This is a genomic window from Amycolatopsis sp. NPDC004368 (assembly GCF_053602515.1).
In genome coordinates, this window is the sequence record NZ_JBSGDT010000010.1 from 55,736 (window position 1) to 168,932 (window position 113,197).

Below are 113,197 nucleotides of genomic sequence, written 5' to 3' on the forward strand. Positions count from 1 at the left end.
CGACGGCCACGGCGGCACCGAGCCACAGCCAGTGCGGGTTGTGCTGGCTCGCGCAGAGCCCCACGACGAAGAGCTCGGCGTTGACCAGCGGCACGATGGCCGAGCCGAACGCGACGCCGAGCGTGAGGAACAGCCAGCCCATCGTGCCTCCCCCCTGATGCGAGTGATCCTCGTCATTCGAGGCTAGCAGTCGTCACGAAAAGGTCACGGGGGTTAACCCCCCTGTTCCGGCGGGGGCCGACCCCAGAAGATCACCTGGACGTTCGGTGGCGGACACCTCGGCCTGTCACCATACGGACGTGACCGACGTGCCCTTCGCCGATCGCTTCGCCGGGTTCTGCGCGGCCGTCGTCCGGATCCTGCCCTTCGGGCTCTCTCGGTTCATTGCGCCGAGCTTTCTCGGGTTCGTCCTCATCAACGGCTTCACGTTCGGCGTGGACCTCGGGTTGCTCACGGTGCTGCACGGCGGCCTCGGCTGGCCGGTGTGGCTGGCGATCAGCGTGTCGTACGTGATCGCGTTCGGGCTCAGTTTCGTGCTCAACCGCGCGCTGAACTTCCGCTCGCACGCGCCCGTCGGGCGGCAGGCGGTGCTGTACGTGGTGGCGATCGGCGTGAACTACGCGGCGTTCCTGCTGGGCGTCGGCGCGGGACTTTCGGCGTTGGGCCTGGAATACCACGTGTCGCGCGTCGTCGCCGGGGCGTGCGAGGGCGTGTTCATGTACTCGGTGATGCGGTGGGTCGTCTTCGCGAAGCGCGAAGAGCCCGCGGTCAGTGCGTGAGCTCCAGCTGCAGCGTGCCGGTGAGGCGCACTTCGCGCAGCGTGCCGCGGCCCGTGTCGAGGGTCCGGACGGTCCCGTCGGGTGCCCAGCCCGCGCGGCGGTAGAAGCCCAGCGTCGCGTGGTCGGACTGCGCGACCCACGTGACGCCGCGCTCGAGCCCGTCCGCCCGCAGGTCGCCGGCGGCCGTGCCCAGCAGGCGCCCGGCGTGCCCGCGCCGGCCCCAGCGCGGTTCGACGACCAGCGTCGCGATGAGCGCGGTGGTGGCGGCGTCGGCGGGCGCGGTGCCGTCTGCGGTGGCGATCTCGTCGACGGGGGCGAGCCCGGCCACGCAGTAGCCCACGGTGAACTCGCCTTCGAGCGCGAGGTACACCTTCGTGCCGGGGAACTCGATCGTCTCCGCCCACGTGCCTTCGAGGTCGGCCGCGTCGAGCGCGTCGATGGCCTCGGCGCCCAGCAGGTCGGTGTAGGCCGCCCGCCAGGTGAGTCTCTGGATGCGGGCGATCTCCGGGGCGTCGGACAGGCTCGCGGGACGGACTTCGGCGGCACTCACGCGGGGGAATCTACCGCCCGCGCTCGCGGAAACTGTCGGGGGCAGCTGGCACCATGGTCGGATCATGCAGACCATCAGCCTTCACTCGGCCCGCCGCACCGCGCTGGCCGCCCAGGGGTTCGCCGACGCGCGCCCCGCCGCGCCGCCCACCCGTCGGCACCTGGCGAAGGTGCTTTCGCGGGTCCAGCTGCTGCAGCTGGACTCCGTGAACGTCGCCGTGCGCGCGCACTACATGCCGGTGTTCTCGCGCCTGGGCGCCTACGACCAGGCGCTCGTCGACGACGCCGCCTGGGCCGACTCCGCGCGCAAGCCGCGGATGCTCGTGGAATCGTGGGCGCACGAGGCCAGCCTGCTGCCCGTCGAAGACTGGCCGCTGCTGCGCTCCGGCGCCAAACGCGACGGCTGGTGGCGCAACTACACGCGCGTGGTCGAAACCGTGCCGGGCCTGATCGACGACGTGCTCGCCATCGTCAAGGAAGACGGGCCCATCGGCGCGGGCGCCATCGAGAAGGCGCTGGAGGCGGAGGTCGCCGGGCGCGGTCCCGGGGCGTGGTGGGAGCGCTCGGTGGTCAAGAAGGCGTGCGAGTACCTGTTCGGCCTCGGCCGGCTGTCCACGGGCACGCGCCGCTCCTTCGAACGGCTCTACGACCTCACCGAGCGGGTGGTGCCCCCGGCCGTCCTGTCCCGCCAGGTGTCGCGCGAGGAGGGTGCCCGCGGCCTCATCGACCGTTCCGCGCGCGCCCTCGGCGTCGCCACGGAAACCGACCTGCGCGACTACTACCGCCTCGGCCCCGACGTCGCCCACCAGGCGGTCGCCGACCTCGTCGAGCAGGGAGTGCTGGAACCCGTGCAGGTCCGTTCGTGGCGCGGCGTCGCCTACCGCCACACGGCCGCCCGCACGCCGCGCGCGGTGACCGGCCGGGCCCTGCTGTGCCCCTTCGACCCGCTCATCTGGGAACGCGCCCGCACCGAACGGCTTTTCGGCTTCCGCTACCGCATCGAGATCTACGTGCCGGAGCCCAAGCGCGTCCACGGGTACTACGTCTTCCCGTTCCTGCTGGACGGCTCGCTGGTCGCGCGCGTGGACCTGAAGTCCGACCGCGCCGCGGGAGTGCTTCGGGTGCAGGGCTCCTTCGCCGAGGAGGGCGCCGACGTGCCCCGGGTGGCCGCGGAGCTGGCGGGGGAGCTGGCGCACATGGCGGAGTGGCTCGGGCTGGACGGCGTCGCGGTGGGTCCGCGGGGTGATCTGGCGGGTCCGCTGGCGAAGGCGGTGCGCTGAGCGACGCTACGAGCACTCGCGGGTGCGGCCGGGCCTGCGCCACGGTGCAGGGGACAGGCCGCCTTTCGCGGAGGTCGGCCGAGCGTGTCTCGCGCAGGTGAGTGAGGTCTACGGGGTGGTCGCGGTGCGCTGAGCCGGGGCGGTGCGGCACGCGGCTTTCCCGGTCGCCGAAGCTCGACGGTGCGGAGCCGGTGTCGCGAGTCGACTCAGTCGGAACGTCCTGTCGCACAAGCGGTTCGCAAGCGCGGACGCGAAGCGGCGGACCGGCCCGGATGCCTCGGGCCGGTCCGCCGTCTCCCCCTTTCAGCCGGCCGCGCGGGTCACCAGCGCGTTGCCGGTGCCGGTGCGGGCCCGGACGCGCAGGGTGGCGCCCGCCTCGGGCGGCACGTCGGAGACTGCCAGCTCGCTGTGCACGCGGCCCGCGGAGGAGGCCAGCTCGACTTCGGCCGCGACGCCGCGGCGGATGCCGATGCGGACTTCGCCCGAGCCGGTGATGAGGTCGACCGAGCCGGAGGCCGCTTCGGCGACCGAGAGGTCACCGCTGCCGGTGCGGGCCATGACGTCGCCCGCGACGGAGCCGAGCCAGACGTTGCCCGTGCCGGTGGCGAGCGTCGCCGAGCCGGAGACGGCGGCCGCCTCGACCGAGCCGCTGCCGGTGCGCAGCTGGAGGCCGGCCGGGGTGGGGCCGAGCTTCACGCGGCCGGTGCCGGTGCGGACCACGGCGGCGCCGTCGGCCGCTTCGAGGGTGACCTCGCCGGAGCCGGTGAGGATGTCGGCGCGCCCGGCGGTGCCCGTGACCGTGACGTCGGCGGCGCCGGCGCGGACCTCGACGTGCGAGCCCTTCGGGGCGTGCACCGTGACGGCCACCGGCACGTTGCGCAGCTGCCACGCCTTCGCCGCCCGCACCACGATCCGGTTGCCGGTCTTCTCGATGCGCGCCTGCGCCACCGCGTCGGCCGGGGAGGCGTCGGCGGTCACGCCCAGCTGGTCGCCGAACCGTTCGCCGACCCACGACAGCAGGTTGTTCACGCCGCTGACCCACGGCGGCTGCTCGCCGGCGTCGTGGCGCAGCTCGACGCGGGCACCGGACTCGCGGTCCAGCACCAGCTCGACCCGGCCGATCGTGACGCCGACGTCGAGCTCCAGCGGGCCGTCGGCCTCGAACTCCTGCGAACGAAAACCAGGATCGTCCGAAGTGGACTGTGCCGCCGAAGCGGCCGACTCGACTGCTTCCTCCGCGGCACCGGCGATCGCTTCCTCGGCGAACTCCGGGTCAGGCCGTTCGGTGCTCTCACTCATGGTTGCCTTCCCCCTCCTAGCCTTCGACCCAGCCGTGCAGCTTGGTCTCCGAGCGGCCGCCCTGGTGGTGCCGCTGCTGGTGGTGCTGCGCCTGTCCGAGCGCCCCCTGCACGGCCTGGGCGACGAACGTGTTGAGCGAAACCCCCTGCGCGGCCGCCGCCTGCTCGGCCTGGCCCTTGATCTGCTCCACGAGCCGCAGGGTGATGCGCGAGATGTCACCGCCGTCGATCGGCGGCGCCGGCGGCGCCGGCGGGGGCGACGCGGGCTGTTCGGCGCGAGGCGAGTGCTCCGGGGCGCCCGTCACGACCACCCGCACGTCGCGGCCGTCGAGCCGGACGTCCACGACCTGGCCCGGCAGGGCCGCGGTCACCTCGGCGGCCAGGTCGGCCAGCGCGGTCATCAACGTGAGCCGCACCGAGGGTTCGAGAGCGGAGGAAAGCAGTGCGGCCGTGCGCCGGGTCTGCTCGTCCCCGGCGGAGGCCGTGTTCGCGAGGTCTTCGCGAAGGTTCGCGATGTACGGCGTCAGGTCCATGACGCCACTATGACGTCATCGGTGACATCAGTCAAGGACACGGTGACATCACCATGGTGTCGCGCAGCGGCGCGGTTACAGTTGCGGCCGGGAATCGCAGCGAAAGGGGAGTGCCGACGTGGTCGAGACCGTGTCGCCCAGGGTGCAGCTGGTCGGGAAGACGGAGTTCTCCCCGCCGGAGGACGTGCCGTGGTCGACGGACGCCGACGGGGGCCAGGCGCTGGCCGAGTTCGCCGGCCGTGCCTGCTACCAGTCGTGGCAGAAGCCGAACCCGAGGACGGCCACCAACGCCGGCTACCTCGACCACATCATCGAGGTCGGGCACCTTTCGGTGCTGGAGCACGGATCCGTGAGCTTCTACATCACCGGTATCTCGCGCTCGCTCACCCACGAGCTGATCCGCCACCGCCACTTCTCCTACTCGCAGCTCTCGCAGCGCTACGTCCCCGAGCGCGACGCCGCGTTCGTCGAGCCCGACGTGATCGCGAACGACCCCGGGCTGCACGAGAAATTCGTCCGGGCCACGCAGGCCAGCGTCGACGCCTACACCGAACTGCTCGCCGGCCTCGAGGACAAGTTCGCCGATTCGCCCACCGCCACCCTGCGCCGCAAGCAGGCCCGCCAGGCCGCCCGTGCGGTGCTGCCGAACGCCACCGAGACCCGCATCGTCGTCACCGGCAACTACCGCGCCTGGCGCCACTTCGTGGCCATGCGCGCCACTGAGCACGCCGACGTGGAGATCCGCGAGCTCGCCATCGAATGCCTGCGGGAACTGCAAAAGGCCGCGAGCAACGTGTTCGCGGACTTCACCATCTCGACCCTGCCCGACGGCACCGAGGTCGCCACGAGTCCGAAGGTGCTCGAAGGCTGATGAAACGACTCGCGATCGACGTCCGCCCGGGCGACTACTCCGTGGTGCGCCTGCCCGCCGACGCCCCCGTGCCCGCGGACCTGCTCGACCCCGCCGGACCCACGCTCGTGTCCGTCACCCGCACGCCGGAAGAGCTTTCGGTGATCTGCCCGACCGGCCGCGAGCCCTCGGGTGGTGTCGTCGAGCACGGCTGGCGGCTGATGAGCGTGCGCGGGCCGCTCGAGTTCACGCTCACCGGTGTGATCTCGGCGCTGGCCTCGGAACTCGCCGCGGCCGGGGTAGCGCTGTTCTCACTGTCCACTTTCGACACCGACCACATCCTCGTGCGCGCCGCCGAGCTCGATCGGGCCGTGAAGGCGTTCCGCGACGCCGGCCACGAGGTCGGCCTCCCCGCCTGAACCGCCGGGCCGAATCGTCGAGCGCCGGCCGTCGTCCAATCGGGCACAGCGCCGGTGCCGTGGCCGAACACACCTTGCTTCCGAAAGTTCGGCATGCCTAAACTTCGAGTTGGGATACCCGACAGGCGGAGGGTGACGACATGGCGGTGGCGGAAGCGGTCCGGCCGCGGGGGCGCCTCGCCCGCCTGCGCGCGGGCTCGGCGCTGCTGGGCCCGGCGTTCGTCGCCGCGGTGGCGTACGTGGACCCGGGCAACGTCGCGTCGAACATCAGCGCGGGCGCGCGGTTCGGGTACCTGCTGGTGTGGGTCATCGTCGCGGCCAACCTGATGGCCGTGCTGGTGCAGTACCTGTCGGCGAAGCTCGGCCTGGTCACCGGGCGCTCGTTGCCCGAGGCACTGCGCGAACGGCTGCCGCGCTCGGCTCGGCTCGCGTACTGGGTGCAGGCCGAGGTGGTCGCCGTGGCGACGGACCTGGCCGAGGTCGTCGGCGGCGCCATCGCGCTGTACCTGCTGTTCGACTTGCCGCTCCTGGTGGGTGGTGTGATCACCGGGTTCGTGTCGTTGACCTTGCTCGCGGTGCAGGACCGCGGCGGCCAGCGCACGTTCGAGCGCGTCGTCACGGGCCTGCTCGCCGTGATCGCCATCGGCTTCCTGGCGAGCCTGTTCGTGGAACCACCCTCGGCGGCGGGGGTCGCGAGCGGGCTGCTGCCGCGCTTCGACGGCACCGACAGCGTGCTCATCGCCGCCGCGATGCTCGGCGCCACGGTGATGCCGCACGCGGTGTACCTGCACTCCGGCCTCGTCCGCGACCGCCACGGCACGCCTGCGCCCGAGAAGCGCCGCCGGCTGCTGCGCGCCACGCGCTACGACGTCGGTTTCGCGATGCTGCTCGCGGGCGCGGTCAACCTCGGCATGCTCCTGCTCGCCGCCACCAACCTGCAGGGCCTGCCCGGCGTCGACTCCATCGAGGGCGCGCACAGTGCCGTCGCCGCCGCGCTCGGCCCCGCGGTCGCGCTGTTGTTCGCGATCGGGCTGCTGGCCTCGGGCCTGGCGTCCACCTCGGTCGGTGCCTACGCCGGAGCCATGATCATGCAGGGCCTGCTGCGCAAGAGGTTCCCGATCCTCGTGCGCCGGCTCGTCACGCTCACCCCGGCGATCCTCGTGCTCGCACTGGGCGCCGACCCGAGTGCCGCGCTCGTGGTGTCGCAGGTGGTGCTGTCGTTCGGCATCCCGTTCGCGCTCGTGCCGCTGATCCGCCTGACGTCCGACGAGCAGCTCATGGGCGAGGACGTGAACCGCCGCGCGACGACGGTGGTGGCCTGGTGCGTCGCGGCCGTGATCATCACGCTCAACATCGCGCTGATCTACCTCACCGTCACGGGCTGAACCCGGCGGAACCGGCCTGCTCCTCGCGCGGTCCGACTAGCATCTGCGCGACCCCGAACGAGGAGCCCGGCCCAGTGACCGACGAACAGACGCGCCCGTACGACCCGACCCGTCCGGCGCCCGGGCCGCGGCTCGTCGCCGGCCGGTACCTGCTGCTGGGCGAGCTCGGCCGCGGTGGCATGGGCGTGGTGTGGCGGGCGCAGGACCAGGTGATCGGCCGCCAGGTGGCGGTCAAGGAGCTGCACCTGCCGGACGCCGAAAGCCAGGCGGTCTTCTCCGAACGGGTGCTGCGCGAGGTGCGCACGGGTGGCCGGCTCAACGACCCCGCCGTGGTCACGGTCTACGACGTGGTCACCGACCACGGCGCCACCTTCATCGTGATGGAGCTCGTCGAGGCGCCGACGCTGGCCGACCTGGTGCGGAGCCAGGGGCCGATGCCGGCCGCGCACGTCGCGGTGATCGGCGACCGCGTGCTCGCCGCGCTGCAGGCCGCGCACGCCGCCGGGATCGTGCACCGGGACGTGAAGCCCGCCAACATCATGGTGGCGCCCGACGGTCGCGTGAAGCTCACCGATTTCGGCATCGCGCACGCGATCGACGACCCGCGCCTCACCACGAGCGGCGTGATCGTGGGCTCGCCCGCGTTCATGGCACCCGAACGCGTCGAGGGCCGCGAGGCCATGCCCGAGTCGGACCTGTGGTCGCTGGGCGCCACGCTGTTCTTCGCCGTGGAGGGCGTCGTCGCATTCGAGCGCGCCACCACGGCCGCGACGCTGCACGCGATCATGACCGAGGTCCCGTACCTCACGCGCGGCCAGGGTCCGCTCGCCGCGGCGATCCTGGGGCTCCTGGTGGCCAAACCGCAGGCCCGGCTCACCGCCCCGCAGGCCCGCACCCTGCTCGCCACCGCCGCCGGCCAGCCGCCCACCCCGCCGTCGGGCAGCACCGCGCCCACCGGCGTCACGATGCCCACGCGCCCGGCCGCGTCGCCTGCCGGGAACTCGCGCCGCGGCTGGTGGCTCACCGGCGCGGCCGTGCTCATCGTCGCGGCACTGGTCGGCGGGTTCTTCCTCGGCAAACCCGTGTGGACGCCGAAGGTCGACCCGCAGCTGCAACCCACCGTCACCTACGGTCCCGACGGTTTCCTCAAGGCGGAGATCGGCGTGTCCTACCGCTGCTTCAACGCGGCGGTGCAGCAAGGCGTCGTGATCAGCGACGACAACAGCGCGACGTGCGACAAGAGCCACACCCTCGAGGTCTACGACGTCGGCGACGTGCTGCCGACCGAGAATTTCAGCAGTGACGACGCGAAGCTCGCGGCCTACCCCGGGCTCGAGGCGGTGTCCAGGCTCGCCGAGGCGCGCTGCGCGGCGTCGTTCCACTCCTCGGTGGTGCCGGAGGCCCAGCGGGCGGGCCTGACCTACCAGGCGATCGTGCCCACCCAGAAGCAGTGGGAGCTCGCCCCGCCCAACGACTACAGCCAGCCGAGCCGGGACTTCTTCTGCGTGTTCGCCAAGCCCGGCAACGCCCAGATCCCGGCGCAGATCACCACCAAGGTCAAGTAACCGCGCGAGAAGTTCCGCCCGGCGCCCGCGTACCCGGGAAAATCTCCGATCTTCACCAGGTCGGGCCCGGGTTCACCCGTTCGACGAGGTACCGTCAACACCATGTCCACTCCACCCACCGCAGCGCCCGGACGTCCGTTCGGCCGCGTGCTCACCGCCATGGCCACGCCCTTCGACCGCGACGGCGCGCTGGACCTGAAGCGGGCCCAGGAGCTCGCCGAGCACCTCGTGGAGCTGGGCAACGACGGGCTGGTCGTCAACGGCACCACCGGCGAGAGCCCCACCACGAGCGACGACGAGAAGGCGACCCTGGTCCGCGCCGTCGTCGAGGCCGTCGGCGACCGCGCCACCGTGGTGGCGGGCGCCGGCACCAACAACACGGCGCACAGCGTCGAGCAGGCCCGTGCCGCCGCCGAGGCGGGCGCCCACGGCCTGCTCGTGGTCACGCCGTACTACTCGCGCCCCAGCCAGGCCGGCCTGTTCGCGCACTTCACCACGGTCGCGGATGTCACCGACCTGCCGGTGATGCTCTACGACATCCCGCCGCGCTCGATCGTGCCCATCGAGGTCGACACGCTGCTGCGGCTGGCCGAGCACCCGCGGATCGCGGCGGTGAAGGACGCCAAGGGTGACCTGATCGCCGGCTCCGAGGTCATCGCCAACACGCAGCTTGCCTACTACTCGGGTGACGACGGCCTGAACCTGCCGTGGATCTCCGTCGGCGGCGTCGGTGTGGTCAGCGTGATCGGCCACGTGGTGGCCGGGCGGATCCGCGCGATGATCGAGGCCTACGAGAGCGGTGACACGTCCACCGCGCGCACCAACCACCGCGGCATGCTGCCGGTGATGCGGGCGATGTCGCGCGTCGGCGGCGTCGCGTTCGCCAAGGCGTCGCTGCGGCTGCGCGGGTTCGACATCGGCGACCCGCGGCTGCCCGTGGTGCCCGCCACCGAGGAGCAAAGTGCCCTGATCGCCGCCGATCTGGCCCAGGGCGGCGTGCCGCTGGGCGACAGCGGGGCCGGAGACTGGCATGGTGCACGGGTGGCACAAGCGGATTCCCAGGCGGCCTACGTCGCCCCCACCTCACACACCAGCGTTGGGACCTTGCCCCGGTGAGCTCACTTCCCCCCGGACCCGGACCCACGAACCTCCCGCCCGCCCTGCCCGAAGGCGCCCTGCGCGTCGTCGCGCTGGGCGGCATCGGCGAGGTCGGACGCAACATGACCGTCTTCGAGTTCGACGGCCGGCTGCTGATCGTCGACTGCGGCGTGCTCTTCCCGGAGGACGACCAGCCGGGCGTCGACCTGATCCTGCCCGATTTCCGCGCGATCGAGGAGCGGCTCGACGACATCGACGGCCTCGTGCTCACCCACGGGCACGAGGACCACATCGGCGCCGTGCCGTTCCTGCTGCGCCTGCGGCCCGACGTGCCGATCTACGGCTCGCGCTTCACCAACGCGCTGCTCGCGGCCAAGGCCAAGGAGCACCGCCAGCGGCCCAACCTCATCGAGGTGCGCGAAGGCGAGCGGCGCAAGGTCGGCGCGTTCGACCTCGAGTTCTTCGCCGTGAACCACTCGATCCCCGACGCGCTCGCGGTCGCCATCCGCACGCCGGCCGGGGTCGTGCTGCACACCGGTGACATCAAGCTCGACCAGCTGCCGCTCGACGGCCGCCTCACCGACCTCGCGGGCTTCTCGCGCCTGGGCGACGAGGGCGTGGACCTGTTCTGCGTCGACTCGACCAACGCCGAGGTGCCGGGCTTCGTGATGCCGGAGACCGACATCGGCCCGGTGCTCGACGACGTGATCCGCAAGGTCGACCAGCGGGTGATCGTCGCGTGTTTCGCGAGCCACGTGCACCGCGTGCAGCAGGTGCTGGTCGCGGCCGAGCGCCACGGCCGCCGCGTGGCGTTCGTGGGCCGCTCGATGGTCCGCAACATGGGCATCGCGGCCGAGCTGGGCCTGCTGGACGTGCCCGAGGGCCTGCTCGTCGACCTCGACCAGGCCAGCACCCTCCCGGAGAGCAAGGTGCTGTTCGTGTCGACCGGTTCGCAGGGCGAGCCGCTCTCGGCGCTCTCGCGCATGGCGCGCGGCGAGCACCGGCAGATCTCGATCCGCGCCGGCGACACCGTGGTGCTGGCCAGCTCGATGATCCCCGGCAACGAGACCGCCGTGTTCGGCGTGGTCAACGGCTTGACCCGGCTCGGCGCCAACGTCGTGCACCAGGGCAACGCCAAGGTCCACGTGTCCGGCCACGCGTCGGCCGGTGAGCTGCTCTACCTGTACAACGCGGTGCGCCCGAGCAACGTGATGCCGGTGCACGGCGAGTGGAAGCACCTGCGGGCCAACGGCGAACTGGCCATCCGCACGGGCGTGTCGCCGCAGAACGTGGTGATCGCCGAGGACGGCGTGGTCGTGGACCTCGTTGACGGCAAGGCCTCGCGGACCGGGCGCGTCGAAGTGGGCCACGTGTACGTGGACGGCTTGTCGGTGGGAGACGTCGGCGAGTCGACCCTGTCCGACCGGCTGGTGCTGGGCGAGGGCGGGTTCATCTCGATCAGCGTCGCCGTCGACTCCAGCACGGGCCGCGCGATGAGCAGCCCGACGGTGTCCGGCCGCGGCTTCTCCGACGACCCGAAGGCGCTCGACACCGTGGTGCCGCTCGTGGAGATGGAGCTGGCGCGCACGGAGGCCGAGGGCATCACCGACACCCACCGCATCGCGCAAGCGGTGCGTCGGGTCGTCGGGCGCTGGGTCGCCGACACCTACCGGCGTCGGCCGATGATCGTGCCGACGGTCATCCCGGTCTGAGTTCACCGGTTTCACGAACCGCCGCCGCTGCCCGGTTTTTCAGGGGAGCGGCGGCGGTTTATTCGTGTCCGATCAGCGGGTGATGACGGCGATGAGCAACGCGAAGGCGACGACGGCCCCCTGACGGGCGAGTGCGTTGCGGGCCTTGCGCTGCTCGGTCCTGGTCGGTGTGCTCACGGCTGCCCCCTTTTCTCGTCGTGGCACCCATGGTCGCGCTCCGCGCGCTCCGGCACATCCCGCGTGAGGTGGGTCCCGGCTCCCTCTGTAGGACGAGCCCGGCTTTACGCCGTTCGTCCTACGGCACCGGGCCGCACCGGAGTTAACCTGCGGTGAGCAGGAGGGCCGCGCCGATGGGGCGTCATTCGACGGTACGGAAACGCAGCCGGCTGCCGGTGGTGCTGGCTGTCTGCGTGCTGCTCGTGCTCGGCGGCGCCGTGTGGACCGCGGCCGCGCTGGAGCGCCGCTGCACCGCGGCGCACGTGCTCGTGACCGCTTCCCCCGAGGTCGCCCCGGTGCTGTCCGCGGCCGCGCGGGGTATTTCGAAGCAGGGCCTGACGACCTCGTGCCGGACGTACGAGATCCGGCCCCGCGCCACCGCGGACTTCGACCCGCTTGCCGGCGACCGCGGTCAGGTGTGGGTGCCGGAGTCGACGATCGCGTTGCTCCGGGCCCGGCAGCTCGGCGCGACGGACGTGCCGGACTCGGGGCCGTCGGTGGCGAGCTCGCCGGTGGTGCTCGCCGTGACCGACGGTGCCGCGCGCGGCCTCGGCTGGCCAGGGCGTGCGCCGACCTGGACGGACGTCGTCGACGCCCCGGGTGCCGTGCTGACCACGCCGGATCCGGTGCGCGACCCCGTCGGCACCGCGGCGCTGGTCGGCCTGCGCGACGCGGTGGGCGCCGCGCCCGATCCGGCGGGGGCGTTCGCCGCGGTGCTGCGGCGGTTCACGGTGGGCGGCGCCGGGGGAGCGACGGCGTACCCGGCCGCGGAGAGCGCGGTGGTGCGGCACAACGCCGAGACACCGTCGGCGCCGCTGGTGGCCGTGTACTCGCCGGGCACGCCCGCGCTGGACTACCCGTTCGCGCGGCTGAGCGGGGCGAGCGCCGAGCAGAGCGCGGCAATCGACGCGCTGCAGCAAGCGGTGCTGACCGGGCGGGCCGTCGAACAGGCCGGGTTGCGCGTGCCCGGGCGGGCGCTGGCCGGCCACGCGGACGACCCCCACGTCACGGCGGCCGCGCAGCGCAGCGCGCCCCTGCCGTCTGCGGCGGATCTGGGGGTGCTGCTCACGCAGTGGGCGGGCGTGAACCTCGACGCTCGGGTGGAGGTGCTGCTGGACGTCTCGGGGTCGATGCAGGCGCGCGTGCCGGGGACGAACCTGAACCGGATGCAGGTGACCGTCGCCGCGGCGCAGCAGGCACTGCGCTTGTTCCGGCCGTCGACGCAGCTGCGGGTCTGGGAGTTCGCCACGCGGCTGGACGGCGCGAAGGACTACCGTGAGGTGCTGCCGCTCGCGCTCGTCACCCAGCACCTCACCGAAGGCGACCTGGCGCGGCTGGCCGCGGTGCGCGCCATCCCCGGCGCGGGCACCGGCCTGTACGACACCGTGCTCGACCTCTACGGCTCCGCCCGGCGCGACTGGCGGCCGGGCGTGCTCAACGTGGTGATCGTGATGACCGACGGCCGCAACGAGGACTCCGCCGGCCTCACCCGCGAAGCGTTCCTGGCCGGGCTCACCCGGCTGGCCGACCCGGCGCACCCGTTGCCGGTGATCGCCATCGGCATCGGGCCGACCGCAGACCAGGGTGAACTGTCCGCCATCACCGCGATCACGGGTGGCGGCGCCTACGTGACCCGCGACCCGACGAAGATCGGCGAGGTTTTCTACGCGGCGCTCGCGCAGCTCACCCGCCGTTGAGCGCGGCTGTCGGGCGGCTTCGGCGGAGATCTGTCTGCTATAACCACCTGGGACGAACGTCGTCGTCATGCCGTGGGGGCACCGGCGATCCGAGGGGGAGGACGGCTTGGACGAGATCGGGTTGGCCGAGGCCATCGAGCACCTGCGCGACCAGCTGGGGCTGGCGCAGGACGCCGGGCAGAACCACCAGTTCCGGTTCGAGGTGCTGGAAGTCGAAGTCGAACTGCTCGTCGAAGCGCGGCGGGAGAAGACCGGGAAGGTCGATTTCAAGGTCGTCGGCGGGGACGCGAAGGGATCGAGCGCGAGCAGCCACAAGGTCAAGCTCAAGCTCAACGTGAAGGACGCGGCGCTCGGCGGCCAACGCGCGGAAGTCGCCAGCGGCAAGAGTTTCGGCATGGAGTAGCCGGTGCAGCGGACGAGCCTCGTCGACATCCGGGTCGGCAGCGGTGCGCGCAGCACGAGCGTCGGCTCCGGGTACCTGATCGGGCCGTCCCTGGTGATCACGGCGCGGCACGTCGTCTTCGGCCGGCGGGCCGGCGGTGAGCCCGGGGGCTCCGCGGACGTGATCAAGGTCAGGGTGGGCCACGTCGACGACGAGGCGTCGCTGCACCGGTCCGAGGCGACGGTCTGCTGGCAGAGCGCGGACGTCGACGTCGCTTTGCTCAGGCTCGCGAGCCCGGTGCCGTGGCGGCCCGGGGTTCGCTGGGGCGCGCCGGTCACGAACGCGAGCCGCGAGTACTCCGGTGTCGGTTACCCGGACTTCGCCGTCTACGACGACAACGTCCGTTCCGTCGAGCAGCTCGGCGGCCGGCTGGATCCGCTGTCCTCGGGCCCGAACGGCACCTACGTGCTGCACCAGGGTGCGTCGCCCGATGTCCGCGCAGGGCACGAGTGGAGCGGCATCTCCGGCGCGGCCGTCTTCTGCGGCGAGCTGCTCGTGGGCATCGTGGTCCAGGACGACAACGACCACGGGAACCGGCGACTCTACGCGACGCGGGTGCGCAAGCTCTTGCAGGATCCCGAATTCGTCGCGCTCGTCGAAGCGGAAACGGGTGGGCCGGTCGACCTCGAGGCGGTCGAGTTCCGCCACCTGCTGGAGCCCGCGCCGCCGCGCCGGGAGTTCGCCGCGCCGAGCATGGTGCTGCGTCCGGACGCCGAGGCCGTGCCCTTCCGGGGCCGTGCCGCCGAGCTCGACGAACTGACGAGCTGGTGCCTGGACCGCAGCCGCTTCAGCGTGCACGCCGTCACCGGTCCCGGCGGTCAGGGCAAGACCCGGCTCGCGCGCGAGCTGGCGAGGCGGATGCGTCGGCGCGGCTGGGTCGCCGGCCTGGTCCGGCGCGACGCGAAAGTCGGCGAAACCCTGGCCGGCGTCCAGGAACCCGCGCTGCTGATCGTCGACTACGCCGAGACCCAGCCGGAGCTGCTTCGGAATCTTTCGGCCTGGGCGGGCGGGGCCACGCGCCCGGTGCGGTTGCTGTTGCTCGCCCGGGCCCGCGGTGAGTGGGAGCGGACCGCCGAGCTCCGCGTGCGGACCGAGACCAGGCTGCGGGCGCTCGGCGAAGACGGGGGCTGGTTCCGCGAGATCGCGCTAGGACTGGCCCGCCACCTGCCGGCGGTCGACGGGTGCGACGGGGTCGAGTGGTCGCGCATCGCGGCGGACCTGGTGGCCCCGCCGGCGTCGACGCGAGGCGAGACCGCGTTGAAGGTCGAGATGGGCGCCCTCGCCGCGCTCCTGCGCCACGGGCTGGACGGCCAGGACCTGGCGAGCGACGACTCGGTCGAAGACGAGCTGCTGTACCACGAAAACCGGTACTGGCGCGCGCGTGCGGCCGAGTCCGACCTCGGCAGGCGGGCGGGCCCGATCCTCACCCGGGCGGTCGCGGCCGCGGTGCTGTGCCCCACCCGCACCCGGACGGAGTCCGAGCAGACCATCGCACGGGCGTTGCCCCGGGACACGCCCACGACCGTCGAAGAGGTGGTGCGGCTGGTGCGCGATCTGTACCCGCCTCCGGCCGAGCGCTACTGGGGTCAGCTGGAACCGGACCGGCTCGCGGAGTTCCTCGCGAGCACCGAGGTCCTGGCGGACGAGGAGTTCCTGCCGAGCCTGTTCACCGGCGCGACGGACGAGCAGCGCACGAACACGCTGACGGTGCTGGCTCGCGCGGCGGTCGCCCACGCCAACGACGGGCGCGCGGAGCAGGCCGCCGGCATCGTCGTGGCGCTGCGCACGGTACTCGCTCGGCCTTCGCCGGACGCTCCGTTGACGGCCGCGATGATGCGCGCGCACTCGGACGCCCTCCCGGAGAAGTCGCACGTGCTGCGCGACTACGCCCTCGACGTCGCGGTGCGGCTGCGCGACCTGACCGAGGCCGCCGACGGCTCGTCTTCCCGCGACTACGCCGCGGCACTGCAGAACCTGGGCCGGCGCCATGCCGCGGTGGGCAACTGGGCGGCGGCCGTGCAGGCGTCCGACGAGGCGGCGAAGATCCGTGCGGTGTGGGCGGACTCGGCCGGGTCGACCGCCGATCGCGCCGCGCACGCCGAATCGCTGGTCGCGCTCTCCGAGGCGGCGCGTCTGGCCGGGGATCGGCAGGTGGCCTACCAAGCGGGCAGTGAGGCGCTGACCATTTCCCGCACCTTGATCGCGTCGTCCAGCGGCGTGGATTCCTTGCCGTACAAGGTGGGCCTGGCGCGAACGCTGATCACCCTGTCGCCGGTGCTGTGGCAGCTCGGGATCGAGGACATCGCCTACACCGACCGAGCCCGGTCGGTCGGCTACGCCGCGGAGGCCGTGGAACTCGCGAGGGAAGTCGTCGACGCGGATCCCGAACTGGCTCCCGACTTGCTCGCCAAGGCGCTCGACGAACACAGCTCGAACCTGTGGCGGTCGAGCAAGTTCACGGAGACCTCGATCCCGAGCAAGCAGGCAGAGGCGGCGGCGCGGTCGCTGGCCGCGCAGAACCCGGACGCCTGGAACGCGGATCTCGCCGACGCGCTGCTGGGTTTATCGGTGTCGCTGGAGGATGACGACCGGGACCGAAGGATGCAGTTGACGCGGGAGGCGATGGCTCTGCTCGAGCCCCTGTCCGAGGACCTGCCCGCAGTGCACGAGCGCCCGCTGTCCCAACTGTGGCACAACCTCGCCTGCGACCAACGCGCAAACCGGGAACTCGACGGTGCGCTGGACTCGATCGGCCGGGCGATCGAACTGCGTGCGCGTGAGGCGGGCGTGGGAACAGCGATCACCAACCACGCTCACTCCCTGCAGATACGCGGCCGTATTCACCGGGACGCCGAGCGTTTCCCAGAAGCATTGGACACCTTTGCCGAAGCTCACCGGATCACCGACCGGGCTCTCGGCGGGCTCAGCCCCGGCGCGATCAAGGTGCGCGCGGACATCACCCTCGATCTCGCCTGGGCGTATTTCGGACTGCGGCGACCCGCCGACGCGGTCACGGCCCTGGACCGGGCCATCACCGAGTTTCGCAAGCTGACGGACCATGCGCCTGAGGTCTACACGGCGTATTACGCGGGCGCGTTGCACGATCAAGCGGACGTGCTGGCGAACTACGATCGGACCGCACAGGCACGGACCCGGTGGCGCCAGGCCATCGCGCACTACCGCCGGGTCACCGACGCCGAGGAATGGGTGACCGAGTCGCTGGCGCTGGCGCTGCTCGATCTCGGGTTGGGCTACACGTCGCGCGCCTCCACCGTCGGCCGCGCCGTGGCACCTCTTCGTGAGGCACTTCGTCGATGGACGTCGCTGGCGTCGCGGAACCCGGCCCACAGGATGCGGCTGGCGGACACGTGCGCATACCTGTCGCGAGCGCTGATCATGACCGGGCAGTTCGCGGATGCCGTTCCGATCGTCGAGCACGAGATCTCGGTACGGCGCGAATTGCTCGCCGACGGTGAGGACCGTGCCGACCTGTGGCTGTGCCACGCCTTGCTCCGTGCGGCGGAGTCCCGGGCGACGACAGGCCGGGGGGATGATGCCTGGGAGGCTGTCCTCGAAGCGCAGCGGCGGTGCCGAGCAGCCGTGCGCGGTTCACCTACGGATGTCCAGGCCTTCTTGTTTCATCGACTCGCCCGTGCGGCGAATTTGTGTGCCCGCCTCGATCGGTATTCACCGGAGTCGGCTTGGGGGAAGGCCATGCTGGCCGAGCAGTCGGCGGGACGCGCGGTCGCACTCTACCGAGAAGGGGTCGACGATTCCGGGAACATCCGGGACCAGGGCCTGTTGAACGAATCCGTCACACTGCTCGCGGAAATTCTGAAACGCCTGGGACGGCACTGGGAGGCGGTCGATGTCGAACACCGACGAGGAGATGGATACCGTGGGCTCGCTACCCGATGACGACGCGGACAAGTCGGCCAACGACATTCTCGAAGAAGAAAAAGCCCGTGACGGGTCGGCGAAGTTGTTCTACGGCAACGTCAACGAGTTCGTGACCGAGCGCCTGGTTTATCTGTACGCGCGGCCGCTTTCGCAATCCGGGTCGGTGTGGTGCCCCGAGTGGTACCGGCACGCGGAGGCGTTGTCCCGCCTGGACTCGATCTGGCGCGCTTGGGAGAACCTGCGGCTCGACCCGGGGTTGGGCATGTCGGCGTGGTGGCTGCACCACGCCGACCCGAACATGCGCGTGCTGCTGGACCCGGTCACCGGACCGTTCGCGTCGTGCGTCGACGGCCACCACCACGTCGAACCGCTGCCCGTCATGACGCCGCCGGAGGGGCTGTTCTACGACCAGCGCACGGAAGGCGACCCGCTGGGCGGGCATCCGCTCTCGCTCGACTGACGGCTCGGCTCGGCCCGCGGTGTGCGGGCCGAGCCGGCCCCTTTCCTCGGCCCCGCATCCGGATTCGACCGGTGCGGTGCGGCCGCACCTGTTCGCCCACCCCCAGCGCTGTCCCGGCGGCAGTCTCTTGGCGTCTTGCGCCGTGCAGGTGAACCGGTATATTGGTAAGTCCATTAGTCAGCGCCTAGGAGTGGACATGCCGAAGGTCGTGTACGTCGACGACACCGGCGCGGAGCGGGCGGTCGACGCCTCCGTCGGCGAGAGCGTCATGAGCGCGGCCGTGCGCGCGGGGGTGCCGGGGATCATCGGCGAATGCGGGGGCTGCCTTTCGTGCGGCACGTGCCACGTGTGGGTGCGCGACGAGTACCGGGACCAGGTCGGCGAGGTCGGTGACATGGAGGACGACCTCCTCGATCTCGCGGTGGGGGACCGGCGGGCGGGCAGCCGGCTGTCGTGCCAGATCGAGGTGACGTCGGAGCTCGACGGGCTCACCGTCGACGTGCCCGGCGAGCAGGTCGTCTGACCTCGACGCGGGGAACTCGCCATTGCCAGTGGTTCAATGGTCTGATATTCAATCCTATAGCGTCTTCGTGATCGCCGGTGTGAAAGGACTTCAGCGTGCTCCGAACAGAGATCAACGAACTGCTGACGCAGACCGGGCCGGGCACCAAGATGGGCGCCCTGTTCCGGCGCTTCTGGCAGCCCGTTCTGCTGGCCGAGGAGCTGCCGTCGAACGACTGCCCGCCGGTGCGGGTCAAGATCCTCTCGGAGCGGCTGATCGCGTTCCGGGACTCGGAGGGCCGTTACGGCCTGATGGACGAGTTTTGCGCGCACCGCGGCGTCTCGCTCTGGTTCGGCCGCAACGAGAACGGCGGCCTGCGCTGCCCGTACCACGGCTGGAAGTACGACTACACCGGTCAGGCGATCGAGGTCCCGAGCGAGCCCGAGACCAGCAACTTCTGCGCCAACGTCAAGCTGAAGTCCTACCCGATGATCAAGCGCGGCGACGTGCTGTGGGCCTACTTCGGCGACCCGGAGGCGCAGCCGCCGCTGCCGGAGTGGGAGTTCGTGACCGTTCCGGAGGGGCAGGCGTTCACGTCGAAGCGCTTTCAGGAATGCAACTGGCTGCAGGCGCTCGAAGGCGGCATCGACTCCAGCCACGTCACGTTCCTGCACTCGGGCAGCCTCGACAGCGACCCGCTTTTCAAGGGCTCCAAGGGAAACGCCTACAACCGGGCGGACCTCAAGCCGTTCTTCGAGGTCGTCGACTACGAGGGCGGGCTGCTCATCGCCGCTCGCCGCAGCGCGGAGGAGGGGCACTACTACTGGCGCGTGACGCCGTGGGTGCTGCCGAACTTCACGATGGTCCCGCCGCGCGCCGACCACCCGATGCACGGCCACTTCTGGGTGCCGATCGACGACGAGAACTGCTGGGCCTGGAGCTTCGACTACCACCCGACGCGTCAGCTGGACAGCGACGAGGTGTCGGCCATGCGGGCCGGGCTGGGGGTGCACAGCGCGAACGACGAGAACTACCGGCCGCTGGCGAACAAGGACAACGACTACCTGATGGACCGCGACGCCCAGCGGCGTGGCGAGACCTACTCGGGCATCAAGGGCATCGCGTTGCAGGACTCCTCGTTGCAGGAGTCGATGGGGCCGATCGTCGACCGGACCAAGGAACGCCTGGTGGCCACCGACGCCGGCATCATCAAGGCGCGCCAGAAGCTGCGCAAGGCCGCGCTCGCGCTGGCCGAGGACGGCGTGGAGCCGGTCGGCAACCGCCCGCAGGACCAGAAGGTGCGCTCGGTCGCCGTCGTGCTGCCCGCCGATCAGTCCTTTGTGGACGGCATCGGTGAGGCGATGGTCGCCAAACCCGGCGTCCCGCAGACGACGGTCTGAGACGGCGGGCAACGACGTGGTGCACAGGGGTTTGGTCAGCAGCTGCGCGCGGGCGGCGACCGCTGAGGAAGCGGCTTTCCGGATCGACTACCCGCTGTCGGCCGCCCGCAACACGCGGGTGGTGGCGCTCGACGAGGTGGCCAAGGGCATCGTCGAGCGGGCGTCGGGGCTGCAGTGGGCGCAGGCGCGGTTCTACTCGGTCTCCGGCACCGGCGACGAGCTGGTCACCATGGCGGGTGCGAAGGTGGCGCTCGTCGACGAACTGCGCGACAGCAACACCGTCATCCTGGTCTCGACCACCGGCGAGAACGCGGATGCGGCGGCCACCATCGGCGCGGCCTGCACGGTGCGCGGCATCATGACGGCCGGTCTGGTCGCGACCCCGGACCAGGTGGCCAACGAGGCGTTGTTCTCGCTGCGGCCGCACGCCCGGATCCTGCTGGTGCCGGCCGAAGAGGACGACCTGGTCGAACTGCTGAGGGCGACACGCGCATGAGCGGCGAAACCAAGATGACCATCCCGGCCCTGCAGGCGATGAAGGCGCGCGGCGAGAAGAGCGTGTCCGTCGTCGCCTGGGACTACCAGATGGCGCGCATCGCCGACCGGGTCGGCGTGGACATCGTGTCGGTCGGCGACACGGTCGGCGTCAACCTCTGGGGGCAGCCGCACCCGCTGGAGATCACCTTCGACGAGGTGCTCGTGGTCGCGAAGGCGGCCCGGCGGGGTGTGACGCGGGCGCTGCTCAGCTGTGACTTCCCGTTCGGCCCGCTGCAGCAGGGCGCGGCCAGTGCCGTCGACGCGGCGATCCGGCTGGTCAAGGAAGCCGGGGTCGACCTGGTGAAGCTCGACGGCGCGGCCGACTTCCCGGAGGCGGTCGAGGCCGTGACCCGGGCGGGCATTCCGGTGTTCGCGCAGTTCGGGATCACGCCGCAGACCGCGCTCAAGTACGGGATCGAGTACTCGGCGGCCAGCGTCGCGCAGGTGCCCGACGGGATGCTCGACGAGCTGGTCGCCGAGGCCGAGCGGCTCGAATCGGCGGGTGCGGTGGCGCTCAACTTCACCAACTCCGGGCCGGTCGTCGGGCCGGCGGTGGTCGAGGCCGTGTCGATCCCGGTGCTCGGCGGGTTCGGCGGCGGGCCGTGGCTCGACGGGCGGATCCGCATGGCGACGGCGGCCATCGGCTACAACGCCGCGAACGTCGACAAAGAGCCCGACACGTATGCCAACGTCGCGCGGATCGTGTTCGACGCCCTGACCGACTGCGCCGCGGACATCCGCGGGGGCAGGCAGATCCGCGGGGGCATCAAGGTGCCCGGAACCGAAGCACAGAACTGAGGGGTACGAGCATGCCCGTGGTCGTGCTGGACGGGATCGCCACGCGGTACGAGACCGTCGGCGACGGGCCGCCGCTGCTGATGTTCAGCCCCGGCGGCTTCGATTCCGGTTTGGACAACTGGACGAGCTTCGGGCGCTACCGTGAACTCGGTTTCCTCGACGCGTTCGCACCGGAGTACACCTGCGTCGTTTTCGACCGGCGCGAGTCGGGGCGCTCGGGTGGCCGGATCGAGCGGCTGGAGTGGCCGGTCTACGTGCGCCAGGCGCTCGCGCTGCTCGACCACCTCGGGATCGACGCGGCGCACACCATGGGCGGCTGCGTCGGCTGCTCGACGGCGGCCGCGCTCGCCGTCGCGGCACCCGAGCGCGTGCGCAGCACGGTGTTGTTCTCACCGGCCGGCGGGCCGCGCTACCGGATGGCGCAGCACCGCCGGTTCGTGCAGCACCTCGCCTTCGTCGCCGAACACGGACTCCCGGCGGTCGTCGACCTGGCCCGCTCGACGAGCGCCGGCTTCAGCAAGGACCCGCGGGTGGGCCCGTGGGCCGCGGTCCTGCGCAGCGACGAGACTTTCGCGAAGGAGTACGCGGCCTTCGACCCGAAGCGGTACGACCTGCTCGCGACGGGTTCCGTGCGCGGCCTCTTCGACCGCGACACGGTTCCGGGGGTGGAGCCCGAGGATCTGATGACGTGTGACGTGCCCGCGTTGATCGTGCCGGGGCAGGACGCCTCGCACGCGCCGTCGGCCGCGCGCTACCTCCAGGAGTGCCTGCCGGTGCACGAGTACTGGGACGTGCCGGTCGACGAGCAGACAGCCGCGACCGCGCCCGCGCGGGTCCTCGAATTCCTGCGCGGGCACGACCGGTGACTCGGCTCGTCCTGCTGCGTCACGGCGAGAGCACCGCCAACGCGGGGGACCTGTTCGCCGGGCACCTCGACGTCCCGCTGACCTCGGCCGGCGTCGGCGAAGCGCGTGCTGCCGCGGAAGGCCTGGCCGGCTGGGTGCCGGACGTCGTGTACTCCTCGCCCCTGGCCCGGGCCGCCGACACCGCCGCGATCGTGCGGAGCGTGCTCGCGCCGACCGTCGCCACGGTGTACCACCCCGCGCTGGTCGAGCGGCACTACGGTGTCCTGCAAGGGATCGGGCGGGCCGAGGCGCGAGCACGGTTCGGTGCCGAAGCGGTCGCGTGCTGGCGGCGGTCGCCGGATGGCGTGCCGCCGGGCGGCGAAAGCCTGGAGATGCTGCACGAGCGGCTGCGGCCGTATTGGCTCGAAGAGTTGTTGCCGTTGCTGGAATCGGGCCGCTCGGTGCTCGTGGTCGCGCACGGCAACTCCCTGCGCATGCTGCTGGCCCACGTGAGCGGGCTGGACCTGCGGGAGGCGATCGGCGCCGAGGTGCCGACCGCCGTCCCGCTCCGGCCGGAGCTCAGGCTTCCAGCGCGCTGATCTGGTCGATCCGGTCCTGGTGCCGCCCGCCCTTGAACGGGGTCGAGAGCCAGAGTTCGAGCAGTCGTTCGGCTTCGTCGTCCGAGATGACCTTGGTGCCGATCACGAGCATGTTGGCGTTGTTGTTGCCGCGCGAGATCTCCACCATGAACGGGGTGTGCCCGAGCCCCGCGCGGATGCCGCGGATCTTGTTGCAGGCGATGACCTCACCCTGGCCGCTGCCACCGAGCACGAGGCCGGCGTCCGCGCGGCCGTCGGAGACCCGCCGGCTCACGTCGGCGCACAGCGGCGGGTAGTCGACGGTGTCCGTGGCGCTGTGCGAGCCGCGGTCGTCCACCTCGTGACCGTGGGCGGTGAGCCAGGTCGTGAGGCGCTGCTTGAGGTTCACGCCGTGGTGGTCGGCGGCGATCGCGATCCGCACGGCTCAGCCCACCAGGTCGCGGGTCGCGGGCGCGAACATCGAGTCGACGTCCACCGGTTTCGTCAGGATGTGTTGTGCCGCCGCCTGTTCGGCGAGCAGCTCGAGGATCGCGCGGTTGGGTTCGATGCCGTACGGGAGCGGGTCGGTGCCCGTCTCGGCCATGACCCGGGCGTACAGCCGGTCGTCGGCGGTCCCGACGACCCCCGTGCGCAACTGCTCGACGTAGCGCCGCTTCGACTCGGCGAAGGCGTCGAACACGGCCTTCGCGACGCCCGGGTGTGCGTCGAGCACCTCGTCCTTGACGACAACGAGGTGGTTGATCGGGTAGAACCCGCGTTCGCGCAACGCCGTGAACCCGGCTTCGTCGGGATCGGCGATCAGCGGGACGACGTCGGGGGAGTCCACTCCCGTGTTGACGACCGCGTCGAGTTCCCCGGCCAGCAGCATTTTGTCGAGCTTCTCGCCCGGCCCGGCCGGCTCGACGTTCGCGGGCGGGCGGTAGGACTCCACGTGCTCGTCACCGCTGAGGACCCAGGTCACCGAGTCCAGGTCGAGGCCGTGTTCCAGCGCCAGGATCGCGCGTGCCCACACGCCGGTGGTGACCGTGTACCCGCGGTTCACGCCGACGCGTTTCCCCGTCAGATCCCGGGGTTCGGTGATACCGGAGTCCTTCCGCACGAGGATGGTGCCGTGGTGGAACCCGCGGACCAGGAAGACGGGCAGGGCGGTGAAGCGCACGCCGTGCTCGCGCGCGGTGAGGTAGGTCGTGAGCGCCATCTCGCAGACGTCGTAGGCGAGCTCGCGGACCATCCGCCGGAACCCGTGCACGAGGACCGGTTCTTCCTTGAACGCCAAGGGGAAACCTGCGGGGACGACCTCGCCGTCCTTCAGTGCGCGGTTGTTGCCCTGGGTACGCGTCACGGTCAGCAGGTGCTCGGCCATGCGGCTCCTCGCTTCGTCATGGTGGACTACCTCGCCGATGGTATATTGGGCTGTCCATTCTGCCAACGAGGGAGATTCGATGGTCCAGACTGTGCAGGCGGCCGTCCGCGTCGCGGCGGGTACGACGGAGATGCAGGAGTTCGAGCTTCCGTCGATCGACGAGGATTCCGCCCTGTTGCAGGTGGAGGTCGCGGGGATCTGCGGGACGGACGTGAAGATGTATGCCAGCCCGCCCGTGGTGATCCAGGGCCGGGTGATCATGGGCCACGAGAACGTCGGGGTCATCGCGCAGGCCGGGTCGCGCTTCAAGCAGCGCCACGGGTTGTCCGAGGGCGACCGGGTGTTCGTGGAGCACTACGTCGGCTGCTTCAACTGCGAATGGTGCCGCCTCGGTGAGTACCGGCACTGCGAGGCGACGGACTGGCGGACCAACCCGGACGGCCGGCGGTTCGGGTACACGTCCGCGGAAAACCCGGGCACGCTGTGGGGCGGGTTCAGCGAATACATGTACCTGCCGTGGAACTCGGTGCTGCACAGGATTCCCGACACGGTCACGCCGGAACTCGCCGGCATGGTCATGCCGCTCTCCAACGGCATCGAGTGGGCGCTGCTCACGGCCGGGGTCGGGTACGCCGACACCGTGCTGATCCAGGGCCCGGGCCAGCAGGGTCTCGCGCAGCTGGTCGCGGCCAAGACCGCCGGCGCCGCCCAGATCCTGGTCTCCGGGACCACGCGCGACAAGCACCGCTTCGACCTGGCCAAGGAGCTCGGCGCCGACGAGGTCATCGACGTGCTCACCGAAGACCCGCGCGAGAAGGTCATGGACCTCACCGGCGGCCGAGGCGTCGATTTCGTGCTCGACTGCACCTCGCGCGCGGGCACGGCGCCGGTGCTGCTCGGTGTCGACGTGCTCAAGCGCCGCGAAGGCACGCTGCTCATCCAGGGGGAGCTGGCCGCGTTTCCGGATTTCCCGGTCAAGAAGGTCACCGAGAAGGCGATCACGATCAAGTCCGCGCGCGGGCACTCGTTCCGCGCCTGCGAGCTCGCCGTCGACCAGCTCGCCTCGCGCCGCTTCCCGCTGGAGAAGCTCGCGACCCACCGCTACGGCATCGACCAGGTCGATCACGCCATCCGCGTGCTCGCCGGCGAGACCGACGAGGACGCGATCCACATCTCCCTGATGCCGTCGCTGGTCGGCCGGACCGGTGGGGCGGTCGTGCGATGAGCGGGATCGTCGTCACCAACCCGCCCCGGACCGGCCCGGAGACCCGCGACGGCCTGGGCCGGTTCGGGGTCGCCACGATTCACGAAGCGCAGGGCCGCACCGGCTTGATGACGTCGTCGCTGAACCCGATCTACCCGGGTGCGCACGTGGCCGGCACCGCGGTGACGGTGAGCGTGGCTCCGTGCGACAACTGGATGATCCACGTGGCCGTGGAGCAGTGCCGGCCCGGCGACGTGGTGGTCGTGGCGCCGACCTCGCCGTCGGACGCGGGGTACTTCGGGGAGCTGCTGGCGACCTCGCTCAAGGCGCGCGGGGTGCGCGGCCTGGTCATCGACGCCGGCTGCCGCGACATCGCCGAGCTGCGCGAGCTGTCGTTCCCCGTGTGGTCGCGCGCCGTGTCGGCCGAGGGCACGGTCAAGGAGACGCTCGGCTCGGTGAACACCCCGGTCGTCTGCGGTGGCCGCCTCGTCGAGCCGGGTGACGTGATCGTCGCCGACGACGACGGCGTGGTGGTCGTGCGCCGCGCCGACGCAGCCGACGTCCTCGCGGCTTCCGTTGCCCGCGAGGAAAAAGAGGCCAGGCTGCGGGCGCGCTACGCGGCGGGCGAGCTGGGTCTCGACGTCAACTCGATGCGCGAGCGCCTGGCGCGCAAGGGTTTGCGGTACGTGGAGCACGACGAGTACCTCAAGGAGGTGCGCGCGAAGTGATCATCGACATCCACGGCCACTACACGACCGCACCACCCGCGTTGAAACAGTTCCGCGACGCCCAGCTGGCCGGCGGGCGGCCGACACTGGCGCCGGTGAGCGACGACGAGCTGCGCGCGAGCGTCGAAGGCAACCAGCTGCGGGTGCTGCGCGACCGCGGCGGCGACCTGATGCTGTTCTCTCCCAAGGCCTCCGGCATGGAACACCACGTCGAGGACGCCGGTGTCGCGGACGCCTGGGCGCGGGCGTCCAACGACCTCGTGCACCGCGTCGCCGAGCTCTACCCCGAGCACTTCGCCCCGGTCGCGCAGCTGCCGCAGACCCCGGAGGGCAACACCGGCGGCGTCATCGGCGAGATTCGCCGCACCGTGGAAGAGCTCGGCTTCGTGGGCGTCAACCTCAACCCGGACCCGTCCGGCACCTGGGCGGGCAAACCGCTGACCGACGAGTCGTGGTTCCCGCTCTACGAGGTCCTGACCGAGCTCGACGTGCCCGCCATGGTGCACGTCTCGACGGCGTGCAACCCGAACTTCCACACCCTCGGCGCGCACTACCTCAACGCCGACACCAGCGTGTTCGTGCAGCTGCTGCAGTCGAAACTGTTCGACCGCTTTCCCGGTCTGCGCCTGGTGATCCCGCACGGCGGGGGAGCGGTGCCCTACCACTGGGGCCGCTACCGGGGCCTGGCGATGCGCAACGGCTGGCCCGACCCGGCCGAGCTGCTGCGCAACGTCTTCTTCGACACCTGCGTGTACCACCAGCCCGGCGTCGATCTCCTGCTGAAGGTGTTGCCCGCGCAGAACCTGCTCTTCGCCTCCGAGATGCTCGGCGCGGTCCGCGGCGCCGACCCGGAAACCGGCGTCGAATGGGACGACACCAAACAGTACGTCGACCGCGCCGGCCTGACCGCCGAGGACTCGGCGGCCGTGTACGAACACAACGCCCTCCGGGTCTACCCCGGGCTCGACCGGCGGCTCGCCGCCTCGGAAAGGTGATCCGATGAGCCGGCTGCACCTCACGTTCGCCTGTGGCGACTACGACCGCACGCGCGCCCTCGAGGACGGGTCGATCCGGCCCGACGGCATCGACCTGACGTACCTGCGGCTCCCGGTCGAGGAGACGTTCTTCCGCATGCTGCGCCACGGCGAGTTCGACGCGTCGGAGATGTCGCTCTCGACCTACGTCGCCTCGCTGGACCGCGACCCGGCGCCGTTCGTCGCGCTGCCGGTGTTCACCTCGCGGATGTTCCGCCACGGCGGCATCTTCGTGAACACCGCCGCGGGCATCGAGAAGCCGGCCGACCTCGTCGGCAAACGCGTCGGCACACCCGAGTTCCAGCTCACCGCCGGCGTCTGGATCCGCGGCATCCTCGCCGACGCGTACGCCGTGCCGCTCGACTCGGTCACCTACCTCACCGGTGGCCAGGAAACGCCGGGGCGGATCGAGAAGGGCGCCGTCTCGACCCGCTTCGACGTCCAGTCGATCCCGGCCGGGCGGACCCTGGCGGACATGCTCGCCACCGGCGAGATCGACGCCTTGCAGAGCCCGCGGATCCCGAGCTCGTACGGCACCGGCGACGGCCGGGTCGCCCGCCTGTTCCCCGACACCGTCGCGGCCGAGAAGCAGTACTACGCGGACACCGGGATCTTCCCGATCATGCATGTGGTCGCCCTGCGCCGCGAGGTCTACGAGCGGCACCCGTGGGTCGCGCAGTCGCTGACGAAAGCGCTCACCGTGGCCAAGAACGAGGCGTACGCCCGGATCTACGACGCCTCGGCCCTGCGGTTCATGGAGCCGTGGCTGAACCAGCACCTGGAGGACGCGCGGAGCCTGCTCGGCCCCGACTACTGGTCCTACGGGCTCGAGGCCAACCGGCACGTGCTCGACGTGTTCCTGCGCTACCACCACGAACAGGGGCTCTCCTCGCGCCTGCGCTCCGCGGAGGAACTGTTCGCGCCGGAGTCCACGGAGTCCTTCGTCATCTGAGGAGGCTCACGCCGCGCGCAGGAGTTCCTTCAGCGCCACCTCGGTGTCGGCCGCGACGTCCGGCGGGACGGTGCGGCCGGCTTCGAGGAGCTTGCGCACGGCCATGTAGTCGCGGGGCGCGTTCACGGCGTCGATCGCGACGAGGCGGCCGGCGCGGTAGTAGAAGAGCGAGAACCGTTCGCTGCCGGGATCGCCGCGCAGCACGGTTTCGTCGTAGCCGCTGTTGATCCCGGCGATCTGGAGCTTCAGATCGGCCTGGTCGGACCAGAACCACGGGACGCCGGTTGCGGGCGCGGCCAGGCCGAGCAGGCTCGCGGCCGCCGTCTTGGCCTGCGCGATGGCGTTGGGGACGGACTCGAGCCGGAGGGTGCCGTGGTCGGGGTGCGCGAGGATCGTGCAGTCGCCGGCGGCGACCACGCTGGGGATGCTGGTCCGGGCAGACTCGTCGACGACGATCCCGCCGGCGCACGCGAGGCCGAGCCGCTCCGCGAGCTCGGTGTGGGGCACCAGGCCGATCCCGACGACCACCACGTCGGCGGCCAGGGTGCGGCCGTCGGTGAGCCCGACGCCGGTCACCCGGTCGCGGCCGAGGAGCTCGGTCACCCCGGTCGACAGCACGACTTCCGTGCCGCGCCGCCGGTGCGCGGCCAGGTAGAAGCCCGACATCTGCGGTGCGACGGCGCGGGCGAGCAGCCGGTCCGCGGCTTCGACCACAGTCACGTTCTTGCCGGCGGCGGTGGCGGCCGCCGCGGCCTCGAGCCCCACGAAACCCCCGCCCACGACGACCACCTCGCGAGCCGCCGCGAGCTCGTGCCGCAGCGCCGTCGCGTCGTCGACGTCACGCAGGTAGTGGACGCCGGCGAGCTCGCTCCCAGGGATCCGGAGGCGGCGTGGGGTGCCGCCGGTGGTCAGGGCGAGCCGTTCGAACTCCACCGTCCGCCCCGACCGCGTGACCGCGAAGCCACTGCCGAGGATGGGCTCGGTGACGGTGATCTCCTCGATCCACTCCCCGCGGACGAGGTCGATCCGCTCGGCGTCGTAGAAGTCCCGGCCCCGCAGGGCCAGCCGCTCCTCGGGCAGCTCCCCCTTGAGGAACGCCTTGGACAGCGGCGGGCGCTGGTAGGGCAGCCTAGTTTCCCCGCCCAGCAACGTGATCGGTCCCGACGCGCCGAGCTTGCGCAGCGACGTGGCCAGCTCCACGCCCGCCTGGCTCGCGCCCACCACCAGGGTGCCGCTTCCCTTCACCGCCATGCCTTCACCACCCAGACACTCTGTCGGCCGTAACGTTCCCTCGAACGCTGCCGTTGGCTAGTCCATTAGACCTTAGCGGAAGACGGCGTCGGGTGCGAGAGGTGTTCGCGAGGGTGCTGCGGGCCTGCCCGGCCCTACTGCCCGGTGCTACTCCGCCTCGTGTGACACGCGCTGCGCGGTCCGGGCGATGTGCTCGCTCATGACCCGCTGCGCCGCGGCGAGGTCGCGGGCGCGGATGGCGTCGGCGAGCTCCCGGTGTTCGCCGACCCCGCGCGCGCCCATGATCGGGGCCTGTTCCCGGGCTTCCCGCAGGGACATCAGGAGCGGGCCGTGGAAACTCTGGATCAGCATCGTCAAGGCGGTGTTGTGGGCGCACTCGGCCAGCCGGATGTGGAAGCGCGCCGAGATGTCCACTGTGTACACGCCCTCGTCGACGGCGGCCTGGCCTTCCTCGACGAGCTTGAACAACGCGTCGATGTCCTCGTCGGTCGCGCGCTCCACGATCAGGGGCAGCGCGCCGATCTCGACGATCTTGCGGGCCTCGGTCACCTCGCCGGCGGTGAGCACGGACATCGAGAGCAGGTCGGCCAGGCCCTCGCCGACCCGGTCCGTGCTGGGCGCGGTGAGGAAGGCTCCGCCGTGGGCGCCGACCCGGATGGTGACGAGCCCGGTGGCCTCCAGCACGCGCAGGGCCTCGCGCACGGTGACGCGGCTCACGCCGAAGCGCTGGCACAGGTCGCGCTCGCTCGGCAGCCGGTCGCCCGGGGCGAGGGAGCCGTCGCGGATCAGGACCTTGATCTGATCCACGATGACCTGGGACACCCGCGACGTGCTCACCCGGCTGAAGAGGTCGTCCTTTTCGCCGCGCCCTTGTGCAGCCATGTCTCCACCTCGTCGTTGTCGATGCCGGAAATGCACCGTAGTTTAACAGTCAATGGTCTGACCTTACGGCACTAGGCCTGGTCAGAGGGGACGGTCGTGTTCCGGTCGGTCACGACCTGGTCAGAAAACTCAGTTGGACCATTGCTTTGGACTGACAATTAGTCCTACGCTCCCTGCCATGCTGAGCCGAGACAAGCCGGCACTGTCCAGAACGGCAGGCCGTGATGCTGCGCACATCGATGTGGGAGCCACGGGCGGGATCGCACACCTCGAGGCCCGAGGTGTCTCGATCGACTACGCCAAGCCTGGGTCGAAAGAGGTGACGACCGCCGTCGAGCAGTGTGACCTGACGTTGGCGCGGGGCGACTTCGTCTGCCTCGTCGGGCCGTCCGGCTGCGGCAAGACCACGTTGCTCAACGCGGTCGCGGGTTTCGTCTCGCTCGCCGACGGTGATCTGGAGCTCGACGGCCGGCCGATCCCCGGCCCGGGGCCCGACCGCGCGATGGTGTTCCAGCACGCCAACCTGCTGCCGTGGCGGACCGTGCAGGCGAACGTCAGCTACGGCCTCGAGCTCACGAAAAAGGTCACGAAGCCCGCGGCCAAGCAGCGCGCCGACGAGCTGCTGGAGCTGGTCGGGCTGGCCGGCGTGGGACAGCAGTACCCCGCACAGCTCTCCGGCGGCATGCAGGCCCGGGTCAACCTCGCCCGTGCGCTCGCGGTCGAGCCGGAGATCCTCCTGCTCGACGAGCCGTTCGCCGCGATCGACGCGCAGACCCGTGAGGTGCTGCAGGTCGAGCTGCTCAGGGTGTGCGCCGCGCGTGACGTGACGGCCTTGTTCGTCACCCACGACATCACCGAAGCGGCGTTCCTCGCGGACCGGGTGTGCGTGTTCAGCCCGCGGCCCGGCCGCATCGTCAAGGAGATCACGGTGCCCTGGGCCCGCCCGCGGTCGCACGAGATCCGGCGGACGCGGGAGTTCTCCCAGCTGCGCGACGAGATCGCCGACGTGCTCTACGGGGCCAAGACCGGCGACGCGGAAGGAGCCCGATGAGCGTCACCTCTTCGTCCAGGCCGGCCTCGCCGATCGAGTCCCGGCCGGCGCGCCGCAACCCGCGCGCGGGCCAGGCGGTCCGCCGGCGGCTTCCGTCGTGGCTCGGCGAGCAGCGCCTGTTCGGCATCGGCGCCGTCGTGGTCGTGCTGATCGCGTGGGAGGTCGTGGCGCTGCTGCGGATCCAGCCGCAGCTGATCCTGCCCGGGCCGGTCGACGTGATCAACGCCTTCGCCGCGATGATCCAGGGCGGCCAGATCTGGATCGACCTGTGGACCAGCGCCCAGGAACTGCTCGCCGGCCTCGCGCTGGCGGCGGTGATCGGGCTGCCGGTGGGGCTGCTGATCGGCTGGTACAAGCGCATCGCCTGGGCGCTCAACCCCTTCGTGAACTTCCTCTACGCCACACCGCGCATCGCGCTGACGCCGCTGCTGATCATCTGGCTCGGCATCGGCAGCTCCTCGAAGATCGCGATCGTCTTCCTGATGGCGCTGTTCCCGGTGCTCATCAACACCGCCCAGGGCGTGCAGTCGCTCGAACAGGGAACCGTCCGCGTGGCGCGGTGTTTCGGGGCGAGCGACCTCCAGCTCTTCCGCACCGTGGCCCTGCCCGGCACCGTCCCCTTCATCGCCAGCGGCATGCGGCTCGCGGTGGGCCAGGCGCTGATCGGTGTCTTCGTGGCCGAGCTCAGCGGCGCGCAGCACGGTGTGGGCATGACGATGAACACCGCCGGCCAGCAGTTCCAGACCGCCACGGTCTTCGCCGGCCTGTTCATCTTCGCCGCGGCCGGGGTGATTCTCACGGCGCTGCTGCGCCGGGTGGAGAACCACTACGCGGCGTGGCGCCTGAGCAACGACTGACGTTTCCGTCCCCGCCCATTCCCAGAAGGACAGAACAATGAAGTTCAAGTCTGGCGCCTTCGGCGTCGCCCTTTCCGCGGCGCTCGCGATGTCGGCGCTCACCGCCTGCGGTGGTTCGTCGGACGCCGGAGCCGGTGGTCCCATCACGGTCAGCTACAGCGAAGAGGTCGCCGACGAGCTGCCCCTGTGGATCGCTTCGGAGGCCGGTTACTTCAAGGAGCAAGGGCTCGACGTCAAGCTCATCAAGCTCGACAGCAACCAGGGGTACCCGGCGCTGATCTCCGGTCAGACGCAGCTCGCCTCGATGGGCGGGTCGCAGATCGTGGCCGGCACCGCGGCCGGCGGTGACGTGAAGGTGCTGGCCGCGCTCACGCCGGTGCTGCCGTACCAGATCTACGCGGACGTGCCGACCGCCGCGCAGCTGCGGGGCAAGAAGATCGGCTACACCACGAAGAGCGGCTCGCAGTACATCGGCACCCTGCAGGCGCTGAAGAAGCTCGGCATCAACCCGACCGACGTGAACCTCGTGCCGCTCGGCTCGGTCACGAACGTCAACAACGCGCTGCTGGCCAAGACCATCGACGCCTCCGCCACGCACCCGCCGGCCAGCCTGAAGTTCTCCGACGCCGGGCTGCACATGGTGATCGACATGGCCAAGGAGAAGATCCCCAACATCAACGTGGGCATCTCCAGCACGTCGGAGTACCTCAAGGACCACCCGGACGTCATCGGGAAGTTCATGGTCGGCCTCAAGAAGGGGTTCGACCGCGAGCGCACCGACGAGGCGTACTCGACGAAGATCCTGGGCGCCCACCTCGGGGTGACCGACCAGCGGGCGCTCGACGCGACCTGGAAGTACTACGCGGGTGAGGTCCTCACCGACCCGCCGGTGGCGACGGTGGACCAGCTCAAGTCGTCCCAGCAGTCGCTGGAGGGCTCGGTGAACGGGGTCGACAAGGTCGATCTGGCGTCACTCATCGACTCGTCCTTTGTGGACAAGGCCTTCGCCAAGTAGGTCACGGGGAAACGCGCGGTGCCGGGTCGTTCGCCGACCCGGCACCGCGCGTTCGCCGGGTTATCTCAGCCCTCGAGCTGCGTCGCCTGGCGCAGGTCGTCGGCGGTGAGCAGGTTCGGGTCGAGCGCGACCTCGGTGCGCACGGTCAGCGCCGCGAGGATCGACTTGCGCACCCGCCGGCCGTCGAGACCGCGCAGGCCCTTGGCCAGCTCCGCGCGCAGATCGGTGTCACGCGCCAGCGGCAGGAGATCGGTCCACTGCTCGGCCAGCTCGGTCAGCGAGGACGCCACGATCTGCTCGATGACCTCGTCGTCGGGCAGCGTGGTGCTCATGACCAGGTCGGCCCGCGACAGCACGGCTTCGTCGACCGCGTCGACGAAGTTGGTCGTGGCCACGAGCACCAGGTGCGGGCACTGGGCACGCAGCTGGTCGAGCCCGGAGAGCACCGCGTCCGTCGCGCGGTGGACGTCGACCGGGTTCGTCTCGAATGAAGCCGAGCTGCGGCGCACGGCGAGTGCTTCGACCTCGTCGATCAGCACGATGGTGTGCGGCCGCCGTGCGGCGAGCTCCGGCAGGGTGTCGAGGAACAGCCGCGAGACCGCGCGCTGGCTCTCCCCGAGCATGTCGCTCGGGAACGCGTGCGGGTCGACCTCCACCAGCGTCGTGGCGCCGCGCGGGGCCATCTTCCGCGCGGCGGCCTGCGCGAGCCCCTGCGCGAGGGTCGTCTTGCCCGTTCCCGGGGGCCCGGCCAGCACGATCAGGCCGTGCGGTGCACCGGAGAGCCCGCTCAGCAGCTTGCCCTGCCGCAGCACGAGCAGCGCGGTGCCGAGGAGCCGTTCCTTGGTGCCCGCGGGCACGATCATCGAGTCCCACGGGCCGTCGTGGTGGTCCGAGGGGAGCGCGTGCAGGCCGATGACCCCGGGCGGGAGCGTCCGCTCGCTCACGGCCAGGACGGCCGGTCGAGGGCGGGCCACACGACGGTGTTGACGTCGCCGGCCTGGGCGTCGCGGATGTGGTCCGGCGGCTCCTCGAAGAGCACGGCCGGGTCCATCAGCGCGCGCATCGTCTCGAGCAGGCTGTCGAACATGTGGATGCGCACGACCCGCGCCGTGTTCTCCTTGGAGTCGTTGAAGTGCTGGTGCCACAGGAAGTGGTCGACCACGATCAGGTCGCCCTTTTTCCACGGGTGGTTCTCGCCGCCCTCGGGCTCGGTGCCGAGGTAGGAGTGGCCCTCGCCTTCGAGCACGTACAGCCACGCCTCGCCGGCGTGGCGGTGCATCGACTGCTGCCGGCCCTGGCCGATCTCGAACATCGCCATCGTGATGCCGGAGGCCTGGTAGCCGATGGCGCGGTCGAGCAGGAACGTGGTGCGGGTACCGCGCGGGGTGTTGAGCATTTCCAGCTCGTCCCAGTCGGTGTGCAGCCGGCCGCTGCGGCGCTTCTGCTGCTCCTTGCCGAGGCGGCGCAGGCGGCGCGCGTAGGCGTCGTCCCCCTGCGCGTCGGGCGAGCTGAACTCGGGGCGGCCGGGGAGGTTCTCGACCGGTTCGTGCCCGCGGTCGTCGAGGATCGACATGCCCATGGTGGCGAGCAGCGGTTCGCTGGAGAAGGTGAGGTAGCGGAACGTCTCGTCGCCGTCGTTGCCCGAGCGGTGCCACGCCCACGCGGGGATGTGGGCCGAGTCGCCGGGAGCCACGGTCACGCGCTCGCCGTCGATCTCGATCCAGCCCCGGCCACCGACGCCGAGCACCATGGCGTCCCAGGAGTGGCGGTGGATCGTGGTCACGACACCGTGGTCGACCTCGTGCACGAGGGCGTCGATCGAGCGGGTCGGGTTGTCGCCGTCCTCGCCCATGTACACGCCGGTGCGCATGCCCCGCGCGGTCTGCGCGAGCTTGACGTCCTCACCGCGGATGACCGTGCGGTGGTTGTCGCGCCAGTCCTCCAGGAACTTCGCCCGCCGGGCCTTCTGCTGGTGGTAGTGCGTGGTCTTCGTCGTGGTCTTCGTCGACACCGAGCCTCCTGATTGGCAGGACCATTTTACCTTTGGCATTGTGGTCCGCCGGGCTTGCCGGGGCAAGCGTGGACTTTTGGTCATACCATCAGGCATTATGGCGACATGAAGGTCGCCGAGGTCCTGCGCAACCGCGACTTCGACTTCTACTGGGGTGGCGTGATCCTCTCCCAGATCGGCAGCCGGGGAACGATCGCGGCCAACCTCTACCAGGTCTACGAGCTCTCCGGCTCCGTGGCGCAGACCGGGCTGGTGGGTGCCGCCCAGGTCGTGGCGCTGGTGGTCTTGAGCCCGCTCGCCGGTGTCTACGCCGACCGGGTCGACCGGCGCAAGCTCCTGCAGTGGTCGCAGGCGGTGGCCCTGGTCGTGGCGGTCGCGCTCGCGGCCACGAGCTTCGCCGGCCACGCCGACGTCGTGCAGGTGGTCGGCTCGGTCGTGCTCACGACCGCGGCAGCCAGTTTCGACCAGCCCGCCCGCCAGGCCCTGATCCCGGCCCTGGTCCCGCGCGCGCAGCTACCGCAGGCGTTCGCGCTGCTCAACCCGTCCCGGGAGCTCGCCGTACTGCTGGGCCCGGCGCTGTCCGGGGTGCTCATCGCCGTGAGCGGCCCGGGGCTGATGTACGCCGTCGACGCGGTGACCTACCTGCTGCTGATGATCACGCTGGCGCTGCTGCGGATCCCGCACCTGCCGGGTTCGGGTGAGCACATCACGCTGCGGGAGCAGTTCGTGGAGGGCGTGCGGTTCGTGCTGGGGCGGCGGATCGTGTGGCAGATGGTGCTGCTCGACCTGGTGGCGACCGTCTTCGCGGCGTACCGGGTGCTCCTGCCCACACTGGCGATCGACCGGTTCCACCTGGGCGCCACGGCATACGGGCTGCTCTCGTCGGCGCCGTCGGCGGGCGCGCTCGTGGCGACCTACACGGTCTTCCGGGTGGTCGCCCGCAGCAAGCGGCTCGGCAAGGTGCTGCTCGGTTCGACGATCGCCTACGGCCTGAGCGCGGTCCTGCTCGCCTGGGCCGGCGGGCTCGTGGTCGCGCTGGTCGCCTGCCTGCTGCTCGGCGCGTTCGACGCGATGGCCACGACGATCCGGCAGGCGGCGGTGCAGTTGGAGACACCCGACGCGTTGCGCGGCCGCGTTTCCGCGATCTACCAGATGGCCTCGCGTGGCGGCCCCGCGTTGGGCGACACCGTGATCGGTGCCGTCGCGGCGGCGGCCGGTCCCGTGCTCGCGCTGATGATCGGGGGACTCGCCACCGCCGCCTTCGCCGTCGGCCACTTCGGCCGGGCGAACCCGGTGCGCAAGTACGCGGCGGCGCGGGCGGAGGAACCGGGCGCGGGCGTGACCCCGGCCGCCGGGTGAAGTGTGACGACTTCGCACTGAATGCCACATTCCGGTAGTGCGGAACCCCTGCTCGTGGTCTGATGACCTCCGCGAACGCGGCGGGGGAAGGATACGGGCGGGGATGAGCGACACCTGGCGGGTGCCCGGGTTCACCGAGGTGGACGTGCTGGGCAGCGGCGGCTTCGGGCAGGTCGTGCTGGCCAAGCACGAGGGCTCCGGACAGATGGCGGCGATCAAGTACCTGCGTGCGGAGTACCTGGCCGACGCCCAGGTCGCGGACGGGTTCCGGCGTGAGGCCTGGCTGCTGGCCGGGGTGCGCAGCGCCCACGTGGTCCGGCTCTTCGAGTTCGTGGAGACGCCCGAGGGTGCCGCGCTGGTCATGGAGGCCGTGCCCGGGGTGTCGCTGCGCGCGTTGCTGGCGGCGGAGAAGGTGCTCGCGCCGGAGTCGGCGCTGGCCGTGCTGAAGGGCTCGCTGCTGGGTCTCGCCGACGCCCACGCGGCCGGGGTGGTGCACCGGGACTACAAGCCGGGCAACGTACTGGTGTCGCGGGAAGGCGAGTCGAAGCTCGTCGACTTCGGACTGGCCACTTTGGACGGCCACAATGGCCTGTCGGCCGGCTCGCCGTCGTACATGGCACCGGAGCAGTGGTCCGGGCAGCCGGGGATGCCCGCGACCGACGTGTACGCGGCCACGTGCGTGTTCTACCAGTGCGTGACCGGCGAAGTGCCGTTCCGGGCAGACACCACCGACGGGTTGCGGGCGCTGCACCAGACGGCGCCGGTGCCGCTGGAGGCCGTGCCCGAGGCGCTGCGGGCCTTGATCACGCGGGGCATGGCGAAGGACCCGGCGTGGCGCCCCGTCCGGGCGGACGCGTTCGTCGCGGAGCTGGAAACCGTCGCTCGCAAGGCTTACGGGAAGAACTGGGAGAAGCGGGGCTGGAAGCGGCTGGCCGCGTCGGCCGCCGCGCTGACGGCGTTGACTCCGCTGGCGCTGCTGGCCACCGCCGGCACCGCCGCCGCACCCGCCGCGGCCGGTGTGGGTGCCGGCGCCGTGGCGGGCGGTGTGGGCGGCGGGGTGCCGGCCACGGGCACCGGGATGGGCGCGACCGCCGTGATCGCCGGCAAGATCGCCGCCGCGGTCCTGGTCGTCGGTGCACTGGTCGCCGGGGGAGTGGCGATCTTCAGCAGTCACGACGACCCACCCGCGGCGGCCGCGCTGACCGTCGCCATGCAGACCACGTCGGGGCGCGACCAGGCGCTGCCGGTCACCTACGACCTCCAGTTCCCGCAGGTGTCCGGCGGCCCGGATCCCGCGGTCCGGCAACGGATCAACGACGCGTTGCGCGCACCGGTCGACCAGCGGCTGAAGCAGATCCGCGACGGCGTGGCCGGCTACCGCGACCTGTTCTCCGAGCGCGGCGACACGGCCGCGGCCCACACGACGGCCCAGATCCTGCTCCGGACACCGAGCCTGCTTTCCGTGCGGTACCAGCACGACCTCGACTCGGCCGTGCTGTCGCACCCGACCTGGCGCTTCCCCGTGACGATCACCGTCGACCTCGGCACGGGGCAGACGCTCGGCCCCCGCGACGTGTTCCGGCCCGAAATCCTGACCGCCGCCGGGATGCGGACGCTGACCCAGCGGATCGAACCGCACACGAAAGACGGGTTCCGGACCGTGCCGGGGGTCGACGGCCCCGGCCGCAAGGTCACGATCGACGCCGCGGACCGGCCCGGCGGCGGCGACCACGTGCCGGGCACCGACTTCGGGTTCACCGGGACCGGGGTCCAGTTCGAGATCCTGTGGGAGGAACTCGGCGCCTCCACCGCGGACGGACACGAGACCGTGGTCGTGCCCTACGGCGAACTCGGCGACCTGCTGTCACCGAAGCTGCTGACGATGCTCGGCAAGCCGGCCGCGGCCTCTTCGCCGCCGCCCTCGCCCTCGGTGTCCGCGACTTCCTCGGCGCCCTCGACGGGCCGGTCCCCGGACGGGCCCACGTACACGAACCCGCGGTTCGGGTTCACCACGCTGATCTCCGAGGGCTACCTCGCGACTCCGTACTCGCCACCGAACGGCGACGGGATGACGTTCACCAACCACGACGTCGACGCGACGCTCACGGTGTGGGGCGCCAACTCGACTCAGACCGCGGCGCAGGCGCTGGCCGCGGCGGTCGCCGAGGTCCGAGCCGGGGGCGGGCGGGTGACCTACCAGAAGGACGAAGGCGACCACTACTCGGTTTCCGGCTTCGAGGCCGACGGCAAGATCTTCTACGAACGCGGGTTCACGGGAGCCGCGTCGATGGCCGCGCTGCGCTGGGTCTACCCGAGTGAGTACAAGACCCAGTTCGACGGGCTCGTCAACGAGACACTGGAGGATTTCCAGCCCGGCGACCTGTCCCGGCCGCACTGACCGCGGTCGAGCGCCGGGCCGTGACGTACAGGCGGGCGAGCGCCAGCGGCAGGTCCCGGGGATCGCTGATCACGTGGTACTCGTCCGCGTCGCATATCGTCCGCAGGTAGTCGCCGCCGGCCGGGTCGACGGTGATGAGGTACGGCCGCACGCCGGCGCGCCGGGCTTCGGCGAGCGCGCGAGTGGTGTCGGCCAGCGCGTAGTCGAGCACGGCGTCCTCGCCGTACTGCTGCCCGTAGTCGAGGTCGAAGGGCCGGCCGTCGGACAGCAGCACGAGCAGTTTCGCCTGCGCGTCGTGCGCGGCGAGGCGGCGGGTGAGGTGGCGGATGGCCGGGCCCATGCGGGTGGTGTGCTGCGGCACGAGGCCGGTGAGCCGACGCAGGGTCGCCGGCGTGCGCGGCTCGTCGAGGGACTTCACGACCGAGAGCACCACGTCCTCGCGGCCCGTGCCGGAGAATCCGTAGACGCCGTAGCTGTCGCCGACGCGCTCCACCGCTTCGAGCAGCAACGCGACCGATTCCCGCTCCAGGTCGAGGATCCGGCGGACCCCGTCGTCGCGTTCGGGCAGGCGTTCGGCCGTCGACGAGCTGAGGTCCAGCGCGAACGCGACGGCCACCTCGCGCGCCACCGGTTCGAGCGCGCTGTACACGGCTTCGCCGGGCGTTCGTCCGGTCCGCAGGTCGGCCATGGCCTCGACGCAGGCGTCGAGGTCGAGGTCGTCGCCGTGGCGCAGCCGGGTGCGCCGCCGGCGCCCGAGCGGCGCCATGCGCTCCAGCTGTGCGGTCAACGCGGGCAGGAGCGCGCGGTTGCGCCGCAGCGCGTCGGAGTGCCCGCGGCCGCTGCGCCCCGACCGGGGCCGCTTCTCCCGCACCAGGCACCAGTCGGCCAGGTACCGGCCCGCGCGGTGGTCCCACTCGGGGTAGGTGAACTCGTGCCGTCCGCTCGCCCGCAGCGGCCCGGTTTGCCCGTGGTGGTGCTCGTCCATGTCCGGCCCGTGGTCGTGCGGCAGGGGTTCCGGCGGCCGCTGCACCGCGGTGACGTCGACCTGCCCGCTCTCGGCTGCCAGCGAGCGTTCGGTGAACTCGTCGGCGGCTTCCGTCTCCTCGCCGGTCATCCGCAGGATCGCCTCGGTGAGCGGCGTGCCGGAAGCCGCCAGGCCGAGGTAGCGCGGACCGGGTACGTCCCGGTAGCGCACGGGCGCGAACCGGACATCGAACACCTCGTCGCCTTCGAGCCGGAACTCCTCACCCGGCAACGTGAATCCGTCGTCCACATCGGACCGGGTGAACTCGACCTCGTCGCACGGGCCCGCCGCCGGTTCGAGGTTCGGCAGCCCCGCCAGCACGCCGTAGCACCGGATCGTCGCCTCGGCCGTCGACTCCACAGTGGACCGCGGATCGGTCAGCACCCGGGCCACGGCGGCCATGCGGTCGAGGGCCGGATGCAGTGCCCTCGGCAGCCGCAGCGTAACGGCGCCAAGGCTCAGCCGGACCAGCGCCTCGGCCGCCGCCGAACGGGCCGGCAGCTCGGCGAGGTCCGGTCTGGTCGCCAGCTCGTCGCCGCGCACCCGCTCGTAGTCCGGCGCGAGACCGGGGAACAGGCGTTGGGCCGCGGTGTCCACGCGCAGGTCTTCGAGGGCGGTGAACACCTCGACCGCGAGCGCGGTCCGGCCGAACAGGCCGGCGAAGCGGTCGAGCCCGCCGTGCAACCCGGCCGGGCGCAGCCGCCGGAAGAACGGCTCCGGCCGGTCGAGGGCGAGCTCGAACGTGCCGAGCTCGTGGTGCAGCGCCCGGTGTGTCACCGCCACCTGGTACCACGACCGTCCGGAGTGGACGTGCGACGGGAGCCGCACGGTCGTCGCGGTGTCGGGCCGCTGGCGCCGTTCGGCGTCGTCGTCGTAGGGCACCAGCTCGCAGCCGCGGCCGCACAACGCGCGGTAGTACAGCGAGAGCGAGCCGGCCAGTTCGTCCAGGCGAGTGAGCACCGGCGCCGTCATGCCGCGAACACGGCGTGCGTCACCTGCCGGACGGCGTCCTGCACGTCCCGGTCGTCGCTGGTGGCCAGCACGAGCGCGACATCGCACGCGCGCCGCGGCGCCACCCCGCGGCCGATCAGCGTCCCGGCGTGGACGAGCAGCCGGGTGCTCGGGCCGGCGACGAGGTCGGCGGCGTCGAGGTGCCGGATCCGGGCGCCGAGCGCGGCCAGTGACTCGGCCACGTCCGCGGGCACACCCGCTTCGTGTGCGATGATCTCCGCTTCCAGGTCGGGGTCCGGGTAGCCGAACTCGATGGCCAGGAACCGCTGGCGGGTGCTCGGTTTGAGGTCCTTGCTCGTGGCCTGGTAGCCCGGGTTGTACGACACCACCAGCAGGAAGTCGGGGTGCGCCGCCACCGTGGTGCCGAGCCGTTCCAGGGGCAACGCGCGCCGGTGGTCGGTCAACGAGTGCAGCACGACGTTGGTGTCCTTGCGCGCCTCCACCACCTCGTCGAGGTAGCAGATCGCGCCCGTGCGCGCGGCCCGCGTCAACGGCCCGTCGAGCCACGTCGTGCCCTCGGCCGAGAGCAGGTACCGGCCGGTGAGGTCGGCGGCGGTGAGGTCGTCGTGGCAGGTGATCGTGACCAGCGGCTCGTCCGGCGGCGTGCCGGTGCGCTGTTTCGCGATCTCCCACGCCATGTACTCGACGAACCGGGTCTTGCCGCACCCGGTGGGGCCCTTGAGCAGCACCGGGATGCGCTGGTCGTAGGCCGCGCGGAAGAGGTCGACCTCGTCGCCGGTCGGCAGGTAGAACGGCGCGGTCACGCGAACTCCCCGCTCTGCTCGCGGCGGATCCACGACACCGGGTCGGGCGCGTAGTCCCGGTGGTAGTCGCCGGGGTAATTGATGCCCGGCACCGCGGGGATCCAGTCGTACTCCAGGTGGTGCGTACCGCCGAGGCTGCTGGCCAGGCGCACCACGCGCTCGGAGTCGAGTGCGGTGATCCGGCCCTTGTCGATCAGCTTGACCCACTCGCCGGTGCTGCGGCGGCGGATCTCGTAGGTGGCGAACAGGTTGTGCACGTGGGGGAAGTGCATCGTCGGCAGCTTGTTCTCCTTGGCGTAGGAGAGGAACGTCTGGTCCCAGTGCTCGGCGCCGAAGCCGAAGTGGATCACCCCGGCCTGCGCGCGCTCGGGCAGGTTCGTCCAGGAGTCGTTGTAGTTCCACAGGGTTTCGATCTGGCGGTAGCTCTTGGGGTTGGTGCCGATCGACGCGTCATTGAAGTACGCCCAGCCCGGGTAGGGGAATCCGGGGTAGTGCGTGTCCCGGTAGCGTTCCACGACCTCGCGCCACAGCTCGCCGTAGCGGCCGCCGCCCTCGATCTTCGTGATCATCCCCGACTCGATCGTCACCGACGCGTGCGGGAAGTACCCGGTGTGGTTGCTCGTGCCGCCGACCACGCCGTTGAGCGTCGGCATCAGCGTTTTCGCCTCGCGCAGGAAGGTGTCCGCGGGATGGCCGAAGCGGATGCCCTGGATCGTCGAGCCGAGGATGTGCCCCGAGATGTAGGCGCCCTTGGGCCACAGCTCGGCTTGCTGCGGTGTCACCAGCCAGCCGAGGTCCGTCCCTTCCGGACTCGTGATGCGGACCTCGGCGGCGTCGCGGAACGCGTCCACCACCATGAGGTCCACGGTCCGCCAGATCTCGTCCGGGATCCCGTTGGCGCGGGAGATGAAGTCCTCGTAGGTCGAGTACACCCAGTTGTTGCGGATCCGCTTGCCGGCGGCGCGCTTCCAGTGCGAGCGGCCGGCTTCGCCCGCGTAGACGCCGGTGTAGCCGGGGCGGTCGTCGAGGAAGCGCTTCAGCGCCGCCGCGGCGACGTTGAACTCGATGCCCTCCTCGATCATCGGCGGCAGCCGGTCGGTGATCTCCCGCCACCCCTCGGCCGCGCTGTAGGACTTCACCTCCATGCCGAGGTCGGTCACGTCGATCCGGTCGACCTTCTCGACGCCGATCTCCAGCAGCGCCTGGCGGATCGCCTGGAACACGAGCTCGTGCTGGTGCGGGAAGGTGACGATCAGCAGCTCGTCACCGGGCCGGACGTCGCCGAGCGCGGAGCGCCCGTAGCGGCGCCGGACGTGGGCCCGCGCGAGCGGCATCAGCTCCTCGAGGTCGTCGGTGCGCTCCTGCAGCAGGTACCGCGGGAACCGCGGCGCCGGGTAGTCGAACCCGGGCAGCGGGGCGGGGACACCGGGAGCCTGTGCGGACAGGGGGTACGGGGCGGTCATCGGCGGCCGTGCTCCTCTCGGGTCAGTGGGCGGGCAGGACGATCGCGTCCTCGGGCTCGGGCTGCAGGAAGATCGGGTCGCCGTGGGCGAGACCGGCCTTTTCCTTGTAGATGCGGACCTTCACCACGTCGTCGCCGAGGCGGACGTAGTAGTCCCAGCAGTCGCCGTGGTAGATGCTGAACTCCACGGTGCCCTTCCAAGCCCCGGCGTCGTGCTGCTTGCGGGAGAAGCGGAAGCTCTCCGGGCGCATGAACACGCTGACCGGGTCGCCGACGCCGAGCTGCAGGTCGGCGCGGCAGATCAGCCGGCCCGGACCGACCTGCACGCACACGCCGGTGTCCGACACCTCGGTGACCACGCCGGTGAGCGTGTTGGACACCCCGAGGAAGCGCGCGGTGAACTCCTGCTGCGGCCGGGCGTAGATCTCCTGCGGCCGGCCGCGTTCGACGATCGAGCCGCTGTTCATCACCACCACGTCGTCGGAGACCGCGAGGGCCTCGTCCTGGTCGTGGGTCACGAACACCGTCGTGATGCCGAGCCGCTGCTGCACGGCGCGGATCTCGTCGCGCATCCGGTCGCGCAGGCCGGCGTCGAGGTTGCTCAGCGGCTCGTCGAGCAGCAGCACCTTCGGCTCGCGCACCAGGGCACGGGCCAGCGCGACCCGCTGCTGCTGGCCACCGGACAGCGCCGGGGCCGGGCGTTCGGCGAAGTCGGCCAGGCCCACGAGGTCGAGCGCGTCGAGCGCCTTCTTGCGCGCCGCGGCGGCCCGGACCCGGGGTTTGTTGACCCGCAAGGGGAACATCACGTTCTGCACCACCGACATGTGCGGCCAGATCGCGTACGACTGGAACACGATGCCGATAGGCCGGCGGTGCGCGCCGGCGAACACGCCGTTGCGCGGGTCGGACACGACTTTGCCGTCGAGCTCGATCGAGCCGGCGTCGGCGCGTTCCAGCCCGGCGATGAGCCGCAGCGTGGTGGTTTTCCCGCAGCCGCTGGGGCCCAGCAGGGTCACCAGCTTGCCCTCGGCGATCTCCAGGTCGATCCCGTCGACCGCGTTGGCGGCCACGGTCCGGCCGGGGAATCGTTTCGTCAGTCCGGTCAGCCTGATCATCTTCGGATCCCATTCTCCTACGGGTGGGTGTCGGGTCTGCTCAGCTCTGGTTCGCGCCCTGGATCCCGAAGCGGCGCCCGAGGAGCCGGACGCCGGCGACGAGGATCGTCAGGAACAGCACCATCACCACGCCGAGTGCGGCGACCACCGGGTACGAGCCGTTGGAGTAGAGGTCGTAGATGCTCACGGACACGACCTCCGACCCGGAGGAGTACAGGAAGATCGCCGCGGAGATCTCCCGGAACGCGACGATCATCGTGTACAGGAACGCGGCCAGCAGTGAGGGCATGAGAAGCGGGATGAAGACCCGCCGGAACGTCTGGGCCCAGGAAGCCCCGCTCGCGGTCGCCGCCTCCTCGAGCTCGTCCTTGATCTGCGACATGCCGGGCACGAGGTAGCGCATGGCGTAGGGCAGGCTGATCGTCACGAACGCGACGATGAGGATGGTCAGCGTGCCGTAGAGGTGCACGGGCAGCGGCGCGGCGAGGTACCAGTAGAGGATGCCGACGCCCATCACGATGCTGGGCACGGCGATCGGCACGGTCGCGAGCCCGTCGAGCAGCCCGCGGCCGAAGATCTTCGTCTTCACGGTGAGGTAGGCGACCACGGCGCTCAGCGCGGTCACGATCACCGCCGAACTCACCGCGGTGATGACGCTGTTTCGCACCGAGTCGATCAGGGCCGGCTGCCGGAAGATCTGGGCGTAATTGCCGAATCCCAGGTCTCCCAGTGCTTTCAGCGACGGCGGTTCGTAGCCGGGCAGCAGCGACGACCAGATCAGCATGGCCAGCGGGAGCACGACCGCGATCACGAAGAACAGGATGAACACCGCGAGCCCGGCCCAGCGCCACTTGCCGAGGTCCTGCACCGTCGAGCGGAACCCCTTCCCGGTGATCGTCTGCGTCGCCGAACGGCGGCTCAGCCGTTGCGACAGCACCAGCCCGATCGACGCGATCACGAGCACGAACACCCCGATCACCCCGACCGTGCCGTAGTCGGCCGGGAACGCCTGCAGGGCGCTGTAGATCCGGCTGACGAACACGTAGGTGTGGCCCGGCACGCCGATCAGCTGCGGCACCTCGAACGTCGAGATGGTCTGGATGAACATCAGCAGCGCGGCCGACAGGATCGCCGGCCGGGCCATCCGCAGCGTGATCACTCGGAAGGTGCGCACGGGGGAGGCGCCCGACGCGAGCGACGCCTCCTCCAGCGACGAGTCCATCGAGCTGAACGCCGCCGTGCCCATGAGGAACGCGACCGGCGCGACGTGGATGGACTGCACGAACACCATGCCGGCGATCGAGTAGATGTTGAACGCCGGCAGTCCCACCGAACGCAGGACGCCGTTGAGCGGCCCGCGTTCGGGCGACAGCAGCAGCGCCCACGCCACCGTGTTGAGGATGCCCGGCACGATCAGTGGCACGAGCGCCGCCAGCTGCGCGAACGTCTTGCAGGGGGTGTTGGTGCGGCTGACCAACCACGCCAGCCCGAACCCGATCACCGTGCAGACGATCGCGGTGAGGCCGGCGTAGAGGAACGAGTTGAGCACCAATGTGCCGAACCCGTCGGCCGCGAAGGTCGTGGCGTAGTTGCGCAGCGTCCACGCCGAACCGCCGGTGCCGAGGAACGACGTCTGCAGGCTGGCGTAGATCATCGTGCCGACCGGCACCAGCGCCAAGTAGGCCACCGCGATCGCCGCGACGGCGAGCGTGAGGTAGCGCGGCTGCAGCAGGGCCCGCCAGTTCCGGGTGCGCGAGGTCTTCGCGGCCCGGCCGGTCTCGGGAGGTGCCGGGTCGCCGGGTCGGGTGTCCAGCAGGGTCATCGTGGGTCCTTTCGCCGGCGGATTCCGCCACGGCCGTCAGGGGTCACGGAGCTTTCAGAGCCGACTTCATCTCCGCGAGCTCGTTGTTGTAGTCCGCCTGCGAGAGGTTCGGGTGACCCCACGCGGCCGGCCACTTGGTCTCGTTCCACACCTCGGTGTCGTTGGTGACGTCCGGGCGGACGGAGGTGTGGTTGGTGACGTCGACGATCTCCTGCTGGCCGGCCTTGGAGACCATCCAGTCGTCGAAGAGCCGGGCGGCGTTGGGGTGCGGCGAGTTCTTCACGACGTCGATGAGGTTCAGCGACGCCGGCAGCGGGGTGCCGTTCACGAAGTCGAGGGTGTTCGGCGTCTTCTTCTTGAGGCTGGAGGCTTTGTAGCCGTACGCGGTCGCCGCCGCGAGCGGCTCGCCGGCCTGCACGTTGGTCAGCGACTGCGTGTGGCTCTCGACGAACACCGGTGCGTTGTCGCCCAGGCCCTTCAGCAACGCCAGCGCCTTGTCGTGGCCCATCGCCGCGATCAGGCTGTCGTACCAGTTGACCGCGCCGGGGTCGATCGAGAACTGGCCGCGCCACTGGGGTTTCGTGAGGTCCTCCCAGGACTTCGGTGCGGCGAGGCCCTTTTGCCTGAGTACCTGGGGGTTCCAGGAGAGCACGGTGGTGACGGCGTACACCACACCCTGGTAACCGTCGGGCAGCGTGAGCCCGGGGGGCAGCGGCGCGGCGTCGACCGGCCGGTAGGGCTGCAGCGCACCCGCCTGCAGGAGCTGGGCGATCTGCGGCGAGTCACCGGAGACCACGTCGGCGTTGAACTTGCCGCCGCGCTGCTCGGTGATCACGCGGGGCGGGATCTTGTCGGCGCTCAGCCGCAGGGCGTTGACCTTGACCTTCGGGTAGACCTTGTTGAACGACGCGATGATCGGCGCGACGTCGGCGTCGGCGAACGTGGTGTACCAGACCACCTGACCTTCCCTCGCCGCCACCTCGGCGAGCTGCTGGGGGTTGCGTTGGTCGGCCGTCGTCTGGGCCTCGTCGGAGGAGCCGGCCGCGGCGCCGGAGCCGCACGCGGCGGCCATCGTCAACGCCAGGCCGCCGGCGAGGACGGCCGAAACGGTCCGTCGGATGCTTCGCCTCTTGTGCATTGCGGTTCCCTTCGGTGAGCGGACCGCCGCCGGGAACAAGGCGGGCTCACCACGATGTGAGGACGGAACTGTCGCAGGGCTTCGGGTGCCGAGAGGCCCGGCGCCTGGGGCGGCGGGCCGTTCGGTTCGAGCAGTATGGACCTATGGTATGACCATTTGTCAACCGTTGAGACCGATGCTGGTCCCGATCGAAATCCTGGGCCGCCGGATCCACTTCGGACACCTGCGCGCAGCGCGGGACGGCCCGCGCCGGCGGGTGCCGGCGGGCGCGTCCCTGCTCCTGAAAGTGGCAGCCATTCTGCCAAAGCCCGGCGGAAACCGTAGGGCCGAATGGCGGATTACTCCGGCGGGTTCACACCACGACCTCGGTCATGATCCCGGCCGGGAAGATCTCGTCGGCGGTCGCGAGCCGGTGCGCGATGCCCTGCTGGGCTGCGTAGGTGAGCAGCTGTTCCCAGGTGGCCCGGTTGGGTTCGATGCCGTAGGGGAACGGGTCGCCGCCGAACTCCTCGCGCATCTCGCGTCCGTAGGTGGCGAGCCAGGGGAGCGGATAGCGCGAAACGGCGGGGTCGAGCAGCCGTTCGACGCTGCGTTGTTTCGACTCCAGGAACGCGTTGTAGAGGTTGCGGGCGGCCCACGGGTGCTCTTCGAGGATCCGGCGGCGCATCGCGATCAGGTGCATGATCGGCCAGATCCCGGTGTCGCGGTAGTACTCCCGCTCCCTGTCCCGGTAGTCGGGAAAGAGGCGCACGACGTCGGGGTGGCCTTCGAGGAAACACGTCGGCGGCCGCGCGATGATCGCGCAGTCGATGTCGCCCGCCGCGAGCAGGTCCGACAGCGACCGGTCGGGCACGCGGGTGAGCCGCACGCCGGGCGGGAGGGCCAGCTCGACCTTTTCGACGCGGCCCGGGGCGTTCGCGCCGGCCTGGTACCACTCGATCTCGTCGAGTTTCACGCCTATGTCGTTGTGCAGCCAGCCGCGCATGTACACCGCCGCCGAGTGGGCCCACTCGGGCGAGCCGACCTTCTTGCCGCGCAGGTCTTCGACGGAACGGATGCCGCTGTTGCGGTTGACGTAGAACGAGCCGAAGCGGAACAGCCGCGAGCAGACGACCGGCAGCCCCACGATGTCCGGGTTCTCACGCGTGATCTGGGTGCTGAACTTCGCGAAGGAAAGCTCGGCGACGTCCCATTCCCGGTTGGCGGTGAACCGCGCGAAGATCTCGTGGTGGCTCAACATCGACCAGGTGTGGTCGATGCCCTGTGCCCGCACGGCGCCGGTGCGGAAGTCGCGGAAGTGGTCGTAGTCGGTGGTCGCGATGCTGAGGTGGATGTCGCTCAACGGGGCCTCCCGGGAGTTCGGGCTCTGGATTGGTAGGACAGTTAGGCCTATACTTCGGAGCGTACCCGGGTGGGGAGCCCGGGCGGAACATCTTCTGCCTCCATCGAATTGCGCCGAAGCGCGGGAAAGCGAGGAACGCATGGGCAAGAAGGGACGCGTGTTCGTACGTGGCTTGACTTCTGAGACCTACGGACTCGGTCACTTCCGTCAGGCCCAGCTGGCCGCCGAGCGGGTCCGCGACGACTCGGTGGTGGTCGACGACGCGAAGGTCGGCCACTCCGGAGACTCGGAGAAGTCGCGCACGTGGTGGCGGGTCGGGCCGGGGGACGAGGAATTCCTGACCCAGACGCTGCAGGTGCACTTCGTCGAACTGCCGCCGCACAGCTCCAACCGCGGGCACGGGCACCAGAACGAGGCGTCCTTCTACATCCTCGAAGGCGCCGGCTACGAGATCCACGACGACAAGCGCTACGACTGGAAGGCCGGGGAACTGGTCTTCGTGCACACCGACTCCGTGCACCGCCACTACAACCCCTACGACGAAAAAGCCGTCGCGCTGGTCATGAAGGCCAAGTGCACGTGGATGTTCCTGGGTCTGCTGCAGCAGGGCCGCGGCGGCCCGATCGAGCGGCCGGAGGAGTTCGGCGAGCGCGAGGACTGGTCGCGGATCTGGACCGACGGCGTGCTGGAGCGCAAGAAGGTCGTGCGCCAGGAGGACACGGTGTGGGAGACCACGCCGATGGGCCGCGTCCGCGTGCTCAACAGTCCCGATCGGACGGACCTGCGCCAGTTCTCCGTCGACGTCTTCGAGCTCGACATCCCGGCCGGCAGCCGGTCGGGCAAGCACTGGAAGATGGCCGATGAGATCCTCTACGTGCTCGACGGCGAGGGTTACTCGCTGCACTGGGAGGTGCAGGAGGAGATCGCGGAGAAGTACTACGCGCGCGTGGCCAAGACGCCGACGCGGCACGAGGTCAAGAAGGGCGACACGCTCTACGTCCCGCAGAACACGATCGCCGTGCACTACGCCGCCGATGGCACCCCGCTGCGGATGCTGTCCGCGCAGAACCGCATGTTCAAGCACCTCGGCTACGACAAGGTGCACTTCTTCGAAAACGCTCCGGAGTACACCGGCGAATTGGCCGAAGCGGCCAGCGCCGTCTGAGGTGTCCGTGAAGGAGGGGCCTGTCTCGTGGATCCACCGCGAGGCAGGCCCCTTTTCCGTTCGACCGCCGGTCCCCGCCGGCGGAAAGGAAGGTGCTGATGTCGGACCAGGCAACAAGCGTGGGCGTGGCGGGACTGGGTGCGATGGGCGGGCCGATCGCGCGGCACCTCGCCCGGGCCGGGCTGGACACGGTGGTGTTCGACCCCGATTCATCCACAGTGGACAAGGCGGTCGGCGCGGGTGCGCGGGCGGCGGCCTCGGTGGCGGAGCTCGGCGCGTGTGACGTGGTGCTCGTGATCGTGCCGACCGACGACGACGTGCTCGAGGTGTCGGCGGCCGTGCTGTCCCAGGCGAACCCGGGCTGCGCGCTGCTGATCTGCAGCTCCGTGACGCCCGAGACCTCCCGCCGCGTCGAGGCCGAAGCCCGCGGTGCCGGCGTGGCGGTGCTGGACGCGGCCCTCACCGGGGGTGTCCGCGGCGCGGAGAACGGCGAGATCGTCCTGCTGGTCGGCGGTGAGGAAGGCGTGCTGGACCGCGTGCGCCCGACGCTCGCGGCGTGGACGAAAGCGGTGCACCACCTCGGTCCGCTCGGCGCCGGCCAAGTCGGCAAGACGGTGAACAACCTTTGCCACTGGGGCCAGATCACGGCGATCGTCGAGGCGATGCGGCTCGGCCGCGGCCTGGGTGTCGAACCGGAGAAGCTGCGTGCGGCCTTGCTCGACGGGGTGGCCGCGAGCGCCACGCTCGCCCAGCTGGAGATGATGCGGTTCACCTGGTACCGCAAGGATCTGGCCAACGCGTTCCGCATGGCCGAGGGCGTGGGCCAGGACCTGCCGGTGGCGCACACCGCCCGCGAGGTGATGGAGGGCATCACCGTCGCGGGCGTGGCGGAGCTGTTCGGGTGGCCGGTCGCCTAACGGTCGGGGTCGGGGGAGAGGTGGGCCGACCACTTCTCCTCGATCCGGCCGATCCGCCAGACCAGCACGGCGATCAGCCAGGTGACGACGAACAGCCCGACGATCGCGAAGCCGACGTTGTTCAGGTCGAGGCCGGCGATCGCGGCGAGCGGACCGGAGTCGATCCCGAGCCGGTCGGCGAGGATCGACAACAGCTCGATCGTTCCGATGACGAGTGCGACGGCGACCGAAAGCGCGGTCACGGTGAGGTTGTAGAAGACCTTGCGCACCGGCTTCGCGAACGCCCATCCATAGGCGAAGTTCATGAAGCAGCCGTCGGCGGTGTCGAACAGCGACATCCCCGCCGCGAACAGCACCGGCAGCACGAGGATGGCGTACCAGGGCAGGGCGAACGTGGCCGCCCCCGCCGCCAGCGCGAGCAGGCCCACCTCGGTGGCGGTGTCGAACCCTAGTCCGAAAAGGACTCCCACCGGGTAGATGTGCCACGGCTTGCGCACCGCCTTCGTGAGGCCGGACAGCAGCCGGTTCAGCACACCGCGCTTCGCGAGGTGCTCCTCCAGCTCGGCTTCGCTGAACCGGCCGTGGCGCATCTCGCGGAACACGCGCAGGATGCCGAAGAGCACCACCAGGTTGACGATCCCGATGATGTAGAGGAACACCCCGGACACCGAGGTGCCGATCAGGCCGGTCACCCGGTGCAGCGCCGACGAGTCGTTCGTGACCGAGCCGGCGAGCGCGCGCACGCCGACCGAGAGCAGCAGGCACAGTCCGAACACGACGGTCGAGTGGCCGAGGGAGAACCAGAACCCGACCGACAGGGGCCGCTGGCCCTCGGCCATCAGCTTGCGCGTGGTGTTGTCGATGGCGGCGATGTGGTCGGCGTCGAACGCGTGCCGCAGCCCGAGGGTGAACGCGGTGACGCCGAGCCCGACCCCGAAGAAGCCGCCGCCGGCCAGCGCGTGGTGCTGCGGGGCCACCACGAGGGCGAGCACCCCCCAGCCGACGAGGTTCAGCAGCAGGACGACCGTGGCCATGCCACCCAGCGAAGCCCACTCGCGGCCGCTCAGCGCGACCCGGAGCCGGGTGAGCCGGCCGGATCGATCAACCGTCATGACGCGCCGCCAGCAGGCAGGTGTACAGGCCGCGCCAGGGCATCTCGACATCGCTGAACCCGGCCTTCGCGAGCCCGTCGAGGTGGTCGTTCACCGACGGCAGGGCGTCGTTGTGCTTGTGGGCGCCGGCTTTGTCCGACGGCGGGATGAGCTGCTTGCGCACCGCGCGCAGCCGCGCGTCCCACACCGGGCCGGGCCCGATGTGGTCGAGGTTGAGCAGCCAGCCGCCGGGCGCCAGGTGCTCGGCCGCCTCGGTGTAGAACCGCGCCAGCTGCGCCGGGTTCAAGTGGTGGCTGGCCCGCGACGTCATCACCACGTCGAGGTCACCGGGCAGCGTCGACAGGTCCGTCATGTCGGTGAGCTGGTAGGAGACGCGATCCCCGAAGCGGGCGAGCCGTTCTCGAGCGGCGTCCTCCATCACGGTGGAGACGTCGGTCCAGACGCCGTGCGCGCCGGGGAAGAGCTCGAGCAGGACCTCCAGGAAGTCACCGGGGCCGCTGCCGATGTCGGCCACCAGCTTCGTCCGCGGCCGGTCGCCCGCCACGAGCGTGGCGGCGATGCGCCGGGGCAGCACGAGGAATCCGACGAGACTGTCCTGGTCCAGCCAGGACCTCGCGACGGCGGGATCGAGCCATTCGGACACGGGCGTTCCTTCGGGCACGGGCACTCCTCACAGGTCGGGTCGGTTCGTGGCTCGGCCGTGCCCCCGCGTCGGAGTGCGGGAGCACGGCCGAGGGATCGCGTTACTTGCGCGCGCCGTGCGTGGTGCCGGCCTCGATGGCGGCGTCGAGCAGCTGCTTGCCCTCGTCGGGCGACAGCTGCACGCCGTGGCGCTCGATGTTGTGCAGGCGCATCGTGCGCAGCAGCCCCGTGTCCTGGATCGCGAGGTAGCGCGCCGTGTCGTTGCCGTCGAGGTTGAAGTGCTGGTGCCACGCCCACCGCGGCGGCGCGAACAGCGTGCCCTCCTGCCACTCGACGACCTCGATCGGCTCGTCGTCGTAGTTGATGAGCGAGAACCCGTGCCCCTTGACCACGTAGAGGTAGGCCTCGGTGGTGTGGCGGTGGCGCACGGAGTTGTTGCCCGGCTTGAGCTCCGAGATGTGCGCGCTCAGCACCTCGTAGTCGGCGAGGTCGAAGTAGTGGCCTCGGTTGTTGCGCCACGGCCGGGCCGGCAGCTCCATCTTGCGCAGGTCGTCCTCCACGACCAGGCCCTTGTTCGGCGGGTGCTGCCGGTTGAACTCGTCGCGGGCCGCGATCTCCGAGGAGTCGAGGTTCTTCTTCTCGCTCGCCAGAACGCCCTTCTGGTACTCGTCACGCACTGCTGCTCTCCTTGTCGTACTCGGCGGGACTTCAGGGGTTTTCGGTGCGCCGCACCACGTGCCGCCACAGGGTCGTGACGTTGAACGACCCGCCCAGGTCGGGCAGGAGCGCGAGGTCCTCGTCGGGGATCGCCACCGCCTTCCCGCCGGCCTGGGCCACGGCGAGGGTGTGGCGCGCCAGCGTGTCGACGGCCATGGCCTGCAGCACCGCTCGCGCCACCGCGGTCTCGGGGTCGCCGCCGGCGACGCTGACCAGCCCGTGTCCACTGAGGACCAGCACCGGGCGGTCGCCGAGCGCGTCGGCCATGCGCCCGGCGAGGTCGTGGTCGTTGACCAGCACCGAGCGCGGCCACACGGGGATGCCGTCGGCCGCCAGCCGCGCGGCCGGGATGTCGTAGGCGCCGAACAGCGGCAGCCACGGCAGCCCGGCGAGCGACATGGTCACCACGGCGGGCGGGTGCGCGTGGACCACGGCCGTCACCTCGGGCCGGCGCCGCAGCACCTCGGTGTGGATCGGCAGCTCGTTGGGCACGCTCCAGGCGCCGGTCTCGGGTGTGCCGTGCAGCGGCACCGGGCGGATGTCCTCGGCCGTCGTGTACTTCAGGCCGGCTTCCTCGGGGCCGCGGCAGCGCACCAGCAGCTCGTCCGGCGAGGTGCGCACGCTGATGTGGCCGAGCACGTGCTCGACGAGCCCGGTGGCGGCGAGCACCCGGCAGGCGAGCGCGACGGCCTCCCTCACAGTGCCTCCTGGCGGTTGCGGCGGTTGGTCTGGTCCACGGGTCGTCCGGACTGTGTGGTTGGTCTGGACTCTGCCTGTTCTGGTCTATTGGTTAGTCCGAACGACGATATGACCATAAGGCGCGCTCCAGCCGCCGGTCAACCCTCCGGGCGGGCGTCGCGGCGCCGGAGGTTTCCGTGCTCCTGTGAGAGGATCGGCGCATGGAACAGGCAGGGCGGGGTGGGTCCGCGGCGGCTCCGCGGGCGGACAGCGGGCTGTTCGACGTGGTGTCGTCGAACCGGATGTCGGAGGTCATCGTCGAGCAGATCCGCTCGCTCATCCGCGCCGACAAACTGCGTCCCGGTGACCGGTTGCCGAGCGAGCGCGCCCTGTGCGAGCAGATGGGCGTCAGCCGGGTCACCGTCCGCGAGGCGCTGCGCGTGCTGGAGGCCGCCGGTCTGGTCGCCATCCGCGTCGGCGCGCGCGGCGGCGCGTTCGTCACCACGCCCTCGTCGACGAAGCTCGGGGCGAACCTCGCCGACCTCGTGAACCTCTCGCCGATGACGGCGCCGGAGGTCATCGAGGCGCGGCAGGTGGTGGAGCTCGGCATCATCGGGATGGTGATCGAGCGGGCGACCGACGAGGACGTCGAACAGCTGCGGGAGATGACGCGTGAACACCAGGCCGCGCTGAAACGCGGTGAGTACAGCATGGAGATGTCGGCCGCGTTCCACGTGCGAGTGGCGCAGTGCACGCACAACGCCGCCATCGAGATGCTGGTGCACTCCTTCCACGGCCCGCTGCTGATGTCCCTGCGCGAGGCCCAGGTGGCCGCGCCGCTGATGGGTCACCGGGGGACCAGCGAGCACCGCGAGTTCGTGGAGGCCATCGCCGCGCGGGACGCGGAGAAGGCGAGCGAGATCATGGCCAAGCACCTGCGCCGCACGTCGCAGCGGATCGCGCGCGTGCAGGCTTCGCGGGAGAAGGGCAAGGAGCTCTAGCGGCTAGGTGACGCCCTTCGAAAACCGTTGCACCACAAAGGCTCCGCCGAGCAGGATCGCCGCACCGAGCGCCTGGGGCCAGGTCAGCGCCTCGCCGAGCAGGGCCCACGCGAAGGCCGTGGCGGTGACGGGTTCCAGGAGGCCGAGCACGCTGGCGACCGAGGCGGGCAGGTGGCGCAGCGAGGTGATGCCGAGCAGGTACGACAGCACGGTCGAGATCAGGACCAGCACTGTCAGCAGCAGCCAGATCGGCGGCGTCCACGGGCCGAACGCCACGGTGTCGTCGAACAACCGCCACGGGATCGTCCACGGTGGACTCACCACGGACACGATCACCGCGCCGACGACCATGCCCCACGTGACCAGCCCGACGGGATCGCGTTCGGCGACGGCGCGTTCGCCGATGAGGAAGTAACCGGCGGAGCACACGGCGGCGCCCACGCCCGCGAGCACGCCGATCGCGTCGAGCGTGAGGCCCTGCCAGACCTGACCGACGAGGGCGAGCCCCGCCACGGCCAGGCCGATGCCCGCCCACATCGCGCGCGGCAGGCGCGTGCGGCGGACCACGCGCACCCACAGCGCGACCAGCACGGGGGAGAGGAACTCGAGCAGGATCGCGATGCCCACGGGCACGCGGTCGGCGGCGATGAAGTACGCGAGCTGCGTGCCGGCCACACCGAGCAGCCCGTACGCGAGCAGCATCGGCCACTCGCCGCGGCGCACCTTGAGCGTGCGCGGCGCGACCACGGCCGTCCCGGCGAGCAGCAGCAGGGCCGCGAGGCCGATCCGGAACGTCGCCACCTGCTCCGGTGTCATCCCGGCGGCCATCGCGGGTTTGCCCAGCGTGCCGGACGTGCTGAAGAACACCGCGGCGAGCAGCACGAACACCACCCCGCGGCCGCGGTGCGCGACTCGGGGCGGCGCGACGAGGGGCAGTTCGGTGGTCACGGTAGCCGACAGTACGACGTCTGCGTGACCAGTGAAAGCGATTTAGTGGTTAGCCTTCTGCCCGGTGACGATGTGGGTGGTGATCGTCGCCAGGCGCTTGCCCTGCCGCTGCAGCGCGCCGAGCGCCAGCTCGTCGGGCGCGGCGGACTTGTGCGACACGAACGAGCCGCCGTACGGGTTGCCCGACTCCTTCAGGTGCGGGTCGCCGTAACCGAGCGGCACGACGATGGCGCCCCAGTGGTAGAAGATGTTGTTCGTGGCCAGCACGGTCGCCTCCAGCCCGCCGTGCGCGGTCGACGCCGTGGTGAACGACGTCGCGACCTTGTCGGCCAGCTTTCCCTGTGCCCACAGGCCACCCGTGCTGTCCAAAAAGGACTTCAGCTGCGCCGCGGGCCCACCGAACCGCGTGGGGCTGCCCACCGCCAGCCCGTCGGCCCACTCCAGGTCGCCCAACGTGGCGTACTCGTGGTGCGGCCCGGACTCCACCCAGGCCGCCCAGCGCGGATTGCTCGCCACCGCCTCGGGCGGCGCGGTTTCGCGCACGGTGCGGACCCGCACGTCCGCCCCGGTCTCCCTGGCCCCCTCGGCCAACGCGGACGCGAGGGCGGCGGTGTTGCCGGTGGCGCTGTAGTAAACGACGAGAATGCGTGTGCTCACGCCCCGCGACTCTAGGGGAAAGGCAGGGGCAGCGGTGTGATGTCCGAGGGGTGGACGGAGCCGGTGCTTCCGCCGCTCGTCCGGCCGCCCTTTGCTCCGGCGGAATCAGGCTCCGCGGCGCCCGGGGACCCCGGTCGGCCCTCAGCGGGCTCAGGAGTGCCGGGCCTGCGGCTTCCACGGGCTGACCGTGTCGGTCGGCCGCGTCGGGTCGTGGAAGCGCGGCCGCACCGGCTCGTCGCGGCGCAGCGGCACCAGCCCGTCGGTGATGGCCTGCATGATCTTCGCGTGCGCTCGCACACCGGCGCCGGGCCGTGCCGGCTCGACGTCCGACAGGTCCACCGGCGCCCCGAAGTGCACCTTGAACCTGGGGCGCCGCAGGGGCGCGCTGAGGCCCGAGCGGGCGAGCGGGACCAGGTCGGCAGGGCCGTTCACCGTCTCGGTGCCCCAGTACACCGCCTCGTGCGCGCCCCACTGGCTGACCGGGATCACCGGCACACCCGCGGCCAGCGCGAGCCGCGCGGCCCCGGTCTTGCCACGCTCGGGCCAGAGCCCCGGGTCGTGGCTGATGCGCCCCTCGGGGTAGACGATGAGGGGCTCGTGGGTCGTCTTGAGCGCTTCCACGGCCTCGGTGAACTGCCCGATGGCCGTGGCCGCGTGCTTGCGGTCCACCCGCAGGTGCCCGCTCACGCGCAGCGCCGGGCCGATCACCGGCGCGTCGAGGATCCCGCCGGCCAGCATGAACCGCGGGTTGATGCCGATTCGCTTGCACGCCGCCATCAGCACGAACGCGTCGAACACGCCGATGTGGTTCGCCGCCATGAGCAGCGGCCGTCCCCTCAGCTCGCGCGGCACCGCCCCCGACACCGTGAGCCGTCCGACCATGTTGACCAGCCCGCGGTCGATGTTGAGCATCGTCCGCCAGATCGCCGGCGCACGGCGCGGGCCCGGCACATCGTTCTGCTGCAGCGCGAACATGAGCAGAGCATGTCATGCGGTGGATCACCCCTCGAAAGGGTGGCCTCGCCCGAGTAACGAACGAGCGCGCCGACACGCTGTAGCGGCCGTGCGCACACTTCTCCTCCTGGCCGGGGCACTGGTCCTCCTCACCGCTTGCGGCACCCCGGCACCGGTCCCTCCTCCGGTACCTCGCCCCAAGTCGCGCGCGATCGCCGTCGGCCCACGCGAGCGGGCGTACGTCGCGGCGCTGCGGGCGATCGACCCCGCCCTCGCGCCGGACGAGGTCCGCGCGATCGTCCACGCCCACGAGCTCTGCGACGCCCGGGACCACGCGACCGCCCTTGCCGACGCGACCTGGTACTTCACCACTGCCGAGGTGACTGTCGACCCGGCCTTGGCCGAACGGATCGTCGCGACGGCCGCGCCACTCTGCTGAGCGACGACCCCGAGGTCGACGGGTGTATCCGTGACGATTGTTTCGCCTGCGCTGCGAGTGGCGCATGGGACTATCGGCCCCCGGCCGTTACCGTGGAGGCATGTCTGGGTCGGCGACGAGGAAGCGGAGCACGGCGGCGAGCGGCGGGAAGGCGCCGGCGCGGGGTTCGCGCACGCCTGCCAAGCCGAGGAGCTCCGGGGGCCGCGCACCGGCCCGCGGTGGCTCGACGCGGAGCAGCTCCGCGCGCAAGCCCGCGCCGAGGCGGGGGCGGGCGAAGTCGTCCGGGGCGTTCGGGCGGGGGGTGCGCGGCACGTGGAACCTGGTGGCCAAGGGGGTCGGCTCGCTGGCCCGCACGGTCGGGCGCACGCGGGAGCTGGAGCCCGAACACCGGCGTGACGGGCTGGCGCTGGGGCTGATCGCGCTGGCGATTGTCGCGGCCGTCGGGGTGTGGTGGCGGGCCGCGGGGCCGATCGGCCAGGCCGTGGAGATCGCGACGCGCACGGTGCTGGGCGCTGGGGCCGTCACCTTGCCGCTGGTGCTGGTGGTGGTCGCGGTGGCGCTGATGCGCTCGGAGCCCGTGCCGGAGACGCGGCCGCGGATGGTGATCGGCACGGTGCTGGTCGTGCTGTCCGTGCTGGGAATGCTGCACATCTTCACCGCACTGCCCGACACCAACGACGGGCGCATGTACGCCGGCGGCATCATCGGCGCGTTCTCCGGCGGGCTGCTCACCGAGGGCGTCACCACGTGGGTGGCGGTGCCGTTGCTGATCCTGGCGCTGCTGTTCGGCGTGCTGGTGTTCACCGGCACGCCCGTGCGCGAGATCCCGCACCGCCTGCGCACGTGGGGGCTCGACGAGGACGAGCTGGCCGACCTGGAGGGCGAGGACACCGGACCCGAGCCCGACGAGGTCGTCGAGGCCGACCCGAAGGCCGTGCGGCTGCGCAAGCCGTCGCGGCGCCGGCAGAGCAGCGCGGACACCGAGGGCGAGCAGCTCGACCTCGACGCGATGCTGGCGGAGCCGGCGACACCCGTGCGGCCGCCCAAGCCGAAGCCGGTCGAGGACGTTCCCGAGAAGAAGCCGAAGAAGGCGCCGGAGCCGCCGCTGGCCGTCACGCGCACCGTCGAGGGCGACTACCAGCTGCCCTCGCCCGACCTGCTGAAGCTCGGCGACGCGCCGAAGTCCCGCAGCAAGGCCAACGACGCCATGATCGAGGCGATCACCGGCGTGCTCGACCAGTTCAGCATCGACGCCCAGGTCACCGGCTTCACCCGCGGTCCCACGGTCACGCGTTACGAGGTCGAGCTCGGCCCCGGTGTGAAGGTCGAGAAGATCACGGCGCTCACGAAGAACATCGCGTACGCCGTGGCCACGGACAACGTCCGGCTGCTCGCGCCGATCCCCGGCAAGTCGGCCGTCGGCATCGAGGTGCCGAACTCCGACCGCGAGATGGTGCGCCTCGGCGATGTGCTGCGCGCGCCGACCACCGTCAAGGACAACCACCCGATGGTGATCGGCCTCGGCAAGGACATCGAGGGCCACTTCGTCACCGCGAACCTCACGAAGATGCCCCACCTGCTGGTGGCGGGCTCGACCGGGTCCGGTAAGTCCAGTTTCGTCAACTCGATGCTGGTGTCGCTGCTCGCGCGCGCGACGCCGGACGAGTGCCGCATGATCCTGATCGACCCGAAGATGGTCGAGCTGACGCCCTACGAGGGCATCCCGCACCTGATCACGCCCATCATCACCCAGCCGAAGAAGGCCGCCGCCGCGCTGGCCTGGCTGGTGGAGGAGATGGAGCAGCGCTACCAGGACATGCAGGTCAACAAGGTCCGCCACATCGACGACTACAACCGCAAGGTGCGCTCGGGCGAGATCACGGCGCCGCCGGGCAGCGAGCGCGAGTACCGGCCGTACCCGTACATCATGGCGATCGTGGACGAGCTGGCCGACCTCATGATGACCGCGCCCCGCGACGTCGAGGACGCGATCGTGCGCATCACGCAGAAGGCGCGGGCCGCGGGCATCCACCTGGTGCTGGCCACGCAGCGGCCGTCGGTCGACGTCGTGACCGGCCTGATCAAGACCAACGTGCCCTCTCGGCTCGCCTTCGCCACCTCGTCGCTCACCGACTCGCGGGTCATCCTCGACCAGCCGGGCGCCGAGAAGCTGATCGGCATGGGCGACGCGCTCTACCTGCCCATGGGCGCCGGCAAGCCGGTGCGCATCCAGGGCGCCTTCGTCGGCGACGAGGAGATCGCGGCCGTCGTCGCCTTCGCCAAGGACCAGGCCCAGCCCGACTACACCGACGGCGTCACGGCCGCCAAGGCCGGCGACAAGAAGGAGATCGACCCCGACATCGGCGACGACCTCGACGTGCTGCTCCAAGCCGCCGAGCTCATCGTCACCTCGCAGTTCGGCTCCACGTCGATGCTGCAGCGCAAGCTCCGCGTCGGCTTCGCCAAGGCCGGGCGCCTCATGGACCTGCTCGAGAGCCGCGGCGTGGTGGGTCCCTCGGAGGGCTCCAAGGCCCGCGACGTGCTCATCAAGCCGGAAGAACTGGAAGGCGTCCTGTTCATGATCCGCGGCGGCGACGCTCCGGCGAGCGACTCGGACGACGAGGACTTCTGATCGGCTCCCTGTGGAGCTTCGCGCTGTTCCATGCGGTTTTCTGGTACAGAACAGCGTGAAGCTCCTTCGGGGAGGTGGTCTGAGTGCTTCGAAGATCCAGAGGCCCTTCAAACTCGACCCGCGAGCAAAAGCCGGACCTTCGGTCTTCGTCACGGACCTGTTGGCCGACGGCGTCCCGGACACCTACGGCTTCGTGGTCAAAGGTGATGTGATCGAGCAGGAGTGGCTGTACTCCTACCCCGAGAAGCGCAAGCGGGTTCTGTTCGAACGCTCGGGTGCGACGGTCAAGGTCGGCAGCACCGTCACGGATCTCCGCACGAAGATCGGGTTGCTCGAAGAACTGCTCCGGCCGGACACGCTGCTGCTCGCCGAGTGCGATCGGTTGTCGCTGGGACCGCTGATGACAGTCTGCGAGTGGTTCGTCTCGCGGCTGCACGTCGTCGATCCCGGCGCGTCGGCCAACGCGGGACCTGCGTTCTTCGAGCAGTGGATCGGGGCGTACCTGCTCGACGAATCGGCACGATCGGGCAGGTCCTTGTCACTGCTCAAGGCCGCCGACGTCGGCATCACCGATCTTGTGGTCCACCTGGGGCCGGACAGGCCGGGCGGCGACAGCCGACGGATGAAGGTGAATCTCGTCCACGGAACACGGGGTGAGGTGTTCGAGCTCGGTGACGAGTCCGCGGGAACCCGAAACTGGCCGGCTCTTCTGCCGTCGGTGCTCGGGGCGCTCGAACGCGGCGCGGTGCTCGTCGTCGACGAGCTGGAGACCAGCCTGCATCCCGCACTGCTGGCCAGGCTGATCGGCCTGTTCCGCGACGAGGCCACGAACACGACCGGAGCTCAGCTGATCTTCACGACCAACGACACGACATTGCTGGGCACGATGCTGGGCGACGAGGTGCTGGCTCGCGACGAGATCTGGTTCGTGGACAAGAACGGCGACGGAGCCAGCGAGCTCTATCCGCTCTCCGATTTCAAGCCCCGCAAGGACCAGAACACCGAACGCCGCTACCTCGCCGGTGCCTACGGAGCCGTACCGGTCCTCGGCGATTTCACGAGCGCGCTGCGCCGCTGATGACTCGCCGCGAGAACACCACCCGCCGTCGACGCGCATTTCGCGAGGAGCGCACGTCGCTGCTCGTGGTCGCCAGTCGGCACGGAATCAACCTCGCCATCTCCAACCCGTGTTTCGAATACCGGCTTCTCCTCCATTTCGAAGCGTGCGCCGCGCCGATGACCCGGTACGTCGAGGTCGAGCGACGGCTGCGCGAGCATGTTCCCGGATACCGGAAGTCCTCGCTCGACTTGGAGGATTTCGCGCGAGGAGTCGACGACGCGGTCAATCGGGCGTGCGCGGACTCGGCCGACCATGAGATCAATCCGTCGACCCAGGTCGGGACGCTGGTCGCGAAGATCATCCGGCGCCCGTGCAACCGGGACCGGTGATCGTTCCGTCCTGAGCACATGGACGCGCACAAGCTCGCTCTGGCCATCGGGACCGTCGCCGTGCTCGCGGTGGGGGCGGGGAGTTCCGTGGCGCTCGCGCACACGCTCGACGGGGCCGGCGGCCCACCGGCAGCGGCGGCGGGGACCGTGGCGGCGGAGCCCGGGCGGGACGTGACGCTGAGGGCCGGCCAGGAGGCGCAGGTGAGCGCCAAGGACCTGACCGTGCGCTACACCCGGCTGGTCGACGACTCGCGCTGCCCGGCGAACGTCACGTGCGTGTGGCCCGGCGACGCGGTCGTGGCCGTGGCACTGAGTCAGCCGGGGCGCGGGGAGCAGACGGTGGCGCAGCTGCACACCGCACGGCGCGGGCCGCAGGAAGCGACATACGCGGCGGCCCACGTCGAGCTCGTCGACGTGAGCCGGGCGGGGGAGCGGATCACCCTGCGGGTCACCTGAGCGGCCGAGCGCCCGATGGATTGCGTCGAGGGCGGGCTGAGCACGACCCGACCCAGCCCCGGGTATGGACCCGGTCGGGGCCGGTCCATACCCGGGGCACGAGGGAGCTAGGTCCTACTTGGTGTTGTAGCGCCAGTTGGTGGCCAGCGTCGCCTGGTGGCCGGAGTGGGCGGTGGTCGCCGTGTGGCCGAGGTCGACCGACGCCGGGCCGCCGGCGGCCGAGTCGGCGGCCGTGCCGATGGTGAGCGCGAGCGCGCCGGCGGCGGCGGTGCCGGCGAGGGCGAACGCGACGCGCGTGGCGACGGTGCGGGAGTTCTTCATGGGTGATTCCTTCCTGGGCAAGCTCCCCGCCGAGGCCGGTCGGGGCTGGTGAGGACGAGTACAGCGACTCGCGCGCCACGGCAGCGGCCGCGTCCCGACCCCTGGAACAAACGGTGGCGAACGCGGCCCGTTCGGTCCGTCCTGCCGGAACGGAACGGCAGTTTCTCCTCGAAAACGGCGTCAGCTCAGGTCCGCCAGCAGCGCGGCAAGCCCTGCGGAGCCGGCCGGGTTCTCCTCGATGACCCCGGACAGCACCGAGCGGGCTTCGTCCGGCCGCCCGGCGAGCCGCAGGCTCCGGACCAGCTCCGGGACGGCGTGCACCGCACCCCAGTGATCGCCCAGCTCTCGCCAGAGATCGACAGCTTCGCCGAGGTGGCGAGCGGCGGATTCCGCCTCGCCGGCGCTCAGCAGCGAGAACCCGACCTGGGTGAGGCCGTGCGCGAGCATGTGGCTGGTGCCGACCTCGCGCAGCAGGTCCACCGAGCGGAGGCCGTGCGAGACCGCTTCGCCGTGCCGCCCGAGGGCCGACAGGACGGCGCCGAAACTGTCCTCCACGGAAGCCTCGAGGAACCCGTTGCCTTGTCGCCGTGCGATGGCGAGGGCCTCGTCGAGCGCCGTGAGGTTACGGCGGTGCCGACCGGACATCGATCGCGCCACCGCGAGGTTCGCCGCTACAACCTGGTCGTCGGGCCGGTCGATCCCGGCGAGGATCCTCGCCGCCGCGTCGTGGCAGGCGATCGCTTCGTCAACGCGGCCGAGGAAGTGCAGGGCGACGCCGGCGTCGTTCTCCAGCAACGCCCCGGCCAACCGGTCGCCGCTCGACCGCGCGGCCCGGCGGCCGAGCTCGACGACGCCGAGCCATTCCCGCCAGCTGCTCGTGCAGTGGCACAGCGCGCCGAGCGCAGTGGCGAACCGCGCGGTGAACTCGGCGGGTTCGGCCTCTGCCGCGACGCCGAGCGCGGCGCACAGCGTCGCCATCTCGCGACCGGACCACTCGAGCGCTTGGTCGTAGCCGCCGAAGGCCGGGACCGGACCGCCCGCCGGGAAAGCCGTGAGGTCCACCGGGCCGAACCCGGGCGCGAGCACCGCGCGGGCCGCCGCCGTGGCCGCGGCGTACCAGCGCAGCAACCGGCGTGTCGCCGCCTGCCGGGTCTCGGGTGATTCGTCCCGCTGCGCGCACTCGCCGGCGTAGAGCCGCACGAGGTCGTGGAACGTGTACCGGTCCGGCGCGGTCTGCTCGATCAGGTGCAGCCGGGCGAGCCGGTCCAGCGTCCTGCGAGCCGCCGGTACGTCGACACCGAGCAGGGCGGCGGAGTCTGACAGTCCGAAGTGGACACCCGGGTGGGTGGAAAGCAGCCGGAACGCTTGTGCCTCAGGCGGTTTCAGAGCTTGGTAAGACCAGGAGAACACCGCGCGCAGCATCGACGCTTCGTCGTCGGGCGCCGTGAGGGTGTCCAGGCGAGCGTGCTCGCAGCGGAGGTCGCGCACCAGTTCGGCGACGCCGTAGAAGGCGTGCGTGCGCTCCGCGGCGATCCGCAGCGCCAGAGGCAGGTGCCCGCAGAGACGCGCCAGCTCGGCGGTCAGCGCGGGGTCGGCCGCCTCCGCGTCGCCGCTCAGCAGGGCAGCCGACTCCTCGGGCGACAGCAGGCCGAGCCCGATCCGGGTGGCACCGTCGCGCGCGGCCAGGCCGGCGAGCCGATCACGGCTGGTCACCAGGGTCAGGCAGCCGGGCGTACCCGGCAGCAACGGCCGCACCTGCTCCGCGCTGACGGCGTTGTCCAGCACCACCAGCACTCGTTTCCCGGACAGGAGCGAGCGGTACGTGGCGGCCTTCGCGTCGAGATCGGGGTGGTCGGCACGCGGATCGCCGCCCAGCGAGCGCAGCAGCCGATCGAGCGCTTCGTCGGGGCTGAGCGGCGGGAACCGCGGGTCGAACCCGCGCAGGTCGAGAAATAGCCGGCCGTCGGGGAAATCGGGCGACACGCGGTGCGCGGCGTGCAGCGCGAACGCGGTTTTGCCGATGCCGGCCGGACCGTCGATGGTGCAGATCGGCGTCGTGTCCCGAGCCGACGCGTTCACGTCGAGGACCCGGCGCAGCGGCTCTTCCCGGCCGGTGAAGGCCGTCACGGAACGCGGCAGCTGCGCGGGGACGATCCGGGCCGGCGCCGGGTCCTCACCGGCAAGGACCAGCTGATGAGCGCGGCGCAGCGCGGGACCGGGTTCGACGCCGAGCTCTTCGACGAGCTGCGTACGCACAGCCTGATAGGCGGCGAGCGCCTCGGCCTGCCGCCCGGTGCCGTGCAACGCCAGCACGAGCAATTCGTGCAGACGCTCCCGCAGCGGATGTTCCGCCACAAGCTCCGTGAGCACGGGCACGGCCTGTGTGCTCGCGCCCAGCTCGAGCAAGGCGGCACAACGCAGCTCCTGGACGTCGGCGCGCGCCTGGTCCAGCCGCGATCGCTCGGCCTCCGCGAACGGTCCCACACCGCCGCCCCAGGACGGACCGGTCCAGCAGGCGAGCGCCTCGTCGCAGCTGTTCAGCGCCTCGTCGAACTCTTTCGCCGCCCAGTGCCGCTGGGCCCGCGCGGCCGAGCCGGCGAAGCGCGTGAAATCGGCGGCGTCCGGGGGCAGCACGAGCGCGTAGCCGGCTGGCCCGCTCACCAGGAACCGTGGTTTGGCCGACCGGGTGCGATCGGGTTCGAGCGCCTTGCGCAGGCGGGAGACGTAGCCGTAGAGGGCGCCGTGGGCGGATCTCGGGGCGGCCGCGCCCCACACGGCTTCGCTCAGCTCGTCGAGCCCCGCGGGGCGCCCGGCGCGGTTCGCGAGCACGGCGAACACTGTCAGCGCGGCGGGCGGGCCCAGGTCGACCGGAACGCCGCCGCGATCCGCGCCGATCGGACCGAGCAAGCGGACCACCAGGTCCGGCTGCACCCCGGTGGCCATCGAGCTCCTCCGATCGCGGGTCCCCGGCGAGAGGGATCAATCGCAACCGTAACGGCGCAGTGGCGTGGTCCGAGGCTTCTGACCACGCGGTTTGATCAGACAGTCACGATGCGTGAGCCGAATGTGCTGTGACCGTGGCCGCGCGGGCCGTGGCGCGGAGGTGGAACAGGACCCGGTCCCGGTGCGGCAGGGGTGCCCGGCCCTTGACCTCGAACGCGAACCCGGGCGCGCCCGGCACGGCGATCGCGAGGCTGGCGACGCCGTCGTGATCACGGGCTGCGAACCCGGCACGCTGGGTCCGGGCCAGATCGAGCGTGAACTTCGTGAACTCGTCCGGGTCCAGCCCTTCATCCCCGGACATCGCCCGCGGATCGGCGGCGAGCAACGCCCAGCCGGCGGCAGTCCGCAACGCGCTCGCGCGGCCCGATTCGTCGGCGCGGGTCCACACGTCGTCGTGGCCGTGCACCTGCCGGGGGTAGACCACCTCGTCGCCGTCGAGCACGGCGAGCCGGGTGGTCAGCCGCGTCTGCGCGTACAGGTCACCGACGAAGGGGGCCAGCCACCGCAGCGTCCACGGTTCCCACGTGGGCACCGACGAGCCCACCGCGCGGTAGCCGTTGCCGGCGCGGGTCACGAGCCCCGCATCCAGCAGCGCGGCGAGTATCCGGTGGGTGGTCGACTTGGCGAGTGCACACCGCCGGCTGATCTCCGTGAGCCGCAGGGGGTGGCCCCCCTCGGCGAGCAGGGCCTGAACGGTCATGGCTTTGCCGATCGATGCCGCCCTGGCGCCACGGCCGGGCGAGCCGCTCGGGGCAGTGGCGGGCGTCGTGCTGAAGCAGGTCACGTCGTGCAGCCTCGCCGACGCGTCTGATCGATTTCTCAACGCGGCGCGCGGGCGGCTTGTGAGCCGCCGCTAGAACTCCAGCAGCATGCGGGAGTTGCCCAGCGTGTTCGGCTTCACGTACGGCAGGTCGAGGAACTCCGCGACACCCGGGTCGAGCGAGTGGCGCATCTCCTCGTAGACCTCGTGCGACACCGGGGTGCCGTCGATCTCGACGAAGCCGTGGCGCAGGAAGAACCCGGTCTCGAAGGTCAGCACGAACAGCCGCTTGAGCCCGAGGTCGCGGGCCTCGTCGACGAGCCGGCCCACCAGCGCGTGCCCGATGCCCCGCCCGCGCGCGGCCTTGTCGACCACGACCGTGCGCAGCTCGGCGATGTCCTCCCACAGCACGTGCAGCGCGGCGGCGCCGAGCACTTCCTCGTCGCCGGACGGATCCTCGTCCACCACCACCCAGAACTCCTGGATCGCCTCGTACAGCGTGACCAGGTCTTTTTCGAGCAGCACTCGCCCGGCGTCGGCGTCGACGAGGGCTTTGATCTTGCGGACGTCGGCTATGCGCGCGCGGCGGACGGTGGGGCGGACGGAGTCGAGGGGCACACGGTCCAACATATCGACCGCGGCGCCCGGCGGCCCGCAAGGCCCGATCGAGGTACCCCGGTTGTGTGAGCGGAAGGCCCTTCACGTATAGCTATGGAGAAGGTTTACCTCGCTATGCAACCTGCTCCTGACTCGTAGCCGCTCAGTACATCCGGCCGCCGTGCGTGGCCTCATGGGGAGGACGTGCATGTCCGGCACCACCGTGGTCGCCCCCGAACGACCCGGTCAGCCCCCCGCGCCGTCGTCGGCGCAAGCTCGCTTCCGGCCCGAGCTGCAGGGCGTGCGCGCCCTCGCGTCGCTGCTCGTGGTCGTGTACCACGTCTGGCTCGACCGGATCTCCGGCGGCGTCGACGTGTTCTTCCTGGTCTCGGGCTTCCTCATCACCGGACAGCTCTACCGCGCGCTGCTGCGCGGGAGGATCGAGCTGCGGCCGATGTGGGGCCGGATGATCAAGCGGCTCTTCCCGGCCGCGATGACCGTGCTGCTCACGGTGGTGGTCGTTTCCACGCTGCTGCTGCCCGAGGACCGCTGGTTCCAGTCGATCCGCGAGGTCTTCGCCTCCGCGCTGTTCTACGAGAACTGGCAGCTGGCCGCCGACTCGGTCGACTACTTCGCCCAGCACAACAGCGCGAGCCTGGTTCAGCACTTCTGGTCGCTGTCGATCCAGGGCCAGTTCTACCTGCTGTGGCCACTGATCTTCGTCGCGCTCGGCTTCCTCGTGCGCAAGCTGGGGCTTTCACTGCGGCACACGATCAACACGCTGCTCGTCACGCTGTTCGTGGTCTCGTTGGCGTACTCGGTGTACCTCACCGCGGTCGACCAGCCGCTGGCCTACTTCCACGGCCTCACCCGCGTGTGGGAGTTCGCGCTCGGCGGGCTGATGGTGATGTTCCTCGACGCGTTCACGCTGCCCCGGGGCCTGCGCGTGGTGCTCGGCTGGATCGGCGTGGCCGGGCTGGTGCTGTGCGGCATCGTGCTGCGCGTCGACTCCGTGTTCCCCGGCTGGATCGCGTTGTGGCCGACGCTCTCGGCCGGGCTCGTGCTCGTGGCGGGCCAGACCGACACCGTCTTCGGCGCCGACCGGTGGCTCAGCTCGAAACCGCTGGGCTACCTCGGCAACCTGAGCTTCTCGCTGTACCTGTGGCACTGGCCGGTACTGGTCTTCTACCTGGTCGTGCGCGACCGCTCGGCCGTCGGCCTGCTCGGCGGGGCGGTGGTCATCGGCGTGTCGTTCGTGCTCTCGATCGTCACCTACCACTTCATCGAGAACCCGATCCGGCTCTCGAAGATCGGCACGGTGAAACGCTGGGGCGCCTACCGCTTCGGCGTCCTGGCGCTCGCTCCGGTGCTGATCGCGGCCGGCGGCTGGGGTGTCTACACCACGGCGGAGGCCAACTACACGATCGCCGTCGACGACCCCGACCACCCCGGCGCCGCGGCCCACACCGCCGGCTTCGTCTACCGCGGCTCGCCCTCGCCCTCGATCGTGCCGCCCACGCTCAAGCTGCCCGAGGACTGGGCCGGCATCCCCGACGACAAGTGCACGATGTCGCCGCGAGACGACGAGCTGAAGGTCTGCACCCAGAACCCCGACGGCCCGCCGAAAAAGCGCGTGGTCCTCGTCGGCGACTCGCACATGCAGCAGTACCTCGCGGCCTTCCTGCCGATGGTGAAGAGCGAGGGCTGGGCCGTCACGTCGATGCTCAAGGGCGCGTGCCCCTTCTCCACCACCCCGGACCTGATGCCGGGCGACCAGCCCTGCATCGACTGGAACAAGGCCGCGGCCGAAGAGATCGTCGCCCTGCACCCCGACGCCGTCGTCACGGTCGCCAGCGTGAACACCCACGGCGGCGGCATCACCGAGACGACCCCGGCCGGCTTCGTCGACCAGTGGTCGGTGCTGGACAAGGCCGGCATCCCGGTCGTGGCCCTGCGCGACAACCCGCGGTTCTCCTTCAACATGGCCGCCTGCGTCGCCGAGCGCAGCCCGACGGACCCGAGCTGCGTCGTCGACCGCGCGGACGTGCAACCCGCGACGCCGACGTACACGACAGCCCCGGGCGTGCCGGACAACGTCTCGTTCCTGGACTTCACGGATTACTTCTGTGACAAGACCACCTGTCCTCCGGTGGTCGGCAACGTGCTCGTGTACATGGACGACAACCACCTCACCGCCACCTTCCTCACGACGCTGGCGCCGATCGCGGACAAGCAGATGAAGGCCGCCCTGAAGTGGTGAGCCCACCGCACTGGGTGACGCCGTCGCCGGGTGGCGAGGGTGTGGCGGCTACCCTGAACGTCGTGCCTTCTCCCACCACTGAGCCAGCCCGCAGCCGTCGTGTCTCCCTCGTGACCCTGGGCTGCGCCCGCAACGAGGTCGACTCCGAGGAGCTGGCCGGACGGCTCGCGGCCGGGGGCTGGGAGCTGGCGGCGGACCCCGAGGACTCCGACGTCGTCGTGGTGAACACGTGCGGCTTCGTGGAGTCGGCCAAGAAGGACTCGGTCGACACGTTGCTCGCGGCGTCCGACACCGGCCGCAAGGTCGTGGCCGTCGGGTGCATGGCGGAGCGCTACGGCACGGAGCTGGCCGAGAGCCTGCCCGAGGCCGACGCCGTGCTCGGGTTCGACCACTACGCGGAGCTGTCCGACCGCCTCGACGACGTGGTGGCGGGCCGCACGGTCGTGTCCCACACGCCGTCGGACCGGCGCAAGCTGCTGCCGATCAGCCCGGTGCAGCGGCCGGCGGCCGCGGAGACCGTCGAGGTCCCCGGCCACGCCCAGCACGGCTGGGGCCCGCGCGTGCTGCGCACCCGGCTCGACGACTCGCCCGTGGCGGCGCTGAAGATCGCGTCGGGCTGTGACCGCCGCTGCTCGTTCTGCGCGATCCCGTCGTTCCGCGGCTCGTTCGTGTCGCGGCAGCCCGACGAGATCGTGGCCGAGGCGCGCTGGCTCGCGGAGAACGGCGTGAAGGAGCTGTTCCTCGTCAGCGAGAACTCCACCTCCTACGGCAAGGACTTCGGCCGCGACGGCACGCGTGCGCTCGAGCTGCTCCTGCCGCGCCTGGCCGGGATCGAGGGCATCGACCGCGTGCGCGTGTCCTACCTGCAGCCCGCCGAAACGCGGCCGCAGCTGGTGAAGGCGATCGCGACCACGCCGGGCGTCGCCGACTACTTCGACCTGTCGTTCCAGCACTCGAGCGAGCAGGTGCTGCGCCGGATGCGCCGGTTCGGGTCCACCGACTCGTTCCTCGCGCTCACCGAGCAGATCCGCGAGTACGCGCCCGAAGCCGGCATCCGCACCAACGTGATCGTCGGCTTCCCCGGCGAGACCGAGGACGACCTCGCGGAGCTCGAACGCTTCCTCACCGGCGCGCGGCTCGACGCCGTCGGCGTGTTCGGCTACTCCGACGAGGACGGCACGGAGGCCGAGTCCTTCGACGGCAAGCTGGACCCCGCCGTGGTCACCGAGCGCGTCACGCGGATCTCGGCGCTCGTGGAGGAACTCACCGCCCAGCGGGCCGAGGACCGCATCGGCACGTTCGTGACCGTCCTGGTGGAGCAGGCGGCCGAGGACGGCGACGACGCCGTGGGCCGCGCCGCCCACCAGGCCCCCGAGGTCGACGGCGAGTGCGTGATCCTCGAGGACCCGGACCGCGCCGCCGTCGAGGTGGGCGATCTGGTGCGCTGCGAGGTCGTCGACTCCGCCGGGGTCGACCTGATCGTCCGTCCGGTACCGGACGCGGACCGGTGAGTGCCGCACCGAGCGACGCCGGCGAGGGTGTGACCCGCGCCGCGAAGGTGCCCGCCCAGGACGCGCCGGCCGGCGAGGTGCCTGCTGAAACGGGGGCCGCACCGATGCCCGAGCCTGCCGTGCCCGATCCCACGCCCGTTCCGACGCTCAACATCGCGAACCTGCTCACGCTCTCGCGCCTCGTGCTCGTCCCGCTCTTCGTGCTCGCTCTCTTCGCCGGCGACGGCGCGGACACCACGTGGCGGGCCATCGCCACCGGCCTGTTCGTCGTCGCGTCCGCCACCGACCAGGTCGACGGCTGGGTCGCCCGCAAGTACGGGCTGATCACCGACTTCGGCAAGATCGCCGATCCCATCGCGGACAAGGCGCTGATCGGCGCCGCGCTCGTGGGGCTGAGCGTGCTCGGCGAGCTGCCGTGGTGGGTCACGATCGTGATCGCGGTGCGCGAGATCGGCGTCACACTCTTGCGCTTCTGGGTGATCCGCCACGGCGTGATCCCGGCCAGCCGCGGCGGCAAGGCGAAGACGATGACGCAGATCCTCGCCATCGTCGTCTACCTGCTGCCCCTGCCGGCCGGGGCCGACCCGGTGCGCTGGGCGCTGATGGGCCTCGCGGTTCTGCTGACCGTGGTCACCGGCGTCGACTACCTGGTCCGCGCCGTGCGCCTGCGCGCCGCCGGCCGGCGCGCCACGGGGTCCTGAGCGTGGGCCTCGACGAGGTGGCCGCACGGCTCGTGGCCGAGCTCACCCGGCGCGGTGAGACCGTGGCCACGGCCGAGTCGCTGACGGCGGGGCTGGTGTGCGCCACCGTCGCCCGCATCCCGGGAGCCAGCGCGGTGCTGCGCGGCGGGCTCGTGGTCTACGCGACCGAACTGAAGACCGCGCTGGTCGGCGTCGACGAGAAACTGCTGGCCGAGCACGGCGCCGTGCACCCCGAAGTGGCGGCCCAGCTGGCCGACGGAGCTCGCGAGCGCTGCGGCGCCACATGGGGGCTGGGCCTGACCGGCGTGGCGGGCCCGAGCGCCCAGGACGGGGTGGCGCCGGGCACGGTGTACATCGGGCTCAGCGGGCCCTCGACACGGATTGTCCGTACGCTGGCCAGGACCGGTGACCGGGACATGATCAGGACCGCGTCGGTGTCTTCGGCGTTTTCCCTGCTCGCGGAACATCTACACTGACGGGGGCGTTCGCCCTTGGCGGACGTACGTGTCAAGTCCTGCGCTCGGGGCACCGCTCTGGGTAACGTAGGAGGCACCAGTTCGGGAAGGAGGCGCGTGATGACCGTGCTGTTGCGTGAGGCGATCGGTGATCGGCTCCGTCATGCCCGCACCAACCAGCGTCGAACGCTGCGTGACATCTCCCGCGCCGCCCGGGTGAGCCTCGGCTACCTGTCCGAGGTCGAGCGCGGTCAGAAGGAGGCCTCCAGCGAGCTGCTGGCGTCCATCTGCGATGCCCTGGACCTTCCGCTCGGTGAGCTGCTCGGCAAGGTCGCGGCCGACGTGTCGGCGCTCGAGTCGGTGGAGGTCGCTCCGGTCGACGAGCGCGTGGTCGAGGGTGCCCCGAGGGAGACCGTGCCGGCGGATCGGGAAGCCACCGCGTCGGCGAGCGGATTCGAAGGCGGCCGCTTGGTGGGCGAGCTGGTCGGCGACGACTTGTCCGACCTGCGGCTTTCGCCCGCTCCGCGGATGAACACCCAGCTGCGGACCACGATCGGCGCGCCGAAGCTCGCGTCGACGATCGCCGCGTAACGACGCTTGGTGAACGCACGGCCCCGGGGTGTGACCCCGGGGCCGTGCGCGTATTTCCGGAATCGATCAGGGTCGTCCCTGAATTCCCCCGGGGTCGCCTGGAACGGCAGGGGCTGACCTGACACGATGGAACCCAACGCCGGGGTCGGGACGTTCAAGCTAAGGGGAGCGACGCCCCACCTCGAGACACACAGGGCCCGTGGGACGCAAGAAGGCAGGCGGAGGAGATGGCCAACCCGTTCGTGAAGTTCTGGAAGTACCTCATGGCGTCGTTCTCGTCGAAGATCGACGAGCACGCCGACCCGAAGGTGCAGATCCAGCAGGCCATCGAGGAGGCACAGCGCAATCACCAGGCGCTGACGCAGCAGGCCGCCTCCGTGATCGGCAACCAGCGTCAGCTGGAGATGAAGCTCAACCGGCAGCTCGGCGAGGTCGAGAAGCTCCAGGCCTCGACCCGGCAGGCCCTCGTGCTCGCCGACGAGGCCCGCGGCAAGGGCGACGAGCAGAAGGCGACCGAGTTCGAAACCGCGGCGGAGAGCTTCGCCGCGCAGCTCGTCACGGCCGAGCAGAGCATCGAGGACCTCAAGACGCTGCACGACCAGTCGCTGCAGGCCGCGGCGCAGGCCAAGAAGGCCGTGGAGCGCAATGCCACGATGCTGCAGCAGAAGCTGGCCGAGCGCACCAAGCTGCTCTCGCAGCTGGAGCAGGCGAAGATGCAGGAGCAGGTCTCCGCTTCGCTGAACCAGATGAGCCAGCTCGCGGCGCCGGGCAACACGCCGTCGCTGGAAGAGGTCCGCGACAAGATCGAGAAGCGCTACACCACGGCACTGGGGCAGGCCGAGCTCGCGCAGAACTCGGTGCAGGGCCGCATGCTCGAGGTGCAGGAGTCGGCCACGCAGATGGCCGGCCACTCGCGCCTGGAGCAGATCCGCGCGTCGATGCGCGGCGACTCGGTCGCGCAGGTCACCGACGGTGGTGCCGCGAAGTCGGCCGCCCCGTCCGCCGGTGCCGACATCCAGCGTGAGATCCAGGCCCGCGTGCAAGCCGAGCAGGGCAAGAACCCGGCCTGACCGCCGGGCTCGAGGACGAACCCCGGGGGTAGGGCATGGCCGGCAGCGGTGGGCGGCGGGACTTCAGCGAGTTCAACGCCAAGCTCGAGAAGCACATCGAGAAGCTGCCGGACTACGCCCAGCGTGCCCAGGAGAAGCTGCAGCGGTACTTCCCGCCGGCCGACCAGGCCGGCGGGAAGCCCACCGCCCGTCCGACCGCACCGCACCGGCCCGCACCGCCCGTGGTGCGCCGGCCGACCACGTTTTCCCAGGTGGCGGGCCAGGTTCCGGCCGTCGCCGAGGCGCGTGCGAAATGGCAGCGGTGGAACGAACCCGCGGCCAAGCACCAGCGGTGCATCACCCGCACGTCACGGGTGCTCACGCTGTGGTTGCTCATCACGATTTTCCTCGGTGTCCTGACCGTGCTCGCCGGCACGGGCCTGATGGGCGCCGGCGGCACCGACGTGGCCCAGACCGTGCTCGCGGGGTTCGGCACGCTCGTGTTCGGCACGTTCAGCGTGCGGACCGGGCTGAAGCTGCGTCAGCTGAAAAAACTCGAAATTCCCGGGGTCGCCGAGGGTGGCGCCCCGCCGCCGTTGCCGCCGGCCGCCTCGGCCGCCCGCGAGCCCATGGAACGCCTGGCGGAGTCCGAAGCCTCCCTCGGCGAGCTGCTGCGCCAGCTGTCGGTGCCCACCTCGACGGGCACGGCCGCCGTGCCGGAGGTGTCGGTGGCCGACGCCCGCGCCACGGCCGTGGAAGCGGCCCGTGCGCTGCGGGGCTTGGCCGCACGCGTCCAGGCCATCGAACGCGGCCGCAACTCCGCCCCCGAACGCGAGCGTGGCGCGCTGGACGCGGCCGTCGCGAAGCTGCGTGAACAACTCGACGACGGCATCGAAGGTTTCGGCAGCCTGGTCGCCGCCGCGGGCCGCGCGGTCGCGGCGAGCAGCGACGGAATGGGCACGTCGAAGCAGGCGCTCACCGACGCGACCGACCACCTGGCCGGGCTGGCTTTGGCCCTGCGGGACCTCGCCTGAGCCGTTCGCGGTACCGGTGAGCGGGATTCTCCCGGGTGATTTCTTCCGGCCAGTGCGGATTCCCGCACGGTGACCGGGTGCTGCACGGCGCCCCGGAACGAGCCGGATGGCGCAGTTTGGTTTTCCGGTCGGCCTAGCCACGGTCACCGAACGCCGACCACCGGTGGTTCCCGCCGCATACCGAAACAATGGCGTAATCCGAAACAGCTGGTTACGGAAACGCGTGCGGTTTAACGTTTTTCTCATGAAGTCAGTGGTGGCACCCGCCAGGATCGGCGCCGTGGCCTGAGGTTCCGCGACGCCGGACGTACACAGTGGACTCATCCGTTCCCGTCGAGGAAAGGACCCTCCGTGACCACGCTCCCGCCCGAACCGGAACCCGTGCCCGTTCCCCCGCCCAGCGCGCACCAGCGGGTGGTGGCCGCGTTCGAACGGCTCGCCCAGGTGGACCGCCCCGAACTGTGGATCAGCCTGCGCACCCTGGGAGAAGTACTGGTCGACGCCAAGGCCGTCGACGAACGCGTCCGCGCCGGGGAAGACCTCCCGCTGGCCGGGACCGTTCTCGCGGTGAAGGACCTCATCGATGTCGCCGGGCTGCCCACCACCGCGGGGTGCCCGGGTTTTTCGCGTGTGCCCGTGACCAGCGCCACGGCGGTCACACGGCTCACCGGCGCGGGTGCCGTGGTGCTGGGCAAGACCAACCTCGACCAGTTCGGCTCCGGGTTGGCCGGCACGCGCAGCCCGTACGGCGCGGTCGCGTCGGCCGGCGATCCGCAGAAGGTCGCGGGTGGGTCCAGCAGCGGCTCTGCCGTGGCCGTCGCGCTCGGGATCGCCGACCTCGCGCTCGGTACTGACACCGCCGGGTCCGGACGGGTGCCGGCCGCGCTGAACGCCGTGGTCGGCCTCAAACCGACGCTCGGGCTCGTGCCGAAGACCGGCGTTTTCCCCGCCTCCCCGTCGTTCGACTGCGTTTCGGTGTTCGCGAGCAGCCTCACGCTCGGACAGCGCGCCCTGGCCGTGCTGACCGGCCCGGACGGTGTGGACCCTTCAGCGCGCGGCTGGCCCGCCGACGTGCGGCTGGGCGCGGGAGAGCATCCGCGCGTCGCCGTCCCGGACTCCGCCGGCCTCGCCGCGCTTTCCGGACCGGCGCGGCGTGCGTTCGGCGTGGCGGTGGCTTCGCTGACCGCCGCCGGCGCGGTGATCGAACCGATCGACCTCAGCGTGTTCTTCGAAGCCGGCGCGCTGCTCTACGGCAGCGCCCTGGTGGCCGAACGCTACGCGTCCGCGGGCGAACTGCTCGCCGCGAAACCCGAAGGCGCCAACCCGACGGTGACCGGCCTGGTCGCCGCCGCGGGCACTCACCTCGCTCACGAACTCGCCGACGCGCAAGGCCGTGTTGCCCACCTGCGCGCGGCCGCCCGCGACGTGCTCGGCTCGTGCGACGCCCTGCTGCTGCCCACCGTCCCCGACCACCCCGACCTCGGCGAAGCCCTGGCCGATCCCCTCGGCGTGAGCGCGCGGCTGGGCACGTACAGCGCCTTCGTCAACGTGCTCGACTTCGCCGCGGTCACCGTGCCCGTCGCCCCGGGCGACAAGCGACCGTTCGGCGTCACGATCGCGGTACGCGCGTTCGAGGACCAGATCGCGCTCGACCTGGCCGCCGTGCTCACGGGCGAACAGGCTCGCGAGCCCTACCCGCCGGAGGGCGTGGACCTGGTGGTGTTCGGGGCCCACCTGCGCGGCCAGCCCCTCCACGAGGACCTGCGTGGCGCCCGGTTCGTCGCGCCGGTCCAGACCACCGAGCAGTACCGCATGGTCCTGCTCGACACCGACCCGCCGCAACCCGGTGTCCTCCCTGGCCGCGCCTCCCTGGACGGCGAACTGTGGCGGCTCTCCCCAGCGACCTTCGGCCGCTTCGCGGCGACCCTGCGGCCACCCTTCGTCCTCGGCCACGTCGAACTCGACGACGGCACCACACCCCTCGCCGTCCTGTGCCCCCCGACCACCACCGCCCCACCTCTGGACCGTTACGAGTCCTGGCGGGGATATCTGCGGTTCGTGAGTACGGCGGGGTCGCGGTCGGTCGGCTGACCTCGGCGCCGCTTGCCGTGCCGCACGCCGGCTTCGGCCTGGGTCGCACCGGTGGGCCGACCTCGGATCGGCAGAGCGGCGCTGAAACGACGACCTGCGGTGCCCGAAGCCCGCCGGGAGTATTTCGGCGCGTTCGCTGTGGCTGTGCTCTCGTGCAGCCGATCCGAGCGGCGCGTCGCCCGTGCGCGGCTACTTGCCGTGCCGGGCGATGCCCCGGCCGACCCGGCGCACCAACGCCGGACCGTGCAGGGCGAAACCCGTGTACAGCTGCACCAGGCTCGCGCCCGCGTCGAGGAGGCGGGTGGCGTCGTCGGGGGAGAGGATGCCACCGACGCCGATGAGGGGCAGTTTGCCCTCGGTGTGGGAGTGCACGAAGCGGACGACTTCGAGCGAGCGCGCGGTGAGGGGGCGACCGGACAGGCCGCCCACCTCGCCGGCGAGGTGGGCCTCGGCCGGGGCGACGCCGGTGCGCGAGAGCGTGGTGTTGGTGGCGATGAGGCCGGCGACGCCGTGCTCGAGGCAGACCTCCAGGAGCTCCGCCAGCGCGGAGTCCGTGAGATCGGGTGCGACCTTCACCAGCAGCGGCGTGTCACCGCCCAGCTCGGCCGACGTGCGGCGCAGCTCGGCGAGCAGCTCGCCCAGCGCGGCTTTGTCCTGCAGTGCACGCAAGCCCGGCGTGTTGGGCGAGCTGACGTTGACGGCGAAGTAGTCGGCGTACGGGTGCAGCGCGCGCAGCGAGAAGCGGTAGTCCTCCACGGCGTCGTCGAGCGGCGTCACCTTGGACTTGCCGATGCTGACGCCCAGCGGCACCCCGGGCTTGCCGTCCGCGGCGAGCCGACGGGCGAGGGCTTCGGCGCCGTCGTTGTTGAAGCCCATGCGGTTGATCACGGCGTCGCTCTCGGGGAGGCTGAACAGCCGCGGCTTCGGGTTGCCCGGCTGCGCGTGCCGCGTGACGGTGCCGACCTCGACGAACCCGAACCCCAGCGCCGGCCACGCCGACAGGGCGCGCCCGTTCTTGTCCATGCCCGCGGCCAGCCCCACGCGGTTCGGGAAACGCAGCCCCAGCACGGTCACCGGGTCGTCGGTGCCGTAGACGCGCGCGAGCGGCCCGAGCGCGGGCCCCACGCGGCTCAGCAGGCGCACGGTGCGCTCGTGCACCAGCTCGGGATCGTGGTAGGCCAGCCGGTACAGCCCGGGTCGGGCGATCTTCTCGAAGAGCACGCGCCCATGCTGCCTCATCGACCGCGCGGCGGCGCTCGGAACCCGGCTCGCCTGTGGCGCCGGTCGCGAGCGGTCGTCACGCACCGGCCGTGCGCACCGCCGCGGGCACGAGCCGGCCGAGCACGTCGGCGAGTTCCCGAGGCCGCGAAAGCCGAGGCGAGTGGTCCGAGTCCACCGACACGACCTCGTCGAAGCAGGCGGCCTGGTGCATCGCCCGCTGCGCTGCGAGGGTGACCGCTTCGTCGCGAAGTGTCTCCACGTAGGCGGGTTCGTGCCGGGCGATGGGCGGACATTGCGCGATCTCGTCGCGCTCGAGGAGTTCCGCTCCTCGCTCGCCGGGCGGTACCAGCACGGTGGATCTCGAAGCAGGTGTCTCGTCGCTGCCGGCGGACCACGCGCCGGCCGTGCTCTCCGGCGACTGTGCGCAAGACGTCGCGCGGGCCGCCGCCGGCCCGGACACGTAGACCAGGTGGGCGATCCGGTGCGGAACCCGCTCCGCGGCCTGCGTGACGGTGCACCCGCCCGGCTGTGGCCCACGAGCACCACGGGCCTTCCCGCCGTCTTCCCGCGCGCGAGTACGGCGTCGACGCAGTCGTCGAAGGTTGTCGCGGTCATCGGCCGTCGCGGCCGGGCAGGTCCACCGCGTCGACGGTGTGCCCGGCCGATTCGAGCAGCGGGACGAGCCCGTCCCAGCACCCCGCGCCGTGCCATGCACCGTGCACCAGCACGAAATGAGCCCTTGAACGGAAGGGCGCTTCGAGGTGCCGCCCGGGGCACTCGCCGGTCGGGTTGCGACGGTGGCGAGCGGTTGGTGGCCGGCGAGGAACCGCCACCCGGCCTCGGCGGGCTCACGGCCGGCCGGCGTGGTTTTGCTTCCACTCGTCTTCGAGCATGGCGTAGACCAGCTCGTCGGTCCATTCGCCCTTGACGATCTCGTTTTCCTTCAGGTGCGCTTCCTTGCGCATGCCGAGGCGCTCCATCAGTGCGCTCGACGCGGTGTTGCGGCCGTCGCAGCGCCCGATGACGCGGTGCAGCCCCAGGTCCTCGAAGCCGATGCGCAGCAGCTCTTTCGTGGCTTCGAGCGCGAGGCCGCGGCCGTGGTGATCGGGGTGGAAGACGAACCCGATCTCGCCCTGGCGGTGCTCGGAGCTGAGGTACTCGAGGTTCAGGTCGCCGATCAGCTGGCCGGTCTCGGCGAGCTCGACGGCGACGGCCAGGAGCTGGCCCTCCTGCGTGAGGGTCGCTGAGTGCACCCGCTTCGCGAGCGCGGCGGCGGACTCGGCCCGGCTGCGCGGCCCCCAGTAGAGGTAACGGGCGACGTCGGCCCGTGACTGGAACGAGTTCAGGGCATCGAGGTCCTCGAGCCTGAACGGGCGCAGGAGCAACCGTTCGGTGGTGATCGGGTAGTCGGGCCTGAGCATGCCGTTCAGGCTAGCCACGTGCGGCCGTTCGGGGTACGGGAACGGTCGGATCGATCGCCGGACGGTCGCCCGGCGGGGCCCGGCGGCGAGATCTCGCCTGATGAAGGGGTGCTCCCGGGGCGCCTCTCGGACGCCGTCAAACGTCCGAGTCCAAGCCGGACCGGTGCTCGAAAGCCCCGGGAGCCCGGTGACTGCCTGGTATTCGCTATCAGGCAAACACGCGAAGCAGGCGATGAGCCGAAGGTGGCTCAGGTTGTATCGCTGCTCAAAGTCCCTACGCGTGCCATCCGCTAGCGGACAGCCACCTCACGAGTCCTGTGAGAATACAACTTAGGACCACCTCCTCTCTCGTGTAAGACCACGCTAACCGCGAATGCCGGTGCGCGGCAACATCATTTCGGCGAACTCACGCCGCCGTGCCGGGGATGTCCGAATCCGTTCGCCGGGCGCGAACAGGCCGGTCAGGCGACCGGGCGCGGACCCGGCTGGCAGCGCGGGCAGAACCACGTGGGCCGCCGGTACACGCCCTCGCCCTGGTCGCCGACCTCGACCCGGCCGCCGCAGCGGAAACAGCCCTGGCGCGTGCGCTCGTAGACCCAGTTCTGCCGTCCGCGCGTGAGGTCGCCCGTGGTCACCTGGTCCCACCGCCACGCGTTGGCCACCAGCAGCTTGCGGGCCAGGGCCACGACCCGCCCCGTATCCACTTCGGACACCGGGGTCCACGGCGAAACCTTGAGCAGGAAGCAGATCTCCACCTTGTAGAGGTTGCCGACGCCGGCCATGATCCGCTGGTCGAGCAGCGCGTCGCCCAGCTCGCGATCCGGCTGCGCGGCGAGCGCGGCGGCGGCCCGGGCGGCGTGCTCTTCGGTCCACTGTGGATCCAGCAGGTCCGGCCCGAGGTGACCGACGAGGTCCGCTTCGGCTTCCGTCGGCACGAGTTTCAAATCATGCAGGCGGAATCCGATCGCCTGCACGTCGGCCGAGGCGAGGACCACGCGCGCGTGGTGGGCGGGGCGGCGCCACCGCTGCCCGGCGGGGTAGATCTGCCAGCTGCCGTCCATGCGCAGGTGGCTGTGCAGGGTGAGGTCTCCGGAGAAGCGGGTCAGCAGGTGTTTGCCGACGGTGGCGGTGCCTTGCACCGCGCGGCCCGCGAGGTCCACAGTGGCCAGTGCGGGGTGTCGGAACTCCCCGCGTACCAAGGTCTTGCCGGTGAGCGCCTTGTCGAGCAGCTTCCCGTGCAGGAACACCGTGTCGCCCTCGGGCACGGGTCAGCCCGCGGTCTCGGGCACTTCGGCCGGCTCGACGGTGGTCTCGGGGGTCTCCGGGTCCTCGTCGCCGCGCACGCGGTGGCGCCCGGCGCGGTTGGAGCGCAGGATCTTCGCCAGCACCATGTTGAACGTGAGCGCGATCTCCTGCGCGCCGGGGGAGTGCCACTCGTGGATCGGGCTGCACGCGCCCTGCGCCTGCTGCACGGCGAGCCGGTCGGGGATCGCCGTGGGCATCACCAGCGAGCCGAAGTTCTCCCGCAGCTCGGCGACGCGGAACTGGTGCTCGTACGACCGCACGCGCAGCTTGTTGACCAGCACCCCGATCGGGCGCAGGCCGGGGTTGCTCTCCTCGCGGATGCGTTCGATGGCCTCGAGGGCGCGCTGGGCCCCGGCCACGGCGTACATCGTGGGCTCGGTCACGATCAGTGCGCTGTCGGCCGCCACCAGGGCGGATTTCGTCAGCCGGCCCAGTGACGGCGGGCAGTCGATGACCACGAGTTCGTACGGTTCCTCGCGCAGCGGGTGGTGGTGCAGCTCGTCGAGCGCGCGCGAGAGGTTCTCCAGGCGCCGGCCGTCGGAGTCGGGCTCGTTGAGCAGCTCCAGCTCCTCGGCGCCGACCAGCACGTCGACCTCGTCGCTCCACACGCTGGGCGCGATCGCGCGCTCGAGGACGGCCCGGGCGGGCGTTTCGAGGACGTCGGCGAGGGTCGCGTCGGTGTAGGGCGGGTCGAGCGAGGTCGTGGCGTTGCCCTGCGGGTCGAGGTCGGCCACGAGCGTGCGGGTACCCCTACGCAGAGCGGCCGACGCGATACCGAGCGCGACCGTCGTTTTACCGACGCCACCCTTGAGGCTGAGAACGGCGACCGTGTGCACTCGGCACAGCCTACGGGCCGTGCGTGGGGTGGGTCGCGACGAAGGTGCCGAACACCTCTTCCGGGCAGGCCCGGGTGACGGCGGGTGACCGGTGGGCGGGCACTACCCTGTCCGACTATGAAGACGGACACCGTGGCGGCCCGGGGTTCGGGCGCCGTTCGCCGGGCGCTCGAAGCGGAGCTGCGGGCGGCTCGCGCCCGGGGCGTGGAGCAGCCCTCCGTCGTCGACGTCGGCGGTGGCAGCGGCGGCTGGGCGGTGCCGTTCGCGTCGGCGGGCTGCCTCGTGACGGTGGTCGAGCCCAATCCCAACGCGCTCGCGACGCTGCGGCGGCGCGCGGAGGAGGAACGCGTCTCGCACCGGATCACGGTGATCGCGGACGACTCCGATGCGCTCGGCGCCCACGTCGAGGCCGGTTCGGCGGATCTCGTGCTGGCCCACGGGCTGCTCGAGGTCGTCGACGACCCGGCGGTGGCGCTCGCGGCGCTGGCCGCGGCCGTGAAGCCGGGTGGAGCGCTGTCGGTGCTCGTGGCCAATCGCAACGCCGCCGTGCTGCACCGGGCGCTGGCCGGCCGGATCGCCGAGGCCCAGCGGCTGCTCGTCGGCGAAGACGGGGTGGTGCCCGGCGGGCGCGACACCGTGCTGCGCCGCTTCGACAGCGCAGGCCTCACCGGACTGCTGGTGGCCGCGGGGCTCGAGGTGACGCTGCTGCAGGGCGACCGCGTGATCTCCGACGTCGTGCCCGGCGAGGTGCGCGAGGACGAGCTGGCGGCGTTCGAGGTGGCGGCGGCTTCGGTGCCGGCGCTGCGCGACGTGGCCGGCCGCCTGCACGCCATGGCGCGGCCCGCGGGGGCCTGACCTCGGCGTTCCCGGTTTTGTCGGTGGTCGGCGGTAGCGTGCGGTTCCGTGGGGAGCAGAAACGCCGAACTGCCCAGCGGCATGGCCCGCTACCGCGTCACCACGGGTGCCGAGACGCTGCCGGACGACACCGGCTGCGCGATCCTGCACGTGGACATGGACGCGTTTTTCGTGTCGTGCGAGCTGAGGACGCGGCCTGAGCTGGTGGACCGGCCCGTGGTGGTGTCCGGCGGCGGGCCGCGCTCGGTGGTGGCCGCCGCGAACTACCCCGCGCGCAAGTACGGGGTGCACTCGGCGATGCCGTACTCCACGGCGAAACGGTTGTGCCCGCACCTGGTGTGCCTCCAGCCGACGTCCGGGCTCTACGGCGAGGTGTCGCGGCAGGTGATGGACATCTTCCGCGAGCTGACGCCGCTGGTGGAGCCGCTGAGCCTGGACGAGGCGTTCCTCGACGTGAGCGGGGCGCTGCGGCGGCTGGGGGCCACGCCGGCGCGGCTGGGCGCGCGGATCCGGGCACGGGTGCAGGCCGAGCACGGGATCACGTGCTCGGTGGGGGTGGCGAAGGTCAAGTTCGTGGCCAAGCTCGCGTCGGGGATGGCGAAGCCCGACGGGATGGTCGTGGTGCCGGCGGCCGACACGCTGGCGTTCCTGCACCCGTTGCCGGTGTCGGCGCTGTGGGGCGTCGGGAAGCGCACCGAGGAGCAGCTGAGGCAGCAGGCGCTGCACACGATCGCCGACGTCGCGGCCGCGCCGCCCGCGCGCCTGCGGCGGTCGCTCGGCAACGCGATGGGGGAGCACCTGTGGGCGCTCGCCAACGGCCACGACGACCGCGCGGTGGTGCCCGAGTCGGCGGAGAAGTCGATCGGGGCGGAGCGGACGTTCGACGTCGACCTGCACAGCCGCGACGAGCTGGGGCTGGAGCTGCTGCGGTTGTCCGAACGGGTCGGCGCGACGCTGCGGGCCCGCGGGCTGCGCGGCCGCATGGTGTCGATCAAGGTGCGGTTTGCCGACTTCCAGACGATCACCCGGGCGCGCACGCTGTTCACCGCGACGGACGTCGCACGCGACATCCACCGCACGGCCGTGGAGCTGCTGACCGAGCACGCGCCGACGGGGGCGGTCCGGTTGATCGGGGTGCGGGTCGAGGGGCTCGACACGGGTGAAGGCGGGGAGCAGCTGCAGTTCGCGTCGGCGGAGCCGCGCTGGCGCGACGCCGAGGTGGCGGCGGACGTGGCGAGGTCCCGGTTCGGGTCGGCGGCGGTGCGGCCGGCGTCGTTGCTGACTCCGTCGGAATCTTCGCCGTCGGTGCCGACTCGGGCACAGCCACGGGTGTCGGGGCAGCCGGGGGCGGTGGGTTCGTCGGAGGTGTCGGCGTCGTCGCGGTCGCCGAGGTCGCCAGGGTTGCCGCTGTCGCCGCGGGAGAAGTGAATCTTGTCCGGTGTTGTGTCGCGTTCGGTGGTTGTTGTGCCCTTGCGGGTCGTCGAGAGGGTGTCTTCGGCCCGTCGTGACCCAGTGTCAACCCACGTCGGTCGTGATTTCCCCCAATTCGATCCCTTCTGGATGCGGGATCGGGTAGTCGGACGCGCGCGGGGCTCGTATCCTGGACAGTGCGGCCCCGCCTGGGGTCGGCAGTTGGGTCCAGAACGTTGCGCGGCCCGGCGCCCGCGACAGCTGTGCCGGAGGAGGAAAGATGCCACTCTCCGAGCATGAGCAGCGGCTGCTCGATCAGATCGAGCGCGAGCTCTATGCCGAGGACCCCAAGTTCGCATCCACGGTGCGTGGCACCCGGTTGCGCCGCCCCGCCCGTCGACGGCGAATCCAAGGGATCGCCCTGTTCGTGGTGGGTGTCGCGTTGCTGGTGCTCGGCGTGGTGGTGCCCGTGCTGCGGGTTGCCGACATCCCGTTGATCAGCGTGCTGGGGTTCCTCGTGATGTTCTTCGGGGTCATGATTGCCGTCACATCCATACGCCACGGCGACACCGGCCGCGGTACCTCCGCCGGCGGGGGTGGCGGCGGCAAGGGCTCGGGCGGGAAGAGCTCGTTCACGCAACGCATGGAAGAGCGCTTCCGCCAGCGCTTCGAGGAGCAGTAGCTCCGCTGGGAAGCTTGTCGGATCCGCGCCTCGCCCGTTCGGGTGGAGCGCGGATTTCTCATGCGCGGGCGGGTCGGGCTCGGGGTCGAGGTCGCCTTGGTGGCGGTAGCGGCGGCAGGCTCGCAGGTCGTCCGTGGCGCGCTGGTGGGTGGGTTGTTGTAGTTGCTGTGGCAGGGACTGTCCGCAAGGCCGCTCGCCTCACTGACGGATGGCCGTAGTCCGCCGCCCCGTAACCCGTGGTGCCCCAGCGGTGCCCTCCGGCGGAATCACCTCACCCACGGCGAGGCCCGCTCACCTCGGCGATCCTTGATCGTTTCGGTGATCGTCGGTGTGTGGTGGCGATCGCCGGGCAGTTGATGGCGAATCGCGGGCAGCCGGTGGCCAGTCTCGGGTTGCTGTGGGCCGGCCTCGGGCTGCGGGTGGCCAGTGTCGGGTATGCCGGTGGTCAGCCTTGGTTTGCTGGTTCCCAGCCCCGAGGCGGCCCGGTGGGCAGATCCGGGCTGGCGACCAAGCCGCAGACCTGGCTCACGGTCAGCAGGCTCGCGACCCGTTCACCACCGCCGACTTGCCCCAGGCTCGTCGCGGGCTCAGCTTGGCCACCGCCCTGCACGTCTTCTCCGCAGGTTCGGAATAAACCCCGTGTGGGTGACCCGCGCAGCTGTTACGGCCGGGAAAACCCCAGCTCAAGCACTTATCCACACCCACCCGTGGTTGTGGATGATCAACCGTCCGCGCATCCCGGCCTCCCGTTTTTATCGGTGCTCGCCGGTACGCTGGAAGTGGGCAGGCCCCCTAGGGAGGGCGGGGTCTGTCTCCTGGGGGTTCGGCGGGGCACAGGCTCCGGTGCGTGCGCGTGTGGATCATGCGGTCGTCCGGACCAACAGCGCTGGCTCCCAGCGCTCCGCTCAAGTAGCGAGATCAAGTCCACGCCCCGCGCCGACTGCCTTCGGGATAGGGGCTTCGGATCGACGAGGGCTCGATCAAGTGGTCGGCGAGTGCGCTGTGCCATCCCGCGCTCGCTGTGAGCGAAGCAGTCCAAGGCAGGCCGTCCTCTGGCCGAGCCGTCTTCAAATCGGAGCCTGCGCCGACGTCGTCGGGAGGCAGGGGTGCCCGATCGACGTTGGCGCGATCAAGCGGCAGACCAGCGCGCTGTGCCATCCCGAGTCCGCTGCGAGCAGAGTCGCGGCTCAAAGCCGAGCGGCTGATGCCAAGCAGTCCAAGGTAGGCCGTCCTCTGCCCGAGCCGTCCTCATATCGGAGCCTGCGCCGACGTCGTCGGGGGCAGGGATGCCCGATCGACGTTGGCGCGATCAAGCGGCAGACCAGCGCGCTGTGCCATCCCGAGTCCGCTGCGAGCCAAGCAGCGGCTCATGCCGATCAACCTGGAGCCGAGCAGCCTTCAGGTCGAGCCGTCCTCGCGTCGAGCAGCCATGAAACGGAACGGGCCACAGCCGAGCAGCCCCCGAGCGAGCACCCCAAAGAACGAGGAGCCCCCAAGCCCGAGCGGCCCACAAGACTCAGCGGCCCGAGCCGAGCCGTCCTCATGCCGAGCGGCCCCAACCCAAGCTGATCCCAGCCCGAAGACCGCCCCCACTCACGGCCGACGCCGCAAGACCGACCGAGGGAACAACCGCCCCCGCAACGAAAGCGGAGCCGTACTGCGGAGACTCTGGCGAAGCTGGTCGAAAGCCGGCGCCAGGTCCGGGTCGGCGAGGGGGCTGTCGCTGTACCAGGTCCGCTCCACCGCGCCGATCACGGTGCGCAGGCCGGCGCGGCCCGCGTCGTCGAGGTGGTGGCGTTCGGCGATCTTCTGGCCGGCCACGCGGACCGTGTCGCTGTCGGTGAGGGGGAGGCCGCGGTCGGCGCACTCGGCTTTGAGTTCGCGCCACGCCGCGTCGGCGGAGCCGGGGGCGTGGGTGACGATCGCCTGCAAGTGGCGGCGGCGCGAGAGGTCGCGCAGGGCGGCGGGGCCGCCGAGGGCCAGAGCCAGCAGGACGACGATCACGGCGAACCACCAGGCCACCAGGCCGGCCAGGAATCCCAGCGCGGCGACCAGCAGCACGCCGCCCGCGAGGGGCAGCCACAAGGCGGCCTGGCTGGTGCGGGCGACTGGAGCGGCGGGGGCGCGCACGAGGACGTCGCCGTCGGGCACATCGCCAGGCGCCGGGCCCGCCGCGGCGCCGGGAGTGCCGGGTGCGGGAGGACGGCGGCGCAGCACGTAGGCCGTGACGACCGCGGCGGCGCCCAGCACGGCGAGCACCGCGGCCAGGATGGCGAGCCACCCGTCCTGGGACTCGGCCGGGGTGGCGGCGGCGGGGGTGGCCTCGTTCTGACCCTTGTCGAGCGGGGACTGCGTGCTGGGGCTGTTCGAGCGGGGCGCGGTGGGGATGTCGTCGGTGGCGTTGGGCTGCTGGGAGTTCTGGCTGTTCTGCTGCAGGTACGGCGGGACGATGCCCCGGCCGTCGGCCAGCGGCGTCGGGTCGAAGCTGACCCAGCCCTTGTCGCCGAAGTAGGCCTCCACCCAGGCGTGGGCGTCCTGGGAGCTGATCGACTGGTAGTCGCCCTTCGGCACGCCCGGGGTGAAGCCGATCGCCACCCGCGCGGGGATGTGGGCGACGCGCAGCATCACGGCCATCGCCGACGCGTACTGCTCGCAGTAACCGCGCTTGCCGTTGAGGATGAAGTCGGCGAGGGCGTCGGCGTCGGTGGCGTCGGCGGTCTTCGTGTCGTAGATGAATCCGTTCTGCGCGCTGAAGAACTGCCACAACGCGGTGGCGCGGTCGAAGTTGTTGGTCTTGCCCGCGATGAGCTGGTTCGTCTTCGCGATCACCCGCGGGTCCACGCGGCCGACCTGCGAGTAGAACGCCGGCACCTCGTCGGACTTCGGGTCGGTGACGCGCAGGTCGGCCGCCGTCGGCTCCTTCAGCGACGCGACCTCGGTGTAGGTCGGCGCGGACTCGCTCTTGGTGGTGAACACGGCGCCACTGACCCGGTCGTACAGCCACTGCGACGACAGGCCCCGCAGCGCCCGCGGGGTGCCGTACACCGGCAGCCAGTTGTCCACCCAGCGAGTCGGCTGGATCTCGATCTGGCGAGACACACCGGTGCCGTCGTCGCCGGGTGCGGCGGGCAGGGTGCTGTTGGCGAGCACGCCGGTCTGCGCCTGGCCGCCGCCGCGCAGGCCCCAGCCCTGGTTGGGCGTGTAGGTGTCGAGGGTGAACGCGCGCAGGTAGCGCCGGTCGTTGCCGAGGCCGCGGACCTGGAACAGCTCCGTGTTCTCACCCTGGTCCAGCAGGCCGCGCAGCTGCGTGAACGGCGCGACGCCGAACCCGCCGCTGCCGTCGCCGCCCGCCCCCGAGCCGGCGCCGAACGGGATCTTCCCGACGGTGCCCACCCAGGTGATCCCACCGCCGAGCAGCCCCAGCACGATCGCGGCGCTCACCACGGCCACGGGGGCCTGCAGCGCCCGCGCCCGGTTTTCCGAGCCCGGTGCCTCGCGGTTGCGCCAGCGCCGGTGCCGGTGGTTGCCGTCGAGGGCGAGCAGGCACGCGAACGCGGCCGCACCCAGCAGGAACGTCCACCACGGCAGCATTTCGTCCGACAGCGCCGCCGGCACCGCGTAGACGCACAGCAGCACCAGACCCGTCGCTGCCGGCGCCGCGGCCGCCACGGCGAGCGTGTCGACGAGCACCGCGACCAGCCCGATCGCGATCGTCACCAGGCACAGGATCGGCTGCGTGCCGTCGACCGGCGGCAGCCCGGTGCGGATCTGCTCCGCCGAGGCGGCGAGCGTCGACTGCAGCTCGCCCAGCGCCGTGGGGCCCGGGATGATCTTGAGAATGCCCTGCGTCGTGAACGCACCCGTGACCAGGAACAACAGCACCACGAGCTGCCCCAGCCCGACGAGCGCGGTCGGTGTGCGCAGCGACCGCAGCGCCAACCCGGTCGACGCGATCAGCACCACCGCGACGAACAGGTAGCCGAACCAAGCCCACCCGGCGACCACCCCGGTGAGCGATGTCGCCGCGCACAACGTCGCGACCCCCGCGGCGACGGGCGGCAGGATCCCGCTCGACCACACCGGCGTCGGCGCGGCCGGCTGCGGCGTCGGCGTGTGCGCAATGGGCGGCGGCGCCGGCGTGACGGGCGGCCGAGGTGCGGTGGTGGTCATCGTTCGCCGCCGATCAGGGCGGCGCGGTGGGCGCCGGTGCGGCAGAGTTCGGCCCAGGCCTGGGGCATGGGGGTCTGCGGTTCGGCGATCACGACGCCCCAGCCGGATGCGCGGAGCAGTTCTGCGGCGTCCGCCGTGGCGGCGGCCTGCTGGTCCGACGGGCCGGACCCGGCCCAGGCCGGGGTGTCCAGCAGGACCGCGAGGCTGCGGACGCCGCGCGGGCGGTAGCGGGCCAGTTCGTGCACCGACTCCGCGCTGACCGTGCCGAGCACCGCGATGAGCTCCTGTCCTTCGGCCGGGTCGTGCCCGAGCGTCACGTCGCGCTGGTGCGCGGGTTGCAGCGCGGCCAGCGAATCGAGGACGACGTTGTCGTAGCCTTCGCCGCCGTCGCCGGGGGCGTCGGCCAGGGTGATGCCGTGTTCGGTGACCAGGCGGACGCGGTGGCCGGAGCGCCGCAGGTGCAGCGCGACGGAAGCCGCGAACGACACCGCCCACTCGAGTGACGCGGTGGGGCCGGTGCCGTGGTGGGCGGCCGCGCGGTGGTCGATCAGCACGGTCGTGCCGCCGCGCCACGGGCGTTCCTCCACGCGCACCATGACCTCGTCGCGGCGAGCGGTGGAGCGCCAGTGGACCTTCCGCATGTCGTCGCCGGTGCGGTAGTGGCGCACGATCACGTCGGGCTCACCCTGCCCGGCGTGCAGGCGCACGGTGCCGTCGTCGCCCGCGCCCACGCCGGCGCCCCCGGGCAGCCCCCACAGGCCGACGACGCGGGGCACCACCACGAGCCGTGAGTGCCCGATCAGCTCGCGTTCGAACTCGCACAGCCCGAACGGGTCGGTGATCGTCGCGCGCAGCGGCCCCACCTGCTGGATCCCGCGCAGCATCGGCTGCAGCGGGTAGCGCAGCAGCACCCGGCGGTCGTGCGGCAGCCGCTCGACCACGAACCGCGGCCGCGAACCCAGCGCGTAGGGCACGCCGTCTTCGAGCAGCACCTCGCCGCCCGGGAGCCGGCCGCTGCGCCACAGCTCGAGGTGCACCTCGCCGCCCGCGCCGACGGACACGCGCTCCGGCCGCAGCGCGCGCGAGGCGCCGAGCCGCAGCCGGGTGGCCGAGATGAACGCCGCGACCAGAAGCGGCAGCGCCACCACGAACACGGCGACGCGCAGCAGGTCACGCTCGTTGAGCACCAGCGAGCACACGGCCGCGGCGATCCCCGCGGCCAGGAGGCAGCGGCCGCGGGTGGTCAGGCCGGACAGGGCACGCAGCATGCGGTTCTCGAATCGGGTAAGGGGATCAGCGGGTGCCGGCCGAGCCCTGCGGGACGGGGACGCGGTGCAGCACGGCGCGGACCACGTCGGTCGCCGAACGGCGGGCGGCGTGCGCTTCGGTGGTGAGCACGAGCCGGTGCGCCAGCACGGGCACGGCGACCGTGTGCAGGTCGTCCGGCACCACGTACTCGCGGCCCGACAGCGCCGCCTGCGCCCGCGCGGCCCGGACCAGGTGCAGCGTCGCGCGCGGGGACGCGCCGAGGCGGATCTCCGGGACCTGCCGCGTCGCGGACACCAGGTCCACGGCGTAGCGGCGGACCTCGGGGGCCATGTGCACCGAGCGCACGGTCTCGATGAGCCGCTGCACGGTCGCGCCGTCGGACACCGCCGACAGGTCGGCCAGCGGGTTGTGGCCCGCGTGCTCGTCGACCATGGCCAGCTCGGCCTGCTGGTCGGGGTAGCCGATCGACACCCGCGCGGTGAAGCGGTCGCGCTGGGCCTCGGGCAGGGCGTAGGTGCCCTCCATCTCGATCGGGTTCTGCGTCGCGATCACCATGAACGGCGCGCCGAGCCGGTACGTGCTCGTGTCGACCGTGACCTGGTGCTCCTCCATGCACTCCAACAGCGCCGACTGCGTCTTCGGCGAGGCGCGGTTGATCTCGTCGCCCACCACGATGTTCGCGAACACCGGGCCGGGACGGAACTCGAACTCGCCGGTCTGCCGGTTGTAGATCGACACGCCGGTGACGTCGCTCGGCAGCAGGTCGGGGGTGAACTGCACGCGGCTCACGGTGCAGTCGATCGACCGCGCGAGCGCCTTGGCCAGCGAGGTCTTGCCGACGCCCGGCACGTCCTCCACGAGCAGGTGACCCTCGGCGAGGAGGGTCACCAGCGCGATCCGGATGACGTCGGGCTTGCCGACCAGCACGCGCTCGACGTTGGCGGCGATGCGGCGCGCCGTGTCGTGCAGCTCGTCGAGGGACACTCTCGGGGCGTAGCCGTTGCCTCGCCCGTTCGGGGCATCCGCCGCGGGGTAGGCCGGCTGTCCGGCCCCGCTGCCCTGCTGTCCGGCAGAGACGGCGGACTGGATTCTCGACGTCACTCGTCCTCCTGGTGGCGCATGGCTGTGCGGCTTTCACCGGCTCCGCCGGGTCGCTCGCAATCCGCGCAGCGATCAGCCTTCCATCCAGTGTGTCAAACTCGGGCGAACTCGGCGGCGGAACCCCGCGAACGGACGCCGATGACTCTCCGGTAATGCTCCCTGTCCGCCGTTCGGGTGGTGGGAGTCGCGTTTCGGGCGCTCCCGCTGACGGACCGCACTCCCGTATGCTCCGAAACCGAAGTCGCTCGACTACGGAGAGGCGTAATCGCTCATGAGCGAGGTGGGGGCCGTACCGCTGCCCGACGTGCCGGGCCTGACGAGCGTCGGATCCGGGCGCGGCCGCTTCGCCGTGGCGCCGGAGCTGGCCACGGCCACCTACGCCAAGCTCGGCGAGCTGCAGGACGTCGTGGGCGAGATGGTGCGCGAGGCCAACGTGCTCGGCCGCTCCGTGCCCCTGGGCAGCGGGTACGCGTCCGAGGTGGGTGCGTTCATGGCCCAGTACGGTTTCGGCGGCGACGGATCCGCGGTGGCCCAGCTGACCGCGTTCGGCCGGCAGATCGAAGACCTCAAGGACCGCATCGACGCCGCGCTGAAAAAGTACCGGCGCGAGGACGACGCGGCAGCCGACGGCGTGGACTGCGCCGGTGGCTGAGCCCGTGCGCAAGATCCTCCTGCTCGTACCGGTTTTCCTGGTCCTCGCGGCCTGCGGCCGGTCGGTGGCGCCGAACGCCGCCGTCGCCGACGGCGGGCCGGCACCCGCGCCGTCGAGCACGGCGCCCACAGCGCCCACAGCGCCCACAGCGCCGACCATGCTGGCCGGTCTGGACCCGTGCGGGCTGCTCTCGCCGGGCGACCGGTCGAGCGCCGGGCTCACCGTGCTGGGCAAGCCGAAGACGATCGGCGAGGCCCGCGCGTGCGACTGGACCGTGCCCTCGACGTTCGGCGTCACGGTCACGCTCGACGAGACCGCAGGGCTCGCCAACCTCGACGTCTCCCACGGCACCCGCACCAAGAAGAAGGTCGGCGCGCACCAGGCCCTGCAGGTGGCGGACCGCAAGACCGCCGCCGGCACGTGCGCCGTGCTGCTCGGGGTCGGCGATTCCGCGAGCGTGCAGGTGGACGTGAGCAACGCCGGCTTCTCCGACACCACGCTGGCCTGCTCGCGCGCGGAGACCGTCGCCGGGCTCGTCGAGCCGAAGCTGCCCTGAGTTCCTGCTCCGTCTACCGGAAGGTGTGCCGTGCCCGCAGCCGTGCCCGAGCCGACGGCCCGTTACGAGTCCTTCAGCCACGAAGCGCTGGCCGCGCAGGTCGAGCAGGACAACGACCCCGTGGCCGCCGGCCAGGCCGGGGCGCGCTGGACCGAGCTGGCGCGCCGGTTCGAGGACTCCGCCGCTTCGCTCGCCGCGCTCTCGGCAGGCAGTGAAGAAACGTGGCAGGGCGAAGCGGGCGACGCGATGCGTGCGGTGCTCGCCCGTGCGGCGGGCTGGCTGGGGGAGTCGGCCGCGGTGTCCACTGTGGTCGGTGACTCCGTGGCGGGGCAGGCCGACGTCGCCGCGCGGGCCCGGGCCGAGATGCCGCCACCGGTGGAGTTCGACCCGGCGGCGATGATCCGCTCGGCCGCGGCGAGCGGCGACGTCCTGCGGCTGGCCGGGTTGTCGTTCGAACTGGACGCGCGCCGCGCCGAAGCCGAAGCGGCGCGGCAGAAGGCGATCGATGTCGTGCGCACCCGCGACACGGCGTTGCATGCCTTGGTCCCGGGCGTCGCGTTCCCGGACACGCCCGCTCTGGGTTCGGGGCCGGCTTGATCCGGCTCTCCGCGTCGGGCTTCGACGTGGTGTGGCACGACCTGGGGCTCGGCCGCGTGCCGGTGCCGCTGGCGGTGCCCGGCGTCGGCGCGACGGAAGCCGAGCGCGCGGCCGTGCGCGACGAGGTCTACCGCGGCCTGACCGACCGTGGCCTCTTCGACGGCCGGCTCGCCCCCGAGCTGGAAGACCGGTTGCGGCTGCTCGGCGGCGGTACGCGCTACGTCGCGTGCGAAGCCCTGGTGGACATGACCGCAGACACGCCGTTCCGCGCCGTGACCGCCGTGCGCGGCCGCGGCGGGGTGCTGGCGGTGCAGCCCGAACGGACGGTGGGGCTGAGCGGGATCCGCGAGGGGGAGCTCGTTTCGGCGCTCGTGGAGGTGCTGCCGGAGCTGTCGGCCGGGCCCGGGTTCGGGGTGAGCCTGCCGGCCGGGGGCTTCGACGCCACGTCGCCGGCCGCGGCACGCCAGGCCGAGGAGGTGGCGGGGATCCAGGCGCGGCCGGTGTTCGCGGCGGGCCAGTTCAGCGTCTACGAGCGCGAAAACGGCCGGCTCGTGCGCCTCGGCGGCCTGACGTGGTTCGACACGGACGCCGGCGCGTACTCCGCCTCGGTGTCGGGCGGGCGGGGCGGGCAGGACTGGGTGAACGTCGCCCCCGTCGACGGGCCCCGGCTCGGGGAACGCGTCCTGGCGCTGTTCGGCTGACCGGGATCAGGCCAGGTCGAGCAGGTTCGTCACGGTCACCGCGATGTCGTGCAGCACCAGACGGCTGCGCAGCTCGCGCACGCCGTGCTCGCGCTTGAGGCGGTCGACGACCGTCTCGAACTCCGCGGGGTCGAGGCAGGCGAGCCGCAGCTGGTAGTCGTACTCCCCGGTCATCCGCGCCCCCGAGACGACCTGCGGGATGTCGGCCAGACCCTGCTCGAACGCGGTGCGGTCGACGTCGGCGCGCAGCCGGATGTCGCTGACCATCGTGAGGCCGCGGCCCAGCGCGGCGGGGTCCAGCTCGGCGCGGAAACCCCGGATCACCCCGTCGGCCCGTAGGCGGCGCACCCGGTCCGCGACGGTGTTGGCGGACAGGCGCACCTGCTTGCTGAGCTCGTTGTAGGTGATCCTGGCGTCCTGGTCCAGCAGCCTGACGAGTGCGCGGTCGATGGCGTCCACGTCCTCGATTGTGCGGAACTCGGTGGTCCGGGGCAAGAGCCGAGGAAAGCTCGGCAGATCGCCGCTCTGGTCCGTGATTTCCGAGCCACTCGCGGTGTGATCCCTGGAAACGTACGGGGCATGCAAGTGCTGCTGCCGCCCGTTCTCCCCGTGTTCTCCGTCCTGCTCGTGACCGTTGCCCAGCGCCGGTTCGGCCACCGCCTCGGCGGCCGGCTCGTCGGGCTGCCGACCACGACGTTCCCGTTCCTGATCGTCCTCGTGCTCCTCGACGGCACCGGGGCCGCGGCGCAGGCCGCTCGCGGGACGGTGGCGGGCCAGCTCGTGGTCGCTTGCCTTCTGCCTCGCCTACGGGCGACTCGGCGGCCGGCTGCGCACCCCCGCGTCCGCCGTCGTGATCGCGCTGGTCGTGGCGGGTGGTGCGTTCGCGATCGCGGCGGAACCGCGGTCCCCGTGGGCTGCGGCCGGTCTCACCGGGGCGGTGGCGATCGGGGGTCTCGCGGCGTGGCCGCCGGTGCCCGCCCCGGTCGTGGCGGCTCACGGGCCGCGCTGGGAGGTGCCGGTGCGCGTGGTCGCCGCGGCCGGCGTCGTGACGACGCTGGCGGTGCTGGCCCGGGTGCTCGGACCGCAGGCCGCGGGTTTGCTCGCGTGCACGCCGGTCGTGCTGTCGATCCCGGCCCCGACGACGCACCGCGGTCCGGGGTTCCCGGCCGCCGAGACCCTGGTGCGCTCGGCTTTGCGGTCCCTGCCCGCGACCCTGGCGTTCACCGTGGTCGCAGCCGCGTGCCTGGTGCCGCTCGGCCCGGTGGCGGCCTTCGGCCTGGCATCGGCCGCGTTGCTCGTCGTCGATCACCTGACCGGCCGGCTGCCTGTGGCACAACCTGGCCGAGCGGCTGGGCGGACCCACTCGGCCGGTGATTCCGCGTGACATTTCTCCTCGCACCGGGTGGAATGCGAAGCCGGACGGCGAGGTTGTGGCCGAGGAGCGATGGCGAAGGAGAAGATGGTGACCAGCGTCGATGTAGCGGACACCGAGTCCGGGGCGGTCGAGCGCCGCGACCGGGCCGGGGTGCGCCTGCGCTGGCGGACCGTCTTCCACTGGGCCGTCGTGGCCGTCGCGTTGGGCTACCTCATCTGGCGGGTCCCGGAACTGGCCGGGCAGTTCGAGCAGCTCGACCACGTGGCCTGGGCCTGGGTCGCCGCGGCCGGGCTGTCCGGGCTCGCGGCACTGGCCGTCTACGGTGAGCTGCACCGCCAGCTGCTGCTGGTCGGCGGCGCGCACGTGCCGCCGTCGGCCGTGCAGGGCATCACCTTCGCGCAGAACGCCGTCTCCACCACCGTTCCCGTGGTCGGCGGGGCCGGGTCGCTCGCCTACGCCATCGCCCAGCTGCGCCGCCGCGGGGTCGACAGCGCGCTGGCCGCGTGGGCGGTCCTGCTGGCCGGGATGATCACCACGGTGCTGCTCATCGTGCTGGGCTGCCTCGGCCTCGCCTGGGCCGGGCGAGTGCCGGCGCCGCTCGCGGTGCCCGCGGCCGTGGTCGTCGCGGGCGGGTCCACCGGCGTGTGGCTGCTGCTGACGCACCCGGCGGTCCTGCAACGCGGCCTGACGTCCCTGCTCCGCCTCTTCGGCCGCACCCCCGGTTCCTGCCCGACGTGCCGCAAGACCTGGCTTGAAAAGGCCGACGCCGCGGCGCTGCAGCTGTCGCAACGCGTCGCGCGCTTGCGTCCCGGCGGCGCCCGGTGGAGCGTCCTGCTGGTACTCGCGCTCGGCAGCTGGGGATTCGACTTCTTCGCGCTCATCGCCAGCGCCGAGGGCACCGGCACGCACATCCGCTGGGACGTCCTCGCCGTCGGCTTCCTGGTCGTGCAGGCCAGCATCGCCCTCCAGATCCTTCCCGGCGGCGCCGGCCTCGCCGAAGCGGGCCTGCTCGGCGTGCTGGTCGCCGCGGGTGTGCCGGCCGCGCCCGCCGCCGCGACCGTGCTGATCTACCGCGCGATCAGCTGGGCCGGGCTGTCGCTGGTCGGCTGGGTCGTCTACGCGCTGCAGCCCCACACCACGCCGGCCCACCGGCACCGATCGGGCGAGCCCGCCGTGGCGCCGTCGATGCCGGCCGCCTGACTCCTCCCACCGAGCCGCATCGGCGTCCCCACCCGGCCCCACGCGATTCCCCACCGGCCCCCCGACGGTCCCCCACCGCGCCCCACCCGGTTCCCCACCGGTCCCCACGCAGGGGACTCCCGGTCGTCACGCTGCCGTCCGCAGGACGTCCGGGCACGCGGTGGGGTTGCTCCGGCACCCCGGTGCGGGGGATCTTGGCCACGGCCCCCCACCCGGCCCCCACCAGGCCCCACAGCGCTGACCTGCGCAAACGCGTGACACGACGGGGTTAACGAGCAGCCGGTCGCGTTGACTGTGGTGAAAAGTGGGGTACGGTGGTGACCAGTGGGGCAGAAGGGAGCCCCGGGGCCGGAGCCGGGTGGTTCGCCAACCGGAGCCGGTAGGGGAGGTGGAGGTCGGTGTTCCTCGGCACCCACACCCCGAAGCTGGACGACAAAGGGCGGCTCGCGCTGCCCGCGAAGTTCCGCGACGCCTTGGCCGGCGGGCTGATGCTCACCAAGGGGCAGGACCACTGCCTCTTCGTCTTCCCCCGCGCCGAGTTCGAGCAGATGGCGCGCAAGGTCGCCGATGCCCCGTTCACGAACGAGGCGGTTCGGGCCTACCAGCGCTACCTGTTCGCCGGAACGGACGAACAACGCCCGGACGGGCAGGGCCGCATCACCATCGCGCCCGAGCTCCGCCGCTATGCCGGGTTGAACAAGGAGTGCGTGGTGATCGGTGCGATCACCAGGTTGGAGATCTGGGACGCCCAAGCGTGGCAGGGCTACCTGGAGGAACACGAGGACAGCTACGCGAAGGCTCAAGAGGAAGTTCTACCGGGCGTCTTCTAGGGGACACGGACACCGGGGCACCTGCGTCGTCGGGGGACGCGGGTCCGCAGTGGCCGTGGAGCCGGAAGCGTCGGCGCGGATGCCGTGAGGCCTCTGTCCGCTCTTTGGCCCTGGCGCACCTTCCCCGGTGCCAGGTCGGACCGCGGGCGGGCAGGGACCTGACGGCATCCGCCGTATGTTCCCCGGGAGCACGGCGCAGGAAAGGGGGAGGGGCATGACGACCGAGCACGAGCACGTTCCGGTGCTGCTGGATCGCATCGTCGAGCTGTTCACCCCGGCGCTGGCCGACCGCGACGCGGTGCTGGTCGACGCGACCGTCGGCCTCGGCGGCCACTCCGACGCGCTCCTGGAGACCTTTCCCCGCTTGCGGTTGGTCGCGCTGGACCGCGATCCCGCCGCGCTCGAGCGCTCCGGCGAGCGGCTCGCGCGGCACGGTGACCGCGTCGACCTGGTCCACACCGTCTACGACGGACTCCCCGAAGCGCTCGCCGGGCTCGGACTGTCCCGTGCGGACGGCATCCTCTTCGACCTCGGCGTCTCCTCGATGCAGCTGGACCGCGCCGAGCGCGGCTTCGCGTACTCCAAGGACTCGCCGCTCGACATGCGCATGGACCCGACCACCGGGTTCACCGCCGCCGACGTGCTCAACACCTACGCGCCGGGCGAGCTGATCCGGATCCTGCGCGACTACGGCGAAGAGCGCTTCGCACAACGGATCGTGCGGGCGGTCGTCGCCGAGCGGGAGAAGGAACCGTTCACGCGCAGCGCGCGGCTCGTGGAACTGCTCTACGACGCCGTGCCCGCCGCGAGCCGCCGCACCGGCGGGCACCCGGCCAAGCGCACGTTCCAGGCGCTGCGGATCGAGGTCAACGGCGAGCTGGAAGTGCTGCGGCGGGCGATGCCGGCCGCGCTCTCGGCGCTCGCGATGGACGGCCGCATCGTCGTGGAGTCCTACCAATCCCTCGAAGACCGGCTGGTGAAGCAGGCCTTCGCGGACCTGGCGAAGTCGCGGACCCCGGAGGGGCTGCCGGTCGAGCTGCCCGGCCACGGCCCCGAGCTGAAACTCCTGACCCGAGGAGCCGAGAAGGCAGACGAACGCGAGATCGAGCACAACCCCAGGGCCGCCTCAGTGCGGCTGCGGGCAGCACAGAGGATCGGAGAGCCGCGATGACCGCACCCACGAAGTCCCGCCGCCGCTCCGGCGCGCCGGCGACGCGCCGGAGCGCGCAAGCGGCGACCACGGTCGAGCAGGAGCCGCAGACCACCGGCGAGCAGCCGGAAGCCTCGCCGCGCCGATCGTCGCGCGGCCGCACCTCGGCCGCCGAGCGGGCGTACGCGCGCCGCGCGCAGCGGGCCGACCTGCTGCAGCAGCGCGAGCCGAAGAAGCCCGCGGTCCGGGTCGAGCGCGCCGAGCCCGTGGTCAAGGTCAAGCCGAAGCGGCAGCTGCTGCGCTGGCCGCGCTCGCGGGCCTCGTTCGTGCTCGTGATGATGGGATTGCTGGCCGTCGGCGTCGCCTCCACGCTGTGGCTGACCACGCAGGCCATCGCCGACTCCTACCGGCTCGAGCAGCTGCGCACCACCAACGCGAGCCTGGCCGAGGCGAAGGACCGGCTCGAGCGCGACGTCGCGAAGGCGCAGTCGCCCGCGTCACTGGCGCCGGCCGCGAAGCAGCTGGGCATGGTGCCCGGCGGTGACCCGGCCCGCATCGTCGTGGGGCCGGACGGCAAGACCACGGTCGTCGGCGAGCCGACGAAGGCCCAGCCCGCGGCCGGGTCGACCGCGGAAACGCCGCAGCAACCGGGCACCACCGGCCAGCAGCCCGCCTCGGGGCAGCAAGAGGGCGGCATCGAGGGCGACCTGCCGTCGGCGGGGCAGTGATGGTGGCTTCGGGGGCGAGCCGGGCGCGCGCCGCGGGCAGCGCCCGGCGCACCTATGCCGCCGGCACGCGCCGCGCGGTGGCCAAGCGCGGCAACGGCGGGCAGCGCAGCCGCTTCTCGGCGGTGCGCATCCTGCTGGTGGCGCTCATGGTCATCGCGGGCGTGAAGCTCGTGCAGGTGCAGTGGTTCGAGGCGCCCACGCTCTCGGCCGCGGCCGAGCGGCAGCGCAGCCTCACCATCGACATCCCGGCGCAGCGCGGGTCCATTGTGGACCGCAACGGCAACAAGCTCGCCTTCAGCGTGGAAACCCGCACGCTGTCGGTGAACCTGCGCGTGCTGCACAAGACGATGGACGACTACGCGAAGAAGAACCCCGCGAAGGGGCGGAACTTCGAAACGGAGGTCACCGCCGCGGCCAAGTACATCGCCGCGAAGGTCCCGAACCTGACCACCGAGCAGGAACTGCTCACGAAGCTGCACAAGCCGCAGTCGTTCACCTACCTCGTGGACAACGTCGAACCTTCGGTGGCCACGGACATCGTGAAGCAGTTCGCGTGGATCGGCGTCGAGAACCGGGCCATGCGCGAGTACCCGGGTGACACGCTGGCGTCGAACATCGTCGGCCTCGCCAACTGGCGCATGGACGACGCCGACGTGTCCAAACACAACCTCCACGGTGTGGTCGGGCTGGAGCAGTCGCGCGACAACGACCTGGCGGGCACGCCGGGCCGGGAGATCGTGAACACCCAGAACGGCAACGACAACCTGTACCTGCCGGGCTCGGAACACGTGCTGCAGGCGGCCATTCCCGGTTCGGACCTCGAGCTCACCATCGACTCGGACCTGCAGTACGAGCTGCAGCGGCAGCTGAGCGACTACGTCGCCCAATCGCACGCCAAGGGCGGCCAGGCCGTGATCATGGACTCGAAGACCGGCGAGATCTACGCGCTGGCCGACGACAAGACGTTCAACCCGAACGACCAGTCGACGTTCCAGGACGAGCTGCTCAACGACCGCGCGGTCACCACGCCGTACGAACCGGGCTCGGTGAACAAGATCGTCACGGCCACCGCGGCCATCGACGAGGGCATCGCCACGCCGGAGTCGACGATCCCGGTGCCCGGCGAGATCAAGATCGCCGACCGCACGGTGCACGACGCCTGGGTGCACGGCACGCAGAACTTCACCACCACCGGGATCTTCGCCAAGTCGTCCAACGTGGGCACGCTCGAGCTGGCGCAGAAGATCGGCCCGGACCACTACTCGGACCTGCTCAAGAAGTTCGGCATCGGCCAGCGCACCGGCCTCGGCCTGCCGGGTGAGAGCCCGGGTTACGTGCCGCCGCGCAGCCAGTGGTCGGCGAGCACGTTCGGCAACCTGCCGATCGGGCAGGGCCTGTCGATGACCGTGGTGCAGATGGCCGGCATGTACCAGGCCATCGCCAACGACGGCGTGCGCGTGCCGCCGCGGATCGTGAAGGCGAAGAAGAACCCGGACGGCACGGTCGTGCCGGAGCCGGCCCCGAAGCCGGTGCAGGTGGTCAGCCCGCAGACGGCGAAGACGGTGCGCGACATGCTGCGCGCGGTGGTGCAGAACGCCAAGAGCCCCAACTCGGGCACGGCGCCGTCGGCCGCGCTGGAGGGCTACCAGATCTCGGGCAAGACGGGCACCGGTCAGCAGGTCGACCCGCGCACGAAGGCCTACAGCCAGAGCCTGGCCAACATCACCTTCGCCGGCATCCTGCCCGCCGACCACCCGCGCTTCGTCGTCGGCATCCGCCTCGACGCGCCGGACACCACGTTGCCCGCCGGGCATTCCGCGGGTCCGCTGTTCCACTCCATCGCCTCGTACCTGACGCAGCGCTACCAGATCCCGCTGTCCGACGGCCCGTCGCCGGAGGTCCCGCTCATCATCCCGTGACGCCCCGGTGACAGTTCCGCGGACTCTTACCGGGCATCAGGACGACGTCGGCGAGGGCCGCCTCGCGCGCGTGAAACCACGCTGCGGGGCGGCCTTCGGCGTAGTGGTCCACCGGTCTGCGACCGGCACCCGCGACGGGCGTCTCTGATTCCGGTGATCGCGCCACGACAGGACCGGAAATCCGCCGCCATTGCCCGCCGAGGGGTTTCCGCGTCGCGTGAAACCACGCACCGCGGCGGCCCGTTCCGTGGGTTTCCGCCCGCGATAGTCCACATCGGCTGGTGGCGGCCGGCCGAAACGCTTGTCCCGCAACGACGTTGTGCCCGTCACATAGCACACCCGAGGGCCGTGAGCGCGTTCGCCGTACCGCCTTGGGGCACCCGATCGCGCTCTCGGTAACCTCTCGGGCGTGTCCGTGTCCTCGTCCAAGCCCCAGAGCGGGCCGGCTGCCTCGTCGCTGCCGGAAAGCCCGGTGAAGGCGGTCGCCGCACCGCCTCGCCCGGCCCGGATCGACCCGGTCCCGCTGGCCACGCTGCTCGCCCGCGCGGGCGCCCGGCTGATCGCCGAGAGCCCCGAGGCCGCCGACCTCACCGTCACCGGGACCACGCTGCGTGCGCAGCACGTGCTGCCGGGCGACCTGTTCGCCGGCCTGCCCGGCGCGCGCGCCCACGGCGCCGACTTCAGCGACCAGGCTGTGGCCGCCGGTGCGGCAGCCGTGCTCACCGACGCCCAGGGCGCCGAGCGGCCCGCGCTGCGCGACGCCGGCATCCCGGTGCTGGTGCACCCGGACCCGCGCGCCGCGCTGGGCGAGATGGCCGCCTGGATCTACGGGGAGCCGTCGCTGCGGCTGTCGGTGCTCGGGGTCACCGGCACGTCGGGCAAGACCACCACCTCCTACCTCGTCGACGCGGGGCTGCGGGCCGCCGGCCTGACCACGGGCCTGATCGGCACGGTCGAGACGCGCATCGCGGGCGAACGCCTGGTCAGCGGCTTCACCACGCCGGAGGCGCCCGATCTGCAGGCGCTGCTCGCGGTGATGCTGGAGCGCGGCGTGACCCACGTGCCGATGGAGGTGTCGAGCCACGCGCTCGCGCTGGGTCGCGTCAACGGCACCCGCTTCGCGGTGGGCGCGTTCACGAACCTCTCGCAGGACCACCTCGACTTCCACCACGACATGGAGGAGTACTTCGCCGCCAAGTCGCTGCTGTTCGACGGCCGCTCGACCACCGAGGTCGTGGTCGTGGACAGCGCGTGGGGCCGGGCGCTGCTCACCCCGCAGACGGTGACGGTGTCGATCGAGCAGGGCGTCAACGCCGCGTGGCGGGCCGCCGACATCGAGGCGACGCCGGCGGGGGAGCAGACCTTCACCCTGCTCGGCCCGGACGGCCGCGCGCTCGCGGCGAAGATCCCGCTGCCCGGCACGTTCAACGTGGCCAACGCCGTGCTCGCCGCCGGGATCCTGGGCAGCGCCGGCGTCGCCCCCGCCGACATCGTGGCCGGTCTCGCCGCCGTCGAGGTGCCCGGCCGGATGGAACGTGTGTACCTGGGCCAGGACTTCGCCGCCGTCGTCGATTACGCGCACAAGCCCGCGGCCGTCGCGCAGGGGCTCGACGCGCTGCGCGCCCGGACCGACGGCCGCATCATCACCGTGCTCGGCTGCGGTGGCGACCGCGACATGGCCAAGCGCCCGATGATGGGCGAGGAAGCCGTGCGCCGCAGCGACGTGCTGATCGTGACCGACGACAACCCGCGGTCGGAGGACCCCGCGCTGATCCGCGCGGCGATGCTCCAGGGCGCCCGCGGCGTCGGGCCGTCCCAGGGCGGGGAGGTCGTGGAGATCGGCGACCGCCGCGAGGCCATCACCCACGCCGTGTCGCTCGCCCGCGCGGGCGACATCGTCTTCATCGCCGGCAAGGGCCACGAGACCGGCCAGGAGGTCCGGGGTGTCGTGCACCCGTTCTCCGACCGCGACGAACTCGAGGCCGCCATCCGCAAGCATCTCGAGGTGACCGCGTGATCGAGCTCAGCCTGGCCGAAATCGCCGACGTCGTCGGCGGCCGGCTGCACGCGGCCGACGGTGCGCAGCTCGTCACGGGCACCGTCGAGTTCGACACCCGCAAGGTCGGCACCGGCGGCTTGTTCGTCGCGCTGCCCGGCGAGCGCGTCGACGGCCACGACTTCGCCGCCAAGGCCGTGGCGGCCGGTGCCGTCGCCGTGCTGGCCGGGCGTGAGGTCGACGCCCCCGCGATCGTCGTGCCGCCCTTGACCGAGGGCCAGGCGCACGAACGATCGGTGGCGCTCGCCGGCGACACGGACGGGTCCGGTGCCGCGGTGCTGGCCGCGCTCGCGAAGCTGGCCAACCACGTCGTCGGCCGGCTCGCCGCCGAGGGCCTCACGGTCGTGGCGCTCACCGGCTCGTCCGGCAAGACCTCGACCAAGGACGTCATCGCGCAGCTGCTGGAGCCGATGGGCCCGACGGTCGCGCCGCCCGGGTCGTTCAACAGCGAGCTGGGGCACCCGTGGACCGCGTTGCGCGCCGACCGCGCCACGAAGTACCTGGTGCTGGAGATGTCCGCGCGCGGCATGGGGCACATCGCCGACGCCGCCGCCATCACCCCGCCGCGCATCGGCGCCGTGCTCAACGTCGGCAGCGCGCACGTCGGGGAGTTCGGCTCGCGCGACGCCATCGCGAAGGCCAAGGGCGAGCTCGTGGAGGCGCTCCCGAGCGCCGAGCAGGGCGGCGTCGCCGTGCTGAACTTCGACGACCCGCTGGTCGCCGCCATGGCGAGCCGCACGAGCGCCCGCGTGGTGGGGGTCGGCGAGACCGCCTCGGCCCACGTCCGGGCCGCCGACATCCGGCTCGACGCCGAGGCCCGCGCGTCGTTCCGGCTGGTCACCCCGGCCGGCGAAGCGCAGGTCACGCTGCCGCTGCACGGCGAGCACCAGGTCGGCAACGCGCTCTCGGCCGCCGCGATCGCGCTGGAGCTCGGCGCGACGCCGGGTGAGGTCGCGCAGCGGCTGTCCACGCTCGAACGCCGCTCGGCCCACCGCATGGCGGTCACCACCCGCGCCGACGGTGTCACCGTCCTCAACGACGCGTACAACGCCAACCCGGAGTCGGTGCGCGCCGCGCTGAAGGCGCTCGCCTCGATGCAGCGCACCGGCCGCCGCGCGTGGGCCGTGCTCGGGGTGATGGCGGAACTCGGCACCGACTCCGTGGCCGAGCACGACGCCATCGGCCGCCTCGTGGTGCGTCTCAACATCGACAAGCTCGTGGTGATCGGCGACGAGGCCGCGCCGATGCACCAGGGGGCCTCGCAGGAGGGCTCGTGGAACGAGGAGTCGGTGCAGGTACCCGATGCCGACGCCGCCGTCGCCCTGCTGCATGATCAGCTCCGTCCCGGGGACGTGGTGCTGGTCAAGGCCTCCAACTCCGCCGGCCTCTGGCGGGTGGCCGAAGCGCTGCTGGCCGATGACACCCCCGAACGCGAAACCCCCGAACGCGACACCTCCGAAAACACTGCCTCTCCGAATCCCCCCTCCTCCTCCGAACGCTCGAACGGTGGTCACGCGTGATCAACATCCTGATCGCGGCCGCGGCGGGTCTGCTGGTCTCCATCCTGCTCACGCCCTACCTGATCCGGGTTTTCTCCCGGCAGGGCTTCGGGCAGGAGATCCGCGAAGAAGGCCCGCAGGGCCACAAGTCGAAGCGCGGCACCCCGACGATGGGTGGTGTCGCGATCATCATCGCGATGGTCGTCGGCTACTTCGTCGCGCACCTGATCAGCTGGCTCGGCAACTCCCACAGCTCGGCGCCCTCCGCGTCGGGCCTGCTCGTGCTGATGCTGGCCGTGGGCCTCGGCATCGTCGGCTTCCTCGACGACTTCATCAAGATCCGCAAGCAGCGCAACCTCGGCCTGAACAAGACCGCGAAGCTCGTGGGCCAGCTCGTGGTCACGATCCTGTTCGCGGTGCTGTCGCTGCAGTTCGCCGACGAGCACGGCCTCACGCCCGCGTCGCAGAGCCTTTCCTACGTGCGTGACCTGGCGCTGATCACGTTCCCGTGGATCGTCTTCGTGATCTTCTGCTACGTGGTCATCTCCGGCTGGTCGAACGCGGTGAACTTCACCGATGGCCTCGACGGCCTCGCCGGCGGCGCCGCCGCGATGGTGCTGGCCACCTACGTGATCATCTCCTTCTGGCAGGCCCGCCTCTCGTGCGCCGACGGCCCCACCACCGCGTGTTACGACGTGCGCGACCCGCTGGACCTCGCCGTGGTCGCCGCCGCGGCGACCGGCGCGTGTGTCGGCTTCCTGTGGTGGAACGCGGCCCCGGCCAAGATCTTCATGGGCGACACCGGTTCGCTGGCGCTGGGCGGCCTGGTCGCCGGCCTGTCGATGACCACCCGCACCGAGCTGCTCGCCATCGTGATCGGCGGCCTGTTCATGGTCGAGATGATCTCGGTGGTCACGCAGATCGCGGTGTTCCGCACCACGCGGCGAAGGCTCTTCCGGATGGCGCCCTTCCACCACCACTTCGAGCTCGCCGGGTGGGCGGAAACCACGGTGATCATCCGGTTCTGGCTGCTCTCGGCTATCTGCTGCATGTTCGGCCTGGGGCTGTTCTACAGCGAGCAGCTCGGCGTCGGGAGCTAGGTCTTGACCGGCAAGGAGCTCCTGCTCGACGGCAAGTCCGTGCTCGTGGCGGGCGCCGGGGTCACCGGGAAGTCGGTGGTGCCGGTGCTGCGCGGGCTCGGGGCCCACGTCACGGTGACCGATGGAAACGCCGACCGGCTCGAAGAGCTGGCGGGCCTCGGCGCCGAGCTGGTGCCGGGCCTGACCGAACCCCCGCCGGGCACGGCGCTCGTGGTGACCAGCCCGGGCTGGTCACCGACGTCGCCGCTGCTGGTGGCCGCGGCCGCGGCCGGGATCGAGGTGATCGGCGACGTGGAGCTGGCCTGGCGTCTCGGGCAGCTGCGCGAGCACCCGCCGTCGTGGCTGGTGATCACCGGCACGAACGGCAAGACCACCACCGTCGGCATGCTGGAGTCGATGCTGCGCGCGGGTGGGGTCGACGCCGTGGCCTGCGGGAACGTCGGCTACGCGGTGCTCGACGCCGTGCGGGCCGGCCACGCCGTGCTCGCCGTGGAGCTCTCCAGCTTCCAGCTGCACTGGTCCTCCACGCTCGCGCCCGACGCGTCGGTGGTGCTCAACCTCGCCGAGGATCACATCGACTGGCACGGCTCGATGGAGGAGTACGGTGCCGCGAAGGGCCGGGTCCACGAGCGTTCGCGCGTGGTCGTGCACAACGCCGACGACGGGTGGTCCACCCGCCTCGCCGAGCAGCACGCGTCCGAGCGCGCCCGCCGCGTCGGCTTCCGGCTGGACACGCCGTACGCCGGTGAGCTCGGGATCGTCGAGGATCTGCTGGTGGACCGGGCGTTCGTCGCCGACCCCGCGACGAGCGCGGAAGAACTCGCAACGATCGCCGACGTCCGCCCGGCCGGGCCGCACAACGTGGCCAATGCGCTGGCCGCGGCCGCCCTCGCGCGCGCCCACGGCGTGAGCACCGAAGCCGTGCTGCGCGGGCTGCGCGAGTACGAGCCGGCGCCGCACCGCGCGCAGGAGGTCGCCGAGATCGGCGGCGTGCGCTACGTGAACGACTCGAAGGCGACCAACCCCCACGCCGCGAGTGGTTCGCTGCGCGCCCACGAGAGCATCGTGTGGATCGCCGGGGGCCAGCTCAAGGGCTCCTCGGTCGACGAACTCGTGGCCCGGATCGCTGGCCGGCTGCGCGGAGTTGTGCTACTCGGCGTCGATTCACCCGTGATCGCAGCCGCGGTTGCGCGACACGCGCCGGATGTCCCGGTGAACCGCCTCCGTCCGGGTGACGATGAACCCATGACTGCGGCGGTGGATGCGGCCAGCGCGATGGCTCGCCCTGGTGACGTGGTGCTGCTCGCGCCCGCCGCCGCCTCGTTGGACATGTTCCGCAACTACGGCGAGCGCGGCGACGCGTTCATCGCGGCGGTGCGAGTCCTGGCGGGCGGTGCGGCGGGGGCGGCGAATGACGGCAGTTGACGAGAAGCGGATCCAGGACCGGCCCGAGCGGCCGAACCGGCGCGAGCGCAAGGTAAGCCCGTTCGTGGCTTTCCGCACCGCGCTCACGGCGTGGCTCTCGCGGCCGCTGGCGTCGTTCCACCTCGTGCTCGCCCTGACCGGCGTGCTCACCGTGATCGGCATCGTGATGGTGCTGTCGGCGTCGTCGGTGACCTCCTACGACCCGAGCACCGGCAGCAGCGTGTACTCGCTGTTCTACCGCCAGCTGATGTTCGTGGCGATCGGCACCGTGGTGTTCTGGGTCGGCCTGCGGATCAAGCTCGAGCGCATCCGCCGGATGTCGGCGACCATGGTGGTGATCTGCCTCGGCCTGCTGATGCTGGTGCTCACGCCGCTCGGTTCCACCGTCAACGGCTCGCAGGGCTGGTTCAAGCTCGGTGTGTTCACGTTCCAGCCGGTGGAGGCCGCGAAGGTCGCGCTGGCGTTCTGGGGCGCGCACATCCTGGTGATCAAGTACAACGTGATCCACCAGTGGCGCCACCTGCTCGTGCCGGTCGTCCCGGTCGCACTCGTGATGTTCGCCCTGGTCATGCTGCAACCCGACCTGGGCGGCACGGTCACGCTCGCCGTGGTGCTGCTGGCGCTGCTGTGGTTCGCGGGCGCGCCGAAGCGGCTCTTCGGGGTGATCATGGCCGGTGGCCTCGCCGGCGTGCTGGTGCTGGCGATCATCGCGCCGTACCGGCTCGACCGCGTGCTGTCGTTCCTGTCGCCGGACACCGATCTCAGCTCCGCCGGCTACCAGGCCAACCAGGCGAAGCTCGCGCTCGCCGACGGCGGACTGTTCGGCAAGGGTCTGGGCCAGGGCGCGTCCAACTGGGGCTACCTGCCCAACGTGCAGAACGACTTCATCTTCGCCCTCGTCGGCGAGGAGCTCGGTTTCGTCGGCTGCGCCGTGGTGCTCGCCCTGTACTCGCTGGTCGCGGTGGTCGGGCTGCGGATCGCCACGCGCAACATCGATCCGTGGATCCGGATCGTCGCGGGCACGCTCACGATGTTCCTGGTCGCGCAGGCCGCCATCAACATCGGCTACGTCGTGGGCCTGCTGCCCGTCACCGGTGTCACGCTGCCGTTGATCTCCTACGGCGGCACCTCGCTGCTCATCACGATGCTCATCATGGGGGTGCTCGCCAACGCCGCCCGGCACGAACCGGAGGCGGTGGCCGCACTGCGGTCGCAAGGCCCGGGTAAATTCGGACGCCTGCTGCGGCTGCCCGCGCCCGACCCGTACCGCCCGCCCACGACCACCCGCAAGGGCCAGGCCGGGCGGGGGACCGGTTCGGGGGCCAAGGCGGCCCGGCCGGCGCCTCGCGCGGCCCGGCCCGCACCGGCGCAGGAGCGGCGCAGGTCGGTCCGCCAGCCGACGCGGCGCAGCACCGCCGCGCGGACGACGAACGCGGCGCGGACAACAGCGAACCGCGGTGCCAGGGGCACCGCGAACCGGAGAGGTCATTGGTGAGTAACCCCGTCAAGGGAGCCGAGCGATCCCCCTCGGGCAAGGTGCCCGTGGTGGTCGTCGCCGGTGGTGGCACCGCAGGACACATCGAACCCGCGCTCGCCCTGGCCGACGCCGTGAAGCGCCTGCGCCCCGACGCTAAGGTGATCGCGCTGGGCACGCAGCGCGGCCTGGAGAACAAGCTCGTGCCGGCGCGTGGTTATCCGCTGGAGCTCATCCCGCCGGTGCCGCTGCCGCGCAAGCCGACCCCGGAGCTGCTGCGGCTGCCGCTGAAGGTGCGCGACTCCGTGCGCCAGACCCGCGAGGTGCTCCAGCGCGTGGGCGCGGACGTGGTGGTGGGCTTCGGCGGGTACGTCGCGCTGCCGGCCTACCTGGCCGCCCGCGGCCGCACGCCGATCGTGGTGCACGAAGCCAACCAGTCACCAGGCCTGGCCAACAAGGTGGGCGCCCGTTTCGCCGCGCGCGTCGCCGTGGCCGTGCCCGGCACGCCGCTGCCGAAGGCCGAGGTCGTGGGGATCCCGCTGCGCCGCTCGATCACCTCGCTCGACCGCGCCGCGCTGCGCGCCGAGGCCCGCGAGTTCTTCGGGCTCGACCCCGACGCCCCGACGCTGCTGGTGTTCGGCGGCTCGCAGGGCGCGCAGTCGATCAACAGCGCCGTGTCCGGTGCCGCGAAGGAGCTGGCCGAGGCCGGCGTCGGCGTGCTGCACGCCCACGGCCCGAAGAACACGTTGGTGGTGCAGGAGTTCCCGGGCCGGCCGGCGTACGTGCCGGTGCCGTACCTGGAACGCATGGACCTCGCCTACGCCGCGGCCGACGCGGTGCTGTGCCGTTCGGGCGCGATGACCGCGGCCGAGGTGTCGGCCGTCGGGCTGCCCGCCGTGTTCGTGCCGCTGCCGCACGGCAACGGCGAGCAGGCCACGAACGCTCGGCCGGCCGTCGACGCCGGTGCCGCCTACCTGGTGCCCGACGCCGAGCTGACCCCGGCCAAGGTGGCCGAGCTGGTGGTGCCGCTGATCACCGACCCGGAACGCGTCGCGAAGATGAGCGAGGCCGCCGTGGGCATGGGACACCGCGAGGCCGACGAGACGCTCGCCAAGATCGTGCTGGAGGCCGCAGGTGCCTGAGCTGCCCGAAGAACTGCGCCGCGCGCACCTGATCGGCATCGGCGGTGCCGGCATGTCCGGCATCGCGCGGATCCTGCTGGCCCGCGGGGCGGCCGTGTCCGGTTCGGACGCCAAGGAGTCGCGGGCGCTGCTGTCGCTGCGCGCCCAGGGCGCCGAGCTGTTCGTGGGCCAGCGCGCGGAGAACCTCGACGAGCTCGCCGAGCCGCCGTCGGCCGTCGTGGTGTCCACGGCGATCAAGGAGTCGAACCCGGAGCTGGCCGCGGCCCGGGCGAAGAACATCCCGGTGCTGCACCGCGCGCAGGCGCTCGCCGGGCTGATGGAGGGCCACCGCGTGGCGTGCATCGCCGGCACGCACGGCAAGACGTCGACCACGTCGATGCTCACCGTGGCGCTGCAGCACTGCCGGCTCGACCCGTCGTTCGCCATCGGCGGCGACCTCAACGAGTCGGGTGCCAACGCCCACCACGGCGAAGGTGGCGTGTTCGTCGCGGAGGCCGACGAGAGCGACGGTTCGTTCCTGACGTATTCGCCGTCGGTCGCCGTGGTGACCAACGTCGAACCCGACCACCTCGACCACCACGGCACGGCCGAGGCGTACGTGAAGGTGTTCACGGAGTTCGTCGGGCGCCTGCAGCCGGGTGGTCTGCTCGTGGTGTGCGCCGACGACCCGGGCGCCGCGGCACTGGGCGAGCAGGCGGCCGCCGAGGGTGTGCGCGTGCGCCGCTACGGCCGCACGGCGACCGGTGAAGGCGACGCGCGCGTGCTGGACTACAAACCCGCCCCGGACGGCGGCCAGGTGCGCCTGGCACTCGACGGTGAAGAGCTCGACCTGCGGGTCGCCGTGCCGGGGGAGCACATGGCCCTCAACGCGGTCGCGGCGCTGCTGGCCGGCCTCGAGCTGGGCGCGCCGGCGGCCGGGCTGGCCGAGGGACTCGCCGCGTTCGGTGGCGTGCGCCGGCGGTTCGAGTTCAAGGGCCGCTCGGGCGATGTGCGTGTGTACGACGACTACGCCCACCACCCGACGGAGGTGGCCGCGCAGCTCAAGGCCGTGCGCACGGCCGCGGGGCTGGGCCGGGTGCTGGTGGTGTTCCAGCCGCACCTGTACTCGCGCACGCAGACGTTCTCGGCCGAGTTCGCCGAGGCGCTCTCGCTGGCCGACGAGGTCGTGGTGCTCGAGGTGTACGGCGCGCGCGAAGAGCCGGTGCCGGGCGTGACGGGTGCGCTGATCGCCGACGGCGTGACGAGCCCCGTGCACTACCAGCCCGCGTTCGACCTCGCGGCGAAGCTCGTGGCCGACCTCGTGAAGCCGGGAGATCTCGTGGTGACCATGGGCGCCGGCGACGTGACGCAGCTGGGCCCGGAGATCCTGGCCGAGCTCGACCGCAGGACCGCGGACGCATGACCTCGACCAGGGAGCGCCGCAACCCGCCCTCGTCCGAGGAGGACGAGCGGGATCGCGCTGCCCTGGCCCGGGCCCGGCGGGGCCGGCGGTCGGAGGAGGAGCGCGCCCGGACCCGCTCGAGCCGTTCGGCGCCGCCGCGGTCGAGCCGGGCGGCCCGGGCCGAGAGCCTGCGGGCGCGCCCCACGCGCAAGAAGGAGATCCGGCGCCGCTGGGTCGCGCTGCTGGTGGTCGTCACGCTCGTGGCCCTGGGCTACCTGCTGTTCTTCAGCTCGATGCTCGGGGTGAAGGACGTGGCGGTGCAGGGCGCGAAAACCGTGTCGGCCGACCAGATCCGCGCCGTGGCCGCCGTGCCGGTCGACAAACCGATGCTGCTCGTCGACGTCGACGGGATCCGCGACCGCGTGGCCGGGATGTCCGGCGTCGCGACGGTCGACGTGTCGCGGTCTTGGCCCAGCACCGTCGAGATCTCGGTGACCGAGCGCACGGCCATCGCGTTCTTCGACAGCGGCCCCGGCGGTGACGGCGTGCACCTGGTCGACGGCGGCGGGGTCGTGTTCAAGACCGTGACGTCGCGCCCGGCTGGGCTGCCGGAGTTGAAGCTGCCCAAGGTGTCGGCCGACGACCCGGTGACCCGCGCCGTGACCGCCGTGCTCGGCGTGATCCCGCAGGCGCTGCTCAAGCAGGTCACCACCGCGACGGCGCAGACGCCGGCCAGCGTGCAGTTCACGCTCACCGACGGCAAGACCGTGCGCTGGGGCGACGCCGGGAAGACCGACCGCAAGGCGAAGGTTCTTGCCGCGCTGCTCACGCAGAAGGGCAAGGTCTACGACGTCTCGGCGCCCGAGCTGCCGACCATCACGTCCTGATTTCCTGGCTCCCCTTCTCCGTATGCTGTACGCTGTTTAATTCCGTACGGCCTACGAAAGGGAGTGGTGCGGGTGCCGATCCTGGTGACGGGTGCGACCGGCAACGTCGGGCGGCTCGTGGTCGACGAACTCCTGGCGCGTGGCGCGGCGGTGCGCGCGCTGACGAAGGATCCCGAGCGGGCGGCGTTGCCGAGCGGCGTCGAGGTGGTCGTGGGGTCGCTCGCCCGGCCCTCGACGTTGCCCGCGGCGCTCGCCGGGGTCGAGGACGTGTACCTCGCGCCGATGGCGCGCACGGTCACGCGCTTCTGCGAGCTCGCGGCCGACGCGGGCGTGCGGCGGGTGGTCGCATTGTCGGGCAGCAGCCTGGGCGACGACACGGCCGGCTCGAGCGGTCCCGAGTTCGCGGCGGTGGAGGCCGCGGTGACGGCGGCGGGGTTCGCGCGGACGTTCCTGCGGCCGGGCGTGTTCATGACCAACTCGCTCGGCTGGCTGGAACCCCTTCGTGCGCACGGCGAAATCCGCACCGCCTACGCCGAGGCGACGCAGACGCCGATCGACCTCTCCGACATCGCGGCCGTCGCCGCGCACGTGCTCACCACCGAGGGCCACGACGGGCGCACGTATGTCCTCAGTGGACCGGAAGCGCTCAGTTTGCGGGAAATGGCGGGGAAGATCGCCGAGGCGATCGGCCGGCCCGTGCCGTTCGTGGAGCTGACCCGCGAGCAGCAGTACGCCGAATGGCTCGCGCTCGGGATCCCGGGTGAGATCGCCGGCTGGCTGCTCGACGGGTTCGCCGCCGTGGTGGCGCACCCGCAGGTGCCGACCGGGGTGGTCGAGCAGCTGCTGGGCCGGCGCGGGGTGACCTACTCCGAGTGGGCCGCGCGGGCGTTCTCAGTGGTCGGCTGACCGGCGTTCGGTCGTCCACCACGCCAGCGCGACCAGCGGGATGACGGCGCCGAGCACGGACACGGCCGGCCAGCCGCCCAGGTGGTAGAGGACCGAGCCGACCTCCGACCCGATCGCCCCGCCCACGAAGAACGTGGCCAGGTAGATGCTGTTCACGCGGGCGCGGGCGTTCGGGTCGAGCTGGTAGATCACGTGCTGGCCGGAAACCATGGTGGTCTGCACGGCCATGTCGAGGGCGATGGCCGCCACGGCGAGCAGGATCACGCTGTGCGCGCCGAACCCGCCGATCGCGAAGGCCGCCGCGCACAGCACGAACGACGCGCCGGTGGCGATGCGGCCGTGGCCGTGGTCGGCCCAGCGGCCCGCCAGCGGGGCGATCGCGGCGCCCGCCGCGCCGACGAGCGCGAACAGCCCCACGCCGAGCTGCGAGTAGTGGAACGGCGCCGCGGTGAGCACGAACGAGATCGTGGTCCAGAACGCGCTGAACACCGAGTACAGCGCCGCCTGGTACAGCGCGCGGCGGCGCAGCGCGGGGTGGTCGCGGGCCAGCCGCAGCGTCGAG

General features: G+C 71.5%; 105 protein-coding genes and 1 pseudogene (2 of these 106 cut by a window edge). 66 read left to right on the plus strand and 40 right to left on the minus strand.

All coding sequences use genetic code 11. The features are described 5' to 3' along the window. A protein-coding gene (locus ACWEOE_RS16830) for a hypothetical protein (protein WP_452009596.1) crosses the window boundary here: on the minus strand, positions 1–142 show its 5' portion. Its footprint begins 374 nt before the window's first position; the window shows 142 of its 516 coding nt (coding positions 1–142); its start codon is at positions 140–142; its stop codon lies beyond the left edge, outside the window. Positions 143–299: 157 nt separating this feature from the next. Here ACWEOE_RS16830 and ACWEOE_RS16835 point away from each other — a divergent pair, with 157 nt between their 5' ends. After that, the gene (locus ACWEOE_RS16835; RefSeq protein WP_452009598.1) at positions 300–779 is read left to right on the plus strand and encodes a GtrA family protein; all 480 of its coding nucleotides are present in this window, start codon (positions 300–302) and stop codon (positions 777–779) included. Here the strand turns inward: ACWEOE_RS16835 and ACWEOE_RS16840 are convergent. Further along, positions 769–1,329 (minus strand): N-acetyltransferase family protein, encoded by a 561-nt coding sequence (locus ACWEOE_RS16840; RefSeq protein WP_452009600.1) that lies wholly within the window; start codon positions 1,327–1,329, stop codon positions 769–771. The genes ACWEOE_RS16835 and ACWEOE_RS16840 overlap by 11 nt on opposite strands. 64 nt (positions 1,330–1,393) lie before the next feature. On the opposite strand from ACWEOE_RS16840, the gene ACWEOE_RS16845 reads away from it, so the two are divergent. Further along, positions 1,394–2,608: a winged helix-turn-helix domain-containing protein gene (locus tag ACWEOE_RS16845; RefSeq protein ID WP_452009603.1), complete on the plus strand. Its 1,215-nt coding sequence runs from the start codon at positions 1,394–1,396 to the stop codon at positions 2,606–2,608. Between the two features lie 303 nt (positions 2,609–2,911). Here ACWEOE_RS16845 and ACWEOE_RS16850 read toward each other — a convergent pair whose 3' ends face one another. Together ACWEOE_RS16850 and ACWEOE_RS16855 are read right to left on the minus strand one after the other, a co-directional pair. Next, positions 2,912–3,907, minus strand: coding sequence for a DUF4097 family beta strand repeat-containing protein (locus ACWEOE_RS16850; protein ID WP_452009606.1), 996 nt, complete (start codon positions 3,905–3,907; stop codon positions 2,912–2,914). 16 nt (positions 3,908–3,923) lie between these two features. After that, entirely contained in the window at positions 3,924–4,439 is a 516-nt protein-coding gene (locus tag ACWEOE_RS16855; RefSeq protein WP_452009609.1) for a toxin-antitoxin system HicB family antitoxin, read from the minus strand. A gap of 118 nt (positions 4,440–4,557) precedes the next feature. Here ACWEOE_RS16855 and thyX point away from each other — a divergent pair, with 118 nt between their 5' ends. The 16 genes and pseudogenes from thyX (at position 4,558) to ACWEOE_RS16935 (ending at position 22,864) form a co-directional block, all read left to right on the plus strand. Continuing rightward, complete coding sequence (gene thyX / locus ACWEOE_RS16860; protein ID WP_452009612.1) at positions 4,558–5,310, plus strand: FAD-dependent thymidylate synthase; 753 nt, start codon at positions 4,558–4,560, stop codon at positions 5,308–5,310. Beyond that, complete coding sequence (locus tag ACWEOE_RS16865; RefSeq protein WP_452009615.1) at positions 5,310–5,708, plus strand: ACT domain-containing protein; 399 nt, start codon at positions 5,310–5,312, stop codon at positions 5,706–5,708. Before thyX ends, ACWEOE_RS16865 begins: the two co-directional genes overlap by 1 nt. Before the next feature lie 137 nt (positions 5,709–5,845). Continuing rightward, positions 5,846–7,093, plus strand: a pseudogene (locus tag ACWEOE_RS16870) (Nramp family divalent metal transporter); the annotation flags it as partial. A 74-nt stretch (positions 7,094–7,167) separates the two neighbouring features. Continuing rightward, positions 7,168–8,658, plus strand: a complete 1,491-nt coding sequence (locus ACWEOE_RS16875; protein ID WP_452009618.1) for a protein kinase domain-containing protein — start codon at positions 7,168–7,170, stop codon at positions 8,656–8,658. Between the two features lie 102 nt (positions 8,659–8,760). Further along, on the plus strand, positions 8,761–9,774 hold the full coding sequence (gene dapA / locus ACWEOE_RS16880) for a 4-hydroxy-tetrahydrodipicolinate synthase (protein ID WP_452009621.1): 1,014 nt from the start codon (positions 8,761–8,763) through the stop codon (positions 9,772–9,774). After that, positions 9,771–11,468 (plus strand): ribonuclease J, encoded by a 1,698-nt coding sequence (locus ACWEOE_RS16885; RefSeq protein WP_452009624.1) that lies wholly within the window; start codon positions 9,771–9,773, stop codon positions 11,466–11,468. Before dapA ends, ACWEOE_RS16885 begins: the two co-directional genes overlap by 4 nt. A 350-nt stretch (positions 11,469–11,818) precedes the next feature. Further along, a complete protein-coding gene (locus tag ACWEOE_RS16890; protein ID WP_452009627.1) occupies positions 11,819–13,381 on the plus strand; it encodes a VWA domain-containing protein in 1,563 nt (520 codons plus the stop codon). A gap of 106 nt (positions 13,382–13,487) precedes the next feature. Further along, positions 13,488–13,784, plus strand: coding sequence for a trypco2 family protein (locus tag ACWEOE_RS16895; protein WP_452009629.1), 297 nt, complete (start codon positions 13,488–13,490; stop codon positions 13,782–13,784). A 3-nt stretch (positions 13,785–13,787) separates the two neighbouring features. Further along, a complete protein-coding gene (locus ACWEOE_RS16900; protein WP_452009632.1) occupies positions 13,788–17,741 on the plus strand; it encodes a trypsin-like serine protease in 3,954 nt (1,317 codons plus the stop codon). Continuing rightward, positions 17,692–18,183, plus strand: a complete 492-nt coding sequence (locus ACWEOE_RS16905; protein ID WP_452009634.1) for a DUF4913 domain-containing protein — start codon at positions 17,692–17,694, stop codon at positions 18,181–18,183. Before ACWEOE_RS16900 ends, ACWEOE_RS16905 begins: the two co-directional genes overlap by 50 nt. A 196-nt stretch (positions 18,184–18,379) precedes the next feature. Next, positions 18,380–18,706, plus strand: coding sequence for a 2Fe-2S iron-sulfur cluster-binding protein (locus tag ACWEOE_RS16910; RefSeq protein ID WP_452009636.1), 327 nt, complete (start codon positions 18,380–18,382; stop codon positions 18,704–18,706). A gap of 95 nt (positions 18,707–18,801) precedes the next feature. Beyond that, a complete protein-coding gene (locus ACWEOE_RS16915; RefSeq protein WP_452009639.1) occupies positions 18,802–20,085 on the plus strand; it encodes an aromatic ring-hydroxylating dioxygenase subunit alpha in 1,284 nt (427 codons plus the stop codon). Between the two features lie 31 nt (positions 20,086–20,116). Beyond that, a complete protein-coding gene (locus tag ACWEOE_RS16920) occupies positions 20,117–20,581 on the plus strand; it encodes a hypothetical protein (protein WP_452009642.1) in 465 nt (154 codons plus the stop codon). Next, entirely contained in the window at positions 20,578–21,420 is an 843-nt protein-coding gene (locus tag ACWEOE_RS16925) for a 3-methyl-2-oxobutanoate hydroxymethyltransferase (RefSeq protein WP_452009645.1), read from the plus strand. Before ACWEOE_RS16920 ends, ACWEOE_RS16925 begins: the two co-directional genes overlap by 4 nt. 11 nt (positions 21,421–21,431) lie before the next feature. Beyond that, positions 21,432–22,286, plus strand: a complete 855-nt coding sequence (locus ACWEOE_RS16930) for an alpha/beta fold hydrolase (protein WP_452009648.1) — start codon at positions 21,432–21,434, stop codon at positions 22,284–22,286. Then, entirely contained in the window at positions 22,283–22,864 is a 582-nt protein-coding gene (locus ACWEOE_RS16935) for a 2,3-bisphosphoglycerate-dependent phosphoglycerate mutase (RefSeq protein WP_452009650.1), read from the plus strand. The genes ACWEOE_RS16930 and ACWEOE_RS16935 overlap by 4 nt, the downstream gene beginning before the upstream one ends. On the opposite strand, the gene ACWEOE_RS16940 is transcribed toward ACWEOE_RS16935, so the two are convergent. Together ACWEOE_RS16940 and ACWEOE_RS16945 are read right to left on the minus strand one after the other, a co-directional pair. Then, positions 22,845–23,285 (minus strand): RpiB/LacA/LacB family sugar-phosphate isomerase, encoded by a 441-nt coding sequence (locus ACWEOE_RS16940; protein WP_452009652.1) that lies wholly within the window; start codon positions 23,283–23,285, stop codon positions 22,845–22,847. The two genes, ACWEOE_RS16935 and ACWEOE_RS16940, sit on opposite strands and share 20 nt — an antisense overlap. A gap of 3 nt (positions 23,286–23,288) precedes the next feature. Next, on the minus strand, positions 23,289–24,227 hold the full coding sequence (locus ACWEOE_RS16945) for an ABC transporter substrate-binding protein (RefSeq protein ID WP_452009655.1): 939 nt from the start codon (positions 24,225–24,227) through the stop codon (positions 23,289–23,291). Between the two features lie 79 nt (positions 24,228–24,306). Between ACWEOE_RS16945 and ACWEOE_RS16950 the strand changes: the two genes are divergently transcribed. From ACWEOE_RS16950 to ACWEOE_RS16965, 4 genes are read left to right on the plus strand one after another with little or no spacing between them, the layout of a single operon-like run. Beyond that, positions 24,307–25,452: a zinc-dependent alcohol dehydrogenase gene (locus tag ACWEOE_RS16950; protein ID WP_452009657.1), complete on the plus strand. Its 1,146-nt coding sequence runs from the start codon at positions 24,307–24,309 to the stop codon at positions 25,450–25,452. After that, entirely contained in the window at positions 25,449–26,159 is a 711-nt protein-coding gene (locus tag ACWEOE_RS16955) for a 4-carboxy-4-hydroxy-2-oxoadipate aldolase/oxaloacetate decarboxylase (RefSeq protein ID WP_452009659.1), read from the plus strand. Before ACWEOE_RS16950 ends, ACWEOE_RS16955 begins: the two co-directional genes overlap by 4 nt. After that, complete coding sequence (locus tag ACWEOE_RS16960; RefSeq protein ID WP_452009661.1) at positions 26,156–27,154, plus strand: amidohydrolase family protein; 999 nt, start codon at positions 26,156–26,158, stop codon at positions 27,152–27,154. Before ACWEOE_RS16955 ends, ACWEOE_RS16960 begins: the two co-directional genes overlap by 4 nt. Positions 27,155–27,158: 4 nt before the next feature. Further along, a complete protein-coding gene (locus ACWEOE_RS16965) occupies positions 27,159–28,145 on the plus strand; it encodes an ABC transporter substrate-binding protein (protein ID WP_452009662.1) in 987 nt (328 codons plus the stop codon). Positions 28,146–28,151: 6 nt separating this feature from the next. On the opposite strand, the gene ACWEOE_RS16970 is transcribed toward ACWEOE_RS16965, so the two are convergent. Next, entirely contained in the window at positions 28,152–29,396 is a 1,245-nt protein-coding gene (locus ACWEOE_RS16970; RefSeq protein WP_452009664.1) for an NAD(P)/FAD-dependent oxidoreductase, read from the minus strand. Positions 29,397–29,543: 147 nt separating this feature from the next. Continuing rightward, complete coding sequence (locus tag ACWEOE_RS16975; RefSeq protein ID WP_452009666.1) at positions 29,544–30,278, minus strand: FadR/GntR family transcriptional regulator; 735 nt, start codon at positions 30,276–30,278, stop codon at positions 29,544–29,546. 178 nt (positions 30,279–30,456) lie between these two features. On the opposite strand from ACWEOE_RS16975, the gene ACWEOE_RS16980 reads away from it, so the two are divergent. The 3 genes from ACWEOE_RS16980 to ACWEOE_RS16990 are packed head-to-tail and all read left to right on the plus strand — an operon-like array spanning position 30,457 to position 33,201. Further along, positions 30,457–31,329: an ABC transporter ATP-binding protein gene (locus ACWEOE_RS16980; RefSeq protein ID WP_452009669.1), complete on the plus strand. Its 873-nt coding sequence runs from the start codon at positions 30,457–30,459 to the stop codon at positions 31,327–31,329. Further along, positions 31,326–32,186, plus strand: a complete 861-nt coding sequence (locus tag ACWEOE_RS16985) for an ABC transporter permease (RefSeq protein WP_452009671.1) — start codon at positions 31,326–31,328, stop codon at positions 32,184–32,186. Before ACWEOE_RS16980 ends, ACWEOE_RS16985 begins: the two co-directional genes overlap by 4 nt. A 37-nt stretch (positions 32,187–32,223) precedes the next feature. Next, positions 32,224–33,201, plus strand: a complete 978-nt coding sequence (locus ACWEOE_RS16990) for an ABC transporter substrate-binding protein (protein ID WP_452009674.1) — start codon at positions 32,224–32,226, stop codon at positions 33,199–33,201. Positions 33,202–33,266: 65 nt separating this feature from the next. Here ACWEOE_RS16990 and ACWEOE_RS16995 read toward each other — a convergent pair whose 3' ends face one another. Next, entirely contained in the window at positions 33,267–34,145 is an 879-nt protein-coding gene (locus tag ACWEOE_RS16995; RefSeq protein ID WP_452009676.1) for an AAA family ATPase, read from the minus strand. Continuing rightward, positions 34,142–35,212: a cupin domain-containing protein gene (locus ACWEOE_RS17000; RefSeq protein WP_452009679.1), complete on the minus strand. Its 1,071-nt coding sequence runs from the start codon at positions 35,210–35,212 to the stop codon at positions 34,142–34,144. Before ACWEOE_RS17000 ends, ACWEOE_RS16995 begins: the two co-directional genes overlap by 4 nt. A 105-nt stretch (positions 35,213–35,317) precedes the next feature. Between ACWEOE_RS17000 and ACWEOE_RS17005 the strand changes: the two genes are divergently transcribed. Both ACWEOE_RS17005 and ACWEOE_RS17010 read left to right on the plus strand, forming a co-directional pair. Further along, positions 35,318–36,571, plus strand: a complete 1,254-nt coding sequence (locus ACWEOE_RS17005; RefSeq protein WP_452009682.1) for an MFS transporter — start codon at positions 35,318–35,320, stop codon at positions 36,569–36,571. 103 nt (positions 36,572–36,674) lie between these two features. Then, positions 36,675–38,969, plus strand: a complete 2,295-nt coding sequence (locus ACWEOE_RS17010) for a protein kinase domain-containing protein (protein WP_452009685.1) — start codon at positions 36,675–36,677, stop codon at positions 38,967–38,969. On the opposite strand, the gene ACWEOE_RS17015 is transcribed toward ACWEOE_RS17010, so the two are convergent. The 7 genes from ACWEOE_RS17015 to ACWEOE_RS17045 form a co-directional block, all read right to left on the minus strand. Continuing rightward, positions 38,917–40,953 (minus strand): VWA domain-containing protein, encoded by a 2,037-nt coding sequence (locus ACWEOE_RS17015; RefSeq protein ID WP_452009688.1) that lies wholly within the window; start codon positions 40,951–40,953, stop codon positions 38,917–38,919. The two genes, ACWEOE_RS17010 and ACWEOE_RS17015, sit on opposite strands and share 53 nt — an antisense overlap. Positions 40,954–40,961: 8 nt before the next feature. Next, positions 40,962–41,768, minus strand: a complete 807-nt coding sequence (locus ACWEOE_RS17020; RefSeq protein ID WP_452009690.1) for an AAA family ATPase — start codon at positions 41,766–41,768, stop codon at positions 40,962–40,964. Then, a complete protein-coding gene (locus ACWEOE_RS17025; protein WP_452009692.1) occupies positions 41,765–43,231 on the minus strand; it encodes a hypothetical protein in 1,467 nt (488 codons plus the stop codon). Before ACWEOE_RS17025 ends, ACWEOE_RS17020 begins: the two co-directional genes overlap by 4 nt. Positions 43,232–43,253: 22 nt before the next feature. After that, the gene (locus ACWEOE_RS17030; protein WP_452009695.1) at positions 43,254–44,345 is read right to left on the minus strand and encodes an ABC transporter ATP-binding protein; all 1,092 of its coding nucleotides are present in this window, start codon (positions 44,343–44,345) and stop codon (positions 43,254–43,256) included. A 40-nt stretch (positions 44,346–44,385) separates the two neighbouring features. Then, positions 44,386–46,167, minus strand: a complete 1,782-nt coding sequence (locus ACWEOE_RS17035; protein ID WP_452009697.1) for an ABC transporter permease — start codon at positions 46,165–46,167, stop codon at positions 44,386–44,388. A gap of 43 nt (positions 46,168–46,210) precedes the next feature. Then, entirely contained in the window at positions 46,211–47,305 is a 1,095-nt protein-coding gene (locus ACWEOE_RS17040) for an ABC transporter substrate-binding protein (RefSeq protein WP_452009700.1), read from the minus strand. Between the two features lie 352 nt (positions 47,306–47,657). Further along, complete coding sequence (locus ACWEOE_RS17045) at positions 47,658–48,647, minus strand: hypothetical protein (protein WP_452009703.1); 990 nt, start codon at positions 48,645–48,647, stop codon at positions 47,658–47,660. A 172-nt stretch (positions 48,648–48,819) separates the two neighbouring features. Between ACWEOE_RS17045 and ACWEOE_RS17050 the strand changes: the two genes are divergently transcribed. Together ACWEOE_RS17050 and ACWEOE_RS17055 are read left to right on the plus strand one after the other, a co-directional pair. After that, positions 48,820–49,812, plus strand: coding sequence for a cupin domain-containing protein (locus tag ACWEOE_RS17050; protein ID WP_452009705.1), 993 nt, complete (start codon positions 48,820–48,822; stop codon positions 49,810–49,812). Positions 49,813–49,910: 98 nt separating this feature from the next. Then, positions 49,911–50,729 carry an NAD(P)-dependent oxidoreductase gene (locus tag ACWEOE_RS17055; RefSeq protein ID WP_452009707.1) on the plus strand — a complete coding sequence of 273 codons (819 nt, stop codon included), beginning with the start codon at positions 49,911–49,913 and terminating at the stop codon, positions 50,727–50,729. Here ACWEOE_RS17055 and ACWEOE_RS17060 read toward each other — a convergent pair. The 4 genes from ACWEOE_RS17060 to ACWEOE_RS17075 all read right to left on the minus strand — a co-directional run bounded on the left by ACWEOE_RS17060 (position 50,726) and on the right by ACWEOE_RS17075 (position 53,899). Beyond that, positions 50,726–51,763, minus strand: a complete 1,038-nt coding sequence (locus tag ACWEOE_RS17060) for a HoxN/HupN/NixA family nickel/cobalt transporter (RefSeq protein ID WP_452009966.1) — start codon at positions 51,761–51,763, stop codon at positions 50,726–50,728. The genes ACWEOE_RS17055 and ACWEOE_RS17060 overlap by 4 nt on opposite strands. Before the next feature lie 67 nt (positions 51,764–51,830). Next, entirely contained in the window at positions 51,831–52,502 is a 672-nt protein-coding gene (locus ACWEOE_RS17065) for a class I SAM-dependent methyltransferase (RefSeq protein ID WP_452009710.1), read from the minus strand. An 82-nt stretch (positions 52,503–52,584) separates the two neighbouring features. Continuing rightward, positions 52,585–53,160 (minus strand): cupin domain-containing protein, encoded by a 576-nt coding sequence (locus tag ACWEOE_RS17070; RefSeq protein ID WP_452009713.1) that lies wholly within the window; start codon positions 53,158–53,160, stop codon positions 52,585–52,587. A 31-nt stretch (positions 53,161–53,191) separates the two neighbouring features. Next, positions 53,192–53,899, minus strand: coding sequence for a class II aldolase/adducin family protein (locus ACWEOE_RS17075; RefSeq protein WP_452009716.1), 708 nt, complete (start codon positions 53,897–53,899; stop codon positions 53,192–53,194). Positions 53,900–54,099: 200 nt separating this feature from the next. Between ACWEOE_RS17075 and ACWEOE_RS17080 the strand changes: the two genes are divergently transcribed. Then, on the plus strand, positions 54,100–54,879 hold the full coding sequence (locus tag ACWEOE_RS17080; RefSeq protein WP_452009719.1) for a FadR/GntR family transcriptional regulator: 780 nt from the start codon (positions 54,100–54,102) through the stop codon (positions 54,877–54,879). Between the two features lie 3 nt (positions 54,880–54,882). Here the strand turns inward: ACWEOE_RS17080 and ACWEOE_RS17085 are convergent, their stop codons facing one another. From ACWEOE_RS17085 to ACWEOE_RS17095, 3 genes are all read right to left on the minus strand, one after another. After that, on the minus strand, positions 54,883–55,827 hold the full coding sequence (locus ACWEOE_RS17085; protein WP_452009722.1) for an EamA family transporter: 945 nt from the start codon (positions 55,825–55,827) through the stop codon (positions 54,883–54,885). A 42-nt stretch (positions 55,828–55,869) separates the two neighbouring features. After that, entirely contained in the window at positions 55,870–56,484 is a 615-nt protein-coding gene (wrbA, locus tag ACWEOE_RS17090) for an NAD(P)H:quinone oxidoreductase (RefSeq protein WP_452009725.1), read from the minus strand. Between the two features lie 150 nt (positions 56,485–56,634). Continuing rightward, positions 56,635–57,459: a lysophospholipid acyltransferase family protein gene (locus ACWEOE_RS17095; RefSeq protein ID WP_452009728.1), complete on the minus strand. Its 825-nt coding sequence runs from the start codon at positions 57,457–57,459 to the stop codon at positions 56,635–56,637. An 88-nt stretch (positions 57,460–57,547) separates the two neighbouring features. Here ACWEOE_RS17095 and ACWEOE_RS17100 point away from each other — a divergent pair, with 88 nt between their 5' ends. Next, on the plus strand, positions 57,548–57,877 hold the full coding sequence (locus tag ACWEOE_RS17100) for a hypothetical protein (RefSeq protein ID WP_452009730.1): 330 nt from the start codon (positions 57,548–57,550) through the stop codon (positions 57,875–57,877). Positions 57,878–57,964: 87 nt separating this feature from the next. On the opposite strand, the gene ACWEOE_RS17105 is transcribed toward ACWEOE_RS17100, so the two are convergent. After that, positions 57,965–58,189 (minus strand): hypothetical protein, encoded by a 225-nt coding sequence (locus ACWEOE_RS17105; protein WP_452009733.1) that lies wholly within the window; start codon positions 58,187–58,189, stop codon positions 57,965–57,967. Here ACWEOE_RS17105 and ACWEOE_RS17110 point away from each other — a divergent pair. From ACWEOE_RS17110 to ACWEOE_RS17125, 4 genes are read left to right on the plus strand one after another with little or no spacing between them, the layout of a single operon-like run. After that, the gene (locus tag ACWEOE_RS17110) at positions 58,179–60,509 is read left to right on the plus strand and encodes a DNA translocase FtsK (RefSeq protein ID WP_452009736.1); all 2,331 of its coding nucleotides are present in this window, start codon (positions 58,179–58,181) and stop codon (positions 60,507–60,509) included. The genes ACWEOE_RS17105 and ACWEOE_RS17110 overlap by 11 nt on opposite strands. A gap of 55 nt (positions 60,510–60,564) precedes the next feature. Next, positions 60,565–61,587, plus strand: a complete 1,023-nt coding sequence (locus tag ACWEOE_RS17115; RefSeq protein ID WP_452009739.1) for an AAA family ATPase — start codon at positions 60,565–60,567, stop codon at positions 61,585–61,587. Next, the gene (locus ACWEOE_RS17120; protein ID WP_452009742.1) at positions 61,587–61,958 is read left to right on the plus strand and encodes an RloB family protein; all 372 of its coding nucleotides are present in this window, start codon (positions 61,587–61,589) and stop codon (positions 61,956–61,958) included. Before ACWEOE_RS17115 ends, ACWEOE_RS17120 begins: the two co-directional genes overlap by 1 nt. An 18-nt stretch (positions 61,959–61,976) precedes the next feature. Further along, positions 61,977–62,414, plus strand: coding sequence for a hypothetical protein (locus ACWEOE_RS17125; RefSeq protein WP_452009744.1), 438 nt, complete (start codon positions 61,977–61,979; stop codon positions 62,412–62,414). Between the two features lie 114 nt (positions 62,415–62,528). Here ACWEOE_RS17125 and ACWEOE_RS17130 read toward each other — a convergent pair whose 3' ends face one another. The 3 genes from ACWEOE_RS17130 to ACWEOE_RS17140 all read right to left on the minus strand — a co-directional run bounded on the left by ACWEOE_RS17130 (position 62,529) and on the right by ACWEOE_RS17140 (position 66,438). Beyond that, positions 62,529–62,735, minus strand: coding sequence for a hypothetical protein (locus ACWEOE_RS17130; protein WP_452009747.1), 207 nt, complete (start codon positions 62,733–62,735; stop codon positions 62,529–62,531). 180 nt (positions 62,736–62,915) lie between these two features. After that, the gene (locus ACWEOE_RS17135; RefSeq protein ID WP_452009749.1) at positions 62,916–65,678 is read right to left on the minus strand and encodes a BTAD domain-containing putative transcriptional regulator; all 2,763 of its coding nucleotides are present in this window, start codon (positions 65,676–65,678) and stop codon (positions 62,916–62,918) included. A gap of 103 nt (positions 65,679–65,781) precedes the next feature. Next, entirely contained in the window at positions 65,782–66,438 is a 657-nt protein-coding gene (locus tag ACWEOE_RS17140; RefSeq protein ID WP_452009751.1) for a helix-turn-helix domain-containing protein, read from the minus strand. On the opposite strand from ACWEOE_RS17140, the gene ACWEOE_RS17145 reads away from it, so the two are divergent. Next, positions 66,437–66,595, plus strand: a complete 159-nt coding sequence (locus ACWEOE_RS17145; protein WP_452009754.1) for a hypothetical protein — start codon at positions 66,437–66,439, stop codon at positions 66,593–66,595. The two genes, ACWEOE_RS17140 and ACWEOE_RS17145, sit on opposite strands and share 2 nt — an antisense overlap. Here ACWEOE_RS17145 and ACWEOE_RS17150 read toward each other — a convergent pair. Beyond that, complete coding sequence (locus ACWEOE_RS17150; protein ID WP_452009757.1) at positions 66,592–67,116, minus strand: amino-acid N-acetyltransferase; 525 nt, start codon at positions 67,114–67,116, stop codon at positions 66,592–66,594. The two genes, ACWEOE_RS17145 and ACWEOE_RS17150, sit on opposite strands and share 4 nt — an antisense overlap. A gap of 187 nt (positions 67,117–67,303) precedes the next feature. Between ACWEOE_RS17150 and ACWEOE_RS17155 the strand changes: the two genes are divergently transcribed. From ACWEOE_RS17155 to ACWEOE_RS17190, 8 genes are all read left to right on the plus strand, one after another. Next, positions 67,304–69,355 carry an acyltransferase family protein gene (locus ACWEOE_RS17155; protein WP_452009759.1) on the plus strand — a complete coding sequence of 684 codons (2,052 nt, stop codon included), beginning with the start codon at positions 67,304–67,306 and terminating at the stop codon, positions 69,353–69,355. A gap of 62 nt (positions 69,356–69,417) precedes the next feature. Beyond that, positions 69,418–70,866, plus strand: coding sequence for a 30S ribosomal protein S12 methylthiotransferase RimO (gene rimO / locus ACWEOE_RS17160; protein WP_452009762.1), 1,449 nt, complete (start codon positions 69,418–69,420; stop codon positions 70,864–70,866). A gap of 104 nt (positions 70,867–70,970) precedes the next feature. Next, entirely contained in the window at positions 70,971–71,567 is a 597-nt protein-coding gene (gene pgsA, locus ACWEOE_RS17165) for a CDP-diacylglycerol--glycerol-3-phosphate 3-phosphatidyltransferase (protein ID WP_452009969.1), read from the plus strand. 2 nt (positions 71,568–71,569) lie between these two features. Continuing rightward, positions 71,570–72,043, plus strand: coding sequence for a CinA family protein (locus ACWEOE_RS17170; RefSeq protein WP_452009765.1), 474 nt, complete (start codon positions 71,570–71,572; stop codon positions 72,041–72,043). A gap of 99 nt (positions 72,044–72,142) precedes the next feature. Then, the gene (locus ACWEOE_RS17175) at positions 72,143–72,613 is read left to right on the plus strand and encodes a helix-turn-helix domain-containing protein (protein WP_452009768.1); all 471 of its coding nucleotides are present in this window, start codon (positions 72,143–72,145) and stop codon (positions 72,611–72,613) included. Between the two features lie 227 nt (positions 72,614–72,840). Then, positions 72,841–73,683: a PspA/IM30 family protein gene (locus tag ACWEOE_RS17180; protein ID WP_452009770.1), complete on the plus strand. Its 843-nt coding sequence runs from the start codon at positions 72,841–72,843 to the stop codon at positions 73,681–73,683. Between the two features lie 35 nt (positions 73,684–73,718). Further along, positions 73,719–74,696 carry a phage shock envelope stress response protein PspM gene (gene pspM / locus ACWEOE_RS17185; protein WP_452009773.1) on the plus strand — a complete coding sequence of 326 codons (978 nt, stop codon included), beginning with the start codon at positions 73,719–73,721 and terminating at the stop codon, positions 74,694–74,696. A gap of 351 nt (positions 74,697–75,047) precedes the next feature. Continuing rightward, positions 75,048–76,787, plus strand: a complete 1,740-nt coding sequence (locus tag ACWEOE_RS17190; RefSeq protein ID WP_452009775.1) for an allophanate hydrolase — start codon at positions 75,048–75,050, stop codon at positions 76,785–76,787. Positions 76,788–76,976: 189 nt separating this feature from the next. Here the strand turns inward: ACWEOE_RS17190 and ACWEOE_RS17195 are convergent, their stop codons facing one another. The 6 genes from ACWEOE_RS17195 to ACWEOE_RS17220 form a co-directional block, all read right to left on the minus strand. Further along, entirely contained in the window at positions 76,977–78,008 is a 1,032-nt protein-coding gene (locus ACWEOE_RS17195) for a quinone-dependent dihydroorotate dehydrogenase (protein ID WP_452009777.1), read from the minus strand. Positions 78,009–78,084: 76 nt separating this feature from the next. Further along, on the minus strand, positions 78,085–78,360 hold the full coding sequence (locus tag ACWEOE_RS17200) for a hypothetical protein (protein ID WP_452009780.1): 276 nt from the start codon (positions 78,358–78,360) through the stop codon (positions 78,085–78,087). Between the two features lie 259 nt (positions 78,361–78,619). Next, positions 78,620–78,736 (minus strand): alpha/beta fold hydrolase, encoded by a 117-nt coding sequence (locus ACWEOE_RS17205; protein WP_452009782.1) that lies wholly within the window; start codon positions 78,734–78,736, stop codon positions 78,620–78,622. Positions 78,737–78,856: 120 nt separating this feature from the next. Further along, positions 78,857–79,429, minus strand: coding sequence for a GNAT family N-acetyltransferase (locus ACWEOE_RS17210; protein ID WP_452009784.1), 573 nt, complete (start codon positions 79,427–79,429; stop codon positions 78,857–78,859). 461 nt (positions 79,430–79,890) lie between these two features. After that, positions 79,891–80,694, minus strand: coding sequence for a DNA-formamidopyrimidine glycosylase family protein (locus tag ACWEOE_RS17215; RefSeq protein WP_452009787.1), 804 nt, complete (start codon positions 80,692–80,694; stop codon positions 79,891–79,893). A 3-nt stretch (positions 80,695–80,697) separates the two neighbouring features. After that, positions 80,698–81,570 carry a ParA family protein gene (locus tag ACWEOE_RS17220; RefSeq protein ID WP_452009789.1) on the minus strand — a complete coding sequence of 291 codons (873 nt, stop codon included), beginning with the start codon at positions 81,568–81,570 and terminating at the stop codon, positions 80,698–80,700. Between the two features lie 117 nt (positions 81,571–81,687). On the opposite strand from ACWEOE_RS17220, the gene ACWEOE_RS17225 reads away from it, so the two are divergent. The 3 genes from ACWEOE_RS17225 to ACWEOE_RS17235 all read left to right on the plus strand — a co-directional run bounded on the left by ACWEOE_RS17225 (position 81,688) and on the right by ACWEOE_RS17235 (position 84,517). Continuing rightward, complete coding sequence (locus tag ACWEOE_RS17225; protein ID WP_452009792.1) at positions 81,688–82,425, plus strand: methyltransferase domain-containing protein; 738 nt, start codon at positions 81,688–81,690, stop codon at positions 82,423–82,425. An 81-nt stretch (positions 82,426–82,506) separates the two neighbouring features. Beyond that, complete coding sequence (locus tag ACWEOE_RS17230) at positions 82,507–83,853, plus strand: DNA polymerase IV (protein ID WP_452009971.1); 1,347 nt, start codon at positions 82,507–82,509, stop codon at positions 83,851–83,853. A gap of 262 nt (positions 83,854–84,115) precedes the next feature. After that, positions 84,116–84,517 carry a DUF3040 domain-containing protein gene (locus ACWEOE_RS17235; RefSeq protein ID WP_452009794.1) on the plus strand — a complete coding sequence of 134 codons (402 nt, stop codon included), beginning with the start codon at positions 84,116–84,118 and terminating at the stop codon, positions 84,515–84,517. Between the two features lie 1,593 nt (positions 84,518–86,110). On the opposite strand, the gene ACWEOE_RS17240 is transcribed toward ACWEOE_RS17235, so the two are convergent. From ACWEOE_RS17240 to ACWEOE_RS17250, 3 genes are read right to left on the minus strand one after another with little or no spacing between them, the layout of a single operon-like run. After that, positions 86,111–88,687, minus strand: a complete 2,577-nt coding sequence (locus tag ACWEOE_RS17240; protein ID WP_452009797.1) for a transglutaminase family protein — start codon at positions 88,685–88,687, stop codon at positions 86,111–86,113. Continuing rightward, the gene (locus tag ACWEOE_RS17245) at positions 88,684–89,955 is read right to left on the minus strand and encodes a DUF58 domain-containing protein (RefSeq protein WP_452009800.1); all 1,272 of its coding nucleotides are present in this window, start codon (positions 89,953–89,955) and stop codon (positions 88,684–88,686) included. The genes ACWEOE_RS17240 and ACWEOE_RS17245 overlap by 4 nt, the downstream gene beginning before the upstream one ends. Before the next feature lie 25 nt (positions 89,956–89,980). Further along, positions 89,981–91,057, minus strand: a complete 1,077-nt coding sequence (locus ACWEOE_RS17250; RefSeq protein ID WP_452009802.1) for an AAA family ATPase — start codon at positions 91,055–91,057, stop codon at positions 89,981–89,983. 271 nt (positions 91,058–91,328) lie between these two features. On the opposite strand from ACWEOE_RS17250, the gene ACWEOE_RS17255 reads away from it, so the two are divergent. From ACWEOE_RS17255 to ACWEOE_RS17270, 4 genes are read left to right on the plus strand one after another with little or no spacing between them, the layout of a single operon-like run. After that, positions 91,329–91,709 carry a hypothetical protein gene (locus ACWEOE_RS17255; protein WP_452009805.1) on the plus strand — a complete coding sequence of 127 codons (381 nt, stop codon included), beginning with the start codon at positions 91,329–91,331 and terminating at the stop codon, positions 91,707–91,709. Further along, on the plus strand, positions 91,702–92,265 hold the full coding sequence (locus ACWEOE_RS17260; RefSeq protein WP_452009808.1) for a DUF3558 family protein: 564 nt from the start codon (positions 91,702–91,704) through the stop codon (positions 92,263–92,265). The genes ACWEOE_RS17255 and ACWEOE_RS17260 overlap by 8 nt, the downstream gene beginning before the upstream one ends. 30 nt (positions 92,266–92,295) lie before the next feature. Next, the gene (locus tag ACWEOE_RS17265; RefSeq protein ID WP_452009810.1) at positions 92,296–92,862 is read left to right on the plus strand and encodes a PPE domain-containing protein; all 567 of its coding nucleotides are present in this window, start codon (positions 92,296–92,298) and stop codon (positions 92,860–92,862) included. Further along, positions 92,859–93,563 carry an ESX secretion-associated protein EspG gene (locus tag ACWEOE_RS17270; protein WP_452009812.1) on the plus strand — a complete coding sequence of 235 codons (705 nt, stop codon included), beginning with the start codon at positions 92,859–92,861 and terminating at the stop codon, positions 93,561–93,563. The genes ACWEOE_RS17265 and ACWEOE_RS17270 overlap by 4 nt, the downstream gene beginning before the upstream one ends. Positions 93,564–93,569: 6 nt before the next feature. Here the strand turns inward: ACWEOE_RS17270 and ACWEOE_RS17275 are convergent, their stop codons facing one another. Continuing rightward, complete coding sequence (locus ACWEOE_RS17275; RefSeq protein ID WP_452009815.1) at positions 93,570–94,022, minus strand: Lrp/AsnC family transcriptional regulator; 453 nt, start codon at positions 94,020–94,022, stop codon at positions 93,570–93,572. A gap of 391 nt (positions 94,023–94,413) precedes the next feature. On the opposite strand from ACWEOE_RS17275, the gene ACWEOE_RS17280 reads away from it, so the two are divergent. The 15 genes from ACWEOE_RS17280 (at position 94,414) to ACWEOE_RS17350 (ending at position 112,635) form a co-directional block, all read left to right on the plus strand. Next, the gene (locus ACWEOE_RS17280; RefSeq protein WP_452009817.1) at positions 94,414–94,947 is read left to right on the plus strand and encodes a hypothetical protein; all 534 of its coding nucleotides are present in this window, start codon (positions 94,414–94,416) and stop codon (positions 94,945–94,947) included. Between the two features lie 60 nt (positions 94,948–95,007). Next, positions 95,008–96,138, plus strand: a complete 1,131-nt coding sequence (locus ACWEOE_RS17285; protein WP_452009820.1) for a lysylphosphatidylglycerol synthase transmembrane domain-containing protein — start codon at positions 95,008–95,010, stop codon at positions 96,136–96,138. 398 nt (positions 96,139–96,536) lie between these two features. Then, positions 96,537–96,968, plus strand: coding sequence for a division/cell wall cluster transcriptional repressor MraZ (gene mraZ / locus ACWEOE_RS17290; RefSeq protein ID WP_452009822.1), 432 nt, complete (start codon positions 96,537–96,539; stop codon positions 96,966–96,968). Positions 96,969–97,182: 214 nt separating this feature from the next. After that, positions 97,183–98,139 carry a 16S rRNA (cytosine(1402)-N(4))-methyltransferase RsmH gene (gene rsmH / locus ACWEOE_RS17295; RefSeq protein ID WP_452009825.1) on the plus strand — a complete coding sequence of 319 codons (957 nt, stop codon included), beginning with the start codon at positions 97,183–97,185 and terminating at the stop codon, positions 98,137–98,139. Beyond that, a complete protein-coding gene (locus tag ACWEOE_RS17300) occupies positions 98,136–98,846 on the plus strand; it encodes a hypothetical protein (protein ID WP_452009828.1) in 711 nt (236 codons plus the stop codon). Before rsmH ends, ACWEOE_RS17300 begins: the two co-directional genes overlap by 4 nt. Next, positions 98,846–100,765 carry a peptidoglycan D,D-transpeptidase FtsI family protein gene (locus ACWEOE_RS17305; protein ID WP_452009830.1) on the plus strand — a complete coding sequence of 640 codons (1,920 nt, stop codon included), beginning with the start codon at positions 98,846–98,848 and terminating at the stop codon, positions 100,763–100,765. The genes ACWEOE_RS17300 and ACWEOE_RS17305 overlap by 1 nt, the downstream gene beginning before the upstream one ends. A 472-nt stretch (positions 100,766–101,237) precedes the next feature. Continuing rightward, positions 101,238–102,782: a UDP-N-acetylmuramoyl-L-alanyl-D-glutamate--2,6-diaminopimelate ligase gene (locus ACWEOE_RS17310; RefSeq protein WP_452009973.1), complete on the plus strand. Its 1,545-nt coding sequence runs from the start codon at positions 101,238–101,240 to the stop codon at positions 102,780–102,782. Further along, entirely contained in the window at positions 102,779–104,341 is a 1,563-nt protein-coding gene (locus ACWEOE_RS17315) for a UDP-N-acetylmuramoyl-tripeptide--D-alanyl-D-alanine ligase (protein ID WP_452009833.1), read from the plus strand. Before ACWEOE_RS17310 ends, ACWEOE_RS17315 begins: the two co-directional genes overlap by 4 nt. After that, a complete protein-coding gene (gene mraY / locus ACWEOE_RS17320) occupies positions 104,338–105,420 on the plus strand; it encodes a phospho-N-acetylmuramoyl-pentapeptide-transferase (RefSeq protein WP_220242233.1) in 1,083 nt (360 codons plus the stop codon). Before ACWEOE_RS17315 ends, mraY begins: the two co-directional genes overlap by 4 nt. Before the next feature lie 3 nt (positions 105,421–105,423). Then, positions 105,424–106,845 carry a UDP-N-acetylmuramoyl-L-alanine--D-glutamate ligase gene (gene murD / locus ACWEOE_RS17325; protein WP_452009837.1) on the plus strand — a complete coding sequence of 474 codons (1,422 nt, stop codon included), beginning with the start codon at positions 105,424–105,426 and terminating at the stop codon, positions 106,843–106,845. Beyond that, positions 106,832–108,340, plus strand: coding sequence for a putative lipid II flippase FtsW (ftsW, locus tag ACWEOE_RS17330; protein ID WP_452009840.1), 1,509 nt, complete (start codon positions 106,832–106,834; stop codon positions 108,338–108,340). Before murD ends, ftsW begins: the two co-directional genes overlap by 14 nt. Continuing rightward, the gene (gene murG, locus ACWEOE_RS17335; RefSeq protein WP_452009843.1) at positions 108,337–109,461 is read left to right on the plus strand and encodes an undecaprenyldiphospho-muramoylpentapeptide beta-N-acetylglucosaminyltransferase; all 1,125 of its coding nucleotides are present in this window, start codon (positions 108,337–108,339) and stop codon (positions 109,459–109,461) included. The genes ftsW and murG overlap by 4 nt, the downstream gene beginning before the upstream one ends. Continuing rightward, complete coding sequence (murC, locus tag ACWEOE_RS17340; RefSeq protein WP_452009845.1) at positions 109,454–110,863, plus strand: UDP-N-acetylmuramate--L-alanine ligase; 1,410 nt, start codon at positions 109,454–109,456, stop codon at positions 110,861–110,863. The genes murG and murC overlap by 8 nt, the downstream gene beginning before the upstream one ends. Further along, the gene (locus ACWEOE_RS17345) at positions 110,860–111,729 is read left to right on the plus strand and encodes a cell division protein FtsQ/DivIB (RefSeq protein WP_452009847.1); all 870 of its coding nucleotides are present in this window, start codon (positions 110,860–110,862) and stop codon (positions 111,727–111,729) included. Before murC ends, ACWEOE_RS17345 begins: the two co-directional genes overlap by 4 nt. Before the next feature lie 72 nt (positions 111,730–111,801). Next, the gene (locus tag ACWEOE_RS17350) at positions 111,802–112,635 is read left to right on the plus strand and encodes an NAD(P)H-binding protein (protein WP_452009849.1); all 834 of its coding nucleotides are present in this window, start codon (positions 111,802–111,804) and stop codon (positions 112,633–112,635) included. On the opposite strand, the gene ACWEOE_RS17355 is transcribed toward ACWEOE_RS17350, so the two are convergent. Further along, on the minus strand, positions 112,621–113,197 hold the final stretch of the coding sequence (locus ACWEOE_RS17355) for an MFS transporter (RefSeq protein WP_452009851.1). Its footprint extends 632 nt past the window's final position; the window shows 577 of its 1,209 coding nt (coding positions 633–1,209); its start codon lies off the right edge, out of view; its stop codon occupies positions 112,621–112,623. The two genes, ACWEOE_RS17350 and ACWEOE_RS17355, sit on opposite strands and share 15 nt — an antisense overlap.

Excerpts from the sequence above, each read along its gene's own strand:
- ACWEOE_RS16845 (WP_452009603.1), top strand. The coding sequence starts at position 1,394 with ATGCAGACCATCAGCCTTCACTCGGCCCGCCGCACCGCGCTGGCCGCC.
- ACWEOE_RS16850 (WP_452009606.1), bottom strand. The coding sequence starts at position 3,907 with ATGAGTGAGAGCACCGAACGGCCTGACCCGGAGTTCGCCGAGGAAGCG.
- ACWEOE_RS16855 (WP_452009609.1), bottom strand. The coding sequence starts at position 4,439 with ATGGACCTGACGCCGTACATCGCGAACCTTCGCGAAGACCTCGCGAAC.
- ACWEOE_RS16865 (WP_452009615.1), top strand. The coding sequence starts at position 5,310 with ATGAAACGACTCGCGATCGACGTCCGCCCGGGCGACTACTCCGTGGTG.
- dapA (WP_452009621.1), top strand. The coding sequence starts at position 8,761 with ATGTCCACTCCACCCACCGCAGCGCCCGGACGTCCGTTCGGCCGCGTG.
- ACWEOE_RS16890 (WP_452009627.1), top strand. The coding sequence starts at position 11,819 with ATGGGGCGTCATTCGACGGTACGGAAACGCAGCCGGCTGCCGGTGGTG.
- ACWEOE_RS16905 (WP_452009634.1), top strand. The coding sequence starts at position 17,692 with ATGTCGAACACCGACGAGGAGATGGATACCGTGGGCTCGCTACCCGAT.
- ACWEOE_RS16910 (WP_452009636.1), top strand. The coding sequence starts at position 18,380 with ATGCCGAAGGTCGTGTACGTCGACGACACCGGCGCGGAGCGGGCGGTC.
- ACWEOE_RS16925 (WP_452009645.1), top strand. The coding sequence starts at position 20,578 with ATGAGCGGCGAAACCAAGATGACCATCCCGGCCCTGCAGGCGATGAAG.
- ACWEOE_RS16930 (WP_452009648.1), top strand. The coding sequence starts at position 21,432 with ATGCCCGTGGTCGTGCTGGACGGGATCGCCACGCGGTACGAGACCGTC.
- ACWEOE_RS16945 (WP_452009655.1), bottom strand. The coding sequence starts at position 24,227 with ATGGCCGAGCACCTGCTGACCGTGACGCGTACCCAGGGCAACAACCGC.
- ACWEOE_RS16950 (WP_452009657.1), top strand. The coding sequence starts at position 24,307 with ATGGTCCAGACTGTGCAGGCGGCCGTCCGCGTCGCGGCGGGTACGACG.
- ACWEOE_RS16955 (WP_452009659.1), top strand. The coding sequence starts at position 25,449 with ATGAGCGGGATCGTCGTCACCAACCCGCCCCGGACCGGCCCGGAGACC.
- ACWEOE_RS16965 (WP_452009662.1), top strand. The coding sequence starts at position 27,159 with ATGAGCCGGCTGCACCTCACGTTCGCCTGTGGCGACTACGACCGCACG.
- ACWEOE_RS16970 (WP_452009664.1), bottom strand. The coding sequence starts at position 29,396 with ATGGCGGTGAAGGGAAGCGGCACCCTGGTGGTGGGCGCGAGCCAGGCG.
- ACWEOE_RS16975 (WP_452009666.1), bottom strand. The coding sequence starts at position 30,278 with ATGGCTGCACAAGGGCGCGGCGAAAAGGACGACCTCTTCAGCCGGGTG.
- ACWEOE_RS16980 (WP_452009669.1), top strand. The coding sequence starts at position 30,457 with ATGCTGAGCCGAGACAAGCCGGCACTGTCCAGAACGGCAGGCCGTGAT.
- ACWEOE_RS16985 (WP_452009671.1), top strand. The coding sequence starts at position 31,326 with ATGAGCGTCACCTCTTCGTCCAGGCCGGCCTCGCCGATCGAGTCCCGG.
- ACWEOE_RS16990 (WP_452009674.1), top strand. The coding sequence starts at position 32,224 with ATGAAGTTCAAGTCTGGCGCCTTCGGCGTCGCCCTTTCCGCGGCGCTC.
- ACWEOE_RS17005 (WP_452009682.1), top strand. The coding sequence starts at position 35,318 with ATGAAGGTCGCCGAGGTCCTGCGCAACCGCGACTTCGACTTCTACTGG.
- ACWEOE_RS17010 (WP_452009685.1), top strand. The coding sequence starts at position 36,675 with ATGAGCGACACCTGGCGGGTGCCCGGGTTCACCGAGGTGGACGTGCTG.
- ACWEOE_RS17025 (WP_452009692.1), bottom strand. The coding sequence starts at position 43,231 with ATGACCGCCCCGTACCCCCTGTCCGCACAGGCTCCCGGTGTCCCCGCC.
- ACWEOE_RS17030 (WP_452009695.1), bottom strand. The coding sequence starts at position 44,345 with ATGATCAGGCTGACCGGACTGACGAAACGATTCCCCGGCCGGACCGTG.
- ACWEOE_RS17035 (WP_452009697.1), bottom strand. The coding sequence starts at position 46,167 with ATGACCCTGCTGGACACCCGACCCGGCGACCCGGCACCTCCCGAGACC.
- ACWEOE_RS17040 (WP_452009700.1), bottom strand. The coding sequence starts at position 47,305 with ATGCACAAGAGGCGAAGCATCCGACGGACCGTTTCGGCCGTCCTCGCC.
- ACWEOE_RS17055 (WP_452009707.1), top strand. The coding sequence starts at position 49,911 with ATGTCGGACCAGGCAACAAGCGTGGGCGTGGCGGGACTGGGTGCGATG.
- ACWEOE_RS17060 (WP_452009966.1), bottom strand. The coding sequence starts at position 51,763 with ATGGCCACGGTCGTCCTGCTGCTGAACCTCGTCGGCTGGGGGGTGCTC.
- ACWEOE_RS17080 (WP_452009719.1), top strand. The coding sequence starts at position 54,100 with ATGGAACAGGCAGGGCGGGGTGGGTCCGCGGCGGCTCCGCGGGCGGAC.
- ACWEOE_RS17095 (WP_452009728.1), bottom strand. The coding sequence starts at position 57,459 with ATGTTCGCGCTGCAGCAGAACGATGTGCCGGGCCCGCGCCGTGCGCCG.
- ACWEOE_RS17120 (WP_452009742.1), top strand. The coding sequence starts at position 61,587 with ATGACTCGCCGCGAGAACACCACCCGCCGTCGACGCGCATTTCGCGAG.
- ACWEOE_RS17125 (WP_452009744.1), top strand. The coding sequence starts at position 61,977 with ATGGACGCGCACAAGCTCGCTCTGGCCATCGGGACCGTCGCCGTGCTC.
- ACWEOE_RS17130 (WP_452009747.1), bottom strand. The coding sequence starts at position 62,735 with ATGAAGAACTCCCGCACCGTCGCCACGCGCGTCGCGTTCGCCCTCGCC.
- ACWEOE_RS17135 (WP_452009749.1), bottom strand. The coding sequence starts at position 65,678 with ATGGCCACCGGGGTGCAGCCGGACCTGGTGGTCCGCTTGCTCGGTCCG.
- ACWEOE_RS17145 (WP_452009754.1), top strand. The coding sequence starts at position 66,437 with ATGGCTTTGCCGATCGATGCCGCCCTGGCGCCACGGCCGGGCGAGCCG.
- ACWEOE_RS17140 (WP_452009751.1), bottom strand. The coding sequence starts at position 66,438 with ATGACCGTTCAGGCCCTGCTCGCCGAGGGGGGCCACCCCCTGCGGCTC.
- ACWEOE_RS17155 (WP_452009759.1), top strand. The coding sequence starts at position 67,304 with ATGTCCGGCACCACCGTGGTCGCCCCCGAACGACCCGGTCAGCCCCCC.
- pgsA (WP_452009969.1), top strand. The coding sequence starts at position 70,971 with ATGCCCGAGCCTGCCGTGCCCGATCCCACGCCCGTTCCGACGCTCAAC.
- ACWEOE_RS17175 (WP_452009768.1), top strand. The coding sequence starts at position 72,143 with ATGACCGTGCTGTTGCGTGAGGCGATCGGTGATCGGCTCCGTCATGCC.
- ACWEOE_RS17180 (WP_452009770.1), top strand. The coding sequence starts at position 72,841 with ATGGCCAACCCGTTCGTGAAGTTCTGGAAGTACCTCATGGCGTCGTTC.
- pspM (WP_452009773.1), top strand. The coding sequence starts at position 73,719 with ATGGCCGGCAGCGGTGGGCGGCGGGACTTCAGCGAGTTCAACGCCAAG.
- ACWEOE_RS17210 (WP_452009784.1), bottom strand. The coding sequence starts at position 79,429 with ATGCTCAGGCCCGACTACCCGATCACCACCGAACGGTTGCTCCTGCGC.
- ACWEOE_RS17225 (WP_452009792.1), top strand. The coding sequence starts at position 81,688 with ATGAAGACGGACACCGTGGCGGCCCGGGGTTCGGGCGCCGTTCGCCGG.
- ACWEOE_RS17230 (WP_452009971.1), top strand. The coding sequence starts at position 82,507 with ATGGCCCGCTACCGCGTCACCACGGGTGCCGAGACGCTGCCGGACGAC.
- ACWEOE_RS17235 (WP_452009794.1), top strand. The coding sequence starts at position 84,116 with ATGCCACTCTCCGAGCATGAGCAGCGGCTGCTCGATCAGATCGAGCGC.
- ACWEOE_RS17240 (WP_452009797.1), bottom strand. The coding sequence starts at position 88,687 with ATGACCACCACCGCACCTCGGCCGCCCGTCACGCCGGCGCCGCCGCCC.
- ACWEOE_RS17245 (WP_452009800.1), bottom strand. The coding sequence starts at position 89,955 with ATGCTGCGTGCCCTGTCCGGCCTGACCACCCGCGGCCGCTGCCTCCTG.
- ACWEOE_RS17255 (WP_452009805.1), top strand. The coding sequence starts at position 91,329 with ATGAGCGAGGTGGGGGCCGTACCGCTGCCCGACGTGCCGGGCCTGACG.
- ACWEOE_RS17285 (WP_452009820.1), top strand. The coding sequence starts at position 95,008 with ATGGCGAAGGAGAAGATGGTGACCAGCGTCGATGTAGCGGACACCGAG.
- rsmH (WP_452009825.1), top strand. The coding sequence starts at position 97,183 with ATGACGACCGAGCACGAGCACGTTCCGGTGCTGCTGGATCGCATCGTC.
- ACWEOE_RS17300 (WP_452009828.1), top strand. The coding sequence starts at position 98,136 with ATGACCGCACCCACGAAGTCCCGCCGCCGCTCCGGCGCGCCGGCGACG.
- ACWEOE_RS17305 (WP_452009830.1), top strand. The coding sequence starts at position 98,846 with ATGGTGGCTTCGGGGGCGAGCCGGGCGCGCGCCGCGGGCAGCGCCCGG.
- ftsW (WP_452009840.1), top strand. The coding sequence starts at position 106,832 with ATGACGGCAGTTGACGAGAAGCGGATCCAGGACCGGCCCGAGCGGCCG.
- ACWEOE_RS17345 (WP_452009847.1), top strand. The coding sequence starts at position 110,860 with ATGACCTCGACCAGGGAGCGCCGCAACCCGCCCTCGTCCGAGGAGGAC.